The organism is Pseudomonas sp. 910_21 (assembly GCF_052850735.1).
The window spans coordinates 1-115,343 of record NZ_VXCY01000005.1; the positions used below are offsets into that span (position 1 = coordinate 1).

Consider the following 115,343-nt stretch of genomic DNA (forward strand, 5'->3'; position numbering starts at 1 on the left):
GCCGCACCTGCAGGCCGCCTTGCCAGATCGTCAGCAAGGCCGGCTGGTCGAGGATCTGGCCGAAGTCGATAGCACCGTTGTCGCTGGCCAGCTCGAGCGTCAGGCGAAAAGGCTCGGACAAGGCTTCTTCCAGGGTGAACTCGATCACCTCGAACGCCACCTGCGCGGTCAGCACGGAAAACGTGAACTTCAAATCCTTTTGACGCATGACACACATCTCCACTTAGAGAACCATTGGCCTTCCGAGCCCGACGAAAAAGACCGGAACCCTCCCCGCTCACGGACTATCTTCTGCAGCGCGACATCCAGCGCGACATCCAGGACGGTTGCGTACCCATCGCCTCACGCAGGGCCTGAAGGCCGCCGCGGCGTTCCTCCACATTGAAGGCCAGCGCCGATCGCAGGGCGGGCCAGCAATGCCCGGGAAGATGCTTTGGCGCCTGCAGCGTGCGCTCCAGTCGCTCATCACGCGCCCGGGTCGACGGCAAGCCGCGGAAGGGATGCTTGCCACAGGCCAGTTCAAAGATCACGCAAGCGACGGCGTACAGATCGGCAGCGGCCGACAGAACACCGCCCTCCAGCAATTCCGGGGCAGCGTAGCCCAGCGTCCAGGCATTGAAGCGACTGCGGCTCAAGTGAGGCAGGCCGGGCAAGACACCTGCTGCGGCCTGACCCAGGCCGAAGTCGAACAGGCGCACGCCCTCTTCGCCGAGCATCACGTTGCTCGGCTTCAGATCCCCATGCAGCACGCCGCGTCCGTGGCTGTAGGCCAGGGCATCGAGCAGCGGCACGACTACCTCCTGCAAGGCTATCCACGGCAGGCCCGTCGGGTGCTCGCAGAGCAGCTTGTCCAGCGTCAGCCCGCGCATCAGCTCCATGGTGATGAACGCACACTGGCATTGGGCATCCACTTCAAAGCTGTGCAAACGCACGATGTTCGGGTGGCGCAATCGTCGCGTCAGAGCGAACTCGCTATAAAGCACCAGGCCCGCATCCGGCGACTCGGAAAACTCCTCGCTCAACACCTTGAGTGCGATGTAGGGATCGGGGTCGCCAAACTGTTCGTGCAGCAGGTCACGCGCGCGATAAACCGTGCCCATGCCTCCAGCACCGAGCAGCCGCTCAAGACGATAGCGACCCGCCAGCAATACCGGCAGCGTGCCTAGCGGCGCCGACTCCGCAGGTTTGGCTTTGCGACGCTTTCTGCCCCGGTGTCGACCCTTGCCTCTGGGGCGCGCCACGGCAGGCGCAGCGGGTTGGGGTTTGACGAAGGCAAAGTAGGTCTGGTTGCCGGCCTCAGCCTCGCTGGCCAGGATGCGCTGCATATCGGGCTTCATATCCGTCATTGGCGGATCACCACGGCCGTCAGGTTGTCTCTGGCTGCGCCGCGCAATGCCCCTTCAAACAGGCGCTCCAGGGCAACCCGGGGCGACGCCAGGCTCAGGGCCCGGCCCAAGGCATCCCCGGTCAGCCCTTGATAAAGACCATCGCTGCACAGCAGGAAAACATCGCCCGCATAGACCTCGAACTCCAGCACATCCAGGGCCAACCGCTCGCTGGCGCCCACCGCGCGAGTCAGGGCATTGGCATCGGGATGGGCACTGGCCTGCTCCGGACTCATCCGTTGTTCGTCCACCAACTGCTGCATCAGCGAGTGATCCTTGGACAGTTGATACAGGCACTGCCCACGCCATAGATAACAGCGGCTGTCACCGGCCCAGATACAGGCCGCGCGGTTGCCTTGCAGCAGCAGCGCCACCACGGTACTGCCAACAATGCTGTCATGCCGCCCCGCACTGACCGTCAACTCCTGGCCAAGGCGCCGGTTGAGCCAGTGCAGGCATTGGCGCAACTCATTGAGCCGTCCATCGAAACTGTCATGCAGCGACAGCTCCGCCAGACTGGCGACAATCAGCTGGCTGGCAACATCACCGCACTGGTGGCCGCCCATGCCATCGGCGACCACCCAGAGCCCCTGCTCCGGGCAATCGAGAAAGGCATCCTCATTGCGCCGCCGCACCTTACCCGGATCGGTGCGCGCGGCGCTGCGCCAAGTACTGGCAACCGACATCAGAGCTGCGCCGGCATACGGAAGGACCGCAGCACGCCCATGTCGAACGGATTCGGCGTGCGCTGGCTCAGCAGCAGATAGTTGGCACGCAAGCCACCCAGCTCGGCCTTGAGCACCAGCACATCGCGACCGGTCAGGTACTCGGTCTGCATCAGGTCCAGCAGGCGGAACAACGACCAGGGCCCGGTGTTCTTCTCGATACCGATCGGCCGGCCGACCATCTTGTCCAAGACCAGGCTGGCACGGCCCTCATCAGCATCGCTAGGCCACTTGAAGGACATCGGCACAATGGGGCCGTGCCGGTATTCCAGTTGCCGGTTGCCAAAACGGAACTCGGCGCGACTCACGGCCGGATCGAGGGTGTAGGGCTCTAGCCTGAACTGCACCTGGGGCTCGGCCGGGTTCTCTGCGAAGAATCCCTGGCGAATCACTTGCGCGGCGACCATCTGCTCAAGGTAGGCCTTGTTGATTGGCAGGCTTTGGCCGTCGATGTTGCGCAGGCGGTAGCTACCCGGATCACCACTGACGAAGGGTCGTATGTAGGTGTCGAAGAAGCGGTCGGCGATGCCCTGAGCCTTGAAGAACTCGCGAAAATCGTTGACGGCCACATCGCTGGTGCTGTGAGCGTTGAACGGATAGCGCTTGCTGATCGCCTTACCGTAGAAGCTGTACAGCTCGCTCTGGTATCGCTGGTTGAGGTACTGGTACGAATCGTTGAGCACCAGGCGCCAGGCGTCCTCGGCCAGCGTGTTGAACCACAGGCTCACCGGACGCGGCAGGCGCACCGAGGCATTGCGCAGGCTGCTCAGGGCATCGCGCTGGCCGCTCATGCGCGCCTTGGCCATTTCAAACGCGGCCTGATCAGGCTGGCTGGACCGCGCCAGGCTGGACAACTGCAGCTGCAGGTCGTTGAGTGCCAGCAACGCCGGGGTCAGGTCCGCCGCCGGGCCGTTGTTGTCATCCAGCAACCGGTGCAGGGGTTCGAAGCGACGTTGCAGCGCCTTCTTTGCCGTATCCGGCAGGCTCTTGGCGAGGGCCTGCCGGGCCTTCCCCGCTGCGGCGACCAGTCCCTTGCCCGGCACATCCGGCTGTACATCCCCCTGCTCCGCCTTGCCTGCCTGCACCGCCACCTCGTCGGCAGCCTCGACCATGCTCTGGAAGCGGGTGTTCTCCCGTATCTCCACCAGCAATTGCAAGAGCGGCGAGTTGGCCGCGGTCAGACCGGCCAGTTGTTCGGCCCCATCACCGGCTTCGTGGAACGGCGGCAGGCTGACCCGGCCCAGGGCTTCACTCCAGTGGTTGGCATAGTCGCGAAAGTACAGTTGCTCCAGCTCGACCATCAGCCGACGCAGATCCATGCCACTGATTCCCGAGCCTTCGCCCAGCACCCAGTTGTCACGCAGGATATCGGTGACCAGCGCTGTGCCCTGGATCGAAAAATACTGCTGATAACCCTGCTGGGTATAAAAACCGGGGATCACATAGTCAGTGCCGACAAACAGACTGCCTTGTGGCCCCAGGTGCTGGCTCAGACGGTATTGCGGCAAGCTGCGAGCCTGTTCGCGCAACACTCGGTAGACCACATTGGCCAACGACTCACTGCGCAACACCTGGCGGGCCTGGCTCACCAGTGCGTCGTTGAGCGGATAACTGAACGGCAATTCAAGCAGGCGTTCGAAGTGCCCATTCAGACCGTTCTGCAAGGCGCTGTTGCCGGCGTAGCGGCTCGACCATTCTCGCGCCACCCAGTCCTTGAGCAAGGAGGGATCACGACGGTCCTGCAGGTTCAGCATCAGATAGGCGCGCAAGCTGTTGAGCAGGCGTTCGCGATCGCGCATGTTGGCGCGAACCTGCCCTTCGAGCATCTGCGCAACCCTGGGCAGCAGTTGCTCCTGCAACTCACGCTCATAGGCACGCACGAGCACCGGACGGCTGGCCTCGCCTTGATACAGTCCGACACGCTCATGCAGCGGCACCTCACCCTGAGGCGCAAAGACCTGGGTGGCCGCAAAGCGGGTGTCGAGGGGTTTGAGCAGGGCCTGCGCGTCATCCCGCGCACTCAGGGCCGCGCGTTGCTCACTCCAGGTCTGTGCCAGTGAACGCAGTTGCTCCAGGCGCCCGTGGTTGGCCGAAAAGCTCCCCGCCCACAGCATGCCAAACACCGCCAAGGCCGCCAGGGCGCCCACGTACAGGGCACGCTGGCCCCAGTGAATGCGTCGGCGCTCCCGCTGGTCGAGGCCGGCCAGGTCGGCCTCGGGAAAAATCACCCGGCTCAACAGGTGGTGAATAAAGCGCGAGCGACCGCTGCGCAGGGTCGGCAGGACGGCGGCCGACATGCCCAGGGTTGCACCGATACTGGCCGTGTCTTGATCGAGCTCTTCAACCAGGTGCGGCGCACTGGTCAGGTAGAAGCCCCGCAGTTGACTGGGGCGCTGATAGCGGTTGCCGGTGAATGCCATGTCGACGAACAGGCACAGGCGCTCACCGATCTGTCCCAGTTGGTGCGGGAAGTCGAGAATGCGCCCGCGACGCTGGGTGTCTCGCTCCTGGTGCATGCGCATGATCACCTGGCTGTTCAAGCGCCGCAGCAACTCCTCGAACTCCTGGCGAAGTACCGCCACATCGGTGCCGCTTTGTTCCTTGCTAAAACTGGCGCCGAGTACCTGATCGCTTTCCTCGCGGCTCATCTGGTCAAAGAACTCGTCGAACCCCGACAGTTGGTCGGCCTTGCTGAGCACCAGATAGACCGGAACATCGACGTGCAACTTCTGATGAATATCCTGCAGGCGCACGCGAACCTGATGCGCCAGGGTGTCCAGCTCCTGCTCGTCGACGCTCAGCAGTGCCTCCACCGGAACGGTCACCAGCACGCCATTGAGCGGGCGGCCGCGACGACGCTTGCGCAACAGACCCAGCAAGGTGTTCCAGGCACTGGCGTCGACGTCGGCAGCGCCTTGGCTCAGGTAGCGGCCGGCCGTGTCGATCAGTACGCCATGTTCGGCGAAGTACCAGTCGCAGTGACGTGTGCCGCTGGTGTCGCGGGTCAGCTTGCGGCCCATTTTGTTGAGTGGAAATTCCAGGCCCGAAAAGTCCAGCAGGCTGGTCTTGCCGCTGCCTTGTGGACCGAGCAACAGGTACCAGGGCAGATCACTGCGCCAACGCTCGCTGCGACCGCGGTACAGGCTTGAGGTCTTGAGGGTGCGCAGCGCCTCCTTGAAGCGCTCAAAGAGCTCTTTGTGCTCCTGGTCGATCAACTCGTCACGCTGCATGCGCTCTTGTCCGGCCTCGCTGTCCTCGACGGCTTTCTTGCGAACGCCGGAGCGCCAACTGACAAAGACCATCGTCAGGCCCCACATCAGAAACAGCGCGCTAATGGTTAGCAGGCGCGAGGTTGCGCTGGCCCAGAACTTATAGTCGTTGACCGCCAGTAGCGGCCCGACGAACCACACCAGCAATGCCACACTCAGCACCAACAGCAACGTCCAGACCCAGGTCTGGCGCAGGAAGGCGCCGGTTTTCTTGAAGAAGTTATTCATCACACGTCCCTGTCTTACTGCTGGGGCTGGACCACCACCGGGTCAAGCGGCTGATACGTCTGCAACAGACTTTCGCGCTGCTGGCCAAGCACCCAGGCGAATCCTGAGTACATCACCAGCAGACACACCACGGTGAACAGCGCGACCATCCACCCCGGTACGATGCGTACCAGGCTGCGACGCTGATCGCGGAGCCCTTCCCAATGTGGCGACAGTTCACGAGGCACATCGCCACGCAGCTGGCGGATCTGCCGGTACAACGCGTCGCGGATACCCTCGAGTTCGAGCACGCCGCGGGGAATGACCCGGTACTTGCCCTCGAAACCCAACGCCAGGCACAGGTACATCAGTTCCAGCATCGGCAAATGCTTGACCGGGTTCTTCGACAGTCGATCCAGCAGTTGGAAGAACTTTTCGCCACCGAAGGTTTCGTTGTGAAAGCTGCTGAGCAGACTCATTTGCGACCATTCGCTTTCATTGCCCCAGGAGGTGCTCACCACCGCTTCGTCGACCACCGTACACAGCACATAACGTGCGGCCATCACCTGGCTGCTCTGCGCACCGTCCTGCTGGGCCCGCGCGTCGAACTGCTTGAGGCCGGCACTCAGACGCGTATTGAGCGCACGCAAGTCTTCGGCAGACTTGCTGTGCTTGAGGCGAACCACTTCCGACAGCAACTCGGACGCCGCCGCCACCAGCGGGTTGAGGCTGACACTGAAGGATTGCGCAGGGCCCAGGCGCGCGGCATAGATCATCCGTTCCTCAAGTTGCTCGAAACGCGGTGGTTCGGCGAAGTCGGTCAGCGGGTTGCGTGCCGGACCATGCCCATGACGGTCAAGCAAAACGGTTTTATCGTCCTGAGGGTGTTCCAGATCCTTGATCATGTCGGTCAGTTCCTGATGGCCCAGAATTTCAGTTCAAGCTCGGCGAACTCACCGGAGACATGGAAGGCGAAACCTCCCGAACGTTCCAGTTGCGCCAAGTCCTCGGGACTGAGGTCGAGGATGAAATAGGTCTTGTTGGAGTGGAATGCGATCTGTCGCGGAGCCACCGGCAAGGGCCGGACCTTGATCCCCGGCAGGTGCAGGTTGACCAGTTGCCGAATGCTTTCCACCGGCCCGACCTTGAGGTGCGCCGGCAAGCGATGACGCAATTCTTCGGAGTCGCAGTTGGCACTGGCCGCGAGCACGAACGAGGCCGACTCCAGCAGCTTGTGGTCATGCAGCGGCGACACCAGCACGCCGTATTGGCGGGCTTGCAGCACCAGCTCGATGGCATGCTGCTCGAGCACCATCGACAGCACCTGGCGAATGGCGTCCATCAATTTGCGAAAGCTCGCCCCCTGGTCGCTGTGCTGATAGCGGCTGTCCAGCCGTGGGCGTTTGCTGTCACTGGCGAAAGTCGCCAGTTCCCCGAGCATCACCAGCAGCGAACGATAGAGCTCCTCCGGATGGACATGCTCAAGATCCAGGTAATGCCGCAACAGCAGTTCGGTACGGTTGATCAACTGCAGCATCATGAAGTCGCCCACCTCGGCGCCACCAACCTTGCCGTTGGAGCGAATCCGCTCGGCGATGGTGTCCCCCCGATGGCTGAGCATGCTGATGATTTCTTTCAGGCACGAGAGCAGATAGGCGCTGGCATGGGTGTGCAGGAAGGTCGGCACAAAATCCGGATCGAGGCTGATCACGCCATCGGAGGTGGCATCCATCACTTCGCAGATTTTCAACTTCACATAGGCTTGCTCGCTCTGCTGCTCGCCCAGTAGCAGACGGAAGTCCGGACGGGCACAACTGAGCTGGCTGCTGGAATCATCACCGGCGTTGGAATCGGCGATTTGTGCCTCGTAGGTGGTGTAGCGCGCCAGCACGTCGGACTGCTCCGGGCGCCGTGACTCGATGTGGTTGCCCGTGACCAGCGGCAAGGCCAGGTAAACCGGGGTACTCGCCGTATTGGGCGGCACATCCAGGGCCAGCGGCTCGGTATCGTCCCCCAGCTCGAACAGGCTGCCATCCGGCAAGATACCGGAGGCTCGGCTGATCACCAGCTTGCCCATGTTGAGAAACTGCAGATCGATCTCCAGCGCCAGAAATCCCCAACTGTAACTACTCAGCAACTGGGTACGGGTTTTCATCTGGTAATCGTAGTAACGATCGTTGTGCTGGAAATGTTGAGGCCGCAGCAACATGCCTTCCTGCCAAATGATTTTATGCACGTTCATGAGTTGTCATCCGCGTGGGTGAGCACATCGTTGCTGTTGCGGATGCCGGACTGGTCGAGGATCAGGCCGACCTCGGTCACCTCCTGCGGGGTGAGCTGCACCACATAGCGCCACTGGCTTTCCGGCAAATCGCGATAGGCCGCAAGCACGCCGACGAAACGGCTCCCGTCTTCGACGCGCAACTTGACATCGAGGCTTTCGCCCGGTCGCAACTCCAGCTCTTCACTGGCCACAAGATCCGGCGCCAGGGATTCCCTGGCACGCTCGTAGAGACTGAAAAAATCGGCGTTCTCGAATGCGACCGGATGCTTGAGCTCCATCAATCGCACCACGATCGGCGACGGGCGCCCATTGAGGTCGGGGTTGAGCCGATCGCTGGCGCTCAGCTTCAGGTTCAACTTGGTCAGGGTCGAATACGGCGACATCGATGCGCAGCCAGTCAACAGCGCCAGGGCCATGAGCACCGTCAGGGCCTTGAGTAATGGGTGGGTACGGCGAGACATGCAGGTCATCCTTGATCATCGAGGTGGAGGGTGGAGATCAGGCGGATCTGTTCTTCATAGGCCTGAGCGAAATCCCGCGCCAACAGGCGCTCGTTCCAGTCATCGTCCTGGCACAGCGCCTGGTGATAGCGGCGATACGCTCGCCAACGGCTACCGGAAGTCACCAGCAACGGTTGCTGGCCATCGCGCTCGAAACGCAGGGTCAGCTGTTGCGGCGAAAAGTGTTCGAGGGTGCTACGCACTGCGGCGCGGCTGGCGCTGAGCAACGCCACCTGATGCGCCTGCAGGTCGCGAAAGGCACGGGAGATCGCCTGCTCGGCGGACAGTTGCCCTGGCTTGTGATCCAGCAGCAGGATGCCCAGCACCGCTTCGCAATCCACGGCGAACTTGAGCGGGTTCTGACTGTTGCCCTGGGCCGTGGTGAGGGCCAGGCGCAACTCGTTTTTCAGTTCGCTGCGGGTGCGCAGGCTCTGCTGCAAGCCGCCAATGCTTTGCTTGAACAGGCCCGCGACATTGACCGCCAAGGCTTCACGCTGATCGTTATCGAGCGCCTGCAGATCCACCCCCAGGACCGCACCGAAACGCGCCCAGAAAGCGTCACTCTGACACGCCGGCGCCTTGGGCTCGGGGAGCGCCAGCGGCTCGGGGGGCGCCACCAGTTCCGGCACCAACAAGCACTCCCTATCGATGCGGGCATAATCGGCTCGCTGCCCAGGTTCCTGGTGCGGCACCTCGAGCGCGCTCAGCTCGTCAAGCTCTGCCCCACTGTGCTCCTGCTGGTCCAATGCAGTAAGCGGGTCAAGATCAAAGAATGCGTTATCCGGAATGATGCTGCCGGCCGCCTGTGGACGACCGGCTTCAACGGCGAAGGCTTCCGGGGCTTGCACCAGGCGCGCACGGATCTCGAAATCCCCCAGCACGTAGACACTGCCCTGCTCGATACGCTGGGCCTCGCCCTTGCGCAGACGCGCGCCACTGCCACGGTCCTGGATACCGTTGCTGCTGGTATCGGTGAGGAAAAACTGGCCATCACGATAACTGACCAGCGCATGATGGTTGGACAGATGACGGTTGCTATCCGGAATCTTCCACTCGCAATCCTCTCCCCGGCCGATGACACCACCGGCCCGCCTGAAGGTTTTGCTGCTCAAGTCCGCCGGCACGAATTGCTTGGCATTCAGCATTTCAAAAACCAGTTCCATGGTGATGCTCCTTGCGCTCACTTGCCGCGATTGACCGCCTGCGGATCACCCAGCGGGCGATAGGTGTCGTCGTTGAATTTGTAATTGCCGCTGCAGGCGCCGAGGCCAACCAGAACAAAAAGGCTCAAAAGGACGGCTTGCCAGTGACGAACAGACATCAGAAGGTCTCCATAGGTAGACAGTGCACAAAACGCCTTCCCTTGCAGGCACGCCGAGAAGTACGAAAAACCAGCCAAGGCTCCATGTCTCGCTAGGCCTCAAAGTCGCCAAGATTGATATTCAGGCGCCCCAGGCGGTACAGCAGCGTGCGACGGGGCAATCCCAATTCCCGGGCCGCCAGGGTCTGATTGCCGTCGTTCTTGCGCAGGCAATCGAGCAACAGCTGGCGCTCGACGTTCTCCAGTTGCTCGCGCAGGTTCAGGCCCACCGCTTCAGGCATGACCTCGATGTTCAGGGAGAAATGCTCGACCATGAGCTCACCGCCTTCACAGAGCAGCACCGCACGCTCCACCAGCCCCTTGAGCTCGCGCACGTTGCCTGGAAAGGCGTAACCGGACAGATGATTGAGGGCCGCCGGCGACCAGCTCACCGGGTCCCGTTGCAGGAAGGCACAGGCCTTGTCGGCGAAATGCCGGGCCAGGTCGAGGATGTCATCCTCACGCTGGCGCAATGCCGGTAACTCGATCGGGAACTGAGCCAGACGGTAATACAGGTCCTCACGGAACTTGCCTTCGCCAACCAGCGCCGCCAGATCGCGGTGGGTGGCGGCGATGATGCGCACGTCGATGGTATGCGTGTCGTTGGAGCCCAGCGGGCGGATCTCGCCGTCCTGCAGCACCCGGAGCAACTTGGCTTGCAGGGACAGCGGCATGTCACCGATTTCGTCCAGCAACAGCGTGCCGCCATTGGCCGCATCAAACAGCCCGGGGCGATCGCGGTCAGCGCCCGTGAATGCACCCTTGCGATAACCGAACAACTCACTTTCCAGCAGGTTTTCCGGGAACGCCGCGCAGTTTTGCACCACAAATGCCTGGGAACGACGCGGGCCGTAATCATGAATGGCGCGCGCCACCACTTCCTTGCCGGTGCCGGTTTCGCCACGCAGCAACACCGTGTAAGGGCTGTGCAGTACCTTGCTGATCAATTGATAGGTCTGGCGCATCACCGTACTGGTGCCGATCAGGCCATAGCCGCTGGTGATGACCTCGGGATGGAGGAGCGGCGCCTGCTCGCCCGCGGGGAGGTGCAAACGCTGGAGCAACGCCCATTGCCCAAGGACAAACGCCCCCAGCTGGCCCAACGACTGGGCAAAGGCTTGCAGGTCTTCCTGTTCCGCGCTGGCACACAGCAGCAAGCCTTGGACAGCCTTGCGCGAGTTGACCAGCGGTACGCATAACAGTGACTGCCACGCGATGCTGCGCACGGGCAGGAAGCTGGTGTCGTGGAGGCTGTGGTTCAGGCCCACCAGGCTCACCACCCGGTTCTGGCACAGGGCGAACTGCAGCAATTGCTCACCGCTGTAATCGCTCGGCAGGTTGATCACTTCCCGCGGTTGCACAAGGCCGCCGAGGCATTCGGCGCGCAGTTGCAGACAGCTATGGGTGGCATCGAGCAGGTACAGCTGGCTCAGTTCACAACCACTGAGCTGCGCTGCCCCCCGCACAAAGTCTTCAAGCAACGCAGAGCCTTCCGAGGCCCGCGAGAGGCCGGAAAACTGCGCCAGCAGCGCCTCTGCATAGACCAGCGGTTGCGGCACCCGGGTGAACATGATGCCCACCTCAGGCGAACTCACAGGCCACGCCACCGCTGCTATCGAGCGTTGCGTACACACGTTTGAGGTTCTCGCCGCTGGCCATGGCCGCCAGCAGGCGGTCGGCCACCAACGGCAGGACGTGCAGGTCGAGCAAGTAGTCAATCAGGCGCGCACCGCTTTCGCTCTGAGTGCAGCGTTCGGCCAAGTGATCGACCAGCGCCTGGCAATGGTTGAAATCCAGCTGCCGAGCGTTCAGCCGCTCACCCAGCCGCCCCAGCTTGATTTCGATCAGTTCACGCAGCACCGGGCCACTCACCGGGTAGTAAGGCACCACGCGCATACGTGCCAGCAGCGCCGGTTTGAAATGCGTGTTCAATACCGGACGGATTGTCTGTTCCAGGGTGTCGACGCTTGGGCGCTCGGCGTTCTCGCACAGCGCACTGATCCGCTCGCTGCCCAGGTTCGAAGTCATCAGTATCAGCGTGTTGCGAAAATCGATCTCACGCCCCTCGCCATCGTTGGCCACGCCCTTGTCGAAGATCTGATAGAACAGGTTGAGCACATCCGGATCGGCTTTCTCGACTTCATCGAGCAGCACCACGGAGTACGGTTTTTGCCGCACCGCTTCGGTAAGCATGCCGCCTTCGCCATAGCCGACATAACCCGGCGGAGCGCCGATCAAGCGCGAAACAGTGTGTTTCTCCTGGAACTCGGACATGTTGATGGTGGTGATGAAACGCTCACCGCCATACAGCAGGTCTGCCAGGGCCAGGGCGGTTTCGGTCTTGCCCACACCGCTGGGGCCCACCAGGAGAAATACCCCGACCGGCGCGTCCGGTTTGTTCAGGCCTGCGGCCACGGCACGCATGGAACGATCCAGAACCTGCACCGCCTGGTCCTGACCGCGAATACGGGCACTCAGGTCAGTGGCAAAACTCGCCACCTTGGCGTTGTGCTCACGGGCCAGTTGCGCCAGCGGTACACCGGTCCAGGCGCTGATGACTTCAGCCACCAGGCGTGGACAGACCTCGAAACTGACCAGCCGCTCCCGGGCTTGCGCGTCGCTCAGGGCGCGATGGGTGTCGTTGAGTGCCGACTCCAGCTCCCCCACGCCAGGTCCGCTTTGCACATCAGTCTCCAGGCTTGCATCCGGCGAGCCTTCGTTCTCCGGTGTCGAGCGCAGGATGCTGGCGTCACGGGCCTTGGCCAATTGCACGCGCAACTGCAGCACGCGCTCGGCCAATGTGCGTTGCTCGTGCCAGAGTGTTTCCAGGGCCTGCTGTTGCTCTGCGGCTTCGGCCAGTCGCGCTTCCAGGCTGTCCAGGGCCTCCTGGTCGATCTTCAATCCGGCTTCGGCATCGCGCCGCAGCGCCTGGCACTGACGCCGCCCTTCAGCGCTCTCGCCCCGCAGACGCTCCAGACGCTCAGGGGCCGCCGCAAGGCTGATGCGAACCCGGGCACAGGCGGTGTCGAGGACATCGACAGCCTTGTCCGGCAACTGACGTCCGGCGAGGTAGCGGGCTGATAGCTCGGCAGCGGCTACCACCGCGTCATCACGCAGGTAGATACCGTGGCTCTTCTCATAGACCTGAGCCAGACCTCGCAGAATGGTCACCGCCTCGGCAACGGTGGGTTCGTGCAATTGCACGGGTTGGAAACGGCGGGCCAGGGCCGGATCTTTCTCGAAGTATTTTTTGTATTCGGTCCAGGTGGTGGCCGCAATGGTACGTAGCTCACCGCGGGCCAGGGCCGGCTTGAGCAGGTTGGCCGCATCGGAGCCTCCGGCATTGCCGCCTGCGCCGATCAGGGTGTGAGCCTCATCGATGAACAGAATGATCGGCTTGGGCGAGGCTTTGACCTCGTCAATCACCCCTTTCAGGCGACGCTCGAATTCACCTTTGACGCTGGCGCCCGCTTGCAGCAGCCCCATGTCCAGAGAGAGCAGCTCAATGTCCTTGAGCACGGGCGGTACTTCTCCGGCGGCAATGCGCGAGGCCAGGCCTTCGACGACTGCGGTTTTCCCGACGCCGGCCTCACCGACCACAATCGGGTTGTTCTTGCGGCGACGGGCGAGGATGTCGACCATCTGCCGGATCGCATCATCGCGGCACAGCACCGGGTCGAGTTGGCCGTCTCGCGCCTGTTGGGTGAGGTTATGAGTGAAGCGCTGCAACAGCGACTCCCCCGCTGCCGCCGGCCCGCCGCCGGAGGTTCGTTCCTGTTGTGACAGGGCAAAATCCTTCAGGCGTTCGATGTCCAGTTTCGCCAACAACGGCTGGTAGCGACTGCCGGCATAACGCATCGGGTTGCGCAGCAAGGCCAGAATCAAGGCCGCCTGCTCGACCTGGCTTTGACCCAGTTCAAGATTGGCCACCAGTAACGCGTCCTGCAGCCACTGCACCAGTTCCGGAGCGAACACCGGGCTGCGTGAGCCGCTATCGCCGACTTGCGATTGCAATGCCTCGGTCAACTCGCCGGCATCAACTTGCGCGTCCTGCAACGCCCGGGCAAGCAAACCCTGGGGGCGCTCCAGCAAACCCAGCAGCAGGTCTTCGACCAGCACCTTGTTGCCGCCACGGGCGACACAGCGTTCAGCGGAGCGCTCCAGGTCGCGGCGGGTTTCAGCGTCCAGTGCCTGGATAAGTTGTTGCAGGTCTAGGTTGATCATGGGTCATCTGTCCTTAATGAATTTTGCTGCCCAAGGTCACCACGCCGTCGGCCTTTTCATGACCGAGCCAACTGGTCCACCCCAGACGACAGGTGTTCTGTTCGCCGATGCACAGTTCGCGGATTTCCTCCTGGCGCAGCACCAGGCGAATGTCGTAGTTCAGCGGGTCGCGCAGGGTGAATCGCACCAACGCGCACAGCGGCTGGTAACCGAAACCGATCGGCAGGAACTCGTGGAAACGTTGCCAGTCGAGCTGACTGATATGAATGCGAAACTTGCCGCTGCGGTCGCGTACCCGCTCGCCCAGTACCAGGTCCTCACCGAGCAAGCTGTTGGCCTGCCCCAGGCAGTTGCGCTGTTCGTCGAGAATCTCTACCCGGCGCTCGATGCACTGCTCGATCACCAGATCGGCGTGTTTGAAGTAATAGCGCAGCACCGCCTCGATCAGGGCGGCCGAGTGGGCGCGCAAGCTGAGCAATCCGAGGTAAGGCAGCAAGCGTTTCCAATTCAGTTCCTGGGCCTTGCGGATGTCTTCGCCACCCAGGCCGATCAAGGCAAACAACTGAGCTGAAAACGGGTCCAGGGCACCGCTCTTGAAGCTGGCGCGGTAGCGATATTTACTCCAGATCGGCAGCATCAGGCGTTGCAGGCGGTGATGGAACAGATCGAGGAAGTTGCGCGTGGGGTTGCCCTCTTCGCTATCGCCCAGGGCCTGCTCGCCATAGAACGCCGGCAAGGGCGAGCCCGCGCCGAACAACCCGATCAGGTTGAAACGCAAACGCGCACGCATCTGACCGCACTCTTCGAAAAACTCCACGCGATCGACATCGCTGCCAGGGAAACCCAGGCTCGGATTGGCCTGGAACTCCAGCTGATCGTAGAGTTCCTCGTCGCTCAGGTGCGGGTGGGCATCGCGCAAGCGATCGACGACCAACAGTACGGCCTGAAACAGCGAATACTCTCGTATTACCGTGCTCAGTCGGCTTAAAGCAGGGGCTGCAGCCCCATGCGTGGTGCCCATTTGTACACCTCTCCCTGTGTACTTTTTACCCGCAGCTCGTGGTAGGAATTGAGACTGGCGTAAAGAGCAAAAAACTCGTTAAGAACCGACGCGAAAACGAACAGGTCGCCTTCACCGATATAGCCTTGGGGATCGATGCTCAGCTCGGTGCGCAACCCGCGCAGCGGCAGACCTCGGTGCAGGCGATCAACGTGCTCGTGACGAATCGACTTGAGCCCGCCCAGCAAACGCTTGCTGACCTTCTCCAGGTGCTGGTCGTAGTAGCGTGGCAAGTCGTAGGTTTCGAGGATGACCTTCAACGCATCAACGTTGGCCAACGACAGATAGTTGAGCGACATGTTGCTGATGAGCTTCCACAAAAAATCGCGGTTCAACGGCGGTGCGTAGCTCGACGTGACCGGCGTGATATTGCGGAAACTGAGGAACTCCGGGGTTTCCTCGCACAACTGGTTGATGTCGCCGAGCTTGAGCCGGCGCGGCAGGTTCTGGTTAGTGCACGTCAGCTCGATCGACAGGGTTTCCTGAGCATCGGTGTGACGGATACCGAAGCTCAGGTAGGTGTCGAGGCCGTCGTGCAGCAGTGATGAGCGCTGGCGAATGCTGTAGTGCGGACGGCTGTGGGGCACGTCGAAACTCGGATCATGCTCGAACGACTCGAAGGGTACATACGCCTGATAACCCAGGCCGCCCGGCTTCCAGCCGGTGACGCTTTCAATGGAAAACACGCCGCAATGTTCCAGTTCGTACTTGGCCGGCAGCAGCAGGTACTCGTCCTGCTTGCCGTCGAGACGAATCGGCAAGGCATCGTGCTTGAACAGATTGACGATAGGTGTGCAGTAGAGCTTCACGTTGTCCAGGGTCGGACGCAGACGTTGTACCCCACTGTTGCGAATATCGAAGCGCAACTCCAGGCCGTGCATGCGCTGGAGAACGTCTTGTGGCAGCCTCTGCAGCAGATCCAGGCCACTGAGGTCGACGAACAGAAACTTGTCCTGGAAGGCAAAATACTCCTGCAAGTAGCGATAACCGCGGAAGGTATTCAGCGGGTACGGGATCAGCGCTTCCTCTTCAGCAAAGCCCACGGGCTGTACAAGGTTGCCCGGTATCTTGAAGGACATCCCGCTGCCGTTGGCCCCGGCAAGCGGCTCGCCACCCGCCCCCAGCGGCACCAGTTCGATGCCCTCAAGGTTGCGCAGCAGGCTGAGGTAAAGCATCTGACTGATGTAGCGCTCACCGGCCAAGTGCAGGCGCAGGCGTTGCAGGTTCAGTTCACCGAAATGACCGTCGCAACTCATTTCCAGGCGCAGGCTCAACAGTGCACCATCGCCCTTGACCGAGTAGCTCAATGCCGTCAGGTCCAGAGGCAGCACCTCGGTCGGATAGCAGGTGCGAAAGCGACAGCTGACATCATCGATGGGCTGGCTCTCTACCGGCGTATCTCGCGGTATTCGCTGGGCAGGTCCGGACTGCTGCAGGGGGTCGAACTGCAAGATGCTGAACGCCGGCAATGGCCGCATGTAGTTCGGCCACAGCAGATGCATCAGCGAGTGGCTCAGCTCGGGCAGCTCATCATCGAGCTTCTGGCGCAGACGCCCCGTCAGAAACGCAAACCCTTCGAGCAGGCGCTCCACATCCGGGTCTCGTCCGGCCTGCCCGAGAAAGGGGGCCAGGGCCGGACTGCGCTCGGCGAAGCGACGGCCCAGCTGGCGCAGCGCGGTAAGCTCACTTTGGTAATAGTGGTTAAAGGACATGGGCTCAGTGCCTGGTAGTAGGAGTCATGGATCACTTCGGTGGAACGCGTTGCCGGTACCCGTGCCGCATTACCCCGCGCGCCAGAGGTCCCTGCTGTGTTCGCGACGCGTACGGGATCGCCAACAAAGGTCGTGGCCTGGGCAGTCAAAAGACCGGCTGGCGCAGACCGCATGGTTTCCTGTCATCGTCGTCTCCTTAACTGACCTTGACCTGTCCACTGCCATCCAGGCAGGCGGAAAAACTGACCTGACGCTTGATCCCTTCCACCTCAAGCAAGCCTTCAATACTGAACGCCAGCTTGAGCGGGTCATGATCACGCGGCAGAGAAACGACACGCACCTGACTGAGCCGCGGCTCGTAGGCTTCGATGAAATGCTCGATGGCCAACCGGGCCTGGCTCAGGGCATCGTGCAAGCTCAAGCGCATGTCGTTGAGATCGGGCAACCCGTAGTCGGACAGCGTTTGCACGCTCCCCGCTCGGGTGCTGAGCATCTTGCCCAGATGGGCAGCCACCGATGCCATCGCGCTTACCTCGCGGCTCCAGCCGACGCGCTGGCCGGCCTCGGCACTCAGGCGTTCGAAAAGGCTGCCGTATCCGTTCATGGCCTGACTCCCGGTTACTCTTTGTCCAGCTTGCCAACCAGAGAAAGCGTGAAGTCGGCCCCCATGTACTTGAAGTGCGGGCGTACGTTCAGACTGACGCGATACCAGCCCGGCTCGCCTTCCACATCGCTGACGATGATCTGCGCAGCGCGCAGCGGACGACGGCCACGGACTTCGGCACTGGGGTTTTCCTGGTCAGCCACGTACTGACGGATCCATTTATTGAGCTCCAGCTCAAGATCGGTACGCTCCTTCCATGAGCCAAGCTGTTCACGCTGCAGCACTTTGAGGTAATGGGCCAGGCGGTTGACGATCATCATGTAAGGCAGTTGCGTACCGAGCTTGTAGTTCAGCTCCGCGGTCTTGCCTTCGGCGCTGATGCCAAAGAACTTCGGCTTCTGTACCGAGTTGGCAGAGAAGAACGCTGCGTTGTCACTGCCCTTGCGCATGGTCAAGGAGATGAAGCCCTCCTCGGCCAATTCGTACTCGCGACGATCTGAAACCAGCACTTCAGTCGGGATCTTGGTTTCGATTTCGCCCATGCTTTCGAAATGGTGCAACGGCAAGTCTTCCACCGCGCCACCGCTCTGCGGACCGATGATGTTCGGGCACCAGCGGAACTTGGCGAAGCTGTCGGTCAGTTTGGTGCCGAACGCATACGCGGTATTGCCCCACAGGTAGTGCTCGTGGTTGTTGGCAACGGTTTCCTTGTAGACGAAGGACTTGACCGGGTTCTCTTCCGGATCATAGGGATTGCGCAGCAGGAAACGCGGCAAGGTCAGGGCGATGTAGCGCGAGTCTTCCGATTGGCGAAAGCTCTGCCACTTGGCAAATTGCGGGCCTTCGAAATGATCCTTCAGATCCTTCAGGTCCGGCAGGCCGGTGAAGCTTTCCAGGCCGAAGAAGTTCGGACCTGCCGCGGCAACGAACGGCGCATGGGACATGCAGGCAACGCTGGAGACGTACTGCATCAACTTCACGTCGGGAGAGCTGGGCGACATGAAGTAGTTGGCGATGATTGCGCCTACTGGCTGGCCACCGAACTGACCGTACTCAGCGGTGTAGATGTGTTTGTAAAGACCGGCCTGCATCACTTCCGGCGAATCTTCGAAGTCGTCCAGCAGGTCCTGCTTGGAGACGTTGAGGATTTCTATCTTGATGTTTTCACGGAAATTGGTGCGCTCCACCAGCAACTGCAGCCCCCGCCAGGCAGACTCCAGCGACTGGAAGTCCTCGTGGTGGAGAATCTCATCCATCTGCTGGCTGAGCTTGGCATCGATCTCGGCAATCATGCGATCGACCATAGCCTTCTTGACCGGCTCGCCACTGTTCTGCGGCTTGAGCAACTCCTCGATGAAGGCTGATACACCGCGCTTGGCGATGTCATAGGCTTCGTCGTTCGGAGTCAGACGGGTTTCGGCGATGATGCCGTCGAGAATGCTGTACTCGCTGCTCTCGTTGCTTTGGTGTTGCGCGGCACGGGTAGTCATGTGTTGTGGCTTCCTTGTCTGATGGGTCAGGCGTCTGAGGCGGCGGCGTTCAAGCCCAGCTCACCGAGCACGCGAACGCGGGATTCGTCGTCGGCGAGAACGCCTTCGATGGCTTTGCGGAACGCAGGGGCATTACCCAGCGGCCCCTTGAGTGCCACCAGGGCATCGCGCAGTTCCATCAGTTTTTTCAACTCGGGCACCTGCTCTACCAGGCTGGCCGGGTTGAAGTCCTTCATCGAGCTGACCCGCAGACTGACCGCCAGCTCATCAGCGTCACTGCCCTCCTGGAGGCGGTTAGGCACGCTCAGCGTCAGCCTCAGTTCCTGCTTGGCCAAGACTTCGTCGAAGGTCATCTTGTCGATACTGATCGGCTTGCGATCTTCTACCTTGCGCTCGTCCGAGCGCTGGGTGTAATCGCCGATCGCCAACAGTTTCAGTGGTAGCTCAATTTCCTCCTGAGCTCCGCCAGTCGCGGGTTTGAAGGTGACGTTGATGCGTTCCTTAGGGGCTACAGAGCCTTCTTTGGCCATGGGTTCTTTCCTTGCGATTGTCGGCCCGTGGGCCTATTCGAGTACCACCTCGAGGTCGAGATGGCACAGCCTGCGATAAATCTCTTCCTTGCGTTCTCGCACTGCGTGGTTCTGCGGCAACAACTCACAGCAGCTATGCAGGAGGTGCAGCACTTCCAACGCAAGATCCGGCTCCCAGGCGTGCAAGCCTGAGTTCTGCAATTCTTGGTCAAGGGTTTCCAGCTGGGTCTTGGCCAGCTCGTACTTCTTGGCGATGAAACACAGCCGGGCCAGGCTGAAATGCCAGAAGAACCTCACGCGACCGCCACGCGCACTCTGCAAGCCGGGCTTGAGCACCTGCACAGCCGCCTTGAGGCCATCCTTGCGCAGGATCGGCAAGACCTCTTCCAGGGCTTGCTCCCAAATCGGCTGGCTGGAACTGGCTTCGACCTGGCGCGGCGCGCTGGTGGCGGATAGGTGAGGCATGACATGGGCGCTGATCCAGCTTCGGGTGGCCGGATCGGCGAAGGGGGTGCCGTCGTGAAAACGCAGCTCGACCACTCCCGGCAGACGCTGCAGCAAGAGCGCAAAGTGAAACTCGACTTCACGCATGGCCTGGTCGGCGTTCAACTCTTGCAAGCACTCCCAGACCAGGCGCTGCCCGTCGAACCAAAAGGGCGCCCTCGACAGGCTGGCTTCGAGCTCCAGCAACAAATCGGCGAACTGACCGCCGGCAAAGCGTTCCTGGTAATTATTGAGCTTGTCCCCTGGCAGCCCTCGCAATGCGGTGACCTGTTCAGCGTTACGCTCAGGGACAGTATCGATGGGCAACCACAGCATGGTGCGGTTCAGGCGCAGGGAACGCACATCGGTAGCCTTCTGCTTGAGCCACCAGGCGCACAGAGGTCGAGCATGTTCCTGCAGCGCACGCAGGACCCTCTGGGCATCCTTTTCGTTATCGATCGAAGAAGCCGATGAGAAGAGCTGGGTCGCGGCCTGCTTGACCTGTGCTACCACGGTGCCGACGGCGCCGGGCTCCGGCTGATGCTCGACGGCACGCTGGATCATGCTCGACAGGCGCCGACAGATGGGCAGCAACAAGGGGGCATCATCGCCAAGATGCTGGGTCAGTGCAGCATCAAGTTTTTCCAGATTCAGCACCAATCGACGGAACAGCGGCAACTGTTCCTTGATCGCGATACTTTCGCTTAACGCCTGCTCCAGTCGTGGCACCAGCCAACTGATGGCGGCACCACGGGTACGCGGTTTATTGGGATGGACAACGACCCAATGCTGTTCACACAAGTACTGCAAGAGGCCGGAACCCGCCAGCAATCCCGCGAAGGACTCACGCTGATACAGCGCCCAAGTGAGCCAGGCCGCCACCCGCAGATCCTTGGACTGCACGCGTAACAGGGTTTCACTGTTTTCAAGAACTTTCAGCCAGTCGATCTGACCGCTTTCATGCATGGACTGGGCTTTGCCCAACTCGTTTTCAAGGGCTTCATACTCAGTCGAAAAACGAACATCCGCGCCCGCAAAACTCTCTTTGGAAATAGAGGTTTTAGCGACTTCAAGATAATGAGCAGACAGTTTATTTGAGTGGTTCATCCATGACCTATTTAAAGCTTTGCCGCAAAGCAGGCGGCTAATGCTTTAAAAATATACCCCCTAAGCCAGAAGCATTAATTTAAGAAAAATCCTAAATTCACGAGAATAATTCCCTGACTAATTCGGCTTTTTTCTAAAAACGCACACTGCACCGGTTTTTTGTTTCTAGATGACTCGTTCACGCCGTATGACCGCGACTTATTGTCACAGATCATTGTCTCAACTTACTATGTTGCATGAGCAAGCAACATCGAGCCGGCACGATCTCATTCAGCCATTGGCGCATCGAGAGACAAATAAAATTAACTGATAATTATCAAAAACATAATGCACTTATTTAGAAATAAACATTAAAAACAGTCTCCTTTCGAGGTCGCACCCAATGAAAGGAACACCGGCATAAAGGTGTAAACCCTCGCAGCAGGCGGCACAACAGATCACCCAAAAATTGAAACTTTTCAGCAATCACTCTCCACATTAAAAATAAGCCAGACGTTATCCATGCAAGTTTCGGACTTTTCTTATATCGATCAGTTGCGAATTAAGTACAACCTCTTTGCCGCCATACAATTTTTTCTGATTTTGGATTCACCACACACTCAGAAAAACAGACGTATTTAAACAAAGAACTCAGGGAGGGATAGTCAGTGCCGTTAAGGGATTCGTTCCTCAAGGAGTTGACCCTCCCACTGCTTCAGCGGATAAACACCGACGCGCCGGTTCAGGGTAAACAAGGCCAATCCCGGCAAGGGCCGGCCACCCAGGACCCATCCCCGCAAAAGGCCGGAACCTGCACCGGCAGCTGCGCCAGCATCAGTTTTGCCATGGGCAGCGAGATCATTTCCCATACCGATTTCACCTTGCCCGGCCCCTTCCCCATCGACTGGACCCGTACCTACCGCTCCAGCCTGAGCGCCTACGATGACGGTGAACTGGGCGCACGCTGGATCACCCCCTTCACCACATGGCTGGATCTGATTGGTGATGGTTTGCGCTACCACGCGGCCGATGGGCGCAGCTTCGACTACCCACTGCCCAAGGTGGGTGAGGCCCACGATGATCGAGTGGAAAACCTCACGCTGATCCGCATCAGCGAGGTGCAAATTGCCCTATGTCACGGCTTCGACCGGCGGGAAACCTATCGCCGCGATGGTCAGCGATTCCTGCTCGTACACATCGAGCTGCGTGGCGGTGCCGGCATGCTGCTGGGCTATGAACATCAGGTCGGGAAAAAAGCAGTGCTGTCCGACTTGATGACCTATCAGCACGAACCCGGCCAGGTGCATACCCACCTTGGCACGCTGGTGGACGAACAAGGCCGCATTACTGGCCTGTGGCTGATGGGTGAAAAAGGACCCCAGCGTCGCCTGAGTCTTTATCAATACGATGCCGCCGGGGACCTGATCCTCGCCCAGGACGAGAACGCCGCCACCTGGACCTATCAGTACCAGCACCACCTGGTGACCCGCTACACCGATCGCAGCGGACGCGGCATGAATCTGCGCTGGCAAGGCGAAGGCCCCGATGCTCGCGCCATCCATGAATGGGCCGACGATGGCAGTTTCGAAACGCGCCTGGAGTGGGACCGCAATATCCGTCTGACCTATGTCACCGACGCCAATGGCCACGAAACCTGGCACTACTACGACAGCCTCGGCTACCCCTATCGCGTTCTACACCCGGACGGTCTTTCGGAATGGTTCTTCCGCGACGATGCCAAGAACGTCGTGCGTCATGTGCATACCGACGGTAGCGAGGATCGCTACGCCTATGACGAACGCGGGGGCAACCTGCTTGAACATACGCAAGCCGATGGCAACACCCTGCACTACGCCTGGGATGCCCAGGACCAACTGATCAAGATCAGCGACGCCGAAGGCGGTCAATGGAGCCGTGACTACGACTTGCGCGGCAACCTCACCGAGGCCGTCGACCCCCTCGGCAACAAGACCGAATACCAGTACAACCAGATGGGCCTGCCCACTGCCATTACCGATGCCAATGGCAATGAAAAAAAGCTGAAGTACAACGACAGCGGGCAGCTCACCGACTATGTCGACTGTTCCGGCAAAGCCAGCGCCTGGGAATACGATGCCCGTGGTCAACTGATCTGTTTCACCGACGCCCTGGGGCAAAAAACCAGCTACCACTATGACGCCGGCCAGTTGGCCGTCATTGTTCATCCCGACAAGACCGAGGAACGCTTTGAGCGCGATGCCGAGGGCCGACTACTCGGTCATATCGACGCCCTGGGCCAAGCCACTTCCTGGTCCTACAGCGAAGCGGGACTGTTGAGCGAACGCATCGATGCCGCCGGACACAAGCTGCGTTATCAATGGGACCGGCTCGGGCAACTGCAGCGCCTGCAAAACGAAAACGAGCAATACACCACCTTCGTTTATGACCCGGTCGGTCGCCTGCTTAAAGAAACAGGTTTCGACGGGCACAGCACCCGCTATGAATACGCCCCTGAAACAGGCCGTCTCGCCCGGACCATCGATGGCCAGCGCGTCATCAGCCTCGAGTTCGACCCCATGGGCCGACTGACCGAACGCCGGGCAAGCCTCAGCGTTGAAGGTGCCGACTCTTCGAGAGCCAAGGAGCAGCTTGAACGCTATGCCTACGATGGCAATGGCCACCTGCTGCTGGCCAGCAACAACGACAGCAAGTTGCAGTTCTTCCACGATGCCGCCGGCAACCTGACACGCGAACATCAGCACTACAGCTGCCTGAAACAACCCCAGGTCGCGGTCTGGCAGCACCAGTACGACGCCCTCAACCAGCGCATCGCCACCGTCCGCCCTGATGGCCACAAGGTCAGTTGGTTGACCTATGGCAGCGGGCACCTGCTCGGCATGCGCCTGGACGCGCATGAACTACTGGCCTACGAACGCGACGACCTGCACCGCGAAGTTGCCCGACACCAGGGCAACCATCTGCTCCAGACGCAAAAATGGGACCCGCTCGGGCGACTCCAAGAACAGTTGCTGGGCAGTGGCGACGGCAAGAGCACATTGATCAAACGCGGTTATCAATACGACGCTATCGGCCAACTGCTGCAAATCGACGACAGCCGCCGCGGTACGCTGAGCTATCAATACGACCCAGTGGGCCGCCTGCTCGGGGCAACGTCGCGCCTGGGGCAAGAGACCTTTGCCTTCGACCCCGCCAGCAACCTCCTCGACCCCAAAACAGCGGACCTTCCACAACGCGGCCTGCCCCGCAGACGCCTGCTGGACAACCTGCTGCGCGAGTACGCCGGCACCCACTACCAGTACGACGACCGGGGCAACCTTTCCCAACGCCTGCGCGATGGCCAGCGCAGCCATTTCACCTGGGACCTGTTCGACCGCCTGGTGAGCTACCGCGACAATCGCCTACAAGCGAACTATGCCTACGATGCCCTCGGCCGACGCCTCTACAAACAGACCGAGGCCCACTACAGGGATCGGCCTAAAGCCGGCTCCGAGTTCAATCGCCTAGAGCGCCGCAAACGCAACAGCCAAGCCGGTTGCGGCGTGACGCTATACGGCTGGGATGGCGATACCCTTGCCTGGGAAAGCCGGGCTCCGGACCATATCGGAGAAGGCGCACGCACCACCCACTACTTCTATGAGCCGGGCAGTTTTGTACCGGTGGCCCAGGCGATAACCCATCAGTTCATTTATCTGATTCCTGAGCCCGAATACGGTGCCTTTTACCAACTGGACCATGACCCGCTTTGGGCCAATGCACCAGAACCCAATCAGATCGTTGCGCTGGCCTGGTATCAGTGCGACCACCTGGGAACACCACAAGAGTTGACGGATCAGAGGGGAGAAGTGATCTGGAGCGCGCAGTACAGGGCTTGGGGTGGGATCAAAGAGCTACATTCGGATACCGCTCGACAGCAAGAGATTACCAACCCGATCAGGTTCCAGGGGCAGTATCAGGATCATGAGACGGGACTGCATTACAACCGGTACAGGCACTATGATCCGGAGGTGGGGCGGTTTGTTAGTCGAGATCCGATTGGGTACGCGGGCGGACTCAACGTCTTCCAGTACGTGCCGAACCCCGTGGGCTGGATTGATCCGCTTGGCTTACTGAAGAAGCGTCGCGTCGCGTCCCACCACACATTTCACAACAGAAACAGGCCAGGCATGTTTTGGGTGAGCCACAGTATGACAATCGTATAAAGCAAGGTTGAGCGTTTTGGGAGGTGCCCCATTCCGGACTTTAAAGCGCTGGATGGTGCTGAATCACTGCGGAACCCACAGTAACGCAAAAAGGACCCGAAGGTCCTTTTTGCGATCGCTGCAGAATTCATTCGAACTCTACAGCGCTATGTTTGGAGCGGGAAACGAGACTCGAACTCGCGACCCCGACCTTGGCAAGGTCGTGCTCTACCAACTGAGCTATTCCCGCATCGTCTTGGTGTTGCGCATTCTATAGAAATCCGAATGCGCGTCAAGCCCTTGATTCAAAAATACTTATTTTTTCTCGTTGTCGATTTTCAGATGCGGCCATGCAGCCCGCAGATACTGCAACATCGACCACAAAGTCAGGCCCGCCGCTACCAGCAGCAAGGCATAGCCTACCAAGACCCAGAAGCTGAAGTCCGAAGGGTTGGCCAGGAGGATCACCAGTGCCAGCATCTGCGCCGCTGTTTTCCATTTGCCCATGTTGGACACTGCCACCTGGGCCCGGGCGCCAAGTTCAGCCATCCATTCGCGCAGTGCCGAGACAACGATCTCGCGACCGATGATCACGGCTGCCGGCAAGGTCAGCCACAGGTTGCCGTGCTCTTGCACCAGCAGCACCAGGGCCACCGCCACCATCAGCTTGTCGGCCACAGGGTCGAGGAACGCGCCAAACGGCGTGCTCTGCTCCAGGCGTCGTGCCAGGTAGCCATCCAACCAGTCAGTGGCAGCCGCGAAGGCAAAGACTGAACTGGCCGCCATGTAGCTCCAGCTATAGGGCAAATAGAACAGCAATATGAAAATCGGTATGAGCAGGACGCGTAGAACGGTGATCAGATTAGGGATATTCATCGGCACAACTGGCTACGAGGTGATTGGGCATTCTACTCGCTGTGCAGGTTTGCATAAATCAACTCTGCGAGCTTTTTACTGATTCCCGGTGCTTTGGCTATCTCGTCGATGCTGGCACGAGACAGTTCTTGCAATCCACCAAAATGTTTAAGAAGGTCCCGCCGACGCTTCGGACCGACGCCCGCCACCCCTTCCAGGGTCGAGGTACGTCGGGTCTTGCCACGTCGGGCACGGTGACCGGTGATCGCGAAGCGGTGAGCCTCATCGCGGATTTGCTGAATCAGGTGCAACGCCGGCGAGTCGCCCTTCAGGGTGAACTCATGGGCGGCGTCATTCAGGTACAAAGTCTCGAAACCGGCCTTGCGGGTCGCCCCCTTGGCCACGCCGAGGAGGATCAGGTCCGGTACCGCCAGTTCGTTGAGCACGTCGCGAGCCATGGACAGTTGCCCCTTGCCGCCATCCACCAGAAGGATATCCGGCAGCTTGCCTTCGCCTTCCTTGAGCTTACTGAAGCGGCGGGTCAGCGCCTGATGCATGGCGGCATAGTCGTCGCCAGCGGTGACACCTTCAATGTTGTATCGGCGGTAATCGGATTTCAGCGGCCCTTCTGGCCCGAAGACCACGCAAGAAGCCACAGTAGCCTCGCCACTGGAGTGGCTGATGTCGTAACACTCCAGGCGCTGGGGCGGCTCGTCCAGATTCAGGACTTCAGCCAGGGCTTCAAAGCGCGCTGCTACGTGCTGGCGGTTGGCCAAGCGTGCACTCAGCGCCTGTTCGGCATTGGTCACCGCCAGTTGCTGCCAGCGGGCACGGGTGCCACGGACCCGGTGACTGATGGTCAGCTCGCGGCCCCGCAGTTCGTCGATGGCGGCGATCAGGATCGGGAAGTCTTCGTGCACCACGTTGACGATCAACTCCGCAGGCAGATCGCGCTCAGGGCTGCTGACAAAATACTGGCCGAGAAAGGCCGACATGACTTGCGCCACGTCTTCCTCGATGCCCACCTGGGGAAAGAAGTTCTTGCTACCCAGCACCCGACCGCCACGCACGCTGATCAGGTGCACGCAGGCGCCGCCCGGGTTGACGAAGGCCGCGACTACATCCACATCACCCGTGCCGCCTTCCATGCTTTGCTGGTCCTGGACCCGGCGCAGCAGGGAAATCTGATCTCGCAGCTCGGCGGCCTTTTCGAAATCCAGGGTGCCGGCGGCCGCTTCCATGGCACTGGAAAGTTCGTCGGTCAGGGCATTGCTGCGCCCCTCCAGGAACATTACCGAGTGGCGCACGTCGTCGGCATAGACCTCAGGCTCCACCAGGCCGACGCAAGGCGCCTTGCAGCGCTTGATCTGGTACTGCAGGCAGGGCCGCGTGCGGTTCTTGTAATAGCTGTCCTCGCACTGGCGGACCATGAAGGTCTTCTGCAACAGGCTGAGGCTTTCACGAATGGCGCCGGCACTGGGGTATGGCCCGAAATATTTGCCCTTCTGCTTCTTCGCCCCACGATGAATGCTGAAACGCGGAAAATCGCCGTCCGAAAGAAACACATAGGGATAGGACTTATCGTCGCGCAGAAGAATGTTGTAGGGCGGCCGCCACTCCTTGATCAGCGTCTGCTCCAGCAGCAGTGCTTCGGTCTCGTTGGCGGTAATGGTGGTTTCGATCTGCGCGATGCGCGCCACCAGGGCTGCGGTCTTCGGTGCCTGGCCGGTCTTGCGGAAATAGCTGGCCAGCCGGTTTTTCAGATTCTTGGCTTTACCCACGTAAAGCAGACGTGCATCGCTGTCGAACATGCGATACACGCCGGGGCGGCCACTGCAGGTAGAAAGAAAAGCACTGGGATCAAACAGGTCAGTCATTTCAGAGGCTGGCATCAACCATGCCATGACGAACCGCCAGCAGCGTCAACTCGACATCACTACTGATCGACAGTTTCTCGAAGATACGATAGCGGTAGGTGTTCACGGTTTTCGGCGACAGGCACAACTTGTCGGAGATGATCTGCACCTTTTGGCAGCCGACAATCATCAGCGCAATCTGAATTTCCCGCTCCGACAAGGCATCGAACGGGGAATCGCTGGAAGGCTGGAATGATTTGAACACCAGTTGCTGAGCAATCTGCGGGCTGATGTAACGCTGACCGGCAAAAACCAGGCGAATGGCCTGGACCATTTCATTGAGGCCCGCGCCCTTGGTCAGGTAGCCCGCCGCTCCGGCCTGTAGCAACCGAGTCGGAAACGGATCTTCCTCGCAGACAGTCACTGCCACGACCTTGATGTCCGGATGACTGCGCAGCAATTTGCGCGTGGCTTCGAGGCCGCCGATCCCGGGCATCTTTACGTCCATCAGGACCACATCGGGCTTCAACTCCCGAGCCTTGAGCAGGGATTCTTCCCCTGACTCCGCCTGCCCGACTACTTGCAGGCCATCGATGTCAGCCAACATTCGTGTAATGCCCGTACGAACGAGATCATGGTCATCGACTACTAGCACCCTAATCAAGCAGACACCTCGCGATTTGGTCTTTATAGGTTGCCGGATACCTTAGCAAAAAAGCGACGTACAAACCTAATCACAAGCGCTATATAAAAAACATCAGCACGCGATAAGAGACGCCGCCGGCCAGATGCAAGAAAGCGCTCTGGCTTCAGGGCTCGGCGATCTGTGGCTTTTTGCGCAGGCTCTGGGTCTGCGACAACTCGCCAGGGTCCTGATCAGGCGACAGATTACCTTCTGATCGTCCTTGAACAGCACCCTCCAGCAATTTGAACGGCTTTGAACTATGCCCGGTATCCACATTGCCGCACAAGCCAAGCCTGACCGAACGATCAAGGTCAATCGGTTCAACAGTTTTCCCACGAGCACAGACTCGATCCTGTGCCCACCGATCAACCACTGGCAGGCCGCAAGAACGGCAAACGGGGTAAAGCCCACAAGGTTGCGCTCAATTGCCGCAGGAGCCTGCCTCAGTATCTGAGGCGCAGGAGCGCTCCATCCGCAAAAAACACTCCTCCTCCCCCACCACCTTCAACCCCATCCGCTCATATAGACGCTGTGCCGGGTTGCCTTTGAACACGGTCAGGCGCAGCAAACCCCGCCGCTCCGAGCGCGCCCTTTCCATCACCTGCAATAGAGTCCAGGCTCCGGCGCCCTGCCCCCGCCACGCCTCAAGTACATGCAACTCACGGATATAGACGGCGCGCAGGTCCCGGCTCAGGCTAACAAACCCCAATACCCGGGCTCCCGAGCAAATCAAAAGATTCTCACGACCGGCCCAAGCTACATCAAACGCTTCATCAAGCCACAGCAGATCATTGCGGATGTAATAACGCAGCATTGTGGAACGAGTCAGATCCCGGGCGAAGGCCAAATCCGCCTCAGCCGCCGGACGCAATTGAAAGGCGCTCATCAACCCGTAACCGCCCGCGCTTCGACCCGCCATTGCCGCCCATCGCGCCGGGCGATCAGCAGCGCTTCGCCGACGCCTTCCACAGCCCCCAGCAATTGCCCCTGAGTGCCCCAGATTGCGCTGCGCCCGGCACAAGACCAGCCACCGCTGGGGCCGCCATGGTTAGCCATCAGCACCAGTATCCCGTGGTCCCGGGCATACCCTTGCAGCAGAGCACTGTCGACGGCGTACCCGCCTTCACTGATCAACACCCCGGCGGCGTAGATGCCAGCACCAGCGTCCACCGCAGCCTGCACATGGCTGGCATGACAGAAATCCGCGCATACCGCCAAGGCCAGGACCTCATCCCCCAACTGCAACGGCGCGCCACCGCTACCCGGAGCAAAAACTCGCTCCTCTCCAGGGTGCAGATGCTGCTTGCTATAAACCGCCAGCGTGCCGTCCGCCCCCAGCACCAGTGCGCCAATCAGCACCGGCCCATCGACGGACAAGCGAATCGGCATGCCCACCACCGTCGTCAGCTTCAGCTCGCGGGCCAGATCCCGCAGCGGCTGCAACTGCGGGGAATCGGGCGCCAGCGCCAGCTCAGCGGCCAACTGCGGTTCATAACCGGTCAGGGACAGTTCAGGAAACACCAGCAACTGCACCCCCTGCTGCGCTGCCAACCCCATCAAGTGCTGATGTCGAGCCAGATTCGCCGGCAAGTCTCCAGCAATGGACACCGATTGGGCGGCAGCGAGGGTCAGCACGGTCATGGAGGTTCCTTGGCAAGACAACGAGAGGCAGCGGCGAGTGTGGCATAAATCCTTTCACGGCTTAATCCAAGGCTCATTGCATCAGCCTCCATAGAAATTACTGATTGAATCGCGGCCCCGGCCTCTAGTAAGCTCGCCCCACTTCACGGAGAAACTCATGTTGTCCCAGACCCTTTCCCTGCATCGCCACACCGCCAGCGCACTGCGTTCGGTTGCGGCTGCCTGGGTCAACGGCACCACGGCTCCGGTCAACTTTTATTTTGGGTATTGGTTTAGCCACTGGCGCGCCTGATACCCAACCGGCGCCCACTTTAACGGGTCGCCTACCAGAGAAATCTCAACCCCCGGTCGGCCTCCCGACCGGGGGTTTTGTTTTTTCAGGCCCAACGTTTTTAACCACGACTTTCAGCGACACACCGAACTTACTGAGGATTGCTCCATGAACTACGCCACCTATTACCGTTACGACATGTTCTGCGCCTGGCGATTTAGCAGCCTCCGCTCGGGACAGCCTGCCGCCTCCGATCGGTCACCTACCGGTGGCAATTGCACACTTGTGGCCAGTACGGCCAATTGTCGAACACCCCAGTAGGGCCGCGCGCGGGACATCGCCCGCCGCCCGCCCAGGAAGACCGAACATGAACTCGTCCGTATCCGCTCTGCCCCTGTCCGCCCACGTCAGCGCCAACGAGACCCTGACCCAGCGCCTGCCCAGCTCTCTGGAGCTCAAACAGCAATTGCCGCTGTCTCTGGCCCTGAGCCAGCAAGTTGCCGCCCACCGCCAGGCGGTACGCGCCATTCTCGAAGGCCGCGACCAGCGCCTGCTGGTGGTAGTCGGTCCCTGCTCCATCCATGACCCGCAATCAGCCCTGGAATACGCCGCCAACCTGGCCCGCCTGGCCGAAGAAGTGAGCGACCAGATGCTCCTGGTGATGCGCGCCTACGTCGAAAAGCCCCGCACCACCGTGGGTTGGAAAGGCCTGGCCTACGATCCGGACCTGGACGGCAGCGACGACATGGCCGGCGGCCTGACCCTGTCCCGGGAACTGATGCGCGAAATGCTGCGCCTGGGCTTGCCGATTGCCACCGAATTGCTGCAACCCATGGCCGCCGGCTACTTCGATGACCTGTTGAGCTGGGTCGCCATTGGCGCGCGCACCACCGAATCGCAGATCCACCGCGAGATGGCCAGCGGCCTGGAAATGCCTGTGGGCTTCAAGAACGGCACCGACGGCGGCGTCGCCATCGCCTGTGACGCCATGCGTTCGGCTGCCCACCCCCACCGCCATTTCGGCGTCGACAGCCAGGGCCATCCGGCGATCATCCAGACCCCGGGCAACCCCGACACCCATCTGGTGCTGCGAGGCGGCCACAGCGGCCCGAACTACGACAGCCAGAGCGTGGCCCAGGTCCAGCGCGACCTGCACAAGCTGAAGATCCCGGCGCGGATCATGGTGGACTGCAGCCACGCCAACAGTGGCAAGGACCCATTGCGCCAACCGGCCGTATTCAACGACGTACTGGAACAGCGCCTGCAGGGCGACACCTCGCTGATGGGGGTGATGCTGGAAAGCCACCTGTTCGAAGGCTGCCAGCCCCTGAGCGGCCAGCTGCGCTACGGCGTATCAGTGACCGACGGCTGCCTGGGCTGGAACGCGACCGAGCAATTGCTGCGCAATGCCGCGCAACAACTGCAGCACGCACACAAGGTCGCTGCCGTTCCCGCCTGACCACGGCCCTCTGTAGGAGCTGGCTTGCCAGCGAAGACGTCCCCAAGAGCACCGCCCCCTCCAAGGAACTCTTCGCCGGCAAGCCGGCTGCTGCAATACCCGCCGCCCGCACAGGCGCCAGATGGCAACGCTTTGAAGGAACTTTGAGAAGAAATAGCCACCTGAATCCGGTAGGCTCTCAACTTTCTTGAAAGGAGCAATATCCATGGCCAAAGCCACTGCCCGTCACATCCTGGTTGCCAGCGAAGCCAAGTGCAACGAACTCAAAGCCGAGATCGAAGCCGGCGCCGACTTCGCCGAAGTCGCAAAAAAGAACTCCACCTGCCCGTCCAGCCGTGACGGCGGCAACCTGGGCTCCTTCGGTCCGGGCCAGATGGTCAAGGAATTCGACACCGTGGTGTTCAGCGCTCCGGTAAACGTGGTGCAAGGTCCGGTGAAAACCCAGTTCGGCTACCACCTGCTGGAAGTCACCAGCCGCCAGGACTGATCCCCTCGCGACTGCGTCTGCTCAACGGCCCGCCTCCTGGTGGGCCGTTGTGCATGTGAAAGCGGCTGGCCAGTCACGCGCCGCTAGCGTACAAATCGTGGTCATCGATCACCCGGCTCGTAAGGCTGACAATGCGACTGCTTTTCCCCACCGTGCTTTTCACCGCCCTGTTGCTGGGGGCCACGGGTGCCCAGGCGGCACCGCAACACGCCATGACCGTCTACGGCGAACCGGCCAAATACCCCCAGGGCTTCAGCCACTTCGACTACGTCAATCCCCAGGCCCCCAAAGGCGGGACCCTGCACCGCTCGGCCATCGAGATCGGGCGCTTCGACCACGTGCTGCCTTATATAGACAAAGGCATCGGTGTGTCCCAGCTCGACGGCCTGGTCTATTCGCCCCTGGCCCTGCGCTCCCTGGACGAGCCGTACACCGTCTACGGTCTGGTGGCCGAAAAGATGGAGCGTGCCGAAGACGGCCTGTGGCTGCGTTTCTACCTCAACCCCAAGGCACGCTTCGCCGACGGCACTGCGATCACCGCCGAGGACGTGCGCTACAGCTACGACCTGCTGATGACCCAGGGCAGCATGCGCTACCGCACCCAATTCGAAGACGTCAAAGGCGTCACCGTGGAATCGCCACGAGTGGTGCGCTTCGACTTCAAAAGCAATGAAAACCGCACCCTGCCCCTGGATATCGCGACCCTGCCGGTGTTCCCCGAACACTGGTGGAAGAGTCGCGACTTCGCCAATGGCGGTGGCTACGAAGCCCCCTTGGGCAGTGGCCCCTATCGCGTGGCCAAAGTGGACTCGGGCAACAGCATCACCTTCGCCCGCAACCCCGACTGGTGGGGCAAGGACCTGCCGGTCAGCCGCGGTTTGTATAACTTCGACCATTTCAGCGTCGAGTACTTCGGCGACATCGACGTCGCCCGCCAGGTGCTGCGCGGCGGCGCCTACGACTACAACCGCGAGTTCTCCGCCACCGGCTATTCCATCGGCTACGACAGCCCGGCCCTGAACGACGGTCGCCTGCAAAAGGCCCACCTGGCCCAGTCGGCGCCGCAACCGGCCCAGGGCTACGTGTTCAACCTCGACCGGCCAGTGTTCAAGGACCGTCGGGTGCGCCAGGCCCTGGCCATGCTCTGGGACTTCGAATGGAGCAACCGGCAGATGATGCGCAACCTCTACATCCGCCAGCAGAGCTTCTTCTCCAACACGCCCCTGGCCGCACGCAGCCTGCCGGACGCCGAGGAGCTGAAGATCCTCGAGCCCCTGCGTGGACAGATCCCCGACGAAGTCTTCACCCAGGTGTTCGAGGCGCCGAAAACCGACGGTAGCGGCGTGATCCGCGACAAGCAACTGCAAGCCCTGGCCCTGCTGGAACAGGCCGGTTGGAAAGCCGAAGGCGACAAACTGGTCAACCCCGAAGGCGAGCCCCTGAGCTTCACCTTCCTCATCACTCAAGGCTCCATCGAGCGCCTGCTGCTGCCCTACAAGCGCAACCTGGCGCAGATCGGCATCAGCCTGAACATCCGCCGCATCGATTCCTCGCAGTACGTCAACCGCCTGATGGCCCGGGACTACGACATGATCGTCACCGGCTACCCTGTGACTACCTCGCCGGGCATGGAGCTGTACAACTACTTCGGCTCCGCGGCAGCCAACGATCCGGGTTCCAACAACTACATGGTGCTCAAGAACCCGGCAGTGGACACCCTGGTCAATGGCCTGGTGAAGGCCACCAGCCAGCCGGAGATGCTGCGCTACGCCCACGCCCTGGACCGGGTGCTGCAGTGGAACTACTACTGGATCGCCAACTACTACCCGCCGGGCACCTCCACCGTCTGGTGGAACCGCTTCGGCATCCCCAAAGTGCCGGCAAGCAACGACGAAGCCATCGAAAGCTGGTGGGAAGTCAGCAGCACGGCACTGACCGATGAACAAATGGCCGCCGAACTGATCCGCCGTGGCAAACCCGGAGGACGCCACTGATGCTGGCCTACATTCTGCGGCGCCTGCTGCTGATCATTCCGACCCTGCTGATCATCCTCCTGGTCAACTTTGTCATCGTCCAGGCGGCCCCCGGCGGCCCGGTGGAACAGGCCATCGCCCGCCTGCAAGGCATTGGTGGCGGTGGCAGCGTCGGCGGCTCCGCCGATGCCATGAGCAGCAGCGGCTCCCGAGCCAGTCGCGGGCTCGATCCCAAGCTGATCCAAGACATCGAAAAACAGTACGGCTTCGACAAGCCGGCCCATGAACGCCTGTGGCTGATGCTCAAGAACTACGCCCAGCTGGACTTCGGCAAGAGCTTCTTCCGCGGCGCCACAGTCACCGATCTGATCCTGGAAAAGATGCCGGTGACCATTTCCCTTGGCCTCTGGGCGACCCTGATCACCTACCTGGTGTCGATCCCCCTGGGGATTCGCAAAGCGGTGCACCACGGCAGCCACTTCGACATCTGGAGCAGCACCGCGATCATCATCGGCTACGCCATGCCGGCCTTTCTGTTCGCCATGTTCCTGATCGTGCTGTTTGCCGGCGGCACCTCGCTGAACTGGTTCCCGGTACGCGGGCTGGTCTCGGACAACTTCGAACAGTTGAGCACCCTGGGCAAGATCGCCGACTACTTCTGGCACCTGGTACTCCCGGTAAGCTCCCTGGTGATCGGCGGCTTCGCCACCCTGACCATCCTCACCAAGAACTCCTTCCTCAACGAGATCACCCGCCAGTACGTGGTCACCGCACGGGCCAAGGGCCTGAGCGAGCGCCGGGTGCTCTATGGCCATGTATTCCGCAACGCCATGCTGCTGGTGGTCTCGGGGATTCCCCAGGCCTTTATCAGCGTGTTCTTCGCCGGTTCCTTGCTGATCGAGGTGATCTTCTCCCTCGACGGGCTGGGGCGCATGAGCTACGAGGCGGCGGTGTCGCGAGATTACCCGGTGGTGTTCGGTTCGCTGTTCATCTTCACCCTGTTTGGCCTCTTGATAAAACTCATCGGCGACCTGTGCTACACCCTGGTCGACCCGCGTATCGACTTCGCCGCGAGGAACGCCTGATGCTCAAGCTTTCTCCCGTCGCCCGCCGACGCTTCGACCGTTTCAAGAAAAACCGCCGCGGCTGGTGGTCGCTGTGGCTGTTCATCGGCCTGTTCATCCTGACCCTGGGCGGCGAGCTGATCGCCAACGACAAACCCCTGGTGGTCAGCTACCAGGGCTCGCTGTACTTCCCGGTGTTCAAGCGCTACACCGAACAGGAGTTCGGCGGCCAGTTGCCGTTCCAGGCCGACTACCGCAGCGAGTATGTACAGCAGCTGATCCGCAAGGACGGTGGCTGGCTGCTGTTCCCGCCGATCCCCTTCAGCGAGGACACCCCCAACTACGACCTGACCCGTCCGGCTCCCAGCCCACCGAGCAACGTCAACTGGCTCGGCACCGACGACCAGTCCCGGGACGTGGCGGCGCGGGTGATCTACGGTGCCCGGGTGTCGATCCTGTTCGCCCTGGCCCTGACCGCCATCAGCGCCCTGATCGGTATTGCCGCCGGTGCCCTGCAAGGCTATTACGGCGGCTGGGTCGACCTGCTGGGCCAGCGCCTGCTGGAAGTCTGGTCCGGGCTGCCGGTGCTCTACCTGCTGATCATCCTCTCGGGGTTCGTCGAGCCGAACTTCTGGTGGCTGCTGGGAATCATGGCGCTGTTTTCCTGGCTGGCGCTGGTGGACGTGGTGCGTGCCGAGTTCCTTCGCGGGCGCAACCTGGAATACGTCAAGGCCGCCCGGGCCCTGGGCCTGACCGACCGCAAGGTGATCTTGCGGCACATCCTGCCCAATGCCATGAACGCCACCCTGAGCTACCTGCCCTTCATCCTCACCGGCGCCATCTCGACCCTCACTGCCCTGGACTTCCTCGGCTTCGGCATGCCCGCCGGTAGCGCCTCTCTCGGCGAGCTGATCGGCCAGGGCAAGCAGAACCTGCAGGCACCGTGGCTGGGGCTGACGGCGTTTTTCACCCTGGCATTGATCCTCTCGCTGCTGGTGTTTATCGGCGAGGCGTTGCGCGATGCCTTTGATCCACGATCTTGAAGCGGATTGTAGAAATGACTGAAAACCTGATCGAAATCCGCCAGCTCAACGTCGCCTTCGGCGAGCAGACTGTGGTTCGCGACCTGAGCCTGGACATCCGCCCCGGCGAATGCCTGGCCCTGGTGGGCGAGTCCGGTTCGGGCAAGTCGGTGACCGCCCACTCGATCCTGCAACTGCTGCCGCAGACCGGCTGCAGCAGCTCCGGCAGCGTGCGCTACCGCGGCCAGGAGCTGATCGGCGCCACGGCTGCGACCCTGCAAAAACTGCGGGGCAACCGCATCGCCATGATCTTCCAGGAGCCCATGACCTCCCTCAACCCGCTGCACAGCATCGAGAAGCAGATCGGCGAAACCCTGCTGCTGCATCGCGGCCTGGGTGGCAAGGAGGCCCAGGCGCGAATTCTCGAACTGCTGGAACTGGTGGGCATCCAGAAACCCAAGGAGCGACTCAAGGCCTACCCCCACCAGCTTTCCGGCGGCCAGCGCCAGCGGGTGATGATCGCCATGGCCCTGGCCTGCGAACCGGAGCTGCTGATTGCCGACGAACCCACCACCGCCCTCGATGTCACCGTGCAGCGCAAGATCCTGCTGCTGCTCAAATCCCTGCAACAGCGCCTGGGCATGTCCCTGCTGCTGATCAGCCACGACCTCAACCTGGTACGGCGCATCGCCCAGCGGGTGTGTGTGATGAAGGCTGGAGAAGTCGTCGAACAGGCCGACTGCGAAACCCTGTTCAACGCACCGCAACATCCCTACAGCTGTGAGCTGCTGCATGCCGAGCCCGAGGGCGAACCGCTGTGTCGCGACACCCGGGAAACCGTGCTGGAGGTGAATAATCTCAGCGTCGAATTCCAGATAGGCGGCGGCCTGTTCCGGCGCAAGGAATACCTGCGGGCGGTGGATGGCATCAGCCTCAGCGTGCAGCAAGGCAAGACCCTGGGGATTGTCGGCGAGTCCGGCTCGGGCAAATCCACCCTCGGCCAGGCGATCCTGCGGCTGCTGGATTCCCAGGGCGGCATCCGCTTCCAGGACCAGGCCCTGGATGGCCTCAACCAGAAGCAACTGCGCCCCTGGCGCAAGCAGATGCAGGTGGTATTCCAGGACCCTTTCGGCAGCCTCAGCCCGCGCATGTCGGTGGCGCAGATCATCAGCGAAGGCCTGGAAGTCCACAGCCAGTACGACGCCCGTCAGTGCGACGAACAAGTGATCCGCGCCCTGGAGGAAGTGGGCCTCGACCCCGACAGCCGCCACCGTTACCCCCACGAGTTTTCCGGTGGCCAGCGCCAGCGTATCGCCATCGCCCGAGCCCTGGTCCTGAAACCGGCGCTGATCCTGCTGGACGAACCGACCTCGGCCCTGGACCGCACCGTACAGAAACAAGTGGTAGCCCTGCTGCGCCAACTGCAGGAAAAGTACGGCCTGACCTACCTGTTCATCAGCCATGACCTGGCGGTGGTGCGAGCCCTGGCCCACGACATGATCGTGATCAAGGACGGCAAGGTGGTTGAGCGCGGCGCCAGCCACGACGTATTCGAAACCCCACAGCATCCCTACACCCAGGAACTGCTTGCCGCCGCCCATCCCGGCTGACCCAAGGGCCCCTTCGCCGGCAAGCCGGCTCCTACACGGGCGAACACATTCACCGCCACCGTAGGAGCTGGCTTGCCAGCGAAGACGCCCGCAAGATCACCACTCCGCCCAAGGCCCCATTCGCCGGCAAGCCGGCTCCTACAAATCGGGCATAATCCCTGGCGCCCATTTTCAGGATGCCGCCATGAACGACAGCGAAAGCCTCAAGGATTACCAGCGTGTACGCCAACTGGCGATCCGTTCGCTGTTCGAGATCATCGAGCAGTCCAGTGAAGGCACGGTGATCGTCGATCGCGACGCTAATATCGTCTGGATGAACGAGCGCTACGCAAGGCGCTTCGGCCTGGAATCCGCCGCCTTCGCCATCGGCAAGCCCTGCGAAAGCGTGATCCCCGGCAGCCTGTTGCGAGAAGTGGTACGCACCGGTCGCCCGATCCTGCTGGACATGCAGGACACCCCCAAGGAGCCCCTGGTGGTGATGCGCCTGCCAATTCACGACGCCGCCGGCACAGTGATCGGCGCCATCGGCTTCGCCCTGTTCGACGAACTGCGCAGCCTATCCCCCATGCTCAAGCGCTACCTGAGCATGCAGGAAGAGCTGGCCTCCACCCGTTCCTTGTTGCGGGCCCGGCAGACCAAATACAACTTCGCCCATTTCATCGGCACCAGCGCCGCCAGCCTGGAAGTCAAACGCCGGGCTCGGCGCAGCGCCAGCGCCGAATCCCCGGTGCTGCTGCAAGGCGAGACCGGCACCGGCAAGGAGCTGCTGGCCCAGGCCATCCACGCCGCCTCGCCCCGGGCCCACAAGCCCTTTGTCAGCATCAACAGCGCCGCGATTCCCGAGGCCCTGCTGGAAGCCGAGTTCTTCGGCACCGCCCCCGGCGCCTTCACCGGTGCCGACCGCAAAGGCCGCGCCGGCAAGTTGCAGATCGCCCAGGGCGGCACCCTGTTCCTCGATGAAATCGGCGACATGCCCCTGCCTCTGCAAAGCAAGTTGCTGCGAGTGCTGCAGGAAAAAGAGTTCGAACCGGTGGGCTCCAACGAAGTGATCCACAGCGACGTGCGGGTGATCGCCGCCACCTCCACCGACCTTGAAGCCGCGATCAAGCGCGGCGAGTTTCGTGCAGACCTGTATTACCGGCTGAACGTGCTGCCGATTCAGGTGCCGGCTTTGCGCGAGCGCCTTGACGACCTGCCGGCCCTGAGCGAGGGGATACTCGAAGAACTGCGCAGCCAGCATGAGCTGGATCGAGAAGCCCTGGACCTGCTGGCGCAACATGCCTGGCCGGGGAATATCCGCGAACTGCGCAACGTACTGGAGCGCGCGGCACTGCTCAGCGATGACCTGATGCTCAATGCCGCGGACATTCGTGCGGCCATCGGCAGTTTCAGCCCGGTGCAGCGCAATGCAGCGGCGATGCCGGCCGAGTCGGCGGACCAGGAAACCTTCGCCGCGGCCCGGGAGCGATTCGATCGGCAATTGATCAGCACCACCCTGGCCCAATGTGCCGGCAAGGTGGATGAAGCGGCCCGACGCCTGGGGCTGGGGCGCTCCACGCTGTACAAGAAGATGGCGGCCTTGGGGATTGCCGAGTCTCCATAGCGAGACATCAATCTCCATTTGGAGAATTGGCCGGGCACGCTGCGCGCTTTTCGCTGGCAAGCCAGCTCCTACGGCGGGCTGAACGATCTTTGTAGGAGCTGGCTTGCCAGCGAAGAGGCCGGCCAATCCAAAAAAGTCTCAAAACAGAGACAATCAACTCCAGCCCGCCCCCAGAAAAATAATAATAATCATATATTTCAACAGCTTACGCATCTGGCACAGTTCTCGCTATAAGCCTCTCCACACGCAACACCCGACAACAATAACAATCCTGGAGAGACACACCATGAGTGTGATCATTGCCTTGGCAGCCCTGGCGCTGCTGATGCTGGCTGCCTACCGTGGCTACAGCGTTATCCTCTTTGCCCCCATCGCCGCCCTCGGCGCGGTCCTGCTCACCGATCCCTCCGCCGTTGCGCCCGCCTTTACCGGGGTGTTCATGGAGAAGATGGTCGGCTTCATCAAACTGTATTTCCCGGTATTCCTGCTGGGCGCGGTGTTCGGCAAGCTGATCGAGCTGTCGGGCTTTTCTCGCTCCATCGTCGCCGCGGCCATCCGCCTGCTGGGCACCCGCCAGGCGATGCTGGTGATCGTTTTGGTCTGCGCCCTGCTGACCTACGGCGGGGTTTCGCTGTTCGTGGTGGTGTTCGCGGTCTACCCGTTCGCTGCCGAGATGTTCCGCCAGAGCAATATCCCCAAGCGCCTGATCCCGGCCACCATCGCCCTGGGTGCATTCTCCTTCACCATGGATGCACTACCCGGCACCCCACAGATCCAGAACATCATCCCCAGCACCTTCTTCAATACCACCGCCTGGGCAGCGCCCTGGCTGGGCGTGATCGGCACCATTTTCGTGTTCTGCGCCGGCATGCTGTTCCTCCAGCGTCAGCGCAACAAGGCGCAAAAGGCCGGTGAAGGCTATGGCACCGAGCTGCGCAACGAGCCAGAAACCGCCGAAGACCTGAAGCTGCCCAACCCCTGGCTGGCACTGTCGCCGCTGCTGCTGGTGGGCATCATGAACCTGCTGTTCACCCATTGGATTCCCCAGTGGTACGGCAAGACCCACAGCCTCAGCCTGCCCGGCATGGCAACACCGGTAACCAGTGAAATCGCCAAGCTCACCGCCATCTGGGCAGTGCAGGCCGCCTTGCTGGTGGGCATCCTGATGGTGCTGGTATTCGGCTTCTCGGCCATTCGCAGCAAGCTCGCCGAAGGCAGCAAAAGCGCGGTCAGCGGCGCCTTGCTGGCCGCCATGAACACCGCCTCGGAATACGGTTTCGGTGCGGTGATCGCCTCCCTGCCAGGTTTTCTGGTGCTGGCGGACTGGCTGAAAAGCATCCCCAACCCGCTGGTCAACGAAGCCATTACCGTGACCCTGCTGGCGGGCATCACCGGCTCGGCCTCGGGGGGCATGAGCATCGCCCTGGCGGCCATGTCCGAGAGCTTCATCAGCGCCGCCCACGCCGCCAACATTCCCCTGGAAGTGCTGCACCGGGTGGCCGCCATGGCCAGCGGCGGCATGGACACCCTGCCCCACAACGGCGCAGTGATCACCCTGCTGGCAGTCACCGGGCTGACCCACCGCGAAGCCTACAAGGACATTTTCTGCATTACCCTGATCAAGACCCTGGCGGTCTTCGTCGTCATCGCCACTTTCTACGCCACCGGCATTGTGTGAGGTATTCATGAGCACTCTTTCTGGCAAGACCGCCCTGGTCACCGGGTCCACCAGCGGCATCGGCCTGGGGATCGCCCTGGTCCTGGCCAAGGCCGGGGCCAAGCTGATTCTCAACGGTTTTGGCGACGCCTCGAAGGCAATCGCCGAGGTCGGGCAATTCGGCGGCCAGGTCGGCCATCACCCGGCCGACGTCAGCGACCCGGCGCAGATCGCCGAGCTGTTCGCCTACGCCGAACGGGAGTTCGGCGGCGTCGACATCCTGGTGAACAACGCCGGCATCCAGCACGTGGCGGCGGTGGAGGAATTCCCCGTGGAGCGCTGGGATTCGATCATCGCCATCAACCTGTCCTCGGTGTTCCACAGCACCCGCCTGGGGCTGCCGGGAATGCGTGCCAAGGGCTGGGGACGCATCGTCAACATCGCCTCGGTGCACGGCCAGGTGGGTTCGGTGGGCAAGGCCGCCTATGTCGCGGCCAAACACGGGGTGATCGGTTTGACCAAGGTGGTGGGTCTGGAAACCGCTACCAGCAATGTCACCTGTAATGCTATCTGCCCGGGCTGGGTACTGACCCCGCTGGTACAGAAGCAGATCGACGACCGGGTCGCAGCGGGCACTGATCCGCAACAGGCCCAGCATGACCTGCTGGCGGAAAAGCAACCGTCCCTGGCGTTCGTCACCCCGGCGCAACTGGGGGAACTGGTGCTATTTTTGTGCAGCGAAGCTGGCGCCCAGGTGCGTGGTGCGGCGTGGAACATCGATGGCGGGTGGTTGGCGCAATAAGGCGACACGCTGGCTGAGATCTTCGCCGGCAAGCCGGCTCCTACACGGATGTGGCGGTCCCTGTAGAGCTGGTTTGCCAGCCAACAGCCCCCCCAAAAAAACAATAAGAACACGAGGCCTTGCATGTCCGAAATACTCTGGCAACCCAGCGCCGAGCGCATCGGCAAGACGCGGATGGATGCCTTTCGCCGCTTCGTCAATCAGCGCCACGGGCTGAATCTTCACGACTACCCCGCCCTGCACCAGTGGAGCATCGAGCAGCGAGAAAGCTTCTGGCAGGCCATCGTCGACTTCTTCGACGTCAGCTTTCGGCAACCGGCTGAAGCGGTGCTCCGCGAAGGCCCGCAGATGCCCAGTGCCCAATGGTTTCCAGGGGCCACGCTGAACTTCGCGGAGCACCTGCTCAAGCGCCGGGACGACGCTGTGGCGGTGGTGGCCATCAACGAGAACGGCCAGCGTGAACAATTGACCTACGCCGAACTGGCCGCTCAGGTGGCCGGCCTGCAACGCAGCCTGCGGGACGCCGGAGTCGGCCTCGGCGACCGGGTTGCCGCCTGCATGCCCAACACCTGGCAGACCCTGGTAGGCATGCTGGCCAGCACCAGCCTCGGTGCGGTGTGGTCCAGCTCCTCGCCGGACTTCGGCACCCAGGGAGTGATCGATCGCTTCGGCCAGATCGAACCCAAGGTGCTGATCACCTGCGCCGGTTATCGCTACGCCGGCAAGGACATCGACCAGACCGCCAAGATCAACGAGATTCTTGAGCGCCTGCCGTCCCTGGAACAGCTGCTCATCGTGCCTTATGCCCGCCCGCAAGCCCGGGTCGACGACTACCGTACCCCAGCCCGGGTCAGCCTCTGGGACGACTTCTATCAGCTCGGCGGCGAACCCGAATTCGTTCCGGTGCCCTTCGCCCATCCGCTGTACATCCTCTACTCCAGCGGTACCACCGGGGTGCCCAAATGCATCGTCCACGGCACCGGCGGGGTGCTGGTGCAGCACCTCAAGGAACACGGCCTGCACGCCGATCTGGGGCCTGGCGAGCGACTGTTCTACTACACCACCTGTGGCTGGATGATGTGGAACTGGCTGGTCTCGGCCCTGGCCACCGGTGCCAGCCTGGTGCTCTACGACGGATCGCCCTTCCATCCCTCCAACGAACACCTGATCGACCTGATCGATAGCGAAGGCATCAGCGTCTTCGGCACCAGCCCCAAATACCTGGCGGCCCTGGAAAAGGCCGGCAGCCGGCCGCGCCAGAGCCACTCGCTGGACCGCCTCAAGACCCTGCTCTGCACGGGCTCGCCGCTGTCGCCACAGAGCTACGACTACGTGTACCGCGAGATCAAAGGCGACCTGTGCCTGGCCTCCATGTCCGGCGGCACCGACATCGTCGCCTGCTTTGTCGCCAGCAACCCGGTGCAAGCGGTGCGCCGCGGCGAGATGCAGGGCAAGAGCCTGGGCATGGCCATCGAAGTGTGGAACGACCAGGGCCAGCCGGTGACCGGCGAGAAAGGCGAACTGGTGTGCACCCGGCACTTTCCAAGTATTCCCGTCGGCCTGTGGCACGACCCGGACCAGAGCAGACTGCGGGCTTCGTACTTCAGCCTGTTTCCCGGGGTCTGGGCCCAGGGCGACTACGCCGAACAACTGCCCCATGGCGGCTGGCTGATTCACGGACGCTCGGATGCGGTGCTCAACCCGGGTGGAGTGCGGATCGGCACCGCGGAAATCTACCGCCAGGTGGAGAAGCTGGAGCAGGTGCTGGAAAGCCTGGCCATCGGCCAGAGCTGGGAACATGACGTGCGCGTGGTGCTGTTCGTGCGCCTGCAAGATGGCGTGGTGCTGGATGACGGGCTGCAGGAGCGGATTCGTCAGGTGATCCGCAGCAACACCACGCCGCGCCATGTACCGGCGAAAATCCTCGCGGTGACCGACATTCCCCGGACCATCAGCGGCAAGATCGTTGAGCTGGCGGTGCGCAATGTGGTGCACGGCCTGCCAGTGAAGAATACCGACGCCCTGGCCAACCCCGAGGCCCTGGAGCAGTTTCGCGACCGCGAGGAACTGCGCAGCTGACCCCGCCCCCTTGTAGAAGCCGGCTTGCCGGCGAAGGCGTCGTCCAGGTCGGAGCACCAGGCAAGGGCCTCTTCGCTGGCCAGCCAGCTCCTACGGGCAAAGCCTCAGCAGAAGCCACGGTGATAACCGTTCAGCCTCTCTAGACTGGTCATCTGCCGCAAAAGCAGGTGAAAATAACCCCGCCCGAAACACCTACAATCCATCCGTTTGAATATGCACCGCATGTCCATGCGACTTTTCGAGTGAACGAGCCTGACGCCTCGCCGCGCACGACTGCTCCACCCAGGACACCTTCGACATGAATGGCACCCACTCCGGCAGCGAAGCCGCCCACCTGATTGCCCGTCTGGACTGGTCCGCCACAACCCTCGGTGAATCCGACCACTGGCCGCAAAGCCTGCGCACCGCCGTGGACATCGTGATCCATTCGCCGATGCCGATGCTGCTGCTCTGGGGCACCGAGCTGACCCAGATCTACAACGACGGCTTCGCCCTGCTGGCGGGCAACAAGCACCCCAACGCCTTCGGCCAGCCCGCACACCTGACCTGGCCGGAGCTGATGGACTTCACCGACCCCATCTATCGCGCGGTGCTCAAGGGTCAGGTCCGCAGCTTCAGTGAGCAGCGCTTCAGCCTGCAACGCAGCAACGGCACAGAATACGACCTGTGGCTGGACCTGACCTACAGCCCGATCCGCGATGAGCGCGGCGACGTCGCCGGGATCCTGGTAACCGCCATCGAGACCAACGAGCGCCGGCGCATTGCCCTCGAACTGCAGCAACGCTCCGACGACAGCCTGCGGGCCCAGCACGAGACCGAAGAACGCCTGCAGCTGGCGCTGGCAGCAACCGACGCGGTGGGCACCTGGGACTGGGACATTGGCGAAGACCGCTTTATCGCCGACACCCATTTTGCCCAGCTGCACAGCGTCGACCCCCAGCAGTCCCGGCAACTGCCTATCAGCGAGTACCTCAAAGGCGTGCACCCGGAAGACCGCGGCATGGTGGCCCGGGGCATCAAGCACTGCATCACCCATGGCACCGAGTACGCCGAGGAATACCGCCTGCAATTGGCCGATGGCCAGGTACGCTGGGTGTTCGCCCGGGGCCGCTGCTACAAGGACCACCACGGCCGGCCGACGCGCTTTCTCGGCGCCGCCCTGGACCTGACCGAGCGCAAGCAGATGGAGCAGGCGCTGCGCCAGAGCCAGACCGAACTGCAACTGATCATCAACGCGATGCCGGTGCTGATCGGGTATGTCGACCGCGAGGAGCGTTTTCGCCTGAACAACAGCGCCTACCTGGACTGGTACGGCCTGACCCCGCAGGAGCTGTACGGCAAGACCATCCGCGAAGTGCTGGGCGACGAGATCTACGCCACCCGCGCCGAGAACATTGCCGCCGCACTGGCGGGCAAGCCCTGCAGCTTCGAAGCCAACTCGCCCCACCGCGACGGCCGCCCGCGCCATGCCCTGATGAAGTACCTGCCGCGCTACGGTGCCGACGGTGCCATCAACGGTTTCTACATTTTCGTCATTGATGAAACCGAGCGTAAACAGACCGAAGAGGCCCTGCGCAACCTCAACGAAACCCTGGAAGAGCGGGTCACCCGTCGTACCGAGGCCCTGGCCACCGCCAACCAGCGCCTGCAGAACGAAATGTTCGAGCGCGAGCGCGCCGAGGACGCCCTGCGCCATGCGCAGAAGATGGAGGCTGTGGGCCAACTCACCGGCGGCATCGCCCACGACTTCAACAACATGCTCACCGGCATCATCGGCAGCCTGGACCTGATGCAGCGCTACATCGACAACGGCCGCGGCGATGAGATCGGTCGTTTCACCGAAGCCGCCATGTCCTCGGCCAAGCGCGCCGCGTCCCTGACCCACCGCTTGCTGGCCTTCTCCCGGCGTCAGTCCCTGGACCGCCAGCCCCTGGACCCGAACCAGCTGGTGCGCTCACTGCAGGAGCTGTTCAACCACACCAAGGGCGAACACATCCAATTGCAGATGCAACTGGCGGACGATGTGTGGCCGGTAAACACCGATGCCAGCCAGCTGGAAAACGCCCTGCTCAATCTGGTGATCAACGCCCGCGACGCCATGCCCCACGGCGGCCGGCTGCTGATCGAAACCGCCAACAGTTACCTCGACGGCAGCGACATCAGCACCCTGGAGCCGGTCAAGGCCGGCGACTACGTGATGCTCGGGGTCAGCGACAACGGCGCGGGCATGAGCCCGCGGATTCTGGCCAAGGCCTTCGACCCCTTCTTCACCACCAAGCCCATCGGCCAGGGCACGGGCCTCGGGCTGTCGATGATCTACGGTTTTGCCCAGCAGTCCGGCGGCCACGTGACCATCAGCAGCGAACCGGACCAGGGCACCTGTGTGCGCCTGTACCTGCCTCGCCTGCACAGCGCGCCCCTGGAAAAGCCGGAAGCCACAGGCAGCAGCGAGGCGCCCCAGGCCATGGCCGGGGAAAGCGTGGTGGTGGTGGAGGACGACCCGGCAGTGCGCATGCTGGTGCTCAACGTCCTCAGCGAACTGGGCTACCGCGCTTTCGAGGCCGAGGACGCCCGCAGCGCCCTGCCCCTGTTGGAGTCGCCGATGCGCGTCGACCTGCTGGTGACCGACGTCGGCCTGCCGGGCATGAACGGCCGGCAACTGGCGGAGATCGCCCGCCAACAGCGGCCCGCGCTGAAAGTGCTGTTCATGACCGGCTACGCTGAAAAGGCCGCGGAGCGCCAAGGCTTTCTGGAACCGGGCATGGACCTGATGGCCAAGCCGTTTTCCATCGAAGAACTGGCGCAGAAGATTCGCCAGATGATCGGCCGCGAGTCCTGAATTCAGGCATAATCCGCGGCCGCCGATTTCCCGCTACAAGGTCACGCCATCATGAAAGCCCAAGCCCGCCACATCCTGGTGAAAACCGCCGAAGAAGCCGAGCAGCTCAAGCAGCGCATCGCCAAGGGCGAAGCCTTCGATGTCCTGGCCAAGAAATACTCCACCTGCCCGTCGGGCAAGCGCGGCGGCGACCTGGGAGAAGTGCGTCCGGGACAGATGGTCGGTGCCATTGATCAGGTGATATTCAAAAAGCCCCTGCGCACCGTACACGGCCCGATCAAGAGTAAATTCGGCTATCACCTGGTGCAGGTGTTCTTCCGCGACTGACCCACCACCCCCCGTAGGAGCTGGCTTGCCAGCGAAGGCGTCCGCAAGAACACCGCCCCATCCACAGGCCTCTTCGCCGGCAAGCCGGCTCCTACAAAGCGGCCTCTCGGGGAATCAACGCCCCCGGATGCTGAATCACCCGGCTCGCCAAGCGATGCCCGGCCTGCGCCGCGTCCACCGGACTGCCACCCAGCAAACGACAGGCCAGATAAGCCGCACTGAAGGAATCCCCCGCCGCCGTGGTGTCCACCACCTGTTCCACCTGCTGCGCCGGTATTTCGTAGCTCTCACCGCCACAGCGCACCAGGCACGACTCGGCCCCGCGCTTGAGCACCACCTCGACAATATTCGGATACGCCGCGAACACCCCATGGGCGTAGTCATGGCCAAACAACGCCTGCTCGTCATCCAGCGTCAGCAACGCCAGATCCACATGCTCCAGCACCTGCAAATAGGCCGCCCGAGCCTGCTCCACCGAGCCCCAGAGCCGGGGACGATAGTTATTGTCAAACACGATCTGCGCCTGGCGGCGACGTGCCTCCACCAACAGGTCAATCAGCTTCTTGCGCCCCGACTCCCCCAGCACCGCCAGGGTAATGCCGCTGAAGTACAGCACATCGTAATCCTGCAGATCCTCGAGGATCGGCCCCGCGGCCGCCGTATTGAAACAATCGCGCACCGCCGCTTCATTGCGCCAATACAGAAAACGCCGCTCCCCCCGAGCATCGGTCTGAATGCAATACAACCCCGGCAAACGCCCGGGCAGGCGCTGAACCTTTCCCAGGCCGATACCTTCCTCGGCCCAGCTCTGGCACATGGCATCGCTGAAACTGTCGTAGCCCAGGGCCGTGACGTAATCCACCTGTGCCTGCTGCCCGAGCTCCCGGCACAGATACACCGCAGTGTTCAAGGTATCGCCACCAAAGCTCTGTTGCAGACTGCCGTCGTGACGCTGTTGCAGCTCGATCATGCATTCGCCGATGGCGGCGATGCGCTTCTTGCTGTTCATGTTCCTGACCTCTCCTTCAAAGCACACACCACCGGGTAGGAGCTGGCTGGCCAGCGAAGGTGCCCTCAAGACCTGCGCCCTAGCCAAGGGCCTCTTCGTCGGCAAGCCGGTTCCTACGTGTCAGAAGCAGGTTTCCAGGCTTTCGATCACCTGCAGGTGCTCATCCACCAGCAAACCGGTGCGCCACTTGTCGAAGGTCAGGCACGGGTGCGATGTGCCGAAGGAAATGATGTCGCCAATACGCAGCTCCACTCCCGGCGCCACGGTGAGAAACGCGTGCTGATCCATCACCGCCGTCACCTTGCACGCCGCCACATCATCGCCGGCACCGGCCTCGGTTCCCGCGCGGTAACGCCGCAGCGGCACCGGCAACCCGGCGTCATAGGCCACATCGCGCTTGCCCAGGGCCACTACCGCAAACCCCGGCTCCGGCAGCGACTGCACATGGGCCCAGACCTCCATCGCCGGACGCAGGCCTTCGTGCAAATCACTGCGTCGATCCAGCACACAGCACTGGGCCTCTTTGTAGATGCCGTGGTCATGGGCGACGTAACTGCCCGGACGCAGCACGCTGAGGAAACGCCCCTTGGCGTTGTGGGCCTCGAAGGACTCGGCAATCAGGTCGTACCAGGCCGAACCCGAGGCGGTGATGACCGGCCGCTCGATGGCAAACAGTCCGTCGTTGTGCAGATCCACCGCCAGACGCACCAGGGAATCGGCAAACTGGCGAATGCCGCTGATGGCCTGGTCGCCGTGGATCACCCCTTCGTAACCTTCGATACCGCACAACGCCAAAGCCGGCTGCGCCTGGATCGCCTTGGCCAGGGCCAGTACTTCCTGCTCGCTGCGGCAGCCGCAACGACCGCCCACCACGCCGTACTCGATCATCACCTTGAGGGTGACCCCACGCTCAGCGAAAAACGCCCCCAGATCGGCCACGTTATCCGGGTGATCGACCATGCAATAGAAATCGAAATGGGCATCCGCCAGCAGCTCGGCGATCAGCGCCATGTTCGGCGCACCCACCAGCTGGTTGGCCATCAACACCCGACGCGCGCCATGGGCGTAGGCAGCGCGAGTCTGTACCGCCGTGGCCAAGGTGATACCCCAGGCACCGGCCTCCAGCTGCCGCTGAAACAACCCCGGCATCATGCTGGTCTTGCCATGGGGCGCCAGCTCGGCGCCGCTGTCGCTGACAAACTTCTGCATCCAGCGAATGTTGTGCTCCATCGCCTCGCGGTGCAGCACCAGGGCCGGCAGGCTGACGTCGCTCAGCAGACTCGCGCCGTTAGCAGCGGCGCCCTTTTCCACCAGGGGCAGATTCAAAGCAGAAGACATGTTGGCACTCCTTATCAAGGCGGCTGCGCACAGCCGCGACACAGGCATCAATCGTTGATACGCCGGGCCAGACGATTGGCGCTGTCGATCAGCACCCGGCGATATTCCTGGTAATTGCGCTGGGCATCGGCCCTGGGCGCGACAATGCACAAGGTACAAATGCACACCCCGTGCGCATCGCGCACCGGCGCGGCAAAACAATGGGTAAAGGTGTCGGCGACACTGTCGAAGGAAAAGAAACCGTCGTCGGTGGCCTGACGAATTTCCTGGAGGAAGGTCTCCAGCGGCAGACGTTCACCATTGGGCAGCATGAAGTCCTGATCATCGATCATCTCGACGATCTGTTCATCGCTCATATGCCCCAGCAGCAAGCGCCCGGACGCGGTCCAGGGGATCGGCGCGTTCTCGCCAATGTCCGAGGAAATACGAAAATGCCGCTCGCCTTCCTTCATCAGCGCGACGGTGTATTTGCGCCCGTTGAGCAGGCACATCTGCGCCGTTTCCCGGGTCTGACTGACAATTTCCTGCAACGCCTGATCGGCCTCGCGGCTCAGATCGAAATGGCGCAAATGGGCCTGCCCGAGAAAATACAGCTGACGCCCCAAGTACACATGACCGTCCTTGCCCACCGGCTCCAGAACCCGCCGTTCCAGCAAGGACGCCACCAACTCATAGACCGTGGACTTGGGACTGCCAATGCCCTTGGCGATATCATTGGGCCGCAGCGGCTGACCGATCTCCTTGAGGAAATCGAGAATATCGAACGCCCGATCCAGACCCTTGGCCCGGCGCTTGATGTTGTCTTCACTCATCTATCTGGTCTTCCCAAAAACCTGACACACCTCTCGCCCCGCAGGAGCCGGCTTGCCGGCGAAGAGGCACTCAAACCTTGTGTCGCCCTCACGGCCGTCTTCGCTGGCAAGCCAGCTCCTACACAAGCCAGCTCCTGCACAAAACAGCCGGGACAAGTTCGCCCCCATCAAGGCTTCTTCTTGTAGGCCACACAATCGATCTCGACCTTGCAGTCCACCATCATGCTGGCCTGCACACAGGCCCGGGCCGGCGCGTGTTCGGGCTTGAAGTACTCGCCGAACACCTTGTTGAAACTCCAGAAATCCCGCGGGTCTTCCAGCCACACGCCAACCCGCACCACATCCTCCAGGCCGTACCCGGCCTCTTCGAGAATGGCCAGCAGATTGCGCATCGTCTGATGCGTCTGCTCAACGATTCCACCGTGAATGATCTCGCCATCCAAAGCCGGTACCTGACCGGACACATGCAGCCAGCCATCGGCTTCGACGGCGCGAGCGAAAGGACGCGGCTGGCCGCCGCCTGCGGTGCTGCCTGTGCCGTAACGGGTGATGCTCATGAGAGGTTCTCCTGGTTGAAGGTTGGCCATCTTGCTGGCCACGCCCAAGAATGCTGTCCAACTCGCCGCGTGTTTCTGTGCAGTCAATACCGCAGAAAACAACGATGACCTGGAAAACGCCAAGGCTCTAAACAAAGACACTCCGCCTCAAAGTATTCCGCTACAACGGAATAAAATATGAAACAACGGAATAGGCGCCAGAGTGTGCCATGGAGAACAAAGGAGATGACAGGGGGATGGCAAAACTTTCCAGGAATGGGTCATCCCGTCGCCTTGATCAACCCTCAAGCTCCTTTGCTTGACCTGCTGACCTGCGCCATGACCACCCGCAATGCCGATCACCTCGACCTGAAGCGCTTCTCGAGCGTGACGACCTAGTTGTTACACAATGGCTGCGATGTGTTGCGCGTCACGGAACAACAAGCATTGCAATTGCCGAAGCCGACTTGCCGGAGATGAGGCCTGTAAGACATGCAGCGTCTGGGCCGACGTCTTCGCTGGCAAGCCAGCTCCTACACGAGGGGCGCGACACGCCGCTCCAGCTCCAGCTTCAGGCCGGCCGGCAGGCCGCCGTCGCGCTCTTGATTTTGATCTTGATCTGAACGCCCCGTTAACCACGATGGCCGAACGCAGGCATTGAGCCGTGGGTAACCCGGCAGGACGCCGGGTTAGCCGCCATCAGGCCATGGATGGCCTGTGGCGGCGGCCCACGGATCAATGCCGGAGTGAGGGAATGCCGAGCCTAGGCGAGGCACCGAGTGGAGGGGCAAGACTTTTTGGTTCCTTTTGTGTCGTTTGACAAAAGGGACTCGCCGTAAGGGCGAAACCGCCAGTGGCCACACCCAAAGCAACGGATATGTACACCTGCCAAATCGGGGACTCCGGTTTACGCGCGCCGAAACGCCAACCGATCGACCGAGAGCAAGCTCCCTCGCCACAGAGCTTGTGTGGCCATGGCAGACAACTGGGTGACAGCGCAGCAACCGCTACCTACAACACCCAATCCACCGGTGTCCTCGATGCCGCCTTCGCTGGCAAGCCAGCTCCTACCCAAGAAACCCCATCGTGCGTGTCACCCCCGTGCCTGACCCAAACTCTTCCCCATGGAAAGCCTGGCGCCCACAAGGCATCAATCAACATCAGCAACGCACAACACCCACCAAAGATTTCGCGCCCCCTGACAAACCACATAGGCAGAAGAAATAGTCGAATCCCTGGTCAACTCACACCAATCGGAACTATCGAACCGATACACCACCAGCTCGGAAAACGGCGCCGGAAACACAGCATCCAGCGCTTCGAACACCACCTCGCGGGCATAGGCCACGGAACATCCACGGGTGGACGAATGACACCCGCCCCGAAGCACCACCGCCAATAACGAGCCCTCGAACTCATATCGATTCAGCATGGAAAAGGGCCCGAACTCACCCTCGATCTGCCCGATAGCCGTCGACCTGGCGAAGTGGCTGAAACGCTCCAGAAACTCGGCCAGTCGCTGCCTCTCACCCAACACCTTGATGGCGGGCTCAGGCTTGAAGAAGCAGGACACCACCTCGCCACACTGGGCAAGCACGGCAAGCAGTTCGACAAGGGGTCGCTTGTCGACGACGAACTCGCTGGCACCTGTCAATGGCGCTACAGCATCGTGCTTCAGACTTTCATCTTGATTCATGATCGAGCACCCCACCTTGGCCGCAAACAGGCAATCACCAGAGCAACTACCGTGCCCTGGGCTTTTGCGGCCGCAGATAGAAGCCAGAAATAAGCGCAATCAGCACCAGCATCAACGCCAGGCTGGGATCACCTTTAGGCAGCATGAACTGATAAAGGCCAGCGCCCATCGAGAGCATCGACCCCATGCACAACACAAACCAAACAGCTTTTTTAAGCAACTTCACGATCTGATGACATCCCTTGCACAGATAACTTCAACGACACTGCTCAGAACGACCAGGCCGGGGGGCGACAATGTATCGGCCGCACAGTTGCACGGCAAACCCGAAAACCATCCCCGCCCCACAGTCCCTGCAAGCTTAAGCCTTGAAGGTCAAGATCGGCGAAAACCGCGCCATCACCGACACCGTGCCCTCTTCCACCTGGGACTGGATCACCTGGCCAATTTCCTTGTAGGCCCCCGGTGCTTCTTCGATCATCCGTTCTTCCTTGGTGGTGATGCACTCCACCCCCTGCAAACCGAGGAAAGCCTTGTCCTTCTTGGCCTTGAACACGATCTCGCTGCGGGACATGGAACGCCCGGCACCATGACTGGCCGAGCGCAGCCAGCGCTCGTTACCCAACCCGGTGAGCAGGTAGGAGTCATGCCCCATGCTCCCCGGAATCAGCAGCGGCTGCCCGGCATAAGCCGGTGTGGCGCCCTTGCGGTGCACATTACCGCCTTCTTCGCGCAGCACGATGTTGTGCGGAACATCGACAATCAACGGCGCCTCGATGCACGCGCCAAACACTTGCCGGGTGCGCTGGCGCACCATTTCCGCGATCAGCGCACGGTTGGCGTCGGCGTAATGGGCGGCGCTGTGCATGGCCAGCAGGTACTCGTCGGCCATCTCGCCAAACAGGGCGAAGATCTTCGAGTCGGGGTGCTTGATCCCCTCCGGCCACAGAGCCTTGGCCTTGTCCATCCAGCGCCGCCCGACATAGAAGCCTACGTCCCGGGAACCGGTGTGAATCATCATCACCACCTGCCCCACGGACAGGCCCTGAGCAAAGCAGGCCTGACGGTCCACCAGCTCGGTGACCACCTGGATCTCGACAAAGTGGTTGCCGCCGCCCAGGGAGCCCAGGCCCGGGTCGCGGAGGATTTTCCGCGACCGGTCCTGCAAGGCTTCAGGCGCGTAGTCGGCGCTGCCTCGGGTGAAGGACGACTCATGCAGGCCCGACAACTCACGCTGCAACTGGGCGAAATCCGCCCCGGCAAACAACCCGATGGGGTCCTGCTGCTGCACCTGGGCCCAGAAGTCCCCCAGCCCGGCTTGAAACAGCGCGGTCATGGCCGTTGGGCTGGTGGGGATATTGCGCGTGCCCTCCAGCAGATCGCCACGGACCAGGGCGGTCCACTTGGCTTTCTGCGCCATGAACTGCTCGTAGTTCAGCCCCAGCTTGTGCAGGCGCATCCCGCAATTGATGTCGGTGCCGATGGCTTGCGGCACCACCATGTCGTGGCTGGTGACGATCACACTGCCCACCGGGATCGGGCTGCCTGTGTGGAAGTCCGGCGTGGCGCAGGCGCACTTCACTTCACCGCCATGGGGGTGGGCGACCTTGGCGAAATCCATCAGTTGGAGGATGGCTTTCTCTTCGATGGCAAAGCTATCGGGCAGCAGCAAATCCACCTTGAGCCCGGCGTCATTGATCGAAGAAATAGAGAGAGAATTGGAATTCAGGCGTTCGATAGCCACCCCGGAACGGGCGAGCTTGTGCTGAATTCTTTTCAGAGGAGTCTTGGTCATTTTCAACTGCTTTTCTTGGACGCAACAAAACAACCACCCTTTTGGTGGCTGGAATTGTCTGGTCAGCAGCGAAACTTAGACGGCGCGGATGATGCTCAGCGCAAGGCTGAATGTAAATACCCTACTGCAAATTATTTTCTGGATTGACTGACCCGCCTACCCTCCAGACTGCCCGAAGAGGATCAGCCTGGCATGCCTCCCTCAGGCTCAATACCTAGTGCGCTTTACAAACGCTTGACCTGAAAGGCGTTCGGGCTCGATGCAGCAATGTCCTCGCCCGACTTGCTGCAGTCTTCAGTCACGTCTTTTTTCAATTCTGCATCTTCAAGTGCGCAGGCCTTGGCAATTTTTTCACTGGTGCTTTTCTTCCAGATCGAAAATTTAACGACACTATTTGAAGTCTCTTTTCGTATAGCATCATCCAGCTGCTGAAAAACAGCATCAGTGCAACTTGTATATATATTTTTCAAGGCCGTCGCATTATATAACTTCTTATGATACGGATATTGCATCAATGTATTATTCACTTTGCAGTCGCGTTCTCTTTTCAACTTATAAAGCGCAACATCAGGTGTTTTTCTTATGCGATCCGTCCATATACCCTGATCCCAATCATTTCTCACAGCATAGCCAGCTGTCAGCGCAAGATCATACACAGTAGTGACATTACGAAGTTTCTCGATCGTCAAGTCATATGTATCCTTGCTATCCACGCCCGCAGGCACCACAACCCTGCCAAGATAGTCTCGCGCATCGGGGAAAATTTCATTTGTCTTTAAATACGCAAGATCATAGTTACGCTTTCTTTCACTCACAATCTCGGTTGTAAACCCCCATTTCAAAGAAGATACAAGCAATGAGCCTTGAAGCAAGCGCGATCTATGAGCCTGTTTGTACTTGAGATAGACACCTATATTTTCCGCCCGCTGCAACTCTCTCCTCTGTTGATCTTCTTGTATTTTTGAAGCTGTGCAAGAGGTGAAAAAAGAAAAGGCGCCTACCAATGCCGCCCCGACAAAAACAGGGCCAAAAATGTACTTTACCAGTTGATCCCTGTAACGTTCCTTCCGAACAGGAAAAGCACGAATCGCAGCATCTTTAATAGCATCTACAGCAATCTGCTCAATGGCGTTTCTTATATAAGCCTCCATCTTAAGATCACTTTCAGTCTTATCTGCATCATCCTTACCCATTTGCACTCTCCCTAACGAGCTTAAACAAGGCAAAACAACTGACCGATAACAAACACAGACACCACAAACACACCCACAAGCCACCAACCCCAGCCTAATAACAAGCAGCTATTTCAAGTAGTCCAAACATTCAAAGCAACAGCTGCCTTACCATTGCAAATATTAGCCGAGCCATAAGAAGCCACAGTGAAACCGATCAGAGGCAGTCGCTGTGATCGCAACCAAGCCAGCTCAATGGGGAAAGAATGTGGACGTGGCAAATGAAGGTGGGAAACTACCAGCCCAAGACAGGACAGAAGGCCAAGTTACGCACGCCGCACGAGCTTATCGAGGAGGCCGATCCGGGATCTCCGGCAGCCAAGGGCAGGACTGCCACCGCCTTCGCCAGCAAGCTGGCTCCTACAGAGCTGCGTGGGGTTAAAAGTTGAAGCGCACGTCCTTGACCACTGGCACGCTGCCCCAGTGAAAGTTGCACAACCGCGCCACTTCCAGATTGCCCTCGCTCACCGGTACGCAGCCGCCCTTGAGGGTGACGCTGCTGGTGCCTTGGCGCGAGAGCGGGTATTCCACGGCAGGTCCCGCGGGGATGCGGTGAACCAGGGTGACGTCTTCGGCGAAGTCGTCAGTCAGACTGAAGATCAGACTGCCATCCACGATCAGGCGGTAAGTGTCGTGCTGAAAAGCAGCACCTGGGAGCAGGCACATTTGCGCGCTGTGACCCTGCACCTTCTGCTCCTGGCAGTTGGCTCCCGGCTCGGCTTGTGCCCCTTGCGCCAGGAGCAGCGCTGCCAGCGACCCCAACCATTTTGACTTGAACATCGGCCCTGCCTCCTTGGGAAAAGGCCGCTGTTATACCCGTGGCCGCGGGGAATCGCCAGCTACCGTCTTCGCGAGCAAGCTCGCTCCTGCCACAGCAGGGGTAATCGCCGTTAGCGGGGCTGCGGGCCAATCGCAAAAGCTTTAGTGAAACCTGCTCACCGTTGAGCAACAACCAGGCTCAACGCTCCCCGCCGTTTGCCTGAGAAAGGCGCGCGGACTTGTTCGGCCCGCCTTTCCACGGTGTGTAAAACACGCTGGCGTGGATCGGCTGCACCTTGCCCTGCTCGACCGAAAAACCCGGCATCTGCCGCAAGTCCAACTGCTCACATAGCTCTGTGGCGCGATTGCGCAATTGATTGTCAGGCTTGAACGACTCGGGTCGGTAACGCACTTCCCGCAGGTTCACCCAGCATTCCTGCACACGACCCTGAGGATCGGCCTTGACCTGGAAACTGGCCACCCCGACGCTGTCCACCGGCAAGCGGGCCAGCGTGTGTTCCCAGAAGAAATGACTTTGGGCGTATTGAACGGCCTTGAAATCAAATGCCTTCAGCTGCTCGGACTCCAGGGTCAACTGAGGGAACATCAAAGTCCCTTTGACCTCCAGCACGCCGTCAGGCTCAAAAGCCGTGGCAGGCGCTAGAGGAAACACCGTATTCCAGCAGATTGCCTTGACCATTTCCCCAAGCTTCGTGTTGTAGGGATAGGCTTGTGCGCTAGGTGCCGAGCTGCTCTGCGCCTCACAACTGATGACCTGATTCTGCCGATCGAACTTCATGACCAGCTCCACGCTGCCCATCAGTTTCTCGCGGTTGGCCCTGAGGCTTTCGCGGTGCAACACCTGCTGTACAGTGGCGGCATAGAGTTGCGTATCTGTCCGCTGTTGCTGCTCTTCCTGGGATAGCAAGGTGCTGGGTGAGCCGGATTGGCAACCGGACAGCACCAGAAGAATGCCGCCCCATAACCCGCACTGCGCCGGGGTCCTGTTCAGAAAGCTGTACATGTTCAGTCCTTTGATGGGTTCACTCACGAATCGCCTTGCTCTGTATTCAGTGATGTCAAGGCGCGGGATCTTAAGCGAGCCCCATCCTTAAAAGCCAACGACAATTGCCGGCTGTCACTGTCGTCCCACAGACTTCTACATTTACGCCTGTGCAGTAAAAGCTTCTCCATCCGCCAGCCGAAAAACCGGTTACCCTGGCGCCCTGCCAATGCTCATTGCCCCAAGGAAGGACAACCACGTGACCCGCGCCATCACTATCATCTGCGACAATTTCGCCGACTGGGAAACTGCCCTGATCAACGCCACCGGTCGTGGCTACTATGGCTTCGACTGCCGTTATGCTTCCCCCAAGGGCGCCATCGTGACCTCCATGGGCGGCCTGCGGGTGACCCCGGACCTGGCGTTGGAAGACATTCGTCTGGATGAAGTGGATCTGCTGATGGTCTGCGGCGGGAGCGTATGGCAGAGCGACCAGGCGCCGGACATCGGCAACCTGCTGCGCGCTGCCCAGGCACGCAACATTGTGATCGCCGGCATTTGCGACGGCACCCGCGAGCTGGCTCGGGCCGGGGTGCTGGACGCGGTGAAGCACACCTCCAATTCGGCGGCCAACCTGCTGGCAGTGAACTATGGCGGGGCCGCGCACTATCAGGAGGTGCCCCATGCCGTCGCGGACCAGCGCGTGATCACCGCCCCAGGCAGCGCACCGGTGAGTTTCATGGCACAGATTCTCGGCACCCTGGGCATCAACGACGACAACCTGACCTACTACCTGGGCCTGCACGCCGCCGAACACCAACAGAAGATCTGACCTCTCCCCTGTAGGAGCCGGCTTGCCGGCGAAAGCGATCTCACGGCCGCCTTCGCTGGCAAGCCAGCTCCTACGGAAGGTGGCGGGCGGGGCGGCAGTGCGGGCGTGTGGCCGTGGATCATTTCACTAGTCGAAAATCCCGATGCCCCAACCATGCCGCAAAGTCCACAGAGCTGAAAATGCTCTCGCCCTCATGCTCGATGATCGCCAGCCCCGCCAGAAACTCGCTGTCCCGGGTGTAGGCATGGATGCTGGCGCAGAAGGCCACCACGCCATCCAGGCGCCGGACCAACGCCAGCGCCGCCTGTCCTAGCCGTTGGTGATCCAACAGATCTTTATCCATGGCCGCCAGGCTCAGGATACCTTCAGGGAGCCATCCCAACGGCCCGGCCAGCCCGGCATATTCCGCCAGTTCCTCTGGATAATCGGGCCCTAGCGCGTAAAGCATGGGGCTGCCTTCAATGAAGAACGATCCCGTCCCCATCCAGGGCTGATCTGCTACTTCGGCCAAGCAGGCCCGTACCAGGCTTTCGACCAAACCATCGATCTTGCGCGGCAACAGCACCCTGACAGTCGGTCCGGCCATTGATTGATGTTCTCCAGCGGGCCGCCTGCGCATTATCGAGAGCGGACAAGTCATGGTTGCTTACATCCGCTCCGGCCCCCGGAGCGAATCACCGGGCCGGGAGCATACAGACAGCAACAGGCGTGTACAAAAACCTGCGCTGCATTGATGCCACTCAACGCCTGGAGCCATTGACCCCAAGCATCTCCTCCAAGCGCTTCGCCTCCCCCTCCGACAACAACGGCGCAGGCGGCTCCATAGCGTGCCGGATGGCAACCTGCGCCGCAGGGGCAGGAGGCTTGGCCCTGGCGGTACGGCTGCGAGTCGAGCGGCTCTGCGGATACAGCGCCTCGTCCAGGCATTTGTCCCGCATGCCCTGGCTGGACAAACCCTGACAGCCCTTGCCGTTGGACCAGGCCCGGGCACCACAGGTGGTCTTGCTGTCGGGGTCTTGCAGGTCGACGCAGCCCAGGGAGCCAAAGCCGTGCCCGAGCACTTCAGCGGGATCGGCGGCGTGGGCCGCTGCCCCATATAGCAGCAGCGAAGCGATAAGCAGTGTCTTGTGCATGAGTGCGCATCCTTGGCGACAGCATCTCCTCGGCCCGATCCCACCACCGAGGCTTGCTGTGGTGTGGTAGGAAATACACTGTTCTATCAGCCGAAGATGACAGTTCCCCACCTCTGCCGCGCGCCCCTGCTCCGGTGGCTTGAAACGCCCCTGCCCTCAGGTGCCGCTGGTGATCCGGGTCCACAGGCGAGTGCTCAGGCGCATCCCGGCCGGGGTCATGGTCTTGATCGGGAACAGGGTGTCGAGCACCGATTGCGGCGGGTAGGCGGCCGGGTTGTCACGCAGCCGTGGCTCGATGTAAGGCAAGGACGCCGCGTTGCCGTTGGCGTACTGCACGAAGTTGCTGATATTGGCGATAACCTTGGGGTCCAGCAGGTAGTTCAGGTAGGCGTAGGCGTTTTCCAGGTGCGGGGCGTTCTTGGGAATCACCACCATGTCCATGGCCACGGTAGAGCCTTCCCGAGGGATGCTGTAGCCGATGTTCACGCCGTTTTTCGCCTGCTGGGCGGTGGCCATGGCTTGCAGCACGTCGCCGCTGAAACCCACGGCCACGCAGATGTTGCCGTTCGCCAGGTCGCTGACGTACTTGGCCTGGTGGAAGTAGAGGATCGAAGGACGGATGGCCCGCAGCGCCTCCTCGGCCTGCTTCAGCTCTGCCGGCCGTTCGCTGTGGGGATCAAGCCCCAGGGCCTTGAGGGTGATGGGTACCATCTGCGTCGGGTTGTCGAGGAAGGCTACGCCGCACTGCTTGAGCTTCTGGATGTTCTCTGGCTTGAACAGCATCTGCCAGGACTGGGTGACATCGGTGTTGCCGAAGATCGCCTTGATCTTGTCGACGTTGTAGCCGATGCCAACGGTCACCCACATGTAGGGAATGCCGTACCGGTTGCCCGGGTCGCTGGTTTCCAGCAGCTTCATCAGCTTGGGATCGAGGTTGTTCCAGTTGGGCAGCTTGCTCTTGTCCAGGGGCTGAATTGCCCCGGACTGGATCAGCCGCGGCAGGAAGTGGTTGGACGGGCTGGCCAGATCGTAGCCACTGCCACCGGTCATCAACTTGGCCTCGGTGGTCTCGTTGCTGTCGATCACGTCGTAGGTGGTCTGGATGCCGGTGCGTTGGGTGAACTCGCTCAAGGTGTCGGGAGCGATGTAGCCGCTCCAGTTGGCGATGCTCACTGTTTCTGCCGCCTGTGCGCCTGTGGCGCACAAGGCCAGGGATAACAGTGCCGTAGTGGTGCGATTGATCATATTGCCGCCCTCTGTGCTCTTATTATTGCGGCGATTTTTCGCCGCGACGGTTAACGTTCGTGTCGCGCGCGCTGCACTTCCCAGCCCATGCGCAAGCTTGCTCCAATGTCAAAAAACGGTCGCGGCGGCAGGTAGCCGGGGCGGGCCTGGGACAACACATCGCGCAACAGCGGCGAGTCGCCGCCGGCCGCCATTTCCGCCAGCAGCCGCCCCCACAGGGTGCCCCGGGCAACCCCGGAGCCGTTGCAACCGGCCACTGTGTGCAGGCCCTCGGCTACCCGGCTGAAATAGGGTTCGCCAGAGCGGGTGCCGCTCAGGTGTCCGGTCCAGGTGTATTGCAGATCGGCATCGGTGATCCCGGGAAAGCGCTTTTGCAGACCCCGCAGATGTGCCTCGCGGCGTACCGCCAACTGCGCCGGTCCCAGGTCACGCTGGCGGTATTCGACGGTATTGCGCATCAGCAGCCGGCGCCCTGGCAGCAGGCGCACGGTGGCCGCTCCCGGCAGGGTGGAAAGCACGCCCCAGCCCTGCTCGTCCAATAGGCTCTGCCAGGGTTGTTCTGGCAGCGGCCGGGTGATGCTGGCGCTCAGCTCCAGGGGAAAGGTGCCGCTGTGCTTGACGCCAACCCGAGGCAGGAACGCGCCGACACAAGCCAGCACCTGGGCCGCCTTGATCTCGCCCTCTCGGGTCTGCGCCCGCCAACCCTCGCCGGGCACGGGTCGCAGATCGTCCACCGGGCTGTTTTCATAGACATCCACGCGCTCGGGCAACGCTTGCAGCAGGCCCTTCACGTACTTGGCCGGCTGCAGCAAGGCGTTGCCACCGGCGCAGTGAATTGCCCGCTGATAGAAAGCGCTGCCCAGGCGTTGCTGCAGCGCCGGGCCTTCCAGATAGCAGGCCTGAGCCCCGACTGCATTCAAGGTGGCGACCCGCGCGGCACTGTCTTGCAGATGCTGGGGCTGATGCACGGCGAAGTGGTAGCCGCCGTCATTGAACTCGCACTCGATGGCCAGTTCGGCAATACGCTGGCGCACCTCCTCGCCGGCGGCGAAACCCACCCGCGAGGCGACCTGATAGGCCGGATAACCAGGGCGGTCGATCAGTTCGTCGGCACCCGGCAGTTCATGGCTGACCACAAACCCCGAATTGCGCGCCGAGGCGCCCTGGGCCGCACGCTGACGATCCAGCAGGACGATGCGCTGCTGGGGAAACATCCGCGCCAGGGCGTGGGCCGCCGAGAGGCCGGTAATGCCGCCGCCGATGATCAGCCAGTCGGTTTTCTGCACGCCCTTGAGTGTCGGCCGCTGAGGGGCTTCCCCCGCCAGGGCGATCCAGCCACATACATTGTTCAAAGCCTGCCACTCCTTCACAATCCATGCGCCAGGAGCATTCAACAGGGAATCCACGCCGGCGCCACATGCCCACAATCTATGGCGACCCAAGCTGGATTTCGAACGTTATTAATTCATTGATCTATTCGGAAAACGCATGGATAACCCTCTTCGACTGCCCTCGCTGCAAGCCTTGCAGACCCTGCTCAACGTGGCCCAGACCCAGAGTTTCACCGAGTCCGCCGCGCGCCTGCACCTGACCCAGAGCGCAGTGAGTCGGCAGATCCAGCAACTGGAGGAGCACTACGGAGTGACCCTGTTCGAACGCAGCAGTCGACGAGTGTCACTGACCGACCAGGGCCGCGATGCCTGCAGCGTGGCCAGCGAGATTCTCCGGTCCCTGGGAGCGCTGCAGGAACGCCTGGCCCCGGCGCCCCTGGACCGACCGTTCCGTATCCGCATCTTCGTGTCCCTGGCGGTGCGCTGGCTGCTGCCCCGGCTCAGTGGCTTCTACGCCGCCAACCCCGGACTGTGCCTGTCCATCGAGACGGTGGGGGGCGCCCTGGTGGACACCGGTGGCGACTGTGATGCCTATGTGCTGTACCTGCCCGAAGGCCTGGACGAACGACCGCTGACACTGCTGTTCGACGAGTACCTGGTGCCGGTATGTGCACCGCAGTTGAGTGACGGGCAACAGCCGCCGCGCTCCCTGGAGGAACTGGCGGGGCATGCGCTGATCCACGGCTCCATTAGCCGCCAGGAGTGGACCGCTTGGCTGCAAGCCCAGGACGATCTGACCCCTCGCAGCTACAAGCACATCCTGTTCAACCTCGACGACCTGGCCCTGGACGCCGCGGCACGAGGGCTGGGAGTGGCCATGACCGACCTGATCCTGGCCCAGGACTCGATCGCCCGGGGCAGCCTGCTGATACCCTTCGGCGCAGCACTGAAGACCGGTGGCGTCTATGCCCTGTGGCTGCGCGACAGCGGCGCCGCGCACCCGGCCTGCGAAACCGTATTGAACTGGTTCCAGGCCCAGGCCGCCGAACGGGATCTACCCACCCCGGACAATGGCTGAACCAGGCCCTGCTGATCATGGGCCGGGACAAACAACGCTGAAGGACCACTGAACAGGGTCCGGGGAAGGTTCGAAAAGTGCTGAGCGCTCAGTTGTAGACCGCCGTCATTGCCCAGGCAAAACACCCCAGCACCAGGGCCATTGCTACTACATACACCGCTAAAGCACGACCCACAGCACTACTCCACAAAACAGACTGCCACCCATACCTGCACCCCCCAGGACGGGGGATGACGCGCATTTTAACAGCGAGCGACATCATTTTGACACGATCGTACGCGACGGATTTTCAACCTCCCGACAAGTGGCATTAGCGTCAATTTTGTGACAAGCATTTCACTGACGTGGAGGTGCCCTGTCGAAGATCGAGAAAGCATGATCCTGCATCTTCAAAGCAGTATTGCGCCATACAAAGGAATTTAACCTCAAGATCGCCGCAACATCCTCTTTTTTCAGCAACTGCACACTTGAGCGATAGCACAGCGTCCCTGCCCCTGCTGGACAGGAGTAGTTAGCACTGCTTTGATTCAACGTTCGTTCCGATTGCATCGCACCCAAGGAGGGGACATGCCTTTTAAAGTCATGATGGTTTTCGGTACACGCCCTGAGGCAATCAAGATGGCTCCACTGGCCCGGGTTCTAAAACACTGGCCAGGTCTGCAACTGCACATCTGTTCCACCGGCCAACACCGGGAGATGCTCAAACAGGTACTGGATTCCTTCGAGTTGCAAGTCGACAAAGACCTGGAAGTGATGACCCAGGGCCAGTCCCTCAACGGCCTCTCGCAACAACTGCTGATCCATCTGGATACCACCTTCGAGCGCCTGCAACCGGACATCGTCCTGGTGCATGGCGACACCACTACCAGCTTTATCGCCGCCCTCGCCGCCTTTCACCGCCAGTTGCCCATCGGCCACGTCGAGGCCGGGCTGCGTACCGGCAACCTCAGGGCGCCCTGGCCCGAGGAAGCCAACCGGCGCCTGACCGGGGTCATCGCCGACCTGCACTTCGCTCCGACTGCCGAGGCCCAGGCCAACCTGCTGCGGGAAAACGTGCCCGTGGAGAACATCGAGGTCACCGGCAACACGGTGATCGATGCGCTGCTGTGGATGCGTCACCACCAGCAACAGACCCAATGGCGCCCCGCCGCCGATTCGCCCCTGGCGGTGCTGGAACACAACCGGCGCATGGTGCTGATCACCGGCCATCGCCGGGAGAATTTCGGCGACGGTTTCCGCGACATCTGCGAAGCCCTGGCCACCCTGGCCCAACGCTACCCGGACGTGCAGTTCGTGTACCCGGTGCACCTCAATCCGCAGGTGCAGAGCGCGGTCTATGGCCTGCTCTCGGACACACCCAACATCTACCTGATAGCGCCTCAGGACTATCAGCATTTTGTCTGGCTGATGGGGCGCTCGTACTTCATCCTCAGCGACTCCGGCGGCATCCAGGAAGAGGCGCCGGCCATCGGCAAGCCGCTGCTGGTACTGCGCGACGTCACCGAACGGCCGTCGGTGCTAGAGGGCGGCACCGTGTTGCTGGTGGGCACCGACCGCGAACGTATCGTGCGCCATGCCAGTGCATTGCTGGACGATGCCGAGTTCCATGCCCGCATGAGCCGGGTACACAGCCCCTGTGGCGACGGCCATGCCAGTGAGCGCATCGCCCGCCGCCTATGCACCTGGCTGGAGGCTCAAGCCCTGCGTGACAGGGCATGAGCCTGGACTTGGTCGATGCCTTCATCTACATCCTCTACGGCCTCAAATACCTGGCAATCAGCCTGGCCCTGCTGATGTTCCTGCTGGGCCTGGATGACCTGTTCATCGACCTGGTGTACTGGAGCCGCAGGCTGATCCGGCGCTGGCGGATCTACGAAAAGTTCAAGCCGGCAGACGAGGAACGGCTGTTCGCGACCCCGGAAAAACCGCTGGCGATCATGGTCCCGGCCTGGAACGAGGTGGGTGTGGTGGGCGAGATGGCGCGCCTGGCGGCGTCCACCATCGACTACGAAAACTACCAGATCTTCGTCGGCACCTACCCCAACGACGCCGAGACCCAGGCCGACGTCGACGCGGTGTGCCTGCACTACCCCAACGTGCACAAGGTGGTCTGCGCACGCCCCGGTCCCACCAGCAAGGCCGACTGCCTGAACAACATCATCGACGCCATCCTGCGCTTCCAGAGCGAGGCGAAGATCGAGTTCGCCGGCTTCATCCTGCATGACGCCGAAGACGTGATCTCACCCATGGAACTGCGCCTGTACAACTACCTGCTGCCCAACAAGGACCTGATCCAGATCCCGGTCTACCCCTACGCGCCGCAGTGGCAAGGTTTCACCGCCGGACATTATGTCGACGAATTCGCCGAGAACCACGGCAAGGACGTAATCGTGCGCGAGGCCCTGACCGGCCAGGTGCCCAGCGCCGGGGTCGGCACCTGCTTCAGCCGCCGCGCCATCAGCGCCCTGCTGGAAGACGGCGACGGCATCGCCTTCGACGTGCAGAGCCTGACCGAGGACTACGACATCGGTTTTCGCCTGAAGCAAAAAGGCATGAAGTGCATCTTTGCCCGCTACTCGATAAACGACCCCAAACTGGCCCTGGACTACCAATGGGTACCGGGCATGAACCGCCAGTTCGCCCAGGTGATCTGCGTGCGCGAACACTTCCCCCGAAACTGGCAGCACGCCGTCCGGCAGAAGTCCCGCTGGATCGTCGGTATCGTGTTCCAGGGCACTACCAACCTGGGCTGGAGCCGCACGGGCCTGCTCAACTACTTCCTCTGGCGCGACCGTCGAGGGCTGATCGCCTACCTGCTGAGCTTCATGGTCAACCTGCTGTTTCTGGTGCTGCTGAGCCTGTGGCTGATCACTGTGCTGACCCCGGATGCCTGGCACTTCCAATCAATCCTGAGCGACAGCTCGCTGCTGGTGGCGCTGCTCTGGCTCAACGGCCTGATGCTGCTCAACCGCCTGTTCCAGCGAGCCTGGTTCGTTACCCGCTTCTATGGGCTGGTGCAGGGACTGTTGTCGGCACCGCGGATGATGTGGAGCAACTTCGTCAACTTCTTCGCCAACCTGCGAGCCCTGCGCCAAGTACTGCAGATGGGCGATTCGCGACGTGTGGCCTGGGACAAGACCACCCATGAGTTTCCCGCCCTGACCAAGGCCCAGCGCACGCCCCTGGGCCAACGCCTATTGGAAAAGGGCCTGCTCAGTGAAGAGCAGCTCGAAGCGGCAATCACCAGCCCGGTGCGTCGGCGCCTGGGCCGCGAATTGCTGTTGCGGGGCTACATCGACAGCACCCAACTGGTGCAGGAACTGGCGGCACAGTTCGATCTGCAATGGGCGCCACTGAACCCGTTCAAGCTCGATCCGCAACTGATCGCCAGCATGCCCCGGCGCATTGCCGTGCAATACGCTGTGCTGCCGGTGGCCGAACAGGGCGAAACCCTGATCCTGGCTTCCGAAGACCCCGTGAGCCAAGTGTCCCTAGGGGCCATCAGTCGCCAGCTCAAGCGCCCGGTAACCTGCCGCCTGGCACCCCAGGGCCGGGTGACCCTGGGTATCCGCCACTGGTATGCCGGCCAACATCAGGGCGAGGAAACCCGACGCATGCTCGCCACCCTGGAACGGCGTCAGGACGATGAAGCGCTGCTGGAGCGGGTCAGCCGTCATCAGGTGCAAATCGGCAGCCTGCTGCAAGTGCGTGGCCTGGTTCCGCCCAGCCTGTTCAACCAGGCGATGATCGACTACGACGCCGATCGCGGCTCCCTCGGTGAACATCTGCTGGAGCGCGGCATGATCACGCCTCAGGTGCTGCAACAGGCCCTGGCAGACCAGGCCAGTGAACAACAAGCGGCCTACCGCATCTTCGCGCGGGAGGATGCATGAACACGCGCAATCAACTGCTCCTGGGCGGCCTGCTGCTGAGCCTGTCCGGCCTGCCCCTGGCGCAGACCGAAGCCCTGAGCGAATTCGAGCGTTTTCGCAGCTATCCCTATCTGGATCGCAGCTACCGCGAAGCGCACAAAGGCAACTGGAAGGAAGTGGAACGTCTGACCCGGCACCTGTTGCAACAGGTGCCGAAAAACCAGGAGGCTCAGGGCCTGCTGGCCCAGGCAACGCCGTTACAAGGATGCGTTGCAAGCCATGCACACCCTGCCACCAGACAGCGCGGCCCTGCTGGAGCTGCGCCTGACCTGGATCGAACAGGACCCTCCCGGCCCCCGGCAAGTGGAACGCTGGATCGACAGCAGTGCGCTGGAACATCGCATCCGCCTGTGGCAGGCCTACAGCATGAGCCTGGCCAAGTTCGGCGGCGCCGCCCGTGCCCATCAATGGCTGGCGAAACTGCCGGACAAGGGCGACGACAGCCAACTGCGCCTGGCCAGCGCCAGCTGGTCCGAACAGCTGCGCAACTGGGATGAAGTGATTGCCCAGCTCGAACCCGTAGCAGCCCGCCAGCAGCTCGATGCAGACGGCTGGCAGCGCCTGGCCAACGCCTACATGCAGCACCTGGACGAGAGCAAGCTGCAAGCCCTGCTGAAACAGGCACCCAGTCCGCAAGCTGCCCACAAGGTCCATCTGGCGATGATCGAACGAGCCATCGCCCTGGGTTACCGGGCCCAGGCCCAGCGCTGGATCCTGCGCCTGCCTATGCAGGATCAGGCCGATCCGGTCCTGCGGGTACAGCATTGGGAACTGGCCCGCCAGGAGAACGACAGCGAAACCGTGCTGCGCCTGAGTGCCGAGCTGCAGCGACCTTGCCTGGAAACCGCGGAGTGGTTGTCCCGGCATGACCCTGACGCCGCCCTCCGGCAGTTGCATCAATGCTCGCCCAAAGAGGACCCACAGGCCTGGTTGGTGCTCGCCCAGCGCCTGCAGGCCGGCGACCTGCTGCAAAGCCAGCGGCTGCCGGAGCCTTGGGACACGGCGCGCCGGGAGCGTCTGCTGGAGGTCTGGCTGAAACAGGGCCAAGGCGCCCGGGCCCTCCAGTGGTTGAGCCAGCAGGAGCAAACCCCGGCGGTGCTGAAACAGCGCGCCATGCTGTTGCAGGCCCAGGGCAGCACCCGCCAAGCCGCTGAACTGTGGGAGCGCCAGTACCGCCAGACCGGCAACCTGGCAGCCCTGGACCAAGCCTCCTACCTGGCCCTCGACAACGGCCGGAAGGCCCACGCTCAGGCCCTGCTGGAGCAGGCCTACGACCGCCACGGCGGCGGCTTGCCCGCCTCCTCGCTGCAACGCCTGGCCGGGCTGTACGCCGCCTCATCTGCGTTGACTCCGGCACAGTTGCGCCGCCTGGGTGCACTGCTCAAGCGGGTCGATCCCATCACCCGCGGTCAACTGCTCGCGCAACTGGCGCAAAACGGTGGTTGCGACGCGGTGCAACAAGCCATCGGCCCACGCCCAAGGGAAATCGGGGAATACCGGGCCCTGGGCCGTTGCGCCATGCCCGGACAACCCGGCGCCGCCGTGGCCTGGTACCAGGCCGCCGAACGCCTGGGAGATCGCAGCAGCCGCTTGCCGCTGGCCTATGCCCTTGAAGCCTCCGGTGATTCGGCCGGTGCCTTGGCCATCTGGCGCAGCGTGCCGGACAGGCAACTGAGCGACAACGCCCGCCTCACCGCCAGCCGCAGCGCCTTGAATCTGGGCGACAACGCCAGCGCCGAGCGCTACTGGCAACAGAGCCAGACCCGTGGCGCCGATGAGTGGGCCCTGGGCGCCGCCATTGCCGAGCAGCGTGGCGACTACAGCGGCGCTCTGGAACGTCAGCGTCAGGCCCTCGGGCCGTCAGCCAATGGCGGGCACCACTACGCAGCCTCGGTAACCGCCCAGAAGGCCGGCGACCTGTCACAGAGCACCCTGTGGCTGGCCGAGGCCGTGCGCCTGGAGCCGAACAACCCACGCTTTCGCGCCGACTACGGCATGCGCCTGGCCGGCACCCGAACTCCGGAGCAGCGGCGCCTGGCCATTCCCTACCTGCAACAGGCCACTCGAGACTTCCCCGAAGACTATCGCCTGGGCGAGACCCTGGCCTGGCGCTATGACGAAATCGAAAACAGCCTCGGCGCCCGCAAGGAACTGCGCCGGGTCATCGACCTGGAGCAGCATCCGGTGGCCGCCAACGATGAGAATGGCAGCATGCAAGCCCGTCGCTACCGTCAGCGCCGCGCCCACGAAACCCTGTCCCGGCGCGACAGTCTGACCCTCGCCAGCACCTGGTCGCCGGGCGGGGTCTCCACCCATAACAGTCTGTTGCCCAACAGCCAGCACCAGGGCCACCACCGCCGCCCGCAATCGCAGAACGTCCAGGTGGCCATGTGGGACCACGCCCTAGGCGAAGAACCAAGCCGCAACGGCAGCAGCCTGTCGGTCTACGGCCGCACCCTGCTCGGCGGCCGCGGTCGCTCCTCCTACGGTGAGTCGGCCGCTGCCGGCCTGGGCCTGCGCTACAAGCCCTGGGGCAACGCCAACATCAACTTCTACGGCGAGCTCTACAAGCAAAGCCAGTTCGACGACCAGGACAACCACGGCCTGAGCCTGGGCCAGATGCTCGACCCCGGGCGCCTGCTGGACCAGCTCAACGACCATCGCAAACGCGGCCACACCAGCACCGACTACCTGCTGCGGGGCACCGCCTCGTTCCTCGACCAGGGCCAGTACCGCAATGACTGGCGGATCGACGAGAGCGACTGGGACGAGCGCTTCCTCTACCTGGACGCCGCCTGGTGGACCAAGGCCGGTGACCATCAATGGCTGTCGCGCTACCAACAGGGCCACGCCTGGAAACTGCCGGTCAGCACTGCCCAGACCCTGATGCCCTACGGGTTTCTCGAATTGGCCGCCCAGGACCCGCGCAACCACTGGCGCCAGGACCTGCGTACCGGGGTCGGCCTGCGCTGGCAGTACGGGTTCGACGATGACCAGTACAACGCCTATCGCAGCCGCCTGACGATACGCGCCGAATATCAACAATCCCTGGGAGGCAACCTGTACGAAGGGAGCAACGGCGTCCTGGTGGGCGTGGAGCTGAATTTCTGATGAAACGACTGACGTTGATCACCCTGTTGTGCCTGGGCCTGAACCTCGGCGCCCAGGCCGAGGAGCGGCTGTTCTACCAGCCGCTGAACAGCGATGCGGCGCTGAGCCGCGAACAGTGGCGCGAGATCTGGCAGGCCAGCGCCCGCCAAGGCGTACGCACCCTGATCGTGCAGTGGACCGCCTACGGCGACTCGCACTTGGGCAATGCTCACGGCTGGCTCGCCGACAGCCTGCGCCAGGCTCGGGAACAAGGCCTGCAACTGGTCCTTGGGCTGTACATGGACCCGGCTTATTACCAGCGCATCGAGCAACTGGACAGCGCCGGTCTGGAAACCTATTGGCAAGCGCAGTTGGCCGGGTCCCTGGAGCGCCAGCACAGGCTGCGCAAAGACTGGAAGCTGCCGGTCAGCGGCTGGTACCTGCCCATGGAACTGGACGACCTGCGCTTCCAGGCCGCGGAGCGGCGTAGCACCTTGCAGCGCCAACTCCAGGACTTTGCCCACCAGCTCGATGCGCCGCTGCACCTTAGCGCCTTCAGCGCCGGGCACCTGGCGCCCCGGGTCAATGGCGCCTGGCTCGGTGAACTGGCCGCCGGCGGCATACAGGTCTGGTGGCAGGACGGCGCCGGTACCGGGCGCCTGGCGCCGGGGGTGCGCGACAGCTACGCCGCCGCCCTGCCCTGCGGGGTCGGCATCGTCCGGGAGGCCTTCCGCCAGACCAGCGCCGAGGGCCAGCCGTTCCGTGCCGAACCGGCGGCGCCTGACGCCCGCCCCGGCGACTGCCATGCCACCGCGGTGTTTTCCCTGCGTTACCGCCCGTGGGGCAAACCGCTACTGGATCAGTTGCTCATGACCAAGGCGGGCCAGTGAAAGCCCCCATCCGTCAGGCAGGCGCCTGGCGGGACAGCAGGACCTGGGTCACGCGGCGCTCTTCCACCGCCATCACCTGAATGCTCCAACCATCCCATTCCAGGCGGTCGCCCTTGACCGGCAGACGATCCAGCAGGCTCATTACCAGGCCGGCCAGGGTCTGGTAGTCCTCGGTAGGCTCGGCGCCAAAGCCGGTACGCTGGCGCACCTGGGGCAGGTTCAGGGCGCCATTGACCAGGAACCCACCCTCTTGCTCCACCACATCCGGCCCTTCGACCTCGCTGGCATCCGGCAGCTCGCCGGCAATGGATTCGAGAATGTCGGTCATGGTCAGGATGCCCATGAAGTCGCCAAATTCATTGATCACAAAGGCGATGTGCGTCGACGCCTTGCGCATCTGTTCCAGGGCGTTGAGGATCGAAAAACTGTCCAGCAGGTTGATGGTCTTGCGCGCCAGGTGCTCAAGGTTCGGCTCGTTGCCGGCCAGGTATTCCTTGAGCAATTCCTTCTTGTGCACGAAGCCCAGCGGCTCATCCACCGCACCATCGCGAATCAGCGGCAGGCGCGAATAGGACGAGTGCATCAGCTTGGTCCGGATGCTCTCCGGGCTGTCCGTCAGGTCGATGGAGTCGACCTCGGCCCGCACCGTCATCAGCGTACGGATCGGCCGCTCCGCCAACTGCAGTACGCCGCTGATCATCACCCGTTCGCGGCGGTCGAACAGCTCGCTGCTCGGCGCCTCACCGTCCTCCAGCAAGTCGGCGATTTCCTCACCCACCTCTTCCGCCGCCAGCTTGCGACCACCCAGCAGGCGCATCACCGCATAGGCCGTGCGCTCACGCATCGGGCGCAGGCCCTGCATGGACTTCTTGCGTCGGGCCCGGGCGATCTGGTTGAACACCTCGATCAGAATCGAGAAGCCGATGGCCGCGTACAGGTAGCCCTTGGGAATATGGAAGCCCAGGCCTTCGGCGGTCAGACTGAAGCCGATCATCATCAAGAAGCCCAGGCACAGCATGATCACCGTCGGGTGTTCGTTGACGAAACGGGTCAGCGGCTTGCTGGCGACGATCATCACGCCGATGGAAACCACCACCGCAATCATCATCACCGACAGATGTTCCACCATGCCCACGGCGGTAATCACCGCGTCCAGGGAGAACACTGCATCAAGCACCACGATCTGCGCCACGATCGGCCAGAACAAGGCGTAAGTGGCACTGCCGGCGCGCTGGCTGACATGGCCCTCCAGGCGCTCATGCAACTCCATGGTGGCCTTGAACAGCAGAAACACACCACCGAACAGCATGATCAGGTCGCGGCCGGAAAAGCTCTTGTCGAACACCTCGAACAGCGGCTGGGTCAGGGTCACCATCCAGGAGATGCTGGCCAGCAGGCCCAGGCGCATCAGCAGTGCCAGGGACAGGCCGATCAAGCGGGCGCGGTCACGCTGCTCCGGCGGCAGCTTGTCGGCAAGGATGGCGATAAACACCAGGTTATCGATGCCCAGCACCAGCTCCAGGACGATCAGGGTCAAAAGGCCAAGCCAGGCCGTGGGGTCTGCGATCCATTCCATAACGACGACTCAAGTTCTCCAGAAATTTCAAACGGCCAGGCGCGAAGAAGCGCCAAGGTGCAGGGCATGCGCAACCTTGGTGGCGGGCTGGTCAGGGCGGGAAGTGGCAAAAGCCGGGGAAGTACGGCCGGGAGAATGACTGCCTGAGCGTCTGCGTCTCAATGTGGCCGGAGGGCGCGAGAAGTCATGGGGCAAAGCGAAGGAAGAGCGCCGACTGGGGGGCTCCGAGAGCGTGTTCATGCAAGTCCTGAGTGAAAAAACGGACTTGGAGGTTACAGGGGCGGCGGCGCTTTCCCCCAGCGGGAAATCATTACAAAAGTTTATCCGTACCGCCCCCGTAGCCGCCCTACACCCGCTCGGCAATCTCGATGAGGTTCAGGTCCGGGTCCCGCAGGTACACCGAGCGGATCGGCCCTGTGGCTCCGGTGCGCAACACGGGGCCTTCGATGATCGGCCAGTTGACCTGCTGCAGATGGGCAATCACCTGCTCCAGGGGCACGCTGGCGATGAAGCACAGGTCCAGCGCGCCCGGTACCGGCAGGTGGGCCTTGGGTTCGAATTCCTGGCCACGCACATGCAGGTTGATCTTCTGCCGGCCGTACTTGAAGGCCTTGCGCCCGCCGGCAAAGGTCTCCAGTTGCATGCCTAGCACGCGGACGTAGAAGTCCTCGGCGGCAACCGGGTCGATGGTGGTCAGTACCAGGTGGTCAAGGTGGTCGATCATCGAAGGCGCAGCTCCTGAAGCTAGAAGAATGGCCCGGGGATTATGCAACCCGGACCGTCGCTTGAACATGCCGCTTCAGGCCTTGCTGCGGTACTCGCGCCGTACCTGTTCGATGTAGCGCACCACTGCCGGTGCCTGTTCAAAACGCCGGTGGATCAGCGACAGCCAGGACGTCGCCGAGCTGCCGCCAATCGGCCGGTACAACACATGGGGCAGGCTGATGTGGCCCACCACCGACTCCGGCACCACCGCCACGCCCTGCCCCAGGGACACCAGGGCCAGCACCGCTACCAGGCCGCCGGGCTGGGGCCCCAGTTTGGGGGCGTAGGCGCCCTGGGCCGCCACCTGCAAGGTGCCGCTGATCTGCTCCGGAAGAATGAAGGTTTCATTGAGCAGGTGTTCGGAGGCGATCTGCGGCAGGCGGCACAGCCAGGATTCATCGGACAGCGCCAGGACAAAGCCCTCGGCATCCAGGCGAATGGCCTCGACGCCTTCCGGCAGGGTCATGGGCGAGCGGATGTAGCCCACGTCCAGGCGGCCATCGGCAATCCGCGCCGGCAGCGTCGCCATTGGGCACTCGCGCACGTTGAGGCTGACGTCCGGGCAGTCGCGGCCAAAGCCCTGCACCTGCTTCTGCAACAGCCCGGAATACACCGCCGAGGCCACGTAGCCCAATTCGATATGGCCGATCTCACCGCGTCCGGCGCGCTGGGCGTTGCGCTGGGCGAACTCGAACTGGCGCACCGTGGCCTCGGCCTCCAGCAGCAGGGTGGCGCCGGCCTCAGTCAGGCTGACCTCACGCTGCTGACGCAGGAACAGCCGGGTGCCGAGGACTTTTTCCATGTCCTGGATCTGTCGGCTGAGGGTTGGCGGGGCGATCCCCAATTGCTCGGCGGCGCGGGTGAAATTGCGCTGCCGGGCCACTGCCAGGAAGTAGCGAAAGTGACGAATTTCCATGATAGGCATTAGCTCAAAGGTAATGAACTGGTCGCCAGCGGCTAACAAAGACCGCTAAAGGCCGGGATAAGCTGAGCAAACCTTCACAGTAGAGAGCCTCTGCCATGCGCGTCAAACCCCTGTTTCTGGCAATGATCAGCTGCTGCGTGCTGCAGACCGCGGCAGCCGAGGAAAGCCGGCCTATCGTTGCCCACAAGGCAATCATCACCCTGGACAACGCCCAGCGCCTGCTCAGGGCCGCCCAGCAAACCGCCCAGGCCAAGGGCTGGCCCTGCGCCGTGGTGATCGTCGACGACGGCGGCTGGCCGATACTCGGCGCACGCATGGACGGCGCCCCGGTGGTGGCCGGAATCGAGCTGGCCCAAGGCAAGGCACGCACCTCGGCATTGTTCAAACGGCCTTCCGGGGACCTGGAAAACGCCGTCAATGGCGGCCGCCCCGCCGCCCTCAGCGCCGGCCTGCTGATGATGAAAGGCGCACAACCGATCATCGTCGACGGCCAGGTGATCGGCGCCATCGGGGTCAGCGCCGACACCCCGGCCCACGACGATGAAATCGCCCTGGCCGCCCTCGCCACCCTCAGTCGGCAGACCGCGCCATGAGCCGCGCCATCAACCCGCGCCTGACCCTGCTGACCGCATCCGGGGTCTGTTCGCTGATCGTTCTCGACACCAACATCGTCGCCGTGGCCCTGCCGAGCATCGCCCGCGACCTGGGGGCCAACTTCGCCGACATCGAATGGGTGGTCAGTGCCTACATGCTGGCCTTCGCCGCTCTGCTGCTGCCGGCGGGCAGCCTGGCCGACCGCTTCGGGCGCAAGCGGACCCTGCTCTGCGGCCTCGGCCTGTTCATCCTCGCCTCCCTGGGCTGCGGCGCCGCGCCCAACGCCTTGCTGCTGGACGTCGCCAGGGCCCTCAAAGGCGTCGGCGCAGCGCTGTTGCTGACGTCGGCCCTGGCCTCCATCGGCCATACCTTCCATGACGAAGTGGAGCGGGCCAAGGCCTGGGCCTTCTGGGGTGCCTGCATGGGCATGGCCATGACCGCCGCGCCCACGGTCGGTGGCTTGATCACTGAATACTTCGGCTGGCGCTGGATCTTCTACTTCAACCTGCCGGTAGGCGCCCTGTTGCTGTGGAGCGTGCTGCGCAACGTACCGGAATCCCGGGATACCCAGGCAGCGCGCCTGGACCCCTGGGGCAGCCTGGCCTTCAGCGCCAGCCTGCTGTGCCTGATCTGGGGCCTGATCGAAGCCAACCGCATCGGCTGGAGCCACCCGGCCACCACCACACGGCTGTTGGCGGGCGTGGCGCTGCTGGGGCTGTTCGTGCTGATCGAGCGCCTGCAACGCCGGCCCATGGTCGACCTGCAGCTGTTTCGCCACCCGCGTTTCATCGGCGCCCTGCTGGGCATGTTCGCCTACGCCGGCTGTGCCCAAGTGATGATGACGTTGCTGCCCTTCTACCTGCAGAACGGTCTGGGCTTCTCCGCCATTGCCTCGGGTCTGGGCATGCTGCCCTTCGCCCTGACCATGCTGATCTGCCCCCGGATCGGCGCCCGCCTGGCCGGGCGCTACACCCCCGCCGCCCTGATGGCCGCCGGACTGACCCTGGTGGGCTGCGGCAACCTGCTCAGCGCCTGGGCGGTGCATGCCGGGGGCTATCTGAGCTTCGCGATGGCGATTGCCGTGACCGGTGCTGGAGCCGGCCTGCTCAACGGCGACACACAGAAAAACATCATGGCCTGCGTGCCCCGGGAACGCACCGGCATGGCCTCGGGCATGAGCACCACCATGCGCTTCAGCGCCATCATGCTGGCCATCGGCGTGTTCGGTGCATTACTGGCCAGCCATACCCAGCAACGGCTGCAAGGCAGCCTCAGCCAGGTGCCCGGGCCCTGGCTGGCCCAGGCGCCGGACATCGCCTCGCGGGTGGTGGCCGGGGATATGCAGGGCGCCTTGGCGAGCCTGCCGGAAAGCGCCCGCGCCCTGATTGAACCCCTGGCCCTGCAAGCCTTTGTCGGCGGCTTCGGACTGGTGCTGACAGTGGCAGGCATTCTCGCCCTGCTTGGGGCCCTGGTGGTGGGCCGGCTGATGCGCAACCCCCTGCCCCAGGCCCAAGGGTTGGTGCTGAAAGCCCAATGAAACATGGGGTTGCCGGCTGGCCCCATGGGCCGCTGCCAAAACGGGCAGCGGCCCGCCGCTTGCAATTTCATAACATTCAATAAATTGCTGGCGCAATAAACGGCCGATTAAGGTACAGCCCTCAGCAGACGAGGTCAGCGTGAAGCCTTCAAATGTGATTGTGGTCGGTGCCGGCATTGTCGGTGCATCCATCGCTTACCACCTGGCCCGACAGGGCGCGCAGGTCACGGTGATCGAGCAAGCCACTCCAGGTTCCGGGGTCACCCGTCATTCCTTTGCCTGGATCAACCCCCACGGCGAGTTCCCGGCAGCCGCTCGGCCGCTGCGCTCCCTGGCGCTGGCGGACTACCGGCGCCTGCAGCAGGAGTTGCCCCGGTTGCCGATTCAATGGACGGGAGCACTGTCCTATGCCGAGGCCGGCCAGGACTCGACAGACACCGATGACCAAGAGCCGATGTCGTCCGCCCACTGGATCGACCGTGCCCGGATCGGGGCGCTTGAACCCAATCTGCAAGTGCTGCCGGAGCGAGCCCGGTACGCCCCCGGCGAAGGCAGTCTCGACCCGGTAGCCACCACCCTGGCCCTGCTCGAAGGGGCCCGCGCCCATGGCGCCCGGGTGCTCACCCAGACGCCGGTACAGGGGTTGCTGGTAGAGGGCCGGCGCGTGCTCGGCATCACCACTGCGGCCGGGCCTCGCCTTGCCGACCACGTCGTCCTGGCAGCGGGCTGCGCCACCCCTGAGCTGTTGGCGCCCCTGGGAATCGAGCTGCCAGTGCAGGCCTCGCCGTCGATCCTGATCCGCTTCGATGCCCCGCCCGGCCTGGTCAAGACCCTGGTTTCCAACAACCTGCTGGAGATTCGCGAAGCGGCGGACGGCAGCCTGCTGGCGGCGGAAGACTACATCGACGACAGCGGCCCTCAAGGACCCGAAGCCATCGCGCAGCAAGCCATGGCCACAATCCGCCGTTTGTTCCGTGGCGCCGAAGAGATAGCCCTGCGCAGCGTTGAAGTTGGTCAGCGCCCGATGCCCCGCGACCAGTTGCCGATCATTGGCTCGAGCGAGCAGTACCAGGGCCTGTATCTGGCGGTGATGCATGCCGGAGTGACCCTGGCGCCCACCATCGGCCGCCTGATCAGCCAGGAGCTGCTGCTGGGCCAATGCTGTGCCGAGCTTGCCTCGTGCCGCCCGGCACGTTTGGGCTGACACCACAGTCTTGCGGAATCATCCGCCCTTGCCTGCTGTCCTCTTTTGATCGCGACCACTTCTTGATCGGACAGCAGGAGCATTCCATGGCGAACATCAGCATTGCCCGACAACTGGCGAACACCCTCGAGCAGGCCGGGGTCAAGCGCATCTGGGGACTGACCGGCGACAGCCTCAACGGCCTCACCGACGCCCTGCACAGCATGCAGACCATTGAGTGGATGCACGTGCGCCACGAGGAAGTGGCGGCCTTCGCGGCCGGTGCCGAAGCCGCTGCCACCGGCAAGCTGGCGGTATGCGCCGGCAGTTGCGGGCCGGGCAACCTGCACTTGATCAATGGCCTGTTCGACTGCCATCGCAACCATGTACCGGTGCTGGCCATCGCCGCGCAGATCCCCTCCTCGGAGATCGGCCTCGACTACTTTCAGGAAACCCACCCTCAGGAGCTGTTCAAGGAGTGCAGCCACTTCGTCGAACTGCTGAGCAACCCGGCGCAGATGCCGCAGGTGCTGCACCGGGCCATGCGCAGCGCGATCCTCAATCGCGGCGTGGCGGTGGTGGTGATTCCCGGTGACGTGGCCCTGCAACAGGTGCCCGCCACCAGCAAGCCCTGGCCGACGCTGCACCCGCCGCGCACCCTGCCCGCCCCCCAGGACCTGGACCGACTGGTGGAGCTGCTGAGCCAGAGCAAGGCCGTGACTCTGCTCTGCGGCAGTGGCTGCGCCGGCGCCCATGATCAGGTCGTGGCTCTGGCCGATGCCCTCGGCGCCCCGGTGGTGCATGCCTTGCGCGGCAAGGAACACCTGGAATGGGACAACCCCTTCGACGTCGGCATGACCGGCCTGATCGGCTTCAGCTCCGGCTACCACGCCATGCTCAACTGCGACACCCTGGTGATGCTCGGCACCGACTTTCCCTATCGCCAGTTCTACCCCAGCGACGCCTGCGTGATACAGATCGACCGCAACCCCCAGGCCCTGGGCCGACGCGTCAGCCTGGACCTGGGCATCGCCGCCGACGTCGGCGAAACCCTCGCCGCCCTGCTGCCGCGCCTCCCCTACCAGGGCGATCGCGGCTTCCTCGAAGAATCGCTGCAGCACTACGCCAAGGCACGCCAGGGCCTGGACGACCTGGCCCAGCCTTCAGCGCCCGGGCGACCGATCCACCCGCAATACCTCACCCGCCTGCTCAGCGAACTGGCCGACGACGATGCCATCTTCACCGCCGATGTCGGCACCCCCACGGTGTGGGCCGCACGCTACTTGAAGATGAACGGCAAACGCCGCCTGCTGGGCTCCTTCAACCACGGCTCCATGGCCAACGCCATGCCCCAGGCCATGGGCGCCCAGGCCGCCTTCCCTCGGCGCCAAGTGATCTCGCTGTCCGGCGACGGCGGTTTCAGCATGCTGATGGGGGATTTCATTTCCCTGGCCCAACTCAAGCTGCCGGTGAAGATCGTGGTCTACGACAACGCCTCCCTGGGCTTTGTGGCCATGGAGATGAAATCCGCCGGGTACCTGGACATCGGCACCGACCTGCACAACCCGGACTTTGCCGCCATGGCCAACGCCATGGGCATCCTCGGCCTGCGCGTGGAGAACTCCGAAGAGCTCGAAGGCGCCCTGCGCACCGCCCTGGCTCACGACGGCCCGGTGCTGGTGGACGTCATCACCGCCACCCAGGAACTGGCCATGCCGCCGGCAATCAAGCTGGAACAGGCCAAGGGCTTCAGCCTGTACATGCTCAAGGCCGTGATGAGCGGGCGTGGTGACGAGGTGGTGGAGCTGGCCAGGACCAATTGGTTGAAAGGCAAGTGGTTCAATCGTTAGGGCCAGGAAGCGCCATGTATGCCGCCAGGGTTTAACCGGCTAGTCATCGGTGCCCGCTTCGACTGATGCAGCCAGTGAGCTTGAGCGGGGTCATGACCTGAGTGGGTCAGTCATAACCTCGCTGCTTGCTGCGGAAAGCCAAGCCAGGTGCGGAAAATTCAACTGACTTTCCAGACTCGTCTCATATTAGCGTTTGCGCACCCTTTGCTAGGTTGAGCGCCACTTTGCACCCGGGCCAGGTACGGCACGGGTCTGGCCTCTCTCAAGCTTAAGGATGAGCCTATGTTCGCGCCGGCCGACACTGCGCATTTCGTGCTGTCCATCCCTTCTGTTCGCCACGACTTCAAGGTGCTGGCCTTCAAGGGCCGCGAAGCCATCAGCGAGCTGTATGCGATCCATATCGAGCTGGTTTCGGACAACCCCAACATCGATCTGGAAAGCCTGCTCAACCAACCGGCGTTCTTGCAGTTCGGCCTCAAGGGTGAAGGCATCCACGGCCTGATCGACGACATCGAAATCGGCGACAGCGGCAAGCGCATGACCCACTATCACCTGATCCTGCGCCCGCACCTTTACCAGTTGCAGCACCGCCACAACCAACGGTTCTACCAGAACCTGACGGTGCCGCAGATCATTGCCAAGGTGTTCAAGGAACACGGCATCCTCGCCGACCAATACCGCTTCAACATTGCCCCCAAGCCGTCGCTGCCCCGGGTGTATTGCGTGCAATACGGCGAGACGGATTTCCAGTTTCTACAACGTCTGTGCTTCGAAGACGGCATTCACTGGCACCACGAACACAGCCTCGACCAGCACCTGCTGGTATTTTCCGACAATCAGACCGACTACCCGATCCTGGCCCATGCGCGCTATCAACAAGGCAGTGGCCTGGCCGCCGAAGACCCGGTGGTCAGTCATTTCGCGGTGCGTTTCAGCACCCGCACCAGCCAGGTGGTGCGCCGCGACTACGACCTGAAAAAGCCCGATCCACGCGGCGCGTCCAACGGCGCCAAGCTCGATCCGGTGCCCAGCACCCTGCACAGTTCCGCACAGAGCGAGGCAGCGCCGATCCTGGAGGACTATCGCTACCCGGGCCACTACAACACCGGCGCAGTGGGCAAGCAGCTGAGCCAGATCGCCCTTGAAGGCCACCGTGCCGACTACCAACTGGCCAAGGGTCAGGGCGATCTAGCGAGCTTTCGCTGCGGCCATCTGGTCACCCTCAGCGAGCATCCGCGCGGCGAATACAACCAGATGTGGCTGCTGGTCAGCGTTGAACATGAAGGTCGACAACCGCAGGTGCTGGAAGAGTCGGTCACCAGCGACGACCGCCACGGCGGCTTTACCCAGGGTTACCGCAACCACTTCAGCGCCATCCCCAGCGAGATATTCTTTCGGCCGCAAGAGCCGGCCCCCAAGCCTCGACTGAGCAGCCAGACCGCGCTGGTGACCGGTCCTGCCGGTGAGGAAATCTGGTGTGACGATTTTTCGCGCATAAAAATTCAGTTTCATTGGGACCGCGAAGGCCAACGCAACGAATTCTCCAGCTGCTGGGTGCGCGTGGCCACCAGTTGGGCGGGCGAGGGTTTTGGTCACGTGATCATCCCGCGGATCGGCATGGAGGTGCTGGTCAGCTTTATCGGCGGCGATCCCGAGCAGCCGCTGGTGACCGGTTGCGTACCGAACCAGCACACGCCGGTGCCCTACCCGCTGCCGGCGAACAAGACCCGCAGCGTGTTCAAAACCCGCAGCAGCCTGGGGGGCAAGGGGTCCAACGAGTTGCGCATCGAGGACCGCGCCGGCCAGGAGCAAATCTACATCCATGCCCAGCGCGATCAGGACTGCACCGTCAAGAACAATGAAAGCCATTGGGTCGGCGTCAACCGTGTGCACTCGGTCGGCCAGGACGAAACCATCACCGTCGGCCAGAACAGCCTGAGAACGGTCAAGGTCGACGACACCCTGCAAGTCGGCGCCACCAAGAAGGACAGCATCGGCACCCAGTACTTGATCGAAGCCGGGGAAAAAATACGCCTGGTCTGCGGCCAGAGCGTTTTTGAAATGAAAGCCAGTGGGGAGATCAACCTTTATGGCTCGAAGTTCAACTTCTCGGTGACCGGCGACGCGCAGATCAATACCGGCGGTCAGCTCGACATCAATATGCCCGGCGGCGCCGCAACCACCGCCCCCGAAACGGATGGCGTCAAAGGCAACATCGATACCGAAGTCGAGGCTGCCTTCTCTCCACCACCGGCACCCACCGCCTGACCTTCATTTCCCAAGAGCAAGCACCCATGGACTACCTGATCCAGGAAGGAAAACTCACGCTGCCCAGCGGATTTCAAGATCGCAGCGTCAACATGTTCGTCCCAGGCGTCGCCCTGCCCGCGCCCTTCAGCCTGACCCTGTCCCGGGACCTCACGCTGCCCGGGGAAAGCCTGGCGGAGTATGTCGAGCGCCAGGTCGGCCTGATTGCCGCCAAGTTGCGCAAATACAAACGTCAGGACCTGCAAGAGGTCTGGCTTTCGACGCAGTCGCCGGTACCGGGCCTGCAAGTCGACGCCCATTACCAGAGCGACGGGCGTCCGGTGTACCAGCGGCAGGCCGGTTTCATCGTCTCGCCGCAGCGCGTGCTGGTGTTTTCGGCCACTAGCCAGCAGCCCTTTGACGACTCATTGAATCAGCTGTGGACAGACGTCCTGGCGAGCTTTGAGGCCCATCCTCCATCCCCGTCCAAGCCATAAGGCGCCTGCGCACTCAAGGAACGAGAGGCCTGGGAGGCCAAGCATGTTTGAAGCGGCACGGTTAAACGACGAACTGGCCCACAGCAACGCGCTGGTGGGGTTTCTGGTGGGGGCGGCGCTGGGGATCGCCTTGATTGCGGCCGTGGCCATACTCACCGTCGCCACCTGCGGATTTGGCACTGCCTTGCTGGCCGGGGTGCTTGCGGGTGTGGGAGGTATGGCACTGACCTCCGCGGGCGAAGCCATTGGGCGAATGTCCAAGGCCCCCGCCGGGGGCATCAGCAGCGGTTCGCCGGACGTATTCATCAATGGCCTGAATGCCGCACAAGTGCAGGATAGCCTGGGTATCTGCACCAAGCATCCGGCTCCTCCGATGGTGGCGGAGGGCTCGGCCAAGGTGTTTATCAACGGCCTGCCGGCGGCGCGCAAGGGCGACAAGCTGACCTGCGGCAGCGTCATCGACAGCGGCTCGGACAGCGTTTTTATCGGCGCCGAAAAAGAGCAGTACCTGGAGATCGAAGACGAGATTCCGCAGTGGCTGCGCACCACCGTCGATATCCTCATGGCCGTGGCCGGCGCCGCCGGCGGCCTACTGAAACTGGCGTTGACGGCCGGTAAAATTGGCCTGAAGGCCGTCGCCCCTTGTGCATTGAAATTTGCTGCCGGGTTTGTCGCGGGTGAACTGGCAGGACGCTTCGTCATTGGTCCGGCTATTGGCCGCGTGGCCGGTGCCCTGTTCGGCAATCCGGTGGACGCCATCAGCGGGCGCAAACTGCTTCTTGAAGAGAGCGAAACCGACTTCAGCCTGCCAGGACTGATGCCCATCACCTGGGCGCGCTTCTATGCCAGTGACCTTACCCACGAAGGCTTGCTCGGGCGCGGCTGGGTGCTGCCCTGGGAGCAAAACCTGCGCCTGGAAGACCAGCAACTGTACCTGCGCGACAACCAGGGGCGTGACCTGCCCTTGCCGCAACTGGAGCCCGGCGAGCGCGCCTACCTGACGGACGAACAACTGTTCGTGGTGCGCTCCGAAGGTGGGCACTATCTGCTGCAAAGCCTCGACAACACCTTCTTCTATTTCGGTGAGCTGGCCGACGACGGTCAGCCATCTCCCCTGCGGCGTATCGAAAACGCCCTCGGTCACTTTCTTAATTTCAGCTATGACGGTCAGCAGCGTCTGAGCGACTTGTGCGCCACGGGCGGCATTCGTCTGCACCTATGTTACGAGCAGCACGAACGACGCCTGAGCCGAGTCGAACGGGTCGTCGATAACCAGCCTGTCGAAACCCTGGTGCATTACCAATACGACGCCAACGGCCAACTGCGCCAAGTCATCAACCGCAACGGCGAACGGGTGCGAGGTTTTGCCTACGACCAGGGCCTGATGGTCGCCCACGAAAACGCCCTGGGCCTGCGCTGTCACTACCGCTGGGCGACCCTGAACGACGGTCAGCCCAGGGTCACCGAGCACTGGACCAGTGACGGTGAGCGCTACCTGTTCAGCTATGACCTGGCACAGCGTCAGACTCATATCAAAGACGTGCTCGGTCGTACTGCACGGATCGATTACAACGAAGGTCGGCGAGTTATCGCCAGCCGTGACTTTGGTGGCGAGCAGTACCGTTTCCAGCTTGATGAGTCCGGCAACATGACCGGCCTGGAGTTGCCCGACGGCAGCACCTTGAGTTTTACCTACGACAAGCTCTCGCGACTGGAGGAAGAAACCGATCCCCTGGGCCGCTCGATCCGTTACAGCTATCACCTGGACACGGACCTGATCACCACCATCGAGCGTGCCGATGGCAGTTGCCAGCGCTGGAGCTATGACCGTCACGGTAACCTGCTCGACAGCACCGACCCTTTGGGTCAGGTGACCCAGTTCTTCAACACTGACGCCGGCCTGCCCCACACCCGCATCGACCCGCTGGGCAACAACACCCGACTATGGTGGAACGAACTGGGGCAGATCGAGCAATACCAGGACTGTTCCGGTCAACTGACGCGCTATGGCTACGACAGCCACCTGCACCTGGCGAGCATCACCGATGCCCTGAAGTGCACCACGCGTCTGACCCGCAAAGCCGATGGCGAAGTGCTGCGCGTCGACCATCCAGGCGGTAGCCATGACCAGTACCGTTACAACGCCCTTGGCCAGTTGCTCAGCCACACCAATGCCGATGGCCACACCACCAGCCTGGCGCGCACGCCCCGGGGCCTGCCCAGCCAACGCAAGGACGCCCGTGGCCAGCAGGTTCACTATCAATACGACAAAGCCCAGCGCCTGATCGCTCTGCTGAATGAAAACAAGGCCGCCTACCGCTTCAGCTACGACGCCAGCGATCGCCTGCAGGAAGAAGTGCGCATCGATGGCCTGCGCCGCCGCTTCAGCTATAGCCTCAACGGCCAACTGAGCCAGTTGGAAGAAATCGCCACCAGCCCGACCCTGGTCCAGGTCACTCGTCAGCAACAATTCGAACACGACGCCGCGGGGCGTCTGCTCAGCCGGGTCACGAGCGATGCTCGCCTGGATTATCACTACGACGACGCGGACCGTCTGATCGCCGTCGAACGCCTGCCAAGCAAGGTGGGAGACGCCCTGGGCATCCGCTCCGACCGCCTGGCCTTCAGCTATGACGCCGCCGACCAACTGCTGAGCGAAAGCAGCAGCACCGGCAATCTTGCCTACCACTACGACACCCTGGGCAACCTCACCGGGCTGACCTTGCCCGACGCTCGCCAGCTCAACCAGCTCTATTACGGCAGCGGCCACCTGCACCAGATCAACCTCGATGGCCACCTGATCAGCGACTTCGAGCGCGACGCCCTGCACCGCGAAACCCTGCGTACCCAAGGCACACTCACCAGTCGCTACGGCTACGACAGCCAGGGGCGCAAAATGTGGCAAGCCGCGATCCGCCTGCCCCACGAGCAACTAAGCCAACTGCAGGAAAAAACCGACAGTCTGCTCGGCCTCCCACAACATCCCGCCACCGCCCTGCACCGCCGCTATCACTACAGCGACGGCGGTGAAGTGCAACGGATCGTCGACAAACAGCGCGGTATCACCGACTTCCACTACGACGCCAGCGGCCAACTACGCAGCCGCCAGCCGAACCACCCGCAACTGCACACCGAAGACTTTTCCTACGACCCGGCCGGCAACCTTTGCGGCAGCGGCAGTTGGCAATTCGATCGCATCCAGAACAACCGTCTGGTCGCCTTCAAAGCCCTGCGCTTTACCTACGACGACTGGGGCAACCTCAGCGAAAAAAGCAGCACCAACGGCGCAACGCAACGCTTTACCTACGACTGCGAAAACCGCCTGATCCATGCCCAGACCTGGCACGGCGCGACCCTGCACAGCGAAGCGCGCTACCACTACGACGCCCTCGGGCGACGCATCGCTAAAGCCGTCACGCAAAGCGGCCAGACCCAAGACACGACCTTCCTCTGGCAAGGCCTGCGCCTGCTGCAAGAACAACAACCACAGCGCCACAGCACCTACGTCTACGAGCCAGACAGCTACGCGCCCCTGGCGCGCATCGACACAGATCCCAAGCTGCCCGAACACCCCGGCCAGACCTACTACTTCCATACCGACCAGATCGGCACACCGCAGGAAATGACCGACGCCCAAGGGCATGTGGTGTGGCGCGCGTACTACAAAGCCTGGGGCGGATTGGAAGCGTTATCACCGAATACGGTGGAACAGAATCTGCGCTTTCAGGGGCAGTATCACGACCGGGAAAGCGGGCTGTACTACAACACCTTCAGGTACTACGATCCGGCGGTGGGACGGTTTACCACGCAGGACCCGATTGGGTTGGCGGGTGGGGAAAACCTGTATCGGTATGCGCCGAATGCGTTGGGGTGGGTTGATCCGTGGGGTTTATGTGCTTCCAAATCTACATCTAATTGGAAGAGCGTTAAAAAATACGGTCACACCTTTAACGAACATGGCGCAGGAGCAAAAAACACAAAACGATTAATGGATAGAGCTCGTGGAACAAATAACAATCAAGGGCAATGGCTTAATAATGAGCAGGCTGCAGAGTTACTCAGCAATGTCAATGTTACTAAGCCAACGAAAATTCCTATCCCTGAGGGATTAGGGCAAGTCATAAAGCCAGATGGCAGTATTACTCAAGCTAAGCATGCCCTTGTCGTCCCTAGAGGAAATGAGATCAGAACTTCCTATCCTGTCTTGGAGTAATAATGTCGAATTTCAATATAGAGCTGAAGTTTTTTGATAAGCTAAAAACAACTTCCCCATTCCGTAGATATAACGTTGAAGATGATGATGTGAGGTCCATTTTAATGGACGCCTGTAAAAAGCTGGAACTATCTGGATATTTTAGTATTTCTGGTTTCGGCCAAGAAAAATGGCCTGTTGACATAGGAACAGATTTATCAGTTTTTCTCGAGCAAATGCCCGATGCTGTTCGGGCAATAAATTCGAGTCTTGCATTTGAAATTGATCTGTATGAGCAGGGGGTTGAGCGACTTATATCTTTCAGTCCTTCGAAGGAAAATTACGTAGCAGTCTGCACAAGCCAAACAAGTTGGCAGCCGAACCCAATGATCGAGAACATCTCTATAGTTCATCTAAAGCATTTGTTGATCAGCGTGATAAGTGAGTTTTCTCGAGCTCTAGAAAATGTATCACCTGAGCTAATGAAAAACTCGTGGATCAAGGATTGGTTGCAGAGCACAAAGCTAAATTAAATCAGCAGATATTAATGATGTAGATATTTTAGTGCGATTAATAGGACTAATAGCCTGAGCGGTTAATCAATTAACTTATTTTTGATCGCACTCAGCTTTGCTTTATGTACCGAACTGATGATGCTCTCAGCCGTGTTGTTCCATTTAAAGGGCTTGGCTGAGTGCTCGTTATGAGCTTCGATAAATTCACGGATAGCCCCTTTCAAATCGGCCACGCTTTAGATATAGGCGTTTATGGTTCGTAAAGTAGCCATGGTTAATAGCCAATCCCTGAAGGGGTTGTTTCAGAAGCACACTAGGTGAAATGTGGCAAGCCGCGATCCGCCTGCCCCACGAGCAACTAAGCCAACTGCAGGAAAAAACCGACAGCCTGCTCGGCCTCCCACAACATCCCGCCACCACCCTGCACCGCCGCTATCACTACAGCGACGGCAGTGAAGTACAACGGATCGTCGACAAACAGCGCGGTATCACCGACTTCCACTACGACGCCAGCGGCCAACTGCGCAGCCGCCAGCCGAACCACCCGCAACTGCACACCGAAGACTTTTCCTACGACCCGGCCGGCAACCTTTGCGGCAGCGGCAATTGGCAATTCGATCGCATCCAGAACAACCGTCTGGTCGCCTTCAAAGACCTGCGTTTTACCTACGACGACTGGGGCAACCTTAGCGAAAAGAGCAGCACCAACGGCGCAACGCAACGCTTTACCTACGACTGCGAAAACCGCTTGATCCATGCCCAGACCTGGCACGGCGCAACCCTGCACAGCGAAGCGCGTTACCACTACGACGCCCTCGGGCGACGCATTGCTAAATGCCGTCACGCAAAGCGGCCAGACCCAAGACACGACCTTCCTCTGGCAAGGCCTGCGCCTGCTGCAAGAACAACAACGACGCCCTGGGCAACCTCTCCAGTCGCTACGGCTACGACAATCAGCGGCGCAAAATGTGGCAAGCCGCGGTCCGCCTGCCCCATGAGCAACTGAGCCAACTGCAGAAAATGCCCTCAAGCAAGGCCATCCCAGCGCAAGACTTGCCCGGGAGATACTTATCAGGGCTTACCCAAATGTATTTGATAATCATTTGTGATTAAGAATAGAATTCCGCCCCCCTGGCCTGATCCCGCCTTGAATGATCGCCGCCGTGTCTTATCTCAGCGATAAACTCGAGCTCTACCTTTCCCATCGCACCGCGCTGGTCGACTATTCGGCGCCCATTGTCGGTTGCCGGGCGCAAGCCGAAGAAGTGGTCCAGGAGGCCTGGCTGCGCTTCTGCGGCCAGGCTGATAGTGCCGCCCAGCCGAGCAACCCGGTGGGCTACCTGTACCGTATCGTGCGCAACCTGTCCTTTGACCTGCTGCGGCGCTCGACCCTGGAAAACCGTCATCCCGATGGCGCCGATCTGCTGAACGAACTGCCTTCGAGTACGCCGTCACCGGAACATCAGGCGTTGCACTGCGACCAGTTGCGCCTGCTGCAGGATGCCCTGACATTGCTGCCGGAGCGCACACGGCGGGCCTTTCACATGCATCGTCTGCAACACATGACCTTCCAGGAAATTGCCGTTGAGCTGAAGATCTCCACCAGCTTGGCGCACCAGCTGGTGCGTGACGCACTGACCCACTGTGCGGAGCACCTGGCCGATGACTGATACCCCCTTGCCTCAACCTGTATCCGGTTCACTGAAGGACGACCCGGTGTGGCAGGCGGCGATGGATTGGCTACTGCAATGCCACGCCGCGCCGGATGACGCCTTACTGCAACAGGCCCATGCGCGCTGGCTGGCCGCTGATGAGCGCCATGCCCGGGCCTGGTGCAAGGCCGAGAAAATCTGGTTGCTCACTGGCGGCCTGGAGCCGCTGGAGCCACCCGCGCCCCAGCCTTTGCCAACCCCGATCCAGGCCCGGCGCAACTGGCCGGGTCGGGCACTGAAGGCGTTTGCATTGGCGGCCTGTGTGCTGTTGTTGCTCGGACCTAGGCCTCCGACCGCCTATACCAGCCCAACCGGCGAGCATCGACAGCTGCTCTTGAGTGACGGCAGCCGTATCGAACTGGGCAGCGACAGCGCTATTGGAGTGGACTTCGAACCCGGTACGCGGGCGGTCACCCTACTCCGGGGACAGGCGTTCTTCGAGGTCAGCCACGATGCCGCGCGCCCGTTCACGGTACAGGCCGCGGACATCAAGGTCAGGGTCGTAGGGACCGCGTTCGACGTGGATCTCAGCCGCAACGCCGTGGTGGTGGCGGTGCAGAGCGGCGCAGTCCAGGTTCGCGATGGACGCGGCGAACTCGCGGTGCCGGCCCTGGGCCCGGGCGATAGCCTTCGCCTCGGCCTGGACCAGGGCCCGCCGCAACGCGGTCGGCTGTTGCCTGGCCAGGTTGCCTCCTGGCGCCAGTGGCAATTGCTGGTCAATGACCGGCCGCTCTCCGAGGTGATTGATGCGCTGCAGGACTATTACCCCGGTGTACTGCTATTGGCGGACCCTGCGCTGGGCGAGCGGCGTATCACCGCTTCGCTGAACCTGCGCTCGCCAGTCAGCGCGCTGCAGCTGGCGATCGCCCCACTGGGCGGGCGCCTCAGTCAATGGGGGCCGTACCTCACCCTGATCCGCGAAGAGCCGCAAGTACCGGTAAAACAATAAATTTCACAATTTTCTGGAAGTTCTCGATCGCCGTTCGTTTATTGCCCCGCTGAGTTAATCATAATTATTCTCATTAGCATGTGCGTATTATTCGCACTATCGGGGAGTCCACCAGAGCATGTCCATTTTCCCCCCACAGGGTCTTCAGGGTTGCCGGCGCAGTGCGCGGCTATTGTGGCTGTCAGTAGGGCTGGCGGTGTCCTTGCCGGCCTTGGCCAGTGACCTGCGCACACGGCATAGCATCGACATCGCGCGCCAGCCGTTAAGCACGGCGCTGATGGCGCTGGCACAGCAGACCGGTCTGCAGATCAGCGTCGAAAGCCAACTGCTGCTCAACCTGAACGCTCCGGCGGTACAGGGCGAGCTGAGCGCCGAGCAGGCGCTGGCAAAACTGCTCAAGGGCAGCCAGTTGGAGTGGATTTACGTCGGTGACGATGCGCTGATGGTGCAACGGGCGACTCGCCCGCGTACCGATCCGGTCCGCCTGGGCAATACCAAGGTCCCTGGCGAGTGGGTGCTGCCTCAGGGGGAGACTCGTATCGACCGCGCGACGATCGAAGCCATGCCGGCGGGCAATGGCGACATCACCAGCTTGCTGCGCAGCCATCCCAACGTGCAGTTCGACGATGCCCAGCTCAGCAGCAAGACCCCTGGGGAAATCGGCCCGGCCAACATCAGCATCAACGGGGCGCAGTTCTACCAGAATGCCTTCCTGATCGATGGCATCAACATGAACAATGACATCGATCCGGCCGAAGACCGGGTACAACTTCTGGACGCGGTACCGGGGCGCAGCCAGGGCCTGGCACTGGACACCGACCTGCTGGAGAACATCACGGTCCTGGACAGCAACGTGCCAGCGGCCTATGGCGGCTTCAACGGCGGCGTCATCGATGCGCAAACCCGTGCGCCAACCCAGGCACTGCACGGCAAGTTCTCGGTGCAGACCACCCGTTCCGCCTGGACTAAATATCACATCGACGAAAGCGAAGAGCTGCGCATGCAGAACTCCGGCTCTCCCGACGAGCAGCCCAAGTTCGACAAGGTCACCGTTCGCGGCACGCTGCAGGGCCACCTGACCGACAATTTCGGCCTGCTCGGCAGCTTCAGCCAGAAGCGCTCGACCATCCCGCTGGGTTTCTACTCCTACAACAATGTCGAGGAAATGGGCTTTCACGAGGAGAAGCAGAAGCGGCGCATCGACAACTACTTCCTCAAGTCGGTATGGAAAGCCAGCGATCAGCTCACTGTCGAGACCAGCGTGACCCATGCCCCAGAGGAGAGTCATTACTTGCGTGCCAACGTGGCCAACTCGGGTTATGACAACAAGGCCGGCGGCACCCAGTTGAACCTGCGCACAATATGGGATGGCGACCTGGCGCGCATCGAACAGAACCTGGCGTGGAGCGGCCAGGAACAGAGCCGCCAGTCGGATTCGGCCGACTACTGGACCTGGCGCAAGTCGACCACCAAGGACTGGGGCATCGGCAACAAGCCCACCGCCAATACCCTTGAAGGCGGTTGGGGGGATATCGAGCAGCAGCAACGTACCTGGCAGTACAAGCTCAATGCCGACTGGCGCAGCGTCGACTGGCTGGGCATGACTCACCGTCCGCAAACCGGCCTGGAATTCTCCCGCCAGTACGTGCGCTACGAGCGCCTGACCGACAGCAGCACCTATGTTGCCCCCGCGGCGACCACAACCTGCACCAACAGCGCCGGGGTTACCGACAGCGTCGCCTGCAACATGGGCCGGACCCTGAACGGCTGGGCGGGCCAGTACATGAAGAGCCGTACCCGCTACGCCACCGGCGAATTCGACTTCACCACCACCTCCTGGGGCAGCTGGTTGCAGGACGAGATCACCATCGGCCAACTGACCTTGCGCCCGGGCGTGCGCGTGGACAGCGACGACTACATGGACAAGACCACCTGGGCGCCGCGCTTCTCCCTCGAATATGACCTGTTCGGTGACCGCACCACCTTGCTCAATGCCGGCGTCAACCGTTACTACGGGCGCAGTGTCAGCAGCTGGCAGCTGCAAGACGGACGCAACCGCCTGCGCTTCAACGAAACCCGCGACAGCCTGGACAAACCCTGGGTGGTCAAGTCCAACGCCGCCAACCAGGTGCGTTTCAATCAGCTGGACATTCCCTACGACGATGAGCTGATGCTGGGCGTGGTGCAGCAATGGGCCGGGGTCGAATATGCCCTCAAGTATGTCAATCGCAAGGGCCGCGACCAGGTGGTGCAGGTGTCCGGAAAGACCTTGGGCGAGCCCTCCACGGACCCGACGCTGGCGAGCAACTACACCACCTACACCAACGACGGCAAGAGCGAGACCGACACCTACACCCTGACGGTGACGCCGTTGCAGCGCTGGACACTGCTGGGCACCCAGACCGGCGGGCAGCTGGCGCTCAACTGGACCGACAGCAAGGCCTCCGCGCCGACCTACGTCGCTGCCGAAAACCTGTACTACCAGAACAACGTCATCCAGTACCAGGGCAGCTTCATCAATTATGACGACCGCCCGGCCAGCAACTTCAACCGGCCCTGGACGGCCCGCCTGACCACCATTACCCAGATCCCCCAAGCCAATCTGCAGTGGAGCAACTTCTGGCGCTACCGCGCCGGCTACAAGCGCATTGGCGACACGGGACGCAATGTGGACTACATGGGGACCTCGGTGGATGTCTGGGAAGAACAGAAATTCCAGGCAGCGCTGACCTGGGACACGCGCCTGGGCTGGCGCATTCCCACCGCCAAGGACCAGACAGTGTTCGTCAATGTCGACGTGTTCAACGTGCTCGACAAGAAGTCGGTCAATGCCAACCAGACGGTCAACAGCAACTCGGTCTCGACCTATGAGGTGGGCCGCCAGTACTGGCTCGAAGTCGGGTACGCGTTCTGAAATGCGCCGGTCCCTGAAGAGTCTTGTGGTCATGCTCGGCATGTTGTTGGTGGTCGGGCTGGAACAGGTGCGTGCCTGCGCACTAAGCGAACCGGCTTGCCTGCGCGAAATGTACAGCCGGCCCTCCGCGCAGTGGCCGGCGCCGCAGGTGGATGCCGGGGTGGCCTGGCAAGAGCTGGGCCCCTTGCCCGAGCGGGCGCCGTCCCCGGAGTACAACCCTTACACACAGCAGAAGGCCGACCTTGGCCGCCAGCTGTTCTTCGACCCGCGCCTGTCGCGTTCGGGGCAGATCGCCTGCGCCTCCTGCCATGAGCCGGACCTGAGGTTCGCCGATGGGCGCCGGGTTTCATTCGGGCATGACCGTGCAGCGGGCCGGCGCAATGCGCCGAGCCTGGTGGCCAGCGGCCTGGCCGGGCATCTGTTCTGGGACGGGCGCGCCGACAGTCTGGAGATGCAGGCCCTGATGCCGGTCGTCGACCCGAAGGAGATGGCCTTCAGCGTCGCGGAGCTGGTGGCCCGGCTGCGTGACAGCACGGACTATCCGGCGCAGTTCGCCAAGGTATTTCCCGGACAGGCGCTGGGGGCCGAGCAAGTGGCGGCGGCATTGGCGACTTATCAGCGCAGCCTGCTGCAGGTTGCACAACGCACCCCCTTCGAGCGCTTTCTGCGAGGGCAGACGAAGGCCCTCAACGACCAGCAATTGCAGGGGCTGCACCTGTTTCGCACCAAGGCGCGCTGCATGAACTGCCACTTCGGTCCAGGGATGCAGGACGACCGTTTCCACAATGCAGGCCTGACCTTCTATGGGCGTCGTCGCGAAGACCTCGGGCGTTATGAGGTCACCGGGCTGGTGCAAGATATCGGGCGCTTTCGCACACCTTCACTGCGACTGGTGAGCCATACCGGCCCCTGGTTTCACAATGGGCTGGCCAGCAGCCTCGATCAGGTGCTGTTGTTCTACAACGCCGGCATGCCCATACCCGTCCCCAAGGGTGGACAGTTGCAAGACCCGCTGTTTCCCGTGACCTCAGCGCAATTCAAGGTATTGGAGCTGGACCGGAGCGAACTGAAGGCGCTGAAGGCTTTTCTGGAGGCCCTTTGAGAGGTTGGCAGCAGGCGGCTGCATCCCAGGCTGCGAGCCGCACTGCCTAGGGCAGAGGGTAGCTACCCGGCAACAGGATGTCGTGATCCAGATGCTGCACATCGGTGTGCCCACACAGGGCCAGGGTCAGGTCCATTTCTCTGGCGATGATCTCCAGGGCCTTGGCCACTCCAGCCTCACCCATCGCCCCCAGGCCATACAGATGTGCACGCCCGAGCATGACCCCCTGGGCGCCCAGCGCCAGGGACTTGATCACGTCCTGACCGCTGCGGATACCGCTGTCGAGCCAGACTTCGATCCGCTCGCCGACGGCCTCGACGATCGCCGGCAGCATGCTGATGCTGGAAGGCGCACCGTCCAGCTGCCGGCCGCCATGGTTGCTGACGATCAGGGCATCGGCGCCGCTGTCCGCCGCCAGGCGCGCATCCTCGACATCCAGAATGCCCTTGAGGATCAACCTGCCGCCCCAGCGCTTCTTGATCCATTGAATGTCGTCCCAGCTCAGGCGCGGGTCGAACTGCTGGTAAGTCCACTCAGCCAGCTGGCGCCTGTCATCCACGCCTTTGACATGCCCCATGATGTTGCCGAAATGGTGCCGACGGGTACTCAGCATCCCCTTGATCCAGCGCGGCTTGCCGAGGATATTCAAGAGACTGGAGGAGGTCAGTCGCGGTGGAATGCTCAGGCCGTTTTTCAGGTCTTTGTGGCGCTGGCCGCTCAACTGCAGATCAAGGGTCAGGACCAGGGCATCACAACCGGCGGCCTTGGCCCGGTCAATCAGGCTGGCGACGAAACCGCGGTCGCGCATGACGTAGAGCTGGAACCAGAACGGCGCGGCAATGGCCTGGGCGATGTCCTCCAGGGAGCAAATGCTCACCGTCGACAAGGTGTAGCGAATGCCGGCGGCGGTGGCGGCGCGGGCGGCAAGAATCTCGCCGTCGGCGTGGATCATTCCTGCCAGGCCAGTGGGCGCGATGGCCAGCGGCATGGCCATGTCGATGCCCATTCGCCGAGCGCTGAGCGAGCGCTGCTCGACGTTGCGCGCCACCCGCTGGCGCAGCTTGATCGCGCTGAAGTCGGCCTGGTTGGCCTGGTAGGTGCTCTCGGTCCAGGAGCCGCCATCGACATAGTCATAGAACATTCGCGGCACCCGCCGCTGGGCCATTACACGCAAGTCTTCGATACAGGTGATGATGGGCATTGGCCCGCTCCCGATTGAGGTTCAGCGCGAGATTAACGGCCTGCCCGAGGCGTGACCGGGAAAAGATTTCGCGCTTATCGGGCGTAACTTTCCTACAGCGAATGCTTCAAGCGTGCCTGCGCCTCAAGCACGGTTTCATGACAGACCCGGGTCAACCAGGTGCTGAAGGCTTCCGCCGCCGGCGATGCCTGCCGAACCCGCAGTTGATAGTGAAATGAGGGCTCGCTGCGCACCTCGCCAATCGCCACCAGCTGCCCATCGGCCAGCCACGCCTGTGCCAGTGAGGGCCGCGCCAGAACCACGCCCTGAGCCTTGGCCGCCGCCTCAAGCATCATTCCCAGGTCCAGCAGCGCCGGGCCCTGCCCCGGTTCGACGAGTTCCAGGCCGGCTTGCATGAACCAGGGCCGCCAGGGCTCCAGAGGTGAACGCAACAAGGGCAAGCGGGCGAAATCCCGCACCGGATCCAGGCCCGGGAAATGCGCCAGCAAGGCCGGTGCGGCCATGGGCAGCAGTTGTTCGTCGAGCAGCCGCTGACAAGGCGCGACCTCGGCGCTGTCGCCACTGATCAGCACGTCGCAGGCTCCACCATCGATACTGCCCATGGGCGCACTGAGCTGGATCTGCAGGTCGACGTCCGGGTAGGCCAGGCTGTGCTCCTGCAGGCGCGGGATGAGGACCTGACGGGCGAAGGTCGGCGGGCAACTGACCGTCAGGTGCTGCTGGCGCTGCACCGGACGCTGATGCCCGGGGATTGCCAGCAACTGCGCGAGGATCGGGCTGACCTGCTCCAGGTAGACCTGCCCCTGTACGGTCAGCACCACACTGCCGCCCAGGCGCTCGAACAACGATACGCCCAGCAGTTGCTCCAGGCCTGCAACACGCTTGCGCAAGGCGCTCCCGGTGAGTGCCAGGGCATCGGCCGCGCGCTCGAAACTCTGCAACTGCGCGGCCGCCTGGAAGGCCAGCAGAGCATCCAGGGAAGGCAGGCGATAGTCCGTGAAGTTGTTCATGTCTGGGCTCCCGGGCGCACTGCGACGATGGTCCGGGCACAGTGCCCGGTACAGGGTTGCGCCAGTCTCTGGATCTTACCCAGCCTGCTGGCACCGGGGCGACGTCTGTGCAACGCCGTGAGAAAAAAACTCCCGTTGAGCGCGCCTTTTATTCCTCATGAGCTGCAGCCGTGCTGGCTAGGATGGCCCTCGCGATCTTTAAAACAACAACAAGAAGGAAGACCAGCCATGCTTAAAACTGCTCTTGCCAGCCTGACCCTGGCGCTGCTTTGCAGCGCCGTCCAGGCCGATACGCTGACCGTGGTTTCCGTCGGCGGGCTGAACAAGCAAGCCCAGCAGCAGGCGTTCTACACCCCCTTCGAGCAGCAACACTCGATTAGCGTTCGGGCCGGCGAGTACAACGGCGAAATCGGCATGATCAAGGCCATGGTCGAGACCGGGAGTGTCGGCTGGGACGTGGTCGAAGTGGACCATGCCGAAATACAGCGCGGCTGCGACGAGGGGTTGTTCGAACGGCTGCCGGCCATGCCTGAGGTGGCCCAGAACGACTTTATCGAGGGCACCCTGAGCGAATGTGGGGTGGGGGCCGGCGATCTAAAGAGTTCGTAAAGACTGCCCGGCCGCCACTGACCCGGCCAGGCAAATGCGCTTCAATTCTCCTTGAGCCAAGCCTGAAACGCCCGGAGAAGCCCATGAGCAAGCTTGCCCGCTATCTGCAGGTCGAGGACATCCTCCTCGACGTCCATGTGTCGAACAAACAGTGCCTGTTCGAACAGGTTGGCCAGCATCTGCAAGAGACCCGACAGCTGCCCGGCGCTGGGGTCACGGCCAGTCTGTGGCGCCGGGAACTGGCCGCCAGCACCGCCATCGGCGACGGTGTGGCCGTGCCCCATGCGCGGCTCGCCGAGCTCGATAGCATCCATGCGTTGTACCTGCGGCCGCAGACCGCCATGGCCTTTGCCGCCCCCGACCAGCAGCCGGTGAGCGATATCCTCGTGCTGCTGGTGCCCGCCCCCGCCGATCAGCAACACCTGGAACTGCTGGCGGACACTGCCCGGCTGTTTTCCAATCCACGCTTTCGTCAGGCGCTGCTGCGCTGCCACGATGCGTCGCAGGTCAAGCAATTGGTTGACCACTGGTAGTCCGGGAGACGTCCAGCGCGGACGCTCCCCTCTCCATCAGCGCTGTTCAAGGTGCTCCATGAAGGTGCTGCCGCTGTAGGCCTCGCGAAACAGCCCGGCCGCCACCAGTCGCGGTACCACCTGTTCAAGGAAGATATGCATCGAACGGATCGAGCCTCCGGGCGCGGCGATGAAGCCGTCCATGGCACCGGCCTCGGCCCAGTCGACGATCTGTTCGAAGGCATCTTCGGCGGTGCCGATCACTTGCCAGTGGGCGGCGGAAATCACTTCCGGGCGCAGCAGCAATTCATCCAGGCGCAAGGTCTCGCGCTCGATCAGACGCCGCAACAGGTTGGTATGGGTGCGGCTGCCGGGGTTGTGCACCGGGGCCGGCAAGTCTGCCGCGCTCACTGGGCGGTCCAGGGGCCAGTCACTGAGGTCCAGGCCGAGCATCTGCTTGATCGAGGCGAATTTGCGTCCGTTGTCCGGACGGCCGTGGGTCTGCATGAACAGCTCCCGGGCCTCTTCCCGGGTCGCGGCCAGATACAGGCTCAGGCCGGGCAGCAGGCGAATGTCTTCGGGCTTGCGACCGTGACGCCGGGCCCGCTGGGAGAGATCGCGGCGCAGCTCCAGGGCGGCGTCCTTGTCCGGGGTCGGGGCAAACACCAGATCGGCCACCGACGCGGCAAAGTCGCGGCCGGTGTCCGAGGCGCCGGCCTGGATCAACGGAATCCGCGCCTTGAACGCCGGCAGGTTGAGCGGACCGCGCACCCGAAAATGCTCACCGTCATGGTCCACCGGATGCACCTTGGCACGGTCGGCGTAACGGCCATGCTCACGGTCCAGCAGCAGCGCGTCGTTGGGGTAGCTGGCCCAGAGGTCATGCACCAGGCGGGTGAACTCCGCCGCCCGGGCATAACGCTGGTCCGCGCTGGGCATGGCCTCCAGGCCGAAGTTCTCGTGGCCCTGCAAGGCGGTGACGATGTTCCAGCCGGCGCGACCGTTGCTCACCCAGTGCAGCGACTGCAACTGGCGCGCCACCACATAGGGCGGGAAAAAGGTGGTGGAGACGGTGGATACCAGGCCGATGTGCGAAGTCTCCCGGGCGATGCACGCCAGCAGCACCGTGGGGTCGAGGCTGGCGAAACCCGAGCCGCTTTCCAGGCCGTCCATGTTCAGGCAACTGACGTCGGGGCGGAACACAAAATCCAGGTGTGCGGCCTCAGAGCGCTTGGCGATGTCCACGGCGAAGTCGGCGCTGTAGATACCCTCGATATTGCTGTCGGGCTGGCGCCAGGCATCGCCGCTGAGCCAGGTGGGGGCCAGGGACATGCCGATATGCAGGCGTTTGCGGTTACTCATCTGTTGCCAATCTCCTGTGTACGAATGAACGCCGACCGCGCCTCGGGCAGCAGCCGGCGATGGGTCCTCGGGGCCTCAGAACGCCCCTTTGACGCCGATGCCCAGGGTCCGTGGCTGGGTCATGCTGGCTTCGATGCCGCCAATGCCGCGGTTCTGCTGCATGTACGTGGGCGAGCGGTCGTCGAAGACGTTCTTGACGTAGCCGTAGAGCTGCACCTGGTCGTTGAAGCGATAACTCATGCGTGCATCGGTGAGGGTGTAGGGCTTGATCGAATAGCTCGAGGTGTTGGCGACATCCGAGTAGTAACCGTCCAGGTAGCGCACCTGGGCGTTGAGGTTGAGGCGCTCGGTGATGTCCCAGCTGGGGCCGAAGCTCAGGGTGTAGCCCGGCGAACGGGCGAACTCGTTGTGGGCGTAGCCGGCGTTGCTGGAGATTTTGTCGATGCGGGTGCGCAGGGTCCCGGCACTGGCCTTGAGCCGCAGGTTGTCCAGCAGGCGGTAGTCGAAATCCAGTTCCAGGCCATAGGCGTGGGCCTTCTCGGCGTTAATGGTGTAGGACTGCGCCACCCCGGGGGAGATCACCACCGGGATGTTGTACTGGGCGTCCTTGAAGTCCATGTAGAACAGGTTGGTGTTGATCAGCAGGCGGTCATCGAGAAGGCTGGCGCGGCTGAACAGTTCATAGTTCCAGATCGACTCTTCCTTGAAGTAGGCCCATTGCCGGGTGCTCAGGTTCAGCGACACGCCGCCCGGGTTGTAGCCACGGCTGATCAGGCCGCCCAGGGTCCAGTGCGGGGTGGCGGCGTAGGCCAGTGACACCTTGGGCAGAACGGTGGAGAAGGTCTTGTCATAGTTCAGCGCGCCGGGGGCCAGCACCGAGTTGCCGGTACGTTCGATGTGGTCCTGCTGGTAGCGCAGGCCGGTGCTCAGGGTCCAGAGATCGGTGAGGCGGTAATTGACCTCGCCGAAGATCCCCAGGTTGGTCTTGGTGTCGTCGAAGGCCGAGCGGCCCCTCAGGTTCAGGGTTTCGTCGGTGCGGGTGCGGGCGTAGTAGACCCCGCCCATGCCGCTGAGCAGGTCCTCTTTCTCACCGAAAGTCAGGCGCGATTCGTTGGAGGCGTTCTTCTGGTGGATGTCGGCATCGCCCTCGCCCGCCGCGCCGGTGACCCGGTGCACCGATGACAACGAGTATTGGGCCTGGTTGAACAGCTTGAGGCCGTTGCCCAGCTCATAGGAGACATCCAGGATGCTGGTGTTGGTGTCCTGCTGCCAGGAGGGCATGGTGGTGGAGCTGTGTTCCAGCTTGTGGAACGGCGCCGAGGCGGCTTCCTGGGTCGGGCGGTTGCTGTCGTTGTGGGAAAAGGTGAACTTGCTCTCCAGCCCCGGAATGTCCGTAGGCAGCCACAGCAGCTTGGCCCGGGCGTTGAGGTTGCGAAAATCCTGGTCGGTCTTGCCGCCCTGGAATTTCGGGTTGTCGTAGTCGATGAAGGTATCGCGGGCCGAATAGTCCACCGCCAGGCGCCCGGCGAAGTCCTGGGCCAAAGGGCCGGACACGGCAACGGAACTGCGCCGCGAGTGGTAGCTGCCGATTTCAGCCTGGTAGGCCGCCTCGGGGGTGAAGGTCGGATCCTTGGTGTTGACGATGATCGCCCCGGCAATCGCATTGGCCCCTTGGGAGGTGGTCTGCGGGCCGCGAAAAACTTCGATGCTGTCCACATCCCAGACCGAGGTCGCGCCGAAGAACATCTCGTTGTAGTTCAGATAGTGCCCGTCGAGGTTGATGGTGGCCCGGGGCACCGTGCCGCCCCAGAACACGTTCTGCCCGTTGTTCGGCCCCTGGGTGTCCTGGCCACGGATGATCGGCGCCCCCACCGAATCGGTGTAGATCACGTTGGGGCTGCCGTTGATGACTTCCGAGACCGACCCATCGCCGGTCCGGGTCTGCTGGATATCGCGGTCGGTGATGATCGACACGGATGACGCCGTGTCCTTCAATTCACGGTCGAGTTTTTCACCGGTCACCACCAGTGCGTCCAATGCCAGGCCGCCCTTCGCCACGACGTGCTCCCGGGCCCGACTGTCTTCAGCCAGGGCCGGCGGGGTCGCCAGCAGGGTGGACAGGGTAAGAACGCCAATACCGTGGCTGAATGTGCGATACGTAAGGGCCATCAAAACTTCCTTCCAAATGAGAATGATCCTCTTTCAGGATTAGGCTATCACGTAGCCATCAAATTCCTCAATACGGAATACATTCTGCAAATTGGAATGACCTTCAGGTTCGGCCCGGGTACATTCGCCCGTCCCTGGCCGACGGCGAAACCGCTATCATGGCCGCCGCTAGTGCCAGCGCCACGCAGGCCGTAGCCTGCGCACCCCACGCGGCCAGACATTGCTGAGGAGACCAGCCGTTGAACACTTCGCACAACCCGTTGGACGACACCCTGGATGCCCCACCGGAAAAACGCTCCGGGGTCATCCAGTCGGTTTCCATTGCCGCGCGCTTTCTCAACACCCTGGCCAATGCCGAGGGCGAGCTGGCCCTGGGGGAAGTGGCCCGGCGTACCGGCACCGGGGGTTCCACCGCCCACCGCTACCTGCAAAGCCTGGTCAAGGAAGGCCTGGCCAAGCAGGACCCGGTCAGCGGCCTCTATGACCTGGGGCCGGCGGCCCTGAGCATCGGCATCGGCGCACTGAAACGCATCGATGCCGTGGACATTGCCGCCCAGCACATGAAGGCCCTGGCCCAGCGGCATGCCGCCAGCGGTGGCGTGGCGATCTGGACCGACCGCGGGCCGACCCTGGTGCGCTGGTATCGCAGCGCCTATTTCTCCATCAACCCCCTGGCCCTGGGGGACATCCTGCCGATCGACAACACCGCCTGCGGGCTGGTGTTCCAGGCCTTTCTGCCCAAGGCCGTCATCGACGCCGCACGCAAGCAGCAGCCGGCACACTTTCGCGGCACCCCGCCCAGCAGCGCGGTACTCGATCAAGTCCGTCAGAAGCATTGGGCCGAGCTCACCAGCCACCTGCTGTCCAACGTCACTGGCCAGGCATCGCCGGTGTTCGACGCCCAGCAGGAAATCGTCTGTGTGATGACCACCGTCACCGACCTGGGGCAACTGCAGGCGCCGGAAGATCGCGAGGCGCTGTTCCACGAAGCCGCTCTGGTCAACCAGGCCACCGGCGGCCAGCGAGTTCCTCAGGAACCGCTCCCTTCACGTCGCTGAGTCGTCACCCAGTGAATCAGGCGCGCCGGATGACGGCGCCTCGACCCGGCCCCTGGGCACCATCAAGGGGGTGCCGCTGACCGGGTCGGTGATGATCATCGAGGCAAGCCCGAACACCTGCTCCACCAACGCCTCGGTGAAGATCGTCGCCGGCGCCCCCTGGGCAACTACGGCCCCGTCCCGCAGCGCAATCAGGTGGCTGGCATAACGGCAGGCCTGGTTCAGGTCATGCAGCACCGCGACGATGGTGCGCCCCTGGCGGTTGAGTTCGGCCAGCAGTTCCAGCAGCTCGATCTGATGGACGATGTCCAGGTAGGTGGTGGGCTCGTCCAGCAGCAGGATCGGGGTTTCCTGGGCCAGCACCATGGCAATCCACACCCGCTGGCGCTGGCCGCCGGACAGTTCGTCCAGCAGTCGCTCGGCCAGCTCGCTGACCCGGGTCGCGGCCATCGCCCGGCGCACGGCCTGCTCATCCTCCAGCGACCATTGGCGCAGGAGCGACTGATGCGGGTAGCGCCCCCGCGCCACCAGATCGGCGACGGTGATGCCGTCCGGCGCCGTGGCGCTTTGCGGCAGCAGGCCCAGGCGCCTGGCCACCTCCCGGGCCGGCAGTTGGCGAATGTCCTTGCCATCGAGCAGCACCTGGCCCCTGGCCGGGGCCAGCAGCCGCGACAGCGCCGCCAGCAGGGTGGATTTGCCACAGGCATTGGGCCCGACGATGACGGTGAACGAGCCATCGGGAATGGCCAGGGAAAGGTCCTGGGAAATGATTCGCGCGTCGTGGCGCAAGGTCACGGCATCCGCGTGCAAACGATGAGTCATGGGCAGGTTTTCCTTGGAGCAGCAGGCGCTTGCAGTATTGCAATTGCGGAATGGATTCTACAATATGGAACACATTGCATGAGAAGCATTATCATATAAGCCCTGCAGTCCAGGCCCTTCAGGCGAAATAGAAGGCGCCCCAGCCGCACTCCACCCACCGCCCAACGGATCGACGATGAACCCACGCCTTACTGTCCGGCTGCTCAGCGCAGCGGTCCTGGCCCTGTCCGCTCACCTTGCCTGGGCCGCCCCGACCGCCCCGTCCCGTATCGTCTCCACCAGCCCCAGCGTCAGCGGAATCCTGCTGGCCATGGACGCGCCGCTGGTGGCCAGCGCCGCCACCACGGCCAGTCGCCTCACCGATCAGCAAGGGTTCTTTTCCCAATGGGCCAAGGTGGCCGAACAACGGGGCGTGCAGGTGCTGTACCGCAACCTGCAATTCGATATCGAAGCGGTGATCGCCAGTGACCCCGACCTGGTGGTGGTGTCCGCCACCGGCGCCGACAGCGTCATCGCCCAGCGTGCCGAACTCCAGGCCCAGGGCATCGAGACCCTGGTGGTGGACTACTCGAACCACAGCTGGCAGGACATCGCTACCGAGTTGGGCCAACGCACCGGCCTGGAACCACAGGCCCGGGCCGCCATCCAGCGCTTCGACCAATACGCCGCCGACACCGCAGCCCACATCACCCCGCCTCCCGGTCCGGTCAGCGTGGTGGGCTACAACATCGCCGGCAGCTATTCCATCGGCCGCCTCAACAGCCCCCAGGCCCGGCTCCTCACCGGCCTGGGCTTCAAGGTGGTAGAGCTGCCCGAGGCGCTGGCAGGGAAAGTCACCCGTGCCTCGGACTTCCAGTTCATTTCCCGGGAGAACCTGCCCGCAGCCATCAGCGGCGACAGCGTGTTCCTGCTCAGCGCCGACGAGAACGACGTGCAGGCGTTTCTCGCCGATCCGGTGCTCGCCAACCTGCCGGCGGTGGTCCACAAGCGGGTCTACGCCCTGGGTCCGAGCTCGTTTCGCATCGACTACTACTCGGGGCGGCAGATGATCGACGCCGTCGCCGGGCACTTTCGTTAAACCATGAGCCTGTCTGCCCAAGGCCGCGGCATACCGCTGCGACTTGCCCGAGGCAACACGCCCCGTACCTGGGGCCTGCTGGCCGGGCTCGCGCTGCTGGTTCTGCTGGCCCTGCTGAGCCTGGCCGTCGGCTCGCGGGCCATTCCCCTGAGCGTGACCTGGGAGGCGCTGCACGCCGCCGACCTGCACAACGACCAGCACCTGATCCTGCGGGAACTGCGCCTGCCGCGCACCTTGATTGCCCTGCTGGCCGGAGCGGCCCTGGGCATGGCCGGCGCGGTGATGCAGGCCGTCACCCGCAACCCCCTGGCCGAACCGGGCCTGCTGGGGATCAATGCCGGTGCGGCCCTGGCGGTGATCATCGGCGTGGCGCTGCTGCACCTGACCAGCATGGCCGAGTACCTGTGGCTGGCGTTCTTCGGGGCCGGGCTGGCCGGCGTCGTGGTGTTTCTCCTGGGCCAGGCCCATGAGACCGGCACCAACCCGGTACGCCTGGTGCTGGCCGGGGCCGGGTTGTCGGTGATGCTCACTTCGCTGACCGGCATCATCGTGCTCAACAGTCCGCCCGAGGTCTTCGACCACTTCCGCCACTGGGCCTCGGGCTCGCTGTCCGGCAGCGGCTTCGCCCTGCTGCATGTTCCGGCCATGGCCATCGCCCTCGGCCTGTGCATCGCCCTGGGCGTCGCCGCCAACCTCAATGCCCTGGCGCTGGGCAAGGACCTGGGGCAGGCCCTGGGGGTGAACCTGCGCCTGACCTGGCTGCTGTCCTGCCTGGCGGTGATGTTGCTGGCCGGCGCAGCCACCGCTGTGGCCGGGCCCATAGGTTTCGTCGGTCTGGTGGCGCCGCACCTGGCGCGAATGCTGGTGGGCCCGGACTATCGCTGGATCCTGCCCTACTCGGCAGTGCTCGCGGCGAGCCTGCTGCTGGGGGCCGACGTACTGGGCCGAGTGCTGGCGGCACCGGAGGAAATCGCCGCCGGGATCATCACCCTGCTGCTGGGCGGCCCGTGCTTCATTGTCCTGGTCAGGCGCTTTCGCCTGAGCAGCCTGTGATGGGCCCTCATGCCCTGCGCCTGGGCCCCTTGTCCCTGCGCTGGCGGCCACGCACGGTGTTGGTCTGCGGCGTCCTGATCCTCGCCACGCTGCTGCTCTGGGCCCTGTTGCTGGGCACCGGCAGCCTGGCCCTACCCCCGGATCAGGTGCTGGCCAGTCTCCTGGGTTACGCTCAGGACTCCACTGCCCAGCGGGTGATTCATCGGGTGCGCCTGCCCCGGGCGCTCACCGCCACCCTGGTGGGCGCAGCCCTGGGCATGGCCGGGGCGATCTTCCAGTCGATCTCGCGCAACGCCCTGGGTTCGCCGGACGTGATCGGCTTCACCACCGGTGCTGCCAGCGGCGCCATCGTGCAGATCATGCTGTGGGATTGCGGCCCCCTGGCAACGTCCCTGGCAGCAGTGGGCGCTGGCCTCTGTACTGCGCTGTTAGTGCTGCTCCTGGCGCGCAAAGGCCACAGCAGCGGCGGCTACCGCCTGGTGCTGGTGGGCATTGGCGTGGGCGCCAGTCTGTCCGGCTTGAACAGCATCCTGCTGGTCAGCGGCAACCTCGACCAGGCGATGTTCGCCCAGCTGTGGCTGGCCGGTTCACTGAACACCCGCACCTGGTCCCACGTACTGCCCGCGGCCCTGGGCCTTGCGGCCATTGTGCCCATAGCCCTGTACCACGCCCGGCGCATCAACCTGCTGGAAATGGGCGACGCCACCGCCACCCAACTGGGAATCGCGGTTGAGCGCACCCGGCTGATCATGGTCCTGGCGGCCGTCGGCCTGACCGCCATCGCCACCGCGGCGGCCGGGCCCATCGCCTTTATCGCCCTGGCCGGCCCGCAACTGGCCCGGCGCCTGACCCGTTGCGCCGAAGTGCCGCTGGTGTCGGGGGCGCTGATGGGCGCGGTCCTGTTGCTGACCGCGGACCTGCTCAGCCAGCGCCTGGCCTGGTACGCGAACCTGCCGATCGGCCTGATGACCGGGCTGCTGGGGGGCTTTTACCTGCTGTGGTTGCTGGTGCACAGCCGGCGGATCTGAGGGGTTCGTGGCTCACGGCGGCACTGGCCACTATTGCCCCGTCACCTTCCTGAACCGCAGGTTGCGCGCCACGCTGCTGGTCAACACCTCACCCTCCTCGGCAAAGCTGATCACCCCCAGTTCACCGGCGCGAAAGCGCTCCGTCGTCAGCGGCTGCAAAGGGTAGCTGTGCTGGCCGATACGTACGTAGAGCTTGCCTTGCCGGGGGTAGACCTTGAGCTGTCCGGGGCTGGTTTGCAGCGCGTAGAGGCCGACATAACGACGGATGTCCTCGGGTTTCCAGGCCGGCGCCAGGACATAGGTCGAGGCCGGGTTGTTGCCAACGATCCGTGCCCCCGGTGCCGCCGCCAGATAGATCGGGATGCCATCGTTGTCCGCCGCCATCAGTTGATCGCTCTGGCGAAGCAACGGCAGGACCTCGTGAAAGGTGTCCAGGACAAACCCATCGCCGGTGCGTTGCAGCTGGAACTGATGACCGAGATCATCCAGGTAGGTGCCGGCCACCAAGGTATTCAAGAACGCCTTGGGCAGCGCCTTGATGCTCGGCGGCGGCGCGGGAATGTCCGTGTACCGGGGTAACCAGGACGGGCCCAGCATGACATCCAGCAAGCGGTGCCCGCGCTCCGACGCTTCCCCTTCCGTGCTGTTGCACAGGACCACAGTGGCCACATCCAGCTTCGGGTACCAGGCCACATCGGTGCTGAAACCGGCCCAACTGCCGCTGTGGGACACCTCTTGCAAGCCCCGATAACTGCGGTTGGCCAGGCCCATGCCGTAATAGCCCGGGTCACCGTCGTTGAAGGGCTCGGTCTGGCGCATCTTCTCCACCAGCGCCGTGCCCCCGACCCGCCCCGTGGACAGGTTGCGCAACCACAGCATCAGGTCCGCCACAGTGCTGTGCACCTGACCGTCGCCGGTCTGTTCCCAGCGGGCGTCCACGGCTTCGGGGCCCTTGGACGACTCGCCCTGTTCATAGCCCTGGGCCAGGTTCGGCAACTGCACCGGGTACTGATCGACAATGCTCGAGCGACTCATGCCCAGGGGCTGGAACAGATGGGCTCGACTGTAGTCCTTGAGGGGCATGCCGGCGGCTCGCTCGGCGATGCTCGACAACAGCACATAACCACTGTTGCTGTAGCTGAACTCGCTGCCGGGGGGAAACATCAGAGCGTTCTGCTTGAACAGCAGATCCAGGGCCTGTTGCTGGGTAAAGCGCTGGTTCAGGGCAATCCCCGCCAACTCCGCCAGCAGCATGTAGTCCTGCAGGCCCGAGGTGTGGTGCAGCAGATGACGGATCTGAATGCCCTCGGCATAGGCCGGCAGTTCCGGCACAAAGCGCCGGATCGAGTCATCCAGATCCAGGCGGCCTTGGGCTTCGAGCTCAAGGATGGCAAAACCGGTGAACTGCTTGGACACCGAGGCCAGGTTGAACAGGGTGTCGGCCTGGATCGCCCGGCCGGTGGCCAGGTCGGCAGCGCCGTACCCTGCGCTCCAGATCATTTTGGCGCCGCGCATCACCCCGGCGGCGCAACCGGGCTGGTCCGGCTTGATGTCGTCGAACACCTTGTGAAACGCCGCGGGCGCGGTGGCATGGGCCAGGGGCATCGCGCCCAAGGTGCAGATCAGCAAGGTGGCAAGCATGCAACGCATGGGTTTTTCCTCTGGTCACGTCGATCCTTCAGGCTCCTCGGGAGCCGCCCCAGTATCCCCATGGCAAGCGTTGGAATCTGTCTGCAGTCAGTGATTTTCTGTGAATAAACGTGCACAGATGTGAGACGCGGCGGGCCCAGGAAGAAAGCCTGCACAAATGCCGTTATCATCGACCGCTCGTACGCCATCCTCACCCGCGTCCCTTGACCCGGCCCCCCTTTCACTCGATGGAACCTGCCATGCACCTGCTGTATCCCAGCGACCCGTTCGACCCCAAACGCCCGGACGAGCATTACCTGGACGAATATGAGGCGGTGCTGGCCGCTGGCCTGAACGCCTCGCTGTTCTCTTTCGAGGATTTCGAAAGCGGCCGCTTCAAGGCTTCCCCGGCCGTGCCAGGCGACGAGCCGGTGCTCTACCGCGGCTGGATGCTGACGCCCGAAGGCTACGGCGCACTGCTCGAGCACTTGCACGCCAAGGACGCCAAGGAATTCACCTCCCTGGCCCACTACCGACACTGCCATCACCTGCCAGAGTGGTATCCGCTGCTGGCCCGGTACACCAGCGAGACCCGGGTACTGGCGCCCGACGCCGACTTTATCCAGGCACTGGCAGACCTGAACTGGCCGGGCTATTTCATCAAGGACTACGTCAAGTCACTGAACACCGGCAGCGGCAGCCTGGTGGCTTCGCCGGCAGACATAGCCCCATTGGTAGAGCGCATGCGTCAGTATCGCGGGCAGATCGAGGGAGGCATCTGTGTCCGGCGCCGGGAGGACTACCTGGAGGACAGCGAACGGCGCTACTTCGTGCTCAACGGCAAGGCCCATGCGGCACAAGGCGAGGTGCCGGCACTGGTGAACGAGTGCGCCGCGCTGATCGACAGCCGGTTTTTTTCGCTGGATGTGGTTTTGCGGGCCGACGGCGTGCTGCGTCTGGTGGAACTGGGGGACGGTCAGGTATCGGACCGCAAGGAGTGGTCGGCGCAGCGCTTCGCCGCCATGCTCGGCGCTGCCGACTGAGCACTGCTCAGCGCAGCAAGCGCCGCAACCCCGCCTCAAAAGCACCCTCAAGCCCCGGCGCGCCCTCCCCGGCCAGAGCCAGTGCCAGGGCGTGGCCGTGGGTGTAGTCCACCAGCAGGTCGAACAGCACCGGGTCATCGTCGAGTTGCCGTACGGCATCACGCAGGCGCTCACTGAAGGCAGCCAGGGCGCCATCGAACAGCTGCGGATCGCTGAGCACGCACAGGGTAAGGGCCGGATGGCGACGGACCCGCGCCATGTAATGGCCGAGCAACACCTGGACCCGTTGCAGCGCTGGCAGGTCCTCCTGCGGTTCCGGCAGTGGCACGCCGTGCACCCGCTCCACCAGCAGGCGCATCAGGTTGTGCTGGTCGCCCACGTGATAGGCCACCGACATCGGGGTGATCCCCAACTGTCGCGCCAGGGCCCGGCCGCCGAATCCCTCGGGGCCCAGTTCCTCCAGCAATCTCAGGCCGGCCTGCAGAACCTGATCGAGATTCAGCGAACGACCGGCAGCAGGACGACCGCTACGCTTGGCGCTTTCATTCATCGGGGCGGCTCCCCTCGACGCGATAGCAGGTGCTGACCAACCCATCGGGATACTGCCGCGAGGCGATACAGTGCAGTCGCAGGTCGCCTTCAAGCCCACCAAACAAGGGCCGCCCACTGCCGATCAGCACCGGCACCCGGGTCAGGGTCAGTTCCTGGATCAGCCCCGCCTGCAAAAAGGCCCGGATCACCGCACCGCCATCGATATAGGCCCGTGTCCAGCCTTCGCCCCGCAACTGCGCCACCAACTCCGCGGGCTGCGCGGCGCTGATGCGCAGCTTGTCCCGCAGGTGCTGCGGCACATCCTCAGCCGCAAGGCTGCGGCTCATGACCACCACCGGCTTGTGGAACGGCCAGGACTCGAAACCCAGAACGCTTTCATAGGTCCCGCGCCCCATGACGATGCCATCCACCGAGGCCATGAAAGCCGCGTAGCCATAGTCCTCGCCAGACTCGCCACTGGGCAGCCAGTCGATGGCACCATCGTTGCGAGCGATAAAACCGTCCACCGAAGTGGCGATGAAGACCTTGCCGAATGCCATAGCCATTGCCTTGAGAAAAAACATACGGCGTATGATAAATCACTTTGGGGAGTATCGGACAATCAATAGGCCGCTCGACGGGCGGCACGTCTTGCGCGCAACGCTGCCCTGCCCTCAGTCTGCCCCGGCGTAGGCCACCAACCCCTGCACCAGTGCGGCGAAGGTCACCGCGCAACGGGGGCTGTTGCGCAGGTCCTCATGCATCGCCACCCAGGTCTCCAGCCGCACCGAAAACTCCTGCGCCAGAACCCGTACCAGGCGCGGATCGGCGCTGGCCAGACGGACCTGGCACGCGCCAATGCCAAACCCCGCGCGCAACGCCGCCAGTTGCGCCAGATCGCTGTCGCTGCGCCAGGCGAAACGGGCGCGGGAGAGCAGCGGATACTGCTGTTGCAGACGGCGGATAAAGGCGGATTCCCGATCGAACCCGATCAAGGCATGCTGCTCCAGCTGCTCCAGGGAAGCCGGCGTGCCCTGGCTCGCCAGATAATCCCGATGGGCATGCAAGCCCACTTCGATGTCCGCCACCCGGCGGACCAACAGCGCCTCCTGGGTCGGGCGAAACATCCGTACCGCGATGTCCGCCTCCCGTTGCAACAAGTCATCCGCACGGTTGGACAGCACCAGTTCGATCACCAGTTGCGGATGCTGCTGACGCAAGGTGGCGAGAATCGGCGGCAACACCTCGACGCCGATGATTTCGCTGGCCGAGATGCGCACGCAGCCCTGCACGCCCGCGCCCTGGCTGCTGGCGACCCGGCGCAACGCCGCGTCTCCCGCCGCCACTTGCAACAGATAAGGCTTGAGCTCCAGAGCCGCTTCGGTGGCGGCATAGCCATCGAAGGAACGGATGAACAATTTCAGGCCCAAGGCCGACTCGAGTTGGTCGATATGCCGCCCGACCGTGGGCTGGGTCAGGCCCATGGCACGGCCGGCAGCAGAGAGTGAGCCGGTCTCCAGGACGGCGAGAAAGCTCCGGTACCAGTCCCAGTTGGGCGGATGGTCAGTCAGGGTATGCATTTATGTATAGAAACCATCAACAAGTGGGCAATTTCCATTTAGCCGAGGATTTCGCACCCTGCAAGCTCTCTTCAACAAAAAGGAAGCCTGTCATGCCACAAATAGCCCTGTTCGGCGCCGTCGGTGCCATCGGCCAAAGCATTGCCAGTGCCCTGCACAGCCAGGGGCAAGCCTATCGTGTGGTGGGCCGCAGCGAGGTCGGCCTGGCCCAGGCCTTCGGCGCCGCCCCACTGGCCGAACGCGTCACCTGGGACCCGGACGTGCCCGCGTCGATCGCCGCCGCAGCGGCCGGAATCGACACCCTGATCTATCTGGTAGGGGTCGACTACTGGCAGTTCGAACTGCACCCGCAACTGATGCGCAAGACCCTGGAAGGGGCGATCGCTGCCGGGGTGCGCAAGGTCCTGCTGATCGGCACTGTTTACCCCTACGGCATGGCCCAGACCCATCCGGTGCGCGAAGACCATCCGCGCCAGCCCAACAGCTTCAAGGGGCGCATGCGCAAGGCCCAGGAAGACCTGCTGTTGCAGGCCCATGCCAGTGGCCGTATCCAGGCGGCGGTACTGCGCCTGCCGGACTTCTACGGTCCCGGGGTCGACAAAAGCCTGCTGCACGGCGCCTTTCAGGCGGCGGTTAAGGGCGGCACCGCGAACCTGGTGGGGCCCCTGGATCGCCCCCACGAGTTCGTCTTCGTGCCGGATGTGGGCCCGGTGGTCTGCCGCTTGATCGACCAGCCCGACGCCTTCGGCAGGACCTGGCACCTGGCAGGCGCCGGGGTCACCAGCCAGCGCGACCTGCTGGCCCTGATCCGCCAGCACGGCGGCGCGCCCTTCAAGCAGCGGGTGATCGGCAAGCCCCTGCTGCGCCTGCTGGGGCTGTTCGATCCGCTGCTGCGGGAGATGGTGGAGATGCACTACCTGATCAGCTCGCCGCTGATCCTCGATGACTCGGCCCTGCAAGGCTTGATCGGGCCCATCGCCAAGACGTCCTATGCCGAAGGCGTGCGCCGGACCTTGCAGGCGGCGCACAACGCCCAACAGCCGTGAAGTCGCCTCAGAAGCTCAAGCGGTAACCGACATTGGCCGCCCAGGGCCGGTCGATGTTCGAACCTTCACTCGTCTCGACCTCGGCATACACCTGATGGTTGCGGGTCAGTTCCCCGGTGATTCCGGCACCGGCATACCAGCCGCCACCGCTGCCATCGGGACGGCTGCCGATGCCGTTGGTACGCACCTTGTTCTGCGCCGAAAGATCCTCGATCCAGCCGGCCTTGAGGTAGGGCTGCAGGCGCGTGCCATTGTCCAGCTGCAGGTTGCGGCCAACCCGGGCGCCGCTGCGGACCTGGGTCGACAAGCCATCACCGGGCTCCACTTGCAGTCCGTTGTCCAGGCGGTAGTTGTCCGAACGGGCGTAGAGCATGGAGACCTGCACCTGGGGCTCGACGAACCAGCGGTCGCCGAGATCGATCTGTTTGCCGGCCTCCACCGACAGCCCCGCGCCCTTGCTGCGCGCGTGCCCGGAGACCTTGGCGCCGTCGGTGCCCCACACGTCCAGGCGGGTGGACCAGCGGTTCAGAGTCAGCAAGGTATCGGTGTACCAGCCCGAATCATCCAGGTAGGTGGCGTAGCCGCCCAGGTGATAGCTGTCGAGCTTGCCGCTGCCTTCGCGCTTGAAGTCGCGGTCGGTCTGGCTGTATCCGGCGAGCGCACCCACCACGAGTTGACCGCCCTGAGTATCGATCCGCGTATCGATCCCCAGTTGAGTGCCTTGCACCTGCTGGGAAAAGTTGCGCCCCACGCCGTTATCCAGGGACTGCTGCTGACCGAAGCCGCGGACCCACACCCCCTGGCGCTGCGCGCCTTCACGCAGCTCGCCGACCCGCTGCACCAGCGTCGCCCGCTCGGCGTCCCAAGTGGCCCGCAAGCTGGCGATGGCGCTGCTGTTGATGGCCGCGCTGGCACCGGTGGACAGGTTGTCCGGCCCCGGCGTCGGCTGGCTGCGGCCCACATTGACCAGATTCCAGTTGCCCTGGGTATCGGCCCGCAGTCCATAACGGTAGGTCCCGGCGTCCACCATAGCGCCCTGGTTGGCCAGGCTGAACGAACCCGGGCCGCCGGCGCTCTGCACCAGGGTCAGGCGTTGCCCCTCGGCCCCGGGTTCGGACCCGGAGTTGCGGACCAGGATGCTGTTGTCGCCAGTCACCTGGCCACCGACGATCAGGCGGTCGCCCTGCTGCCGCCCCAGGTCGGTGTTCATGATGTAGTGGCCATCGCCCGTCAGGTCGCCGGTCACTTGCAATTGCTTGAAGGCCCCTGCCAGTCCCGGGTCGGCAAATTCCACCACCCCATGGTTGGCCAGGCGACTGAGCACCGAATCACCGCGCAAGGTCCAGGCGCTGCTGTCGTCCAGGGACAGTTGGGTGTCACGCCCGCCCCCCAGGATTGCCCCCTCCAGGCTGGAGTGATCGGCCAGGGACAGCTGCAGGCTGCCGCCGTCCACCCGCACGTCTCCCGACAGATGGGACCTGACCGCCTCCAGGTTCACCGCCTCCGCCAACACCCCACTGGTGCGGTCGGTGATCCACAACGCGGTGCCCGGCTGACCGCCGCTGCGGCCGGTCAGGGTGCTGTCGGTGAAGCGCGTGTTCAAGCCGCCACCGTTGACCAGAATGCCTGCTCCGTCCTGGGTCTGGATGTGGCTGGCGGTGACCTGAACCTCATTCACCACACCGGCGCTGGTGGCGTAACTGACAATGCCGTTGGCGTTGGCGCCGCCGGTGCTCAGGGTCGAACCCTGGAGCAGGGAGTTGGCGTTGTTGCTGATGGCCAGGCCATGGGCCTCTCCACCGGAGGTCAGCACATCGCTGTCGATCGACTGCACACTGGCGCCCCGGCCAGACGCGAACAGGCCATAGCCCAAGTCGCCGTGGGTGACGACGCGACTGTCGTTGAGGGTGATCTTGGCCCCCCCTATCCGCGCCAGGGCGCCCACCGCGCCACGGCCCGACGTCTCGATCAGGGCCCCGCGGACGTTGAACACCGCCCCCGGGCTGTTCGGGGTATCCGCTGATGCGTACAGGGCATGGGAACTGTTGCCCTGGGTGATGACGGCACCGCCGTCCATGGTGAACACACCGGCGCGGTTGTCGACGCCCACCGCCGCAGCCCCCTTGGTTTCCAGACGGGTGTCCTTGGCGTCCACCCGGGTGTTGCTCCCCGGCATCCAGATCGCCGTGCCGTAGTCACCCAGGGTGGTGATCTGCACGTTATCCAGATCGGCCGTGGCCAGGTCGGCATTGACGTTGATGCCGTTGCCATTTTGCGAGGTGATCTGACTGTCGCTCACCACCGCAGTGCCACCGGGCACCTGATAGAGCGAACTCAGGGTAATGCCATCGCCCTTGGCGTTGATGGTGCCGTTGCGAAAGGTCAAGGCGGCGCTGGTCACACCAATGCCACGGCCATTGCTGGACGTGACATCGACCCCATTGGCACTGATGGACGAGCCGACGCCTTCAGCGGACATCGCCCCGATGAAGCTTTGGGAGTCAACGCTGACCCGCTCCAGCTCGACGGACGCGCCGTCGGAGGCGCGCACAACGACGGCAGAACCGGTCGAGCTGTTGCTCAGGGCCATGTCCGCAGCCTTGATGCTGGAGCCCTTGCCACTGGCAGACAGCGCCTCGGCCTGGTTGCCGGCGGTGCTGATCGAGCCTCCGGACAACAGCGCCTGGCCGCCGGCGGTGACCGTCACGCCGCGACTCTGGTGACCGCTGGTGGTGATCTGCGCATTGTTCAACGTCAGGCTACTGCCGGCGCCGCTGACCACCGCGCCCGTGGCGAAATCGGAACCACCGGTGGTGATCTTCACATCCGACAAGCTGGCCTGGCCGCCGGCCTCCACTTGCACCCCTACCACCGAACTGCCGGAGCTGCCCGCCGTGACCTTGATCTGGTAGTCACTGCCCTGCAACTGGTTCTGCGCACCACTCACCCGTACCGCCGGGCCGCTGCCGGAATGCTCGACGTTGGCCCCGTCCAGGGTCAGGGATTGCCCACCAGGCGAGGACAGATCGATCGTGTCGTAGTCGGCCGCCACAGCGGACAGGGGGGAAAGTGTCATCAACGACAGCGCCGAACTGACCGCTACGCTTATCGTGTTCTTAACCAGAGTCATAAACTTTCAAGCCTTTGCGTTAAAACACAAGAGGCCCGCATGTTCGAGTCAAGAGACCAACTAACAAATAAGAATCTTCTTAAAGACCGGGCATTAAGAATATTCTGAAGAAGCCAAAAGATAGTTCTATTTACCATGGGCCGATGCACACACAAGCCCACTTGCCACCCGTAACCAGTCACTTTGCCGGGGCCCATATTCCGGTGGTACTGCTACGTCTGTTCATGTACAGCCTGCTGTCCTGCATCCTGATCATTGCGGGCTTTGTGGTGCACTGGTCACTGAATGAAACCCTCTCCAACTATCGACGGCAGATGAATGCCGCGGCATTTAACGCCCAGCAGTTCTTCAATCAGCGAGAGAGCCTGCTAAAGGCCATTTCCTCTTCAGCCGTAGGCACTAGCGAAGAACGCCTTACTTCAGACAGCAGGAACTTTCTCGCAAGTAATAACCAGTTACGCCTATTGCCACTGGGCAATAAGCCCCCGGCATCGAACTGGGCCCTGGTGCTCACTGCGCGTGATTTGGAGGAAGTCGACAGCACCCACAGCCGCCTGCTGTACCTGGCGCCGGAGCAGGACCTGATCCGCACCCTCTACGACCCAGCGGGCGCCCATGCCATCGAGTCGGTCCCCAGGGCCATCGACGACCCCTGGCTCAAGCACCTCGACCAGCGCGCCGCACAGAACCTGCTGTACCAGCACCCCGGGGCCCGAACCCTATGGTCCTGGGCCGCCAGCGGCCGGCAAAAACAGGTGTATCTGCTGCGCCCGGTGGACGAGCGCAACGCCGCCGATGGCTGGCTCGGCCTGGAGCTCAACGACATCGACCTGGCCCTCGATCCCCTGGGGCTGCACCAGGGTAAATACGTGCTCTATGACGCCGC

89 protein-coding genes, 1 tRNA gene and 3 pseudogenes (1 of these 93 running past the window's edge) are annotated in these 115,343 nt (G+C 62.5%); 42 read left to right on the top strand and 51 right to left on the bottom strand.

Annotated elements, in window-relative coordinates; genetic code table 11:
* From FW796_RS16800 to tssA, 17 genes are all read right to left on the bottom strand, one after another.
* Positions 1 to 208: hypothetical protein (locus FW796_RS16800; protein WP_446439602.1), on the bottom strand; the 208-nt coding region annotated here is incomplete at its 3' end.
* Positions 209 to 284: 76 nt separating this feature from the next.
* Positions 285 to 1,346, bottom strand: coding sequence for a serine/threonine-protein kinase (locus tag FW796_RS16805; RefSeq protein WP_346636252.1), 1,062 nt, complete (start codon positions 1,344 to 1,346; stop codon positions 285 to 287).
* Positions 1,343 to 2,071, bottom strand: a complete 729-nt coding sequence (locus tag FW796_RS16810) for a PP2C family protein-serine/threonine phosphatase (RefSeq protein ID WP_210671710.1) — start codon at positions 2,069 to 2,071, stop codon at positions 1,343 to 1,345. Before FW796_RS16810 ends, FW796_RS16805 begins: the two co-directional genes overlap by 4 nt.
* The gene (gene tssM, locus FW796_RS16815; protein WP_446439603.1) at positions 2,071 to 5,607 is read right to left on the bottom strand and encodes a type VI secretion system membrane subunit TssM; all 3,537 of its coding nucleotides are present in this window, start codon (positions 5,605 to 5,607) and stop codon (positions 2,071 to 2,073) included. Before tssM ends, FW796_RS16810 begins: the two co-directional genes overlap by 1 nt.
* A 14-nt stretch (positions 5,608 to 5,621) precedes the next feature.
* The gene (icmH, locus tag FW796_RS16820; RefSeq protein WP_265577188.1) at positions 5,622 to 6,491 is read right to left on the bottom strand and encodes a type IVB secretion system protein IcmH/DotU; all 870 of its coding nucleotides are present in this window, start codon (positions 6,489 to 6,491) and stop codon (positions 5,622 to 5,624) included.
* A gap of 5 nt (positions 6,492 to 6,496) precedes the next feature.
* Positions 6,497 to 7,828, bottom strand: coding sequence for a type VI secretion system baseplate subunit TssK (gene tssK / locus FW796_RS16825; protein WP_446439604.1), 1,332 nt, complete (start codon positions 7,826 to 7,828; stop codon positions 6,497 to 6,499).
* Entirely contained in the window at positions 7,825 to 8,331 is a 507-nt protein-coding gene (tssJ, locus tag FW796_RS16830) for a type VI secretion system lipoprotein TssJ (protein WP_346636249.1), read from the bottom strand. Before tssJ ends, tssK begins: the two co-directional genes overlap by 4 nt.
* 5 nt (positions 8,332 to 8,336) lie before the next feature.
* Entirely contained in the window at positions 8,337 to 9,533 is a 1,197-nt protein-coding gene (gene tagH / locus FW796_RS16835; protein WP_446439605.1) for a type VI secretion system-associated FHA domain protein TagH, read from the bottom strand.
* 17 nt (positions 9,534 to 9,550) lie between these two features.
* The gene (locus FW796_RS16840; RefSeq protein WP_053152375.1) at positions 9,551 to 9,691 is read right to left on the bottom strand and encodes a hypothetical protein; all 141 of its coding nucleotides are present in this window, start codon (positions 9,689 to 9,691) and stop codon (positions 9,551 to 9,553) included.
* A gap of 92 nt (positions 9,692 to 9,783) precedes the next feature.
* Positions 9,784 to 11,301: a sigma 54-interacting transcriptional regulator gene (locus tag FW796_RS16845; protein ID WP_446439825.1), complete on the bottom strand. Its 1,518-nt coding sequence runs from the start codon at positions 11,299 to 11,301 to the stop codon at positions 9,784 to 9,786.
* 10 nt (positions 11,302 to 11,311) lie between these two features.
* On the bottom strand, positions 11,312 to 13,954 hold the full coding sequence (tssH, locus tag FW796_RS16850) for a type VI secretion system ATPase TssH (RefSeq protein WP_446439606.1): 2,643 nt from the start codon (positions 13,952 to 13,954) through the stop codon (positions 11,312 to 11,314).
* Positions 13,955 to 13,967: 13 nt separating this feature from the next.
* Positions 13,968 to 14,975 carry a type VI secretion system baseplate subunit TssG gene (gene tssG / locus FW796_RS16855; RefSeq protein ID WP_053152380.1) on the bottom strand — a complete coding sequence of 336 codons (1,008 nt, stop codon included), beginning with the start codon at positions 14,973 to 14,975 and terminating at the stop codon, positions 13,968 to 13,970.
* Positions 14,939 to 16,726: a type VI secretion system baseplate subunit TssF gene (tssF, locus tag FW796_RS16860; RefSeq protein ID WP_053152382.1), complete on the bottom strand. Its 1,788-nt coding sequence runs from the start codon at positions 16,724 to 16,726 to the stop codon at positions 14,939 to 14,941. The genes tssG and tssF overlap by 37 nt, the downstream gene beginning before the upstream one ends.
* 196 nt (positions 16,727 to 16,922) lie before the next feature.
* Positions 16,923 to 17,330, bottom strand: a complete 408-nt coding sequence (gene tssE, locus FW796_RS16865; RefSeq protein ID WP_404937150.1) for a type VI secretion system baseplate subunit TssE — start codon at positions 17,328 to 17,330, stop codon at positions 16,923 to 16,925.
* Between the two features lie 14 nt (positions 17,331 to 17,344).
* Complete coding sequence (gene tssC, locus FW796_RS16870; protein ID WP_053152386.1) at positions 17,345 to 18,820, bottom strand: type VI secretion system contractile sheath large subunit; 1,476 nt, start codon at positions 18,818 to 18,820, stop codon at positions 17,345 to 17,347.
* A gap of 26 nt (positions 18,821 to 18,846) precedes the next feature.
* Complete coding sequence (tssB, locus tag FW796_RS16875) at positions 18,847 to 19,350, bottom strand: type VI secretion system contractile sheath small subunit (protein WP_446439607.1); 504 nt, start codon at positions 19,348 to 19,350, stop codon at positions 18,847 to 18,849.
* A 33-nt stretch (positions 19,351 to 19,383) separates the two neighbouring features.
* Complete coding sequence (gene tssA, locus FW796_RS16880) at positions 19,384 to 20,940, bottom strand: type VI secretion system protein TssA (protein WP_346636246.1); 1,557 nt, start codon at positions 20,938 to 20,940, stop codon at positions 19,384 to 19,386.
* A gap of 647 nt (positions 20,941 to 21,587) precedes the next feature.
* Here tssA and FW796_RS16885 point away from each other — a divergent pair.
* Positions 21,588 to 25,118, top strand: coding sequence for an RHS repeat-associated core domain-containing protein (locus tag FW796_RS16885; protein WP_446439608.1), 3,531 nt, complete (start codon positions 21,588 to 21,590; stop codon positions 25,116 to 25,118).
* Positions 25,119 to 25,271: 153 nt separating this feature from the next.
* On the opposite strand, the gene FW796_RS16890 is transcribed toward FW796_RS16885, so the two are convergent.
* From FW796_RS16890 to gacA, 4 genes are all read right to left on the bottom strand, one after another.
* Positions 25,272 to 25,347: transfer RNA gene (locus FW796_RS16890), tRNA-Gly, on the bottom strand.
* A gap of 65 nt (positions 25,348 to 25,412) precedes the next feature.
* On the bottom strand, positions 25,413 to 25,973 hold the full coding sequence (gene pgsA, locus FW796_RS16895; protein ID WP_346636244.1) for a CDP-diacylglycerol--glycerol-3-phosphate 3-phosphatidyltransferase: 561 nt from the start codon (positions 25,971 to 25,973) through the stop codon (positions 25,413 to 25,415).
* A 32-nt stretch (positions 25,974 to 26,005) separates the two neighbouring features.
* Complete coding sequence (gene uvrC / locus FW796_RS16900; protein ID WP_346636253.1) at positions 26,006 to 27,829, bottom strand: excinuclease ABC subunit UvrC; 1,824 nt, start codon at positions 27,827 to 27,829, stop codon at positions 26,006 to 26,008.
* Between the two features lies 1 nt (position 27,830).
* Positions 27,831 to 28,472: a response regulator transcription factor GacA gene (gacA, locus tag FW796_RS16905; RefSeq protein WP_011061841.1), complete on the bottom strand. Its 642-nt coding sequence runs from the start codon at positions 28,470 to 28,472 to the stop codon at positions 27,831 to 27,833.
* Positions 28,473 to 28,752: 280 nt separating this feature from the next.
* Here gacA and FW796_RS16910 point away from each other — a divergent pair.
* A pseudogene (locus FW796_RS16910) lies at positions 28,753 to 28,916 on the top strand (DNA-binding protein); the annotation flags it as partial.
* Here FW796_RS16910 and FW796_RS16915 read toward each other — a convergent pair.
* Positions 28,915 to 29,379 (bottom strand): GNAT family N-acetyltransferase, encoded by a 465-nt coding sequence (locus FW796_RS16915; protein ID WP_446439609.1) that lies wholly within the window; start codon positions 29,377 to 29,379, stop codon positions 28,915 to 28,917. The pseudogene FW796_RS16910 and the gene FW796_RS16915 sit on opposite strands and share 2 nt — an antisense overlap.
* Positions 29,379 to 30,134 carry a carbon-nitrogen hydrolase family protein gene (locus FW796_RS16920; RefSeq protein WP_446439610.1) on the bottom strand — a complete coding sequence of 252 codons (756 nt, stop codon included), beginning with the start codon at positions 30,132 to 30,134 and terminating at the stop codon, positions 29,379 to 29,381. The genes FW796_RS16915 and FW796_RS16920 overlap by 1 nt, the downstream gene beginning before the upstream one ends.
* A 638-nt stretch (positions 30,135 to 30,772) precedes the next feature.
* Here FW796_RS16920 and FW796_RS16925 point away from each other — a divergent pair.
* The 12 genes from FW796_RS16925 (at position 30,773) to FW796_RS16980 (ending at position 47,327) form a co-directional block, all read left to right on the top strand.
* Positions 30,773 to 31,864: a 3-deoxy-7-phosphoheptulonate synthase gene (locus FW796_RS16925; protein WP_446439611.1), complete on the top strand. Its 1,092-nt coding sequence runs from the start codon at positions 30,773 to 30,775 to the stop codon at positions 31,862 to 31,864.
* 205 nt (positions 31,865 to 32,069) lie between these two features.
* Positions 32,070 to 32,351, top strand: coding sequence for a peptidylprolyl isomerase (locus tag FW796_RS16930; protein ID WP_007924449.1), 282 nt, complete (start codon positions 32,070 to 32,072; stop codon positions 32,349 to 32,351).
* Between the two features lie 131 nt (positions 32,352 to 32,482).
* A complete protein-coding gene (locus FW796_RS16935; RefSeq protein WP_446439612.1) occupies positions 32,483 to 34,345 on the top strand; it encodes an extracellular solute-binding protein in 1,863 nt (620 codons plus the stop codon).
* Positions 34,345 to 35,409, top strand: a complete 1,065-nt coding sequence (locus FW796_RS16940; protein ID WP_102864941.1) for a microcin C ABC transporter permease YejB — start codon at positions 34,345 to 34,347, stop codon at positions 35,407 to 35,409. Before FW796_RS16935 ends, FW796_RS16940 begins: the two co-directional genes overlap by 1 nt.
* Positions 35,409 to 36,431 carry an ABC transporter permease gene (locus FW796_RS16945; RefSeq protein ID WP_346636239.1) on the top strand — a complete coding sequence of 341 codons (1,023 nt, stop codon included), beginning with the start codon at positions 35,409 to 35,411 and terminating at the stop codon, positions 36,429 to 36,431. Before FW796_RS16940 ends, FW796_RS16945 begins: the two co-directional genes overlap by 1 nt.
* 14 nt (positions 36,432 to 36,445) lie before the next feature.
* Positions 36,446 to 38,020: an ABC transporter ATP-binding protein gene (locus FW796_RS16950; protein ID WP_446439613.1), complete on the top strand. Its 1,575-nt coding sequence runs from the start codon at positions 36,446 to 36,448 to the stop codon at positions 38,018 to 38,020.
* A 184-nt stretch (positions 38,021 to 38,204) separates the two neighbouring features.
* Complete coding sequence (locus FW796_RS16955) at positions 38,205 to 39,623, top strand: sigma-54 interaction domain-containing protein (protein ID WP_404937158.1); 1,419 nt, start codon at positions 38,205 to 38,207, stop codon at positions 39,621 to 39,623.
* Positions 39,624 to 39,909: 286 nt separating this feature from the next.
* On the top strand, positions 39,910 to 41,301 hold the full coding sequence (locus tag FW796_RS16960; protein WP_346636236.1) for a GntP family permease: 1,392 nt from the start codon (positions 39,910 to 39,912) through the stop codon (positions 41,299 to 41,301).
* Between the two features lie 7 nt (positions 41,302 to 41,308).
* A complete protein-coding gene (gene hbdH / locus FW796_RS16965) occupies positions 41,309 to 42,082 on the top strand; it encodes a 3-hydroxybutyrate dehydrogenase (protein ID WP_446439614.1) in 774 nt (257 codons plus the stop codon).
* 123 nt (positions 42,083 to 42,205) lie between these two features.
* The gene (locus tag FW796_RS16970; RefSeq protein WP_446439615.1) at positions 42,206 to 44,161 is read left to right on the top strand and encodes an acetoacetate--CoA ligase; all 1,956 of its coding nucleotides are present in this window, start codon (positions 42,206 to 42,208) and stop codon (positions 44,159 to 44,161) included.
* Between the two features lie 298 nt (positions 44,162 to 44,459).
* Positions 44,460 to 47,000, top strand: a complete 2,541-nt coding sequence (locus FW796_RS16975; RefSeq protein ID WP_446439616.1) for a PAS domain-containing protein — start codon at positions 44,460 to 44,462, stop codon at positions 46,998 to 47,000.
* Positions 47,001 to 47,051: 51 nt separating this feature from the next.
* Positions 47,052 to 47,327, top strand: a complete 276-nt coding sequence (locus FW796_RS16980) for a peptidylprolyl isomerase (RefSeq protein ID WP_011061856.1) — start codon at positions 47,052 to 47,054, stop codon at positions 47,325 to 47,327.
* A gap of 91 nt (positions 47,328 to 47,418) precedes the next feature.
* On the opposite strand, the gene FW796_RS16985 is transcribed toward FW796_RS16980, so the two are convergent.
* From FW796_RS16985 to FW796_RS17030, 10 genes are all read right to left on the bottom strand, one after another.
* On the bottom strand, positions 47,419 to 48,336 hold the full coding sequence (locus FW796_RS16985) for a sugar kinase (RefSeq protein WP_446439617.1): 918 nt from the start codon (positions 48,334 to 48,336) through the stop codon (positions 47,419 to 47,421).
* A gap of 120 nt (positions 48,337 to 48,456) precedes the next feature.
* Positions 48,457 to 49,674, bottom strand: coding sequence for an amino acid deaminase (locus FW796_RS16990; RefSeq protein ID WP_446439618.1), 1,218 nt, complete (start codon positions 49,672 to 49,674; stop codon positions 48,457 to 48,459).
* A gap of 47 nt (positions 49,675 to 49,721) precedes the next feature.
* Positions 49,722 to 50,486 (bottom strand): IclR family transcriptional regulator, encoded by a 765-nt coding sequence (locus tag FW796_RS16995; RefSeq protein ID WP_446439619.1) that lies wholly within the window; start codon positions 50,484 to 50,486, stop codon positions 49,722 to 49,724.
* Between the two features lie 167 nt (positions 50,487 to 50,653).
* Positions 50,654 to 51,043, bottom strand: a complete 390-nt coding sequence (locus tag FW796_RS17000) for a RidA family protein (RefSeq protein ID WP_102881511.1) — start codon at positions 51,041 to 51,043, stop codon at positions 50,654 to 50,656.
* A gap of 1,129 nt (positions 51,044 to 52,172) precedes the next feature.
* Positions 52,173 to 52,718, bottom strand: coding sequence for a hypothetical protein (locus FW796_RS17005; RefSeq protein ID WP_346636228.1), 546 nt, complete (start codon positions 52,716 to 52,718; stop codon positions 52,173 to 52,175).
* A gap of 46 nt (positions 52,719 to 52,764) precedes the next feature.
* Entirely contained in the window at positions 52,765 to 52,944 is a 180-nt protein-coding gene (locus FW796_RS17010; RefSeq protein WP_346636227.1) for a hypothetical protein, read from the bottom strand.
* Positions 52,945 to 53,079: 135 nt separating this feature from the next.
* Complete coding sequence (locus tag FW796_RS17015) at positions 53,080 to 54,513, bottom strand: RtcB family protein (RefSeq protein WP_446439620.1); 1,434 nt, start codon at positions 54,511 to 54,513, stop codon at positions 53,080 to 53,082.
* A gap of 224 nt (positions 54,514 to 54,737) precedes the next feature.
* Positions 54,738 to 55,706 (bottom strand): hypothetical protein, encoded by a 969-nt coding sequence (locus tag FW796_RS17020; protein WP_346636225.1) that lies wholly within the window; start codon positions 55,704 to 55,706, stop codon positions 54,738 to 54,740.
* A 417-nt stretch (positions 55,707 to 56,123) separates the two neighbouring features.
* Positions 56,124 to 56,525: a hypothetical protein gene (locus FW796_RS17025; RefSeq protein WP_404937165.1), complete on the bottom strand. Its 402-nt coding sequence runs from the start codon at positions 56,523 to 56,525 to the stop codon at positions 56,124 to 56,126.
* Positions 56,526 to 56,703: 178 nt separating this feature from the next.
* Complete coding sequence (locus FW796_RS17030; RefSeq protein ID WP_446439621.1) at positions 56,704 to 57,528, bottom strand: hypothetical protein; 825 nt, start codon at positions 57,526 to 57,528, stop codon at positions 56,704 to 56,706.
* Between the two features lie 238 nt (positions 57,529 to 57,766).
* Here FW796_RS17030 and FW796_RS17035 point away from each other — a divergent pair, with 238 nt between their 5' ends.
* Positions 57,767 to 58,339, top strand: a complete 573-nt coding sequence (locus tag FW796_RS17035) for a type 1 glutamine amidotransferase family protein (RefSeq protein ID WP_346636222.1) — start codon at positions 57,767 to 57,769, stop codon at positions 58,337 to 58,339.
* Between the two features lie 118 nt (positions 58,340 to 58,457).
* Here FW796_RS17035 and FW796_RS17040 read toward each other — a convergent pair whose 3' ends face one another.
* The 4 genes from FW796_RS17040 to FW796_RS17055 all read right to left on the bottom strand — a co-directional run bounded on the left by FW796_RS17040 (position 58,458) and on the right by FW796_RS17055 (position 62,069).
* Positions 58,458 to 58,979: a DUF6368 family protein gene (locus tag FW796_RS17040; RefSeq protein WP_346636221.1), complete on the bottom strand. Its 522-nt coding sequence runs from the start codon at positions 58,977 to 58,979 to the stop codon at positions 58,458 to 58,460.
* Positions 58,980 to 59,079: 100 nt separating this feature from the next.
* The gene (locus tag FW796_RS17045; protein WP_346636220.1) at positions 59,080 to 59,472 is read right to left on the bottom strand and encodes a hypothetical protein; all 393 of its coding nucleotides are present in this window, start codon (positions 59,470 to 59,472) and stop codon (positions 59,080 to 59,082) included.
* 156 nt (positions 59,473 to 59,628) lie between these two features.
* Positions 59,629 to 60,717 (bottom strand): polyamine ABC transporter substrate-binding protein, encoded by a 1,089-nt coding sequence (locus tag FW796_RS17050; RefSeq protein WP_346636219.1) that lies wholly within the window; start codon positions 60,715 to 60,717, stop codon positions 59,629 to 59,631.
* A gap of 50 nt (positions 60,718 to 60,767) precedes the next feature.
* The gene (locus FW796_RS17055) at positions 60,768 to 62,069 is read right to left on the bottom strand and encodes an NAD(P)/FAD-dependent oxidoreductase (protein WP_346636218.1); all 1,302 of its coding nucleotides are present in this window, start codon (positions 62,067 to 62,069) and stop codon (positions 60,768 to 60,770) included.
* A 136-nt stretch (positions 62,070 to 62,205) separates the two neighbouring features.
* Between FW796_RS17055 and FW796_RS17060 the strand changes: the two genes are divergently transcribed.
* The 5 genes and pseudogenes from FW796_RS17060 to FW796_RS17080 all read left to right on the top strand — a co-directional run bounded on the left by FW796_RS17060 (position 62,206) and on the right by FW796_RS17080 (position 71,038).
* On the top strand, positions 62,206 to 63,126 hold the full coding sequence (locus tag FW796_RS17060; RefSeq protein WP_404937171.1) for a LysR substrate-binding domain-containing protein: 921 nt from the start codon (positions 62,206 to 62,208) through the stop codon (positions 63,124 to 63,126).
* A gap of 567 nt (positions 63,127 to 63,693) precedes the next feature.
* Positions 63,694 to 64,845 (top strand): non-hydrolyzing UDP-N-acetylglucosamine 2-epimerase, encoded by a 1,152-nt coding sequence (wecB, locus tag FW796_RS17065; RefSeq protein WP_404937172.1) that lies wholly within the window; start codon positions 63,694 to 63,696, stop codon positions 64,843 to 64,845.
* On the top strand, positions 64,842 to 67,019 hold the full coding sequence (gene nfrB / locus FW796_RS17070) for a cyclic di-3',5'-guanylate-activated glycosyltransferase NfrB (RefSeq protein ID WP_346636215.1): 2,178 nt from the start codon (positions 64,842 to 64,844) through the stop codon (positions 67,017 to 67,019). The genes wecB and nfrB overlap by 4 nt, the downstream gene beginning before the upstream one ends.
* Positions 67,016 to 70,169 (top strand): annotated as a pseudogene (locus FW796_RS17075) (NfrA family protein). Before nfrB ends, FW796_RS17075 begins: the two are co-directional and overlap by 4 nt.
* Entirely contained in the window at positions 70,169 to 71,038 is an 870-nt protein-coding gene (locus FW796_RS17080) for a DUF4434 family protein (RefSeq protein WP_346636213.1), read from the top strand. Before FW796_RS17075 ends, FW796_RS17080 begins: the two are co-directional and overlap by 1 nt.
* Before the next feature lie 13 nt (positions 71,039 to 71,051).
* Here the strand turns inward: FW796_RS17080 and FW796_RS17085 are convergent, their stop codons facing one another.
* From FW796_RS17085 to FW796_RS17095, 3 genes are all read right to left on the bottom strand, one after another.
* Positions 71,052 to 72,614: a TerC family protein gene (locus FW796_RS17085; protein ID WP_446439622.1), complete on the bottom strand. Its 1,563-nt coding sequence runs from the start codon at positions 72,612 to 72,614 to the stop codon at positions 71,052 to 71,054.
* Between the two features lie 346 nt (positions 72,615 to 72,960).
* The gene (locus FW796_RS17090; protein ID WP_346636211.1) at positions 72,961 to 73,338 is read right to left on the bottom strand and encodes a VOC family protein; all 378 of its coding nucleotides are present in this window, start codon (positions 73,336 to 73,338) and stop codon (positions 72,961 to 72,963) included.
* A gap of 75 nt (positions 73,339 to 73,413) precedes the next feature.
* Entirely contained in the window at positions 73,414 to 74,295 is an 882-nt protein-coding gene (locus FW796_RS17095) for a LysR family transcriptional regulator (protein WP_446439623.1), read from the bottom strand.
* A gap of 104 nt (positions 74,296 to 74,399) precedes the next feature.
* On the opposite strand from FW796_RS17095, the gene FW796_RS17100 reads away from it, so the two are divergent.
* The 8 genes from FW796_RS17100 to FW796_RS17135 all read left to right on the top strand — a co-directional run bounded on the left by FW796_RS17100 (position 74,400) and on the right by FW796_RS17135 (position 86,937).
* Positions 74,400 to 74,897: a GlcG/HbpS family heme-binding protein gene (locus FW796_RS17100; RefSeq protein WP_446439624.1), complete on the top strand. Its 498-nt coding sequence runs from the start codon at positions 74,400 to 74,402 to the stop codon at positions 74,895 to 74,897.
* Positions 74,894 to 76,435: an MFS transporter gene (locus FW796_RS17105; RefSeq protein WP_446439625.1), complete on the top strand. Its 1,542-nt coding sequence runs from the start codon at positions 74,894 to 74,896 to the stop codon at positions 76,433 to 76,435. Before FW796_RS17100 ends, FW796_RS17105 begins: the two co-directional genes overlap by 4 nt.
* A 139-nt stretch (positions 76,436 to 76,574) precedes the next feature.
* Complete coding sequence (locus FW796_RS17110) at positions 76,575 to 77,639, top strand: NAD(P)/FAD-dependent oxidoreductase (RefSeq protein WP_446439626.1); 1,065 nt, start codon at positions 76,575 to 76,577, stop codon at positions 77,637 to 77,639.
* A gap of 86 nt (positions 77,640 to 77,725) precedes the next feature.
* Positions 77,726 to 79,468 (top strand): ubiquinone-dependent pyruvate dehydrogenase, encoded by a 1,743-nt coding sequence (poxB, locus tag FW796_RS17115; RefSeq protein ID WP_346636207.1) that lies wholly within the window; start codon positions 77,726 to 77,728, stop codon positions 79,466 to 79,468.
* A 282-nt stretch (positions 79,469 to 79,750) separates the two neighbouring features.
* Positions 79,751 to 81,736, top strand: coding sequence for a type VI secretion system Vgr family protein (locus FW796_RS17120; protein WP_446439627.1), 1,986 nt, complete (start codon positions 79,751 to 79,753; stop codon positions 81,734 to 81,736).
* A 26-nt stretch (positions 81,737 to 81,762) separates the two neighbouring features.
* Entirely contained in the window at positions 81,763 to 82,212 is a 450-nt protein-coding gene (locus FW796_RS17125) for a DcrB-related protein (protein ID WP_446439628.1), read from the top strand.
* 43 nt (positions 82,213 to 82,255) lie between these two features.
* Positions 82,256 to 86,425 (top strand): RHS repeat-associated core domain-containing protein, encoded by a 4,170-nt coding sequence (locus FW796_RS17130; RefSeq protein WP_446439629.1) that lies wholly within the window; start codon positions 82,256 to 82,258, stop codon positions 86,423 to 86,425.
* Positions 86,426 to 86,427: 2 nt separating this feature from the next.
* Positions 86,428 to 86,937, top strand: coding sequence for a hypothetical protein (locus FW796_RS17135; RefSeq protein ID WP_446439630.1), 510 nt, complete (start codon positions 86,428 to 86,430; stop codon positions 86,935 to 86,937).
* 62 nt (positions 86,938 to 86,999) lie between these two features.
* Here FW796_RS17135 and FW796_RS17140 read toward each other — a convergent pair.
* Positions 87,000 to 87,155 (bottom strand): annotated as a pseudogene (locus FW796_RS17140) (IS630 family transposase); the annotation flags it as partial.
* 86 nt (positions 87,156 to 87,241) lie between these two features.
* Between FW796_RS17140 and FW796_RS17145 the strand changes: the two are divergent.
* From FW796_RS17145 to FW796_RS17165, 5 genes are all read left to right on the top strand, one after another.
* A complete protein-coding gene (locus FW796_RS17145; protein WP_446439631.1) occupies positions 87,242 to 87,925 on the top strand; it encodes an RHS repeat domain-containing protein in 684 nt (227 codons plus the stop codon).
* Positions 87,926 to 88,070: 145 nt separating this feature from the next.
* A complete protein-coding gene (locus tag FW796_RS17150; protein WP_446439632.1) occupies positions 88,071 to 88,589 on the top strand; it encodes a sigma-70 family RNA polymerase sigma factor in 519 nt (172 codons plus the stop codon).
* Positions 88,582 to 89,580: a FecR family protein gene (locus tag FW796_RS17155; RefSeq protein ID WP_346635365.1), complete on the top strand. Its 999-nt coding sequence runs from the start codon at positions 88,582 to 88,584 to the stop codon at positions 89,578 to 89,580. Before FW796_RS17150 ends, FW796_RS17155 begins: the two co-directional genes overlap by 8 nt.
* Positions 89,581 to 89,698: 118 nt before the next feature.
* Entirely contained in the window at positions 89,699 to 92,494 is a 2,796-nt protein-coding gene (locus tag FW796_RS17160) for a secretin and TonB N-terminal domain-containing protein (protein ID WP_346635364.1), read from the top strand.
* A 1-nt stretch (position 92,495) separates the two neighbouring features.
* Entirely contained in the window at positions 92,496 to 93,596 is a 1,101-nt protein-coding gene (locus FW796_RS17165) for a cytochrome-c peroxidase (RefSeq protein WP_446439633.1), read from the top strand.
* Positions 93,597 to 93,642: 46 nt separating this feature from the next.
* On the opposite strand, the gene FW796_RS17170 is transcribed toward FW796_RS17165, so the two are convergent.
* On the bottom strand, positions 93,643 to 94,797 hold the full coding sequence (locus FW796_RS17170; RefSeq protein WP_346635362.1) for an alpha-hydroxy acid oxidase: 1,155 nt from the start codon (positions 94,795 to 94,797) through the stop codon (positions 93,643 to 93,645).
* Positions 94,798 to 94,889: 92 nt separating this feature from the next.
* Positions 94,890 to 95,807, bottom strand: a complete 918-nt coding sequence (locus FW796_RS17175; protein WP_446439634.1) for a LysR substrate-binding domain-containing protein — start codon at positions 95,805 to 95,807, stop codon at positions 94,890 to 94,892.
* Between the two features lie 228 nt (positions 95,808 to 96,035).
* Between FW796_RS17175 and FW796_RS17180 the strand changes: the two genes are divergently transcribed.
* Both FW796_RS17180 and FW796_RS17185 read left to right on the top strand, forming a co-directional pair.
* Positions 96,036 to 96,416 (top strand): hypothetical protein, encoded by a 381-nt coding sequence (locus FW796_RS17180; protein WP_446439635.1) that lies wholly within the window; start codon positions 96,036 to 96,038, stop codon positions 96,414 to 96,416.
* Positions 96,417 to 96,499: 83 nt separating this feature from the next.
* Positions 96,500 to 96,949 (top strand): PTS sugar transporter subunit IIA, encoded by a 450-nt coding sequence (locus FW796_RS17185; RefSeq protein WP_346635359.1) that lies wholly within the window; start codon positions 96,500 to 96,502, stop codon positions 96,947 to 96,949.
* A gap of 36 nt (positions 96,950 to 96,985) precedes the next feature.
* On the opposite strand, the gene FW796_RS17190 is transcribed toward FW796_RS17185, so the two are convergent.
* The gene (locus FW796_RS17190; protein ID WP_446439636.1) at positions 96,986 to 98,290 is read right to left on the bottom strand and encodes an NtaA/DmoA family FMN-dependent monooxygenase; all 1,305 of its coding nucleotides are present in this window, start codon (positions 98,288 to 98,290) and stop codon (positions 96,986 to 96,988) included.
* A 75-nt stretch (positions 98,291 to 98,365) separates the two neighbouring features.
* The gene (locus tag FW796_RS17195) at positions 98,366 to 100,459 is read right to left on the bottom strand and encodes a TonB-dependent receptor (protein ID WP_430962742.1); all 2,094 of its coding nucleotides are present in this window, start codon (positions 100,457 to 100,459) and stop codon (positions 98,366 to 98,368) included.
* A gap of 272 nt (positions 100,460 to 100,731) precedes the next feature.
* On the opposite strand from FW796_RS17195, the gene FW796_RS17200 reads away from it, so the two are divergent.
* Entirely contained in the window at positions 100,732 to 101,517 is a 786-nt protein-coding gene (locus FW796_RS17200; RefSeq protein WP_185073431.1) for an IclR family transcriptional regulator, read from the top strand.
* Here FW796_RS17200 and FW796_RS17205 read toward each other — a convergent pair.
* Positions 101,506 to 102,339, bottom strand: a complete 834-nt coding sequence (locus FW796_RS17205) for an ABC transporter ATP-binding protein (protein ID WP_346635356.1) — start codon at positions 102,337 to 102,339, stop codon at positions 101,506 to 101,508. The two genes, FW796_RS17200 and FW796_RS17205, sit on opposite strands and share 12 nt — an antisense overlap.
* A gap of 175 nt (positions 102,340 to 102,514) precedes the next feature.
* On the opposite strand from FW796_RS17205, the gene fepB reads away from it, so the two are divergent.
* From fepB to FW796_RS17220, 3 genes are read left to right on the top strand one after another with little or no spacing between them, the layout of a single operon-like run.
* Positions 102,515 to 103,417, top strand: a complete 903-nt coding sequence (fepB, locus tag FW796_RS17210; protein ID WP_446439637.1) for a Fe2+-enterobactin ABC transporter substrate-binding protein — start codon at positions 102,515 to 102,517, stop codon at positions 103,415 to 103,417.
* A gap of 3 nt (positions 103,418 to 103,420) precedes the next feature.
* Positions 103,421 to 104,470 (top strand): FecCD family ABC transporter permease, encoded by a 1,050-nt coding sequence (locus FW796_RS17215; RefSeq protein ID WP_446439638.1) that lies wholly within the window; start codon positions 103,421 to 103,423, stop codon positions 104,468 to 104,470.
* A complete protein-coding gene (locus FW796_RS17220) occupies positions 104,467 to 105,498 on the top strand; it encodes a FecCD family ABC transporter permease (protein WP_346635353.1) in 1,032 nt (343 codons plus the stop codon). The genes FW796_RS17215 and FW796_RS17220 overlap by 4 nt, the downstream gene beginning before the upstream one ends.
* 30 nt (positions 105,499 to 105,528) lie before the next feature.
* Here FW796_RS17220 and FW796_RS17225 read toward each other — a convergent pair whose 3' ends face one another.
* Positions 105,529 to 107,148 (bottom strand): serine hydrolase domain-containing protein, encoded by a 1,620-nt coding sequence (locus tag FW796_RS17225; RefSeq protein WP_346635352.1) that lies wholly within the window; start codon positions 107,146 to 107,148, stop codon positions 105,529 to 105,531.
* Between the two features lie 239 nt (positions 107,149 to 107,387).
* Between FW796_RS17225 and FW796_RS17230 the strand changes: the two genes are divergently transcribed.
* Positions 107,388 to 108,170 (top strand): ATP-grasp domain-containing protein, encoded by a 783-nt coding sequence (locus tag FW796_RS17230; protein ID WP_446439639.1) that lies wholly within the window; start codon positions 107,388 to 107,390, stop codon positions 108,168 to 108,170.
* 7 nt (positions 108,171 to 108,177) lie between these two features.
* Here the strand turns inward: FW796_RS17230 and FW796_RS17235 are convergent, their stop codons facing one another.
* From FW796_RS17235 to FW796_RS17245, 3 genes are all read right to left on the bottom strand, one after another.
* Positions 108,178 to 108,720 (bottom strand): TetR/AcrR family transcriptional regulator, encoded by a 543-nt coding sequence (locus FW796_RS17235; protein WP_446439640.1) that lies wholly within the window; start codon positions 108,718 to 108,720, stop codon positions 108,178 to 108,180.
* Positions 108,713 to 109,261, bottom strand: coding sequence for a dihydrofolate reductase family protein (locus FW796_RS17240; RefSeq protein WP_346635382.1), 549 nt, complete (start codon positions 109,259 to 109,261; stop codon positions 108,713 to 108,715). The genes FW796_RS17235 and FW796_RS17240 overlap by 8 nt, the downstream gene beginning before the upstream one ends.
* Before the next feature lie 114 nt (positions 109,262 to 109,375).
* Positions 109,376 to 110,281 (bottom strand): LysR family transcriptional regulator, encoded by a 906-nt coding sequence (locus FW796_RS17245; RefSeq protein WP_446439641.1) that lies wholly within the window; start codon positions 110,279 to 110,281, stop codon positions 109,376 to 109,378.
* 92 nt (positions 110,282 to 110,373) lie between these two features.
* On the opposite strand from FW796_RS17245, the gene FW796_RS17250 reads away from it, so the two are divergent.
* Positions 110,374 to 111,327, top strand: a complete 954-nt coding sequence (locus FW796_RS17250; RefSeq protein WP_446439642.1) for an SDR family oxidoreductase — start codon at positions 110,374 to 110,376, stop codon at positions 111,325 to 111,327.
* Between the two features lie 7 nt (positions 111,328 to 111,334).
* On the opposite strand, the gene FW796_RS17255 is transcribed toward FW796_RS17250, so the two are convergent.
* Positions 111,335 to 114,457 carry an autotransporter outer membrane beta-barrel domain-containing protein gene (locus FW796_RS17255; RefSeq protein WP_446439643.1) on the bottom strand — a complete coding sequence of 1,041 codons (3,123 nt, stop codon included), beginning with the start codon at positions 114,455 to 114,457 and terminating at the stop codon, positions 111,335 to 111,337.
* Between the two features lie 143 nt (positions 114,458 to 114,600).
* Between FW796_RS17255 and FW796_RS17260 the strand changes: the two genes are divergently transcribed.
* Positions 114,601 to 115,343, top strand: the 5' end (the start) of a protein-coding gene (locus FW796_RS17260; protein WP_446439644.1) for an ATP-binding protein. Its footprint extends 2,098 nt past the window's final position; the window shows 743 of its 2,841 coding nt (coding positions 1–743); the start codon lies at positions 114,601 to 114,603; its stop codon lies off the right edge, out of view.

What these genes read in the sequence shown, in the direction of transcription:
- FW796_RS17255 (WP_446439643.1), bottom strand. Translation starts at nt 114,457, where the DNA reads ATGACTCTGGTTAAGAACACGATAAGCGTAGCGGTCAGTTCGGCGCTG.
- FW796_RS17145 (WP_446439631.1), top strand. Translation starts at nt 87,242, where the DNA reads ATGTGGCAAGCCGCGATCCGCCTGCCCCACGAGCAACTAAGCCAACTG.
- FW796_RS16920 (WP_446439610.1), bottom strand. Translation starts at nt 30,134, where the DNA reads ATGACCGTGCTGACCCTCGCTGCCGCCCAATCGGTGTCCATTGCTGGA.
- FW796_RS17165 (WP_446439633.1), top strand. Translation starts at nt 92,496, where the DNA reads ATGCGCCGGTCCCTGAAGAGTCTTGTGGTCATGCTCGGCATGTTGTTG.
- FW796_RS17150 (WP_446439632.1), top strand. Translation starts at nt 88,071, where the DNA reads ATGATCGCCGCCGTGTCTTATCTCAGCGATAAACTCGAGCTCTACCTT.
- nfrB (WP_346636215.1), top strand. Translation starts at nt 64,842, where the DNA reads ATGAGCCTGGACTTGGTCGATGCCTTCATCTACATCCTCTACGGCCTC.
- FW796_RS17195 (WP_430962742.1), bottom strand. Translation starts at nt 100,459, where the DNA reads ATGGCCCTTACGTATCGCACATTCAGCCACGGTATTGGCGTTCTTACC.
- FW796_RS16975 (WP_446439616.1), top strand. Translation starts at nt 44,460, where the DNA reads ATGAATGGCACCCACTCCGGCAGCGAAGCCGCCCACCTGATTGCCCGT.
- tssG (WP_053152380.1), bottom strand. Translation starts at nt 14,975, where the DNA reads ATGGGCACCACGCATGGGGCTGCAGCCCCTGCTTTAAGCCGACTGAGC.
- poxB (WP_346636207.1), top strand. Translation starts at nt 77,726, where the DNA reads ATGGCGAACATCAGCATTGCCCGACAACTGGCGAACACCCTCGAGCAG.
- FW796_RS16950 (WP_446439613.1), top strand. Translation starts at nt 36,446, where the DNA reads ATGACTGAAAACCTGATCGAAATCCGCCAGCTCAACGTCGCCTTCGGC.
- FW796_RS16990 (WP_446439618.1), bottom strand. Translation starts at nt 49,674, where the DNA reads ATGTCTTCTGCTTTGAATCTGCCCCTGGTGGAAAAGGGCGCCGCTGCT.
- FW796_RS17245 (WP_446439641.1), bottom strand. Translation starts at nt 110,281, where the DNA reads ATGCATACCCTGACTGACCATCCGCCCAACTGGGACTGGTACCGGAGC.
- FW796_RS17105 (WP_446439625.1), top strand. Translation starts at nt 74,894, where the DNA reads ATGAGCCGCGCCATCAACCCGCGCCTGACCCTGCTGACCGCATCCGGG.
- FW796_RS17190 (WP_446439636.1), bottom strand. Translation starts at nt 98,290, where the DNA reads ATGAGTAACCGCAAACGCCTGCATATCGGCATGTCCCTGGCCCCCACC.
- FW796_RS17185 (WP_346635359.1), top strand. Translation starts at nt 96,500, where the DNA reads ATGAGCAAGCTTGCCCGCTATCTGCAGGTCGAGGACATCCTCCTCGAC.
- fepB (WP_446439637.1), top strand. Translation starts at nt 102,515, where the DNA reads ATGAACCCACGCCTTACTGTCCGGCTGCTCAGCGCAGCGGTCCTGGCC.
- FW796_RS17100 (WP_446439624.1), top strand. Translation starts at nt 74,400, where the DNA reads ATGCGCGTCAAACCCCTGTTTCTGGCAATGATCAGCTGCTGCGTGCTG.
- tssE (WP_404937150.1), bottom strand. Translation starts at nt 17,330, where the DNA reads ATGAACGGATACGGCAGCCTTTTCGAACGCCTGAGTGCCGAGGCCGGC.
- FW796_RS16970 (WP_446439615.1), top strand. Translation starts at nt 42,206, where the DNA reads ATGTCCGAAATACTCTGGCAACCCAGCGCCGAGCGCATCGGCAAGACG.
- FW796_RS16945 (WP_346636239.1), top strand. Translation starts at nt 35,409, where the DNA reads ATGCTCAAGCTTTCTCCCGTCGCCCGCCGACGCTTCGACCGTTTCAAG.
- tssA (WP_346636246.1), bottom strand. Translation starts at nt 20,940, where the DNA reads ATGAACCACTCAAATAAACTGTCTGCTCATTATCTTGAAGTCGCTAAA.
- tssC (WP_053152386.1), bottom strand. Translation starts at nt 18,820, where the DNA reads ATGACTACCCGTGCCGCGCAACACCAAAGCAACGAGAGCAGCGAGTAC.
- FW796_RS17225 (WP_346635352.1), bottom strand. Translation starts at nt 107,148, where the DNA reads ATGCGTTGCATGCTTGCCACCTTGCTGATCTGCACCTTGGGCGCGATG.
- FW796_RS16955 (WP_404937158.1), top strand. Translation starts at nt 38,205, where the DNA reads ATGAACGACAGCGAAAGCCTCAAGGATTACCAGCGTGTACGCCAACTG.
- FW796_RS16810 (WP_210671710.1), bottom strand. Translation starts at nt 2,071, where the DNA reads ATGTCGGTTGCCAGTACTTGGCGCAGCGCCGCGCGCACCGATCCGGGT.
- FW796_RS17160 (WP_346635364.1), top strand. Translation starts at nt 89,699, where the DNA reads ATGTCCATTTTCCCCCCACAGGGTCTTCAGGGTTGCCGGCGCAGTGCG.
- FW796_RS16995 (WP_446439619.1), bottom strand. Translation starts at nt 50,486, where the DNA reads ATGAGTGAAGACAACATCAAGCGCCGGGCCAAGGGTCTGGATCGGGCG.
- FW796_RS17095 (WP_446439623.1), bottom strand. Translation starts at nt 74,295, where the DNA reads ATGGAAATTCGTCACTTTCGCTACTTCCTGGCAGTGGCCCGGCAGCGC.
- FW796_RS17040 (WP_346636221.1), bottom strand. Translation starts at nt 58,979, where the DNA reads ATGACTTGTCCGCTCTCGATAATGCGCAGGCGGCCCGCTGGAGAACAT.
- FW796_RS16980 (WP_011061856.1), top strand. Translation starts at nt 47,052, where the DNA reads ATGAAAGCCCAAGCCCGCCACATCCTGGTGAAAACCGCCGAAGAAGCC.
- FW796_RS16840 (WP_053152375.1), bottom strand. Translation starts at nt 9,691, where the DNA reads ATGTCTGTTCGTCACTGGCAAGCCGTCCTTTTGAGCCTTTTTGTTCTG.
- FW796_RS17170 (WP_346635362.1), bottom strand. Translation starts at nt 94,797, where the DNA reads ATGCCCATCATCACCTGTATCGAAGACTTGCGTGTAATGGCCCAGCGG.
- FW796_RS17060 (WP_404937171.1), top strand. Translation starts at nt 62,206, where the DNA reads ATGGATAACCCTCTTCGACTGCCCTCGCTGCAAGCCTTGCAGACCCTG.
- FW796_RS17090 (WP_346636211.1), bottom strand. Translation starts at nt 73,338, where the DNA reads ATGATCGACCACCTTGACCACCTGGTACTGACCACCATCGACCCGGTT.
- FW796_RS17120 (WP_446439627.1), top strand. Translation starts at nt 79,751, where the DNA reads ATGTTCGCGCCGGCCGACACTGCGCATTTCGTGCTGTCCATCCCTTCT.
- FW796_RS17000 (WP_102881511.1), bottom strand. Translation starts at nt 51,043, where the DNA reads ATGAGCATCACCCGTTACGGCACAGGCAGCACCGCAGGCGGCGGCCAG.
- FW796_RS17175 (WP_446439634.1), bottom strand. Translation starts at nt 95,807, where the DNA reads ATGAACAACTTCACGGACTATCGCCTGCCTTCCCTGGATGCTCTGCTG.
- FW796_RS17235 (WP_446439640.1), bottom strand. Translation starts at nt 108,720, where the DNA reads ATGAATGAAAGCGCCAAGCGTAGCGGTCGTCCTGCTGCCGGTCGTTCG.
- FW796_RS17050 (WP_346636219.1), bottom strand. Translation starts at nt 60,717, where the DNA reads ATGATCAATCGCACCACTACGGCACTGTTATCCCTGGCCTTGTGCGCC.
- FW796_RS17215 (WP_446439638.1), top strand. Translation starts at nt 103,421, where the DNA reads ATGAGCCTGTCTGCCCAAGGCCGCGGCATACCGCTGCGACTTGCCCGA.
- FW796_RS17030 (WP_446439621.1), bottom strand. Translation starts at nt 57,528, where the DNA reads ATGTACAGCTTTCTGAACAGGACCCCGGCGCAGTGCGGGTTATGGGGC.
- tssK (WP_446439604.1), bottom strand. Translation starts at nt 7,828, where the DNA reads ATGAACGTGCATAAAATCATTTGGCAGGAAGGCATGTTGCTGCGGCCT.
- FW796_RS17020 (WP_346636225.1), bottom strand. Translation starts at nt 55,706, where the DNA reads ATGGGTAAGGATGATGCAGATAAGACTGAAAGTGATCTTAAGATGGAG.
- FW796_RS16935 (WP_446439612.1), top strand. Translation starts at nt 32,483, where the DNA reads ATGCGACTGCTTTTCCCCACCGTGCTTTTCACCGCCCTGTTGCTGGGG.
- FW796_RS17180 (WP_446439635.1), top strand. Translation starts at nt 96,036, where the DNA reads ATGCTTAAAACTGCTCTTGCCAGCCTGACCCTGGCGCTGCTTTGCAGC.
- FW796_RS17125 (WP_446439628.1), top strand. Translation starts at nt 81,763, where the DNA reads ATGGACTACCTGATCCAGGAAGGAAAACTCACGCTGCCCAGCGGATTT.
- FW796_RS17155 (WP_346635365.1), top strand. Translation starts at nt 88,582, where the DNA reads ATGACTGATACCCCCTTGCCTCAACCTGTATCCGGTTCACTGAAGGAC.
- FW796_RS17230 (WP_446439639.1), top strand. Translation starts at nt 107,388, where the DNA reads ATGCACCTGCTGTATCCCAGCGACCCGTTCGACCCCAAACGCCCGGAC.
- tagH (WP_446439605.1), bottom strand. Translation starts at nt 9,533, where the DNA reads ATGGAACTGGTTTTTGAAATGCTGAATGCCAAGCAATTCGTGCCGGCG.
- FW796_RS17005 (WP_346636228.1), bottom strand. Translation starts at nt 52,718, where the DNA reads ATGAATCAAGATGAAAGTCTGAAGCACGATGCTGTAGCGCCATTGACA.
- FW796_RS17080 (WP_346636213.1), top strand. Translation starts at nt 70,169, where the DNA reads ATGAAACGACTGACGTTGATCACCCTGTTGTGCCTGGGCCTGAACCTC.
- FW796_RS17205 (WP_346635356.1), bottom strand. Translation starts at nt 102,339, where the DNA reads ATGACTCATCGTTTGCACGCGGATGCCGTGACCTTGCGCCACGACGCG.
- FW796_RS16845 (WP_446439825.1), bottom strand. Translation starts at nt 11,301, where the DNA reads ATGTTCACCCGGGTGCCGCAACCGCTGGTCTATGCAGAGGCGCTGCTG.
- FW796_RS17085 (WP_446439622.1), bottom strand. Translation starts at nt 72,614, where the DNA reads ATGGAATGGATCGCAGACCCCACGGCCTGGCTTGGCCTTTTGACCCTG.
- pgsA (WP_346636244.1), bottom strand. Translation starts at nt 25,973, where the DNA reads ATGAATATCCCTAATCTGATCACCGTTCTACGCGTCCTGCTCATACCG.
- FW796_RS16915 (WP_446439609.1), bottom strand. Translation starts at nt 29,379, where the DNA reads ATGAGCGCCTTTCAATTGCGTCCGGCGGCTGAGGCGGATTTGGCCTTC.
- FW796_RS17240 (WP_346635382.1), bottom strand. Translation starts at nt 109,261, where the DNA reads ATGGCATTCGGCAAGGTCTTCATCGCCACTTCGGTGGACGGTTTTATC.
- FW796_RS16985 (WP_446439617.1), bottom strand. Translation starts at nt 48,336, where the DNA reads ATGAACAGCAAGAAGCGCATCGCCGCCATCGGCGAATGCATGATCGAG.
- icmH (WP_265577188.1), bottom strand. Translation starts at nt 6,491, where the DNA reads ATGATCAAGGATCTGGAACACCCTCAGGACGATAAAACCGTTTTGCTT.
- FW796_RS17045 (WP_346636220.1), bottom strand. Translation starts at nt 59,472, where the DNA reads ATGCACAAGACACTGCTTATCGCTTCGCTGCTGCTATATGGGGCAGCG.
- FW796_RS16805 (WP_346636252.1), bottom strand. Translation starts at nt 1,346, where the DNA reads ATGACGGATATGAAGCCCGATATGCAGCGCATCCTGGCCAGCGAGGCT.
- tssB (WP_446439607.1), bottom strand. Translation starts at nt 19,350, where the DNA reads ATGGCCAAAGAAGGCTCTGTAGCCCCTAAGGAACGCATCAACGTCACC.
- uvrC (WP_346636253.1), bottom strand. Translation starts at nt 27,829, where the DNA reads ATGACTGACCTGTTTGATCCCAGTGCTTTTCTTTCTACCTGCAGTGGC.
- FW796_RS17135 (WP_446439630.1), top strand. Translation starts at nt 86,428, where the DNA reads ATGTCGAATTTCAATATAGAGCTGAAGTTTTTTGATAAGCTAAAAACA.
- wecB (WP_404937172.1), top strand. Translation starts at nt 63,694, where the DNA reads ATGCCTTTTAAAGTCATGATGGTTTTCGGTACACGCCCTGAGGCAATC.
- FW796_RS17025 (WP_404937165.1), bottom strand. Translation starts at nt 56,525, where the DNA reads ATGTTCAAGTCAAAATGGTTGGGGTCGCTGGCAGCGCTGCTCCTGGCG.
- tssJ (WP_346636249.1), bottom strand. Translation starts at nt 8,331, where the DNA reads ATGTCTCGCCGTACCCACCCATTACTCAAGGCCCTGACGGTGCTCATG.
- FW796_RS16925 (WP_446439611.1), top strand. Translation starts at nt 30,773, where the DNA reads ATGAACTCGTCCGTATCCGCTCTGCCCCTGTCCGCCCACGTCAGCGCC.
- FW796_RS16940 (WP_102864941.1), top strand. Translation starts at nt 34,345, where the DNA reads ATGCTGGCCTACATTCTGCGGCGCCTGCTGCTGATCATTCCGACCCTG.
- FW796_RS16930 (WP_007924449.1), top strand. Translation starts at nt 32,070, where the DNA reads ATGGCCAAAGCCACTGCCCGTCACATCCTGGTTGCCAGCGAAGCCAAG.
- tssF (WP_053152382.1), bottom strand. Translation starts at nt 16,726, where the DNA reads ATGTCCTTTAACCACTATTACCAAAGTGAGCTTACCGCGCTGCGCCAG.
- tssM (WP_446439603.1), bottom strand. Translation starts at nt 5,607, where the DNA reads ATGAATAACTTCTTCAAGAAAACCGGCGCCTTCCTGCGCCAGACCTGG.
- FW796_RS17250 (WP_446439642.1), top strand. Translation starts at nt 110,374, where the DNA reads ATGCCACAAATAGCCCTGTTCGGCGCCGTCGGTGCCATCGGCCAAAGC.
- FW796_RS17015 (WP_446439620.1), bottom strand. Translation starts at nt 54,513, where the DNA reads ATGACCAAGACTCCTCTGAAAAGAATTCAGCACAAGCTCGCCCGTTCC.
- tssH (WP_446439606.1), bottom strand. Translation starts at nt 13,954, where the DNA reads ATGATCAACCTAGACCTGCAACAACTTATCCAGGCACTGGACGCTGAA.
- FW796_RS16960 (WP_346636236.1), top strand. Translation starts at nt 39,910, where the DNA reads ATGAGTGTGATCATTGCCTTGGCAGCCCTGGCGCTGCTGATGCTGGCT.
- hbdH (WP_446439614.1), top strand. Translation starts at nt 41,309, where the DNA reads ATGAGCACTCTTTCTGGCAAGACCGCCCTGGTCACCGGGTCCACCAGC.
- FW796_RS17130 (WP_446439629.1), top strand. Translation starts at nt 82,256, where the DNA reads ATGTTTGAAGCGGCACGGTTAAACGACGAACTGGCCCACAGCAACGCG.